The sequence below is a fragment of the Flavobacterium granuli genome, from assembly GCF_900129705.1.
GTDB classification, from domain to species: domain Bacteria; phylum Bacteroidota; class Bacteroidia; order Flavobacteriales; family Flavobacteriaceae; genus Flavobacterium; species Flavobacterium granuli.
In genome coordinates, this window is sequence record NZ_FQWO01000002.1 from 346028 (window position 1) to 461370 (window position 115343).

Annotated in this window: 98 protein-coding genes (2 of these 98 running past the window's edge); 58 read left to right on the forward strand and 40 right to left on the reverse strand. The window is 35.8% G+C overall.

Features of this window, described 5'->3' with window-relative positions:
- Window positions 1–1292 carry the 3' portion of a S8 family peptidase gene (locus BUB25_RS04465; protein ID WP_072940619.1) on the forward strand. The gene continues 334 nt to the left of window position 1, outside the view, so the window shows 1292 of its 1626 coding nt (coding positions 335–1626); the start codon falls outside the window, past its left edge; its stop codon occupies window positions 1290–1292.
- Window positions 1293–1353: 61 nt separating this feature from the next.
- Entirely contained in the window at window positions 1354–3228 is a 1875-nt protein-coding gene (locus BUB25_RS04470) for a M1 family metallopeptidase (protein ID WP_072941056.1), read from the forward strand.
- 71 nt (window positions 3229–3299) lie between these two features.
- Here BUB25_RS04470 and BUB25_RS04475 read toward each other — a convergent pair whose 3' ends face one another.
- Window positions 3300–4238: an L-threonine 3-dehydrogenase gene (locus BUB25_RS04475; protein WP_072940623.1), complete on the reverse strand. Its 939-nt coding sequence runs from the start codon at window positions 4236–4238 to the stop codon at window positions 3300–3302.
- Window positions 4239–4552: 314 nt separating this feature from the next.
- Between BUB25_RS04475 and BUB25_RS04480 the strand changes: the two genes are divergently transcribed.
- Together BUB25_RS04480 and mfd are read left to right on the forward strand one after the other, a co-directional pair.
- Complete coding sequence (locus BUB25_RS04480; RefSeq protein ID WP_072940627.1) at window positions 4553–5155, forward strand: hypothetical protein; 603 nt, start codon at window positions 4553–4555, stop codon at window positions 5153–5155.
- The gene (gene mfd / locus BUB25_RS04485; RefSeq protein WP_072940630.1) at window positions 5148–8507 is read left to right on the forward strand and encodes a transcription-repair coupling factor; all 3360 of its coding nucleotides are present in this window, start codon (window positions 5148–5150) and stop codon (window positions 8505–8507) included. The genes BUB25_RS04480 and mfd overlap by 8 nt, the downstream gene beginning before the upstream one ends.
- A gap of 82 nt (window positions 8508–8589) precedes the next feature.
- Here mfd and BUB25_RS04490 read toward each other — a convergent pair whose 3' ends face one another.
- The 5 genes from BUB25_RS04490 to BUB25_RS04510 all read right to left on the reverse strand — a co-directional run bounded on the left by BUB25_RS04490 (window position 8590) and on the right by BUB25_RS04510 (window position 16048).
- The gene (locus tag BUB25_RS04490) at window positions 8590–10089 is read right to left on the reverse strand and encodes a RagB/SusD family nutrient uptake outer membrane protein (protein WP_072940635.1); all 1500 of its coding nucleotides are present in this window, start codon (window positions 10087–10089) and stop codon (window positions 8590–8592) included.
- 30 nt (window positions 10090–10119) lie between these two features.
- Window positions 10120–13263, reverse strand: coding sequence for a SusC/RagA family TonB-linked outer membrane protein (locus BUB25_RS04495; protein WP_072940656.1), 3144 nt, complete (start codon window positions 13261–13263; stop codon window positions 10120–10122).
- A gap of 692 nt (window positions 13264–13955) precedes the next feature.
- Window positions 13956–14612 carry an aspartate kinase gene (locus tag BUB25_RS04500; RefSeq protein ID WP_072940659.1) on the reverse strand — a complete coding sequence of 219 codons (657 nt, stop codon included), beginning with the start codon at window positions 14610–14612 and terminating at the stop codon, window positions 13956–13958.
- Between the two features lie 118 nt (window positions 14613–14730).
- Window positions 14731–15090, reverse strand: a complete 360-nt coding sequence (locus tag BUB25_RS04505; RefSeq protein ID WP_072940663.1) for a YraN family protein — start codon at window positions 15088–15090, stop codon at window positions 14731–14733.
- A 55-nt stretch (window positions 15091–15145) separates the two neighbouring features.
- Window positions 15146–16048 (reverse strand): S66 peptidase family protein, encoded by a 903-nt coding sequence (locus BUB25_RS04510; RefSeq protein WP_072940666.1) that lies wholly within the window; start codon window positions 16046–16048, stop codon window positions 15146–15148.
- A 165-nt stretch (window positions 16049–16213) separates the two neighbouring features.
- Between BUB25_RS04510 and BUB25_RS04515 the strand changes: the two genes are divergently transcribed.
- From BUB25_RS04515 to amaB, 3 genes are all read left to right on the forward strand, one after another.
- Window positions 16214–17323 (forward strand): endonuclease/exonuclease/phosphatase family protein, encoded by a 1110-nt coding sequence (locus BUB25_RS04515; protein ID WP_072940669.1) that lies wholly within the window; start codon window positions 16214–16216, stop codon window positions 17321–17323.
- A gap of 123 nt (window positions 17324–17446) precedes the next feature.
- Window positions 17447–17986: a 3-hydroxyanthranilate 3,4-dioxygenase gene (locus BUB25_RS04520; protein ID WP_072940671.1), complete on the forward strand. Its 540-nt coding sequence runs from the start codon at window positions 17447–17449 to the stop codon at window positions 17984–17986.
- Window positions 17987–18166: 180 nt separating this feature from the next.
- Window positions 18167–19720: an L-piperidine-6-carboxylate dehydrogenase gene (amaB, locus tag BUB25_RS04525; protein ID WP_072941059.1), complete on the forward strand. Its 1554-nt coding sequence runs from the start codon at window positions 18167–18169 to the stop codon at window positions 19718–19720.
- A gap of 80 nt (window positions 19721–19800) precedes the next feature.
- Here amaB and BUB25_RS04530 read toward each other — a convergent pair whose 3' ends face one another.
- The 3 genes from BUB25_RS04530 to BUB25_RS04540 form a co-directional block, all read right to left on the reverse strand.
- Window positions 19801–20298, reverse strand: coding sequence for a DUF6646 family protein (locus BUB25_RS04530; RefSeq protein WP_072940673.1), 498 nt, complete (start codon window positions 20296–20298; stop codon window positions 19801–19803).
- A gap of 42 nt (window positions 20299–20340) precedes the next feature.
- Window positions 20341–21066: a metallophosphoesterase gene (locus BUB25_RS04535; RefSeq protein ID WP_072940676.1), complete on the reverse strand. Its 726-nt coding sequence runs from the start codon at window positions 21064–21066 to the stop codon at window positions 20341–20343.
- A gap of 326 nt (window positions 21067–21392) precedes the next feature.
- Window positions 21393–22532, reverse strand: coding sequence for an ATP-binding protein (locus BUB25_RS04540; protein ID WP_072940679.1), 1140 nt, complete (start codon window positions 22530–22532; stop codon window positions 21393–21395).
- A gap of 159 nt (window positions 22533–22691) precedes the next feature.
- On the opposite strand from BUB25_RS04540, the gene BUB25_RS04545 reads away from it, so the two are divergent.
- On the forward strand, window positions 22692–23489 hold the full coding sequence (locus BUB25_RS04545; RefSeq protein WP_244533806.1) for a DUF4382 domain-containing protein: 798 nt from the start codon (window positions 22692–22694) through the stop codon (window positions 23487–23489).
- A 74-nt stretch (window positions 23490–23563) separates the two neighbouring features.
- On the opposite strand, the gene BUB25_RS04550 is transcribed toward BUB25_RS04545, so the two are convergent.
- Both BUB25_RS04550 and BUB25_RS04555 read right to left on the reverse strand, forming a co-directional pair.
- Window positions 23564–24316: an SDR family NAD(P)-dependent oxidoreductase gene (locus BUB25_RS04550; RefSeq protein ID WP_072941062.1), complete on the reverse strand. Its 753-nt coding sequence runs from the start codon at window positions 24314–24316 to the stop codon at window positions 23564–23566.
- Between the two features lie 45 nt (window positions 24317–24361).
- Complete coding sequence (locus BUB25_RS04555; RefSeq protein WP_072940686.1) at window positions 24362–25234, reverse strand: aldo/keto reductase; 873 nt, start codon at window positions 25232–25234, stop codon at window positions 24362–24364.
- A gap of 212 nt (window positions 25235–25446) precedes the next feature.
- On the opposite strand from BUB25_RS04555, the gene BUB25_RS04560 reads away from it, so the two are divergent.
- From BUB25_RS04560 to BUB25_RS04595, 8 genes are all read left to right on the forward strand, one after another.
- Window positions 25447–26451 carry an AAA family ATPase gene (locus BUB25_RS04560; protein WP_072940689.1) on the forward strand — a complete coding sequence of 335 codons (1005 nt, stop codon included), beginning with the start codon at window positions 25447–25449 and terminating at the stop codon, window positions 26449–26451.
- 72 nt (window positions 26452–26523) lie between these two features.
- On the forward strand, window positions 26524–27387 hold the full coding sequence (locus tag BUB25_RS04565; protein ID WP_072940692.1) for a DUF58 domain-containing protein: 864 nt from the start codon (window positions 26524–26526) through the stop codon (window positions 27385–27387).
- A 54-nt stretch (window positions 27388–27441) separates the two neighbouring features.
- On the forward strand, window positions 27442–29070 hold the full coding sequence (locus tag BUB25_RS04570) for a hypothetical protein (protein WP_072940695.1): 1629 nt from the start codon (window positions 27442–27444) through the stop codon (window positions 29068–29070).
- A complete protein-coding gene (locus BUB25_RS04575) occupies window positions 29070–30071 on the forward strand; it encodes a vWA domain-containing protein (protein ID WP_072940699.1) in 1002 nt (333 codons plus the stop codon). Before BUB25_RS04570 ends, BUB25_RS04575 begins: the two co-directional genes overlap by 1 nt.
- Window positions 30072–30129: 58 nt before the next feature.
- Complete coding sequence (locus tag BUB25_RS04580; protein ID WP_072940702.1) at window positions 30130–31164, forward strand: vWA domain-containing protein; 1035 nt, start codon at window positions 30130–30132, stop codon at window positions 31162–31164.
- Between the two features lie 53 nt (window positions 31165–31217).
- A complete protein-coding gene (locus tag BUB25_RS04585; protein ID WP_072940705.1) occupies window positions 31218–31994 on the forward strand; it encodes a tetratricopeptide repeat protein in 777 nt (258 codons plus the stop codon).
- A 132-nt stretch (window positions 31995–32126) separates the two neighbouring features.
- On the forward strand, window positions 32127–33872 hold the full coding sequence (locus tag BUB25_RS04590; protein WP_072940707.1) for a BatD family protein: 1746 nt from the start codon (window positions 32127–32129) through the stop codon (window positions 33870–33872).
- A gap of 44 nt (window positions 33873–33916) precedes the next feature.
- Window positions 33917–34663: a tetratricopeptide repeat protein gene (locus BUB25_RS04595; RefSeq protein ID WP_072941065.1), complete on the forward strand. Its 747-nt coding sequence runs from the start codon at window positions 33917–33919 to the stop codon at window positions 34661–34663.
- 25 nt (window positions 34664–34688) lie between these two features.
- Here the strand turns inward: BUB25_RS04595 and BUB25_RS04600 are convergent, their stop codons facing one another.
- Entirely contained in the window at window positions 34689–35192 is a 504-nt protein-coding gene (locus BUB25_RS04600) for a CvpA family protein (RefSeq protein WP_072940710.1), read from the reverse strand.
- A 149-nt stretch (window positions 35193–35341) separates the two neighbouring features.
- Here BUB25_RS04600 and BUB25_RS04605 point away from each other — a divergent pair, with 149 nt between their 5' ends.
- From BUB25_RS04605 to BUB25_RS04615, 3 genes are all read left to right on the forward strand, one after another.
- Window positions 35342–35698: a hypothetical protein gene (locus tag BUB25_RS04605; protein WP_072940713.1), complete on the forward strand. Its 357-nt coding sequence runs from the start codon at window positions 35342–35344 to the stop codon at window positions 35696–35698.
- Between the two features lie 109 nt (window positions 35699–35807).
- On the forward strand, window positions 35808–36827 hold the full coding sequence (gene pheS / locus BUB25_RS04610) for a phenylalanine--tRNA ligase subunit alpha (RefSeq protein WP_072941068.1): 1020 nt from the start codon (window positions 35808–35810) through the stop codon (window positions 36825–36827).
- A 34-nt stretch (window positions 36828–36861) separates the two neighbouring features.
- Complete coding sequence (locus BUB25_RS04615) at window positions 36862–37269, forward strand: hypothetical protein (RefSeq protein ID WP_072940717.1); 408 nt, start codon at window positions 36862–36864, stop codon at window positions 37267–37269.
- A 90-nt stretch (window positions 37270–37359) separates the two neighbouring features.
- Here the strand turns inward: BUB25_RS04615 and BUB25_RS04620 are convergent, their stop codons facing one another.
- The 3 genes from BUB25_RS04620 to BUB25_RS04630 all read right to left on the reverse strand — a co-directional run bounded on the left by BUB25_RS04620 (window position 37360) and on the right by BUB25_RS04630 (window position 40578).
- A complete protein-coding gene (locus BUB25_RS04620) occupies window positions 37360–38355 on the reverse strand; it encodes an NAD(P)H-dependent glycerol-3-phosphate dehydrogenase (RefSeq protein ID WP_072940720.1) in 996 nt (331 codons plus the stop codon).
- Window positions 38356–38647: 292 nt separating this feature from the next.
- The gene (locus BUB25_RS04625) at window positions 38648–39805 is read right to left on the reverse strand and encodes an iron-containing alcohol dehydrogenase (protein WP_072940722.1); all 1158 of its coding nucleotides are present in this window, start codon (window positions 39803–39805) and stop codon (window positions 38648–38650) included.
- Window positions 39806–39807: 2 nt separating this feature from the next.
- Entirely contained in the window at window positions 39808–40578 is a 771-nt protein-coding gene (locus BUB25_RS04630) for a type 1 glutamine amidotransferase domain-containing protein (RefSeq protein ID WP_072940725.1), read from the reverse strand.
- 85 nt (window positions 40579–40663) lie between these two features.
- Between BUB25_RS04630 and BUB25_RS04635 the strand changes: the two genes are divergently transcribed.
- Window positions 40664–41560, forward strand: coding sequence for a LysR family transcriptional regulator (locus tag BUB25_RS04635; RefSeq protein ID WP_072940728.1), 897 nt, complete (start codon window positions 40664–40666; stop codon window positions 41558–41560).
- On the opposite strand, the gene nadD is transcribed toward BUB25_RS04635, so the two are convergent.
- Genes nadD through BUB25_RS04660 form a run of 5 tightly spaced genes read right to left on the reverse strand, consistent with a single transcriptional unit; the run spans window position 41561 to window position 44976 of the window.
- Window positions 41561–42142 carry a nicotinate (nicotinamide) nucleotide adenylyltransferase gene (nadD, locus tag BUB25_RS04640; RefSeq protein ID WP_072940731.1) on the reverse strand — a complete coding sequence of 194 codons (582 nt, stop codon included), beginning with the start codon at window positions 42140–42142 and terminating at the stop codon, window positions 41561–41563.
- A 42-nt stretch (window positions 42143–42184) separates the two neighbouring features.
- Entirely contained in the window at window positions 42185–42757 is a 573-nt protein-coding gene (gmk, locus tag BUB25_RS04645; protein WP_072940733.1) for a guanylate kinase, read from the reverse strand.
- A gap of 38 nt (window positions 42758–42795) precedes the next feature.
- The gene (locus tag BUB25_RS04650) at window positions 42796–43656 is read right to left on the reverse strand and encodes a YicC/YloC family endoribonuclease (RefSeq protein WP_072940736.1); all 861 of its coding nucleotides are present in this window, start codon (window positions 43654–43656) and stop codon (window positions 42796–42798) included.
- 1 nt (window position 43657) lies between these two features.
- Complete coding sequence (locus tag BUB25_RS04655) at window positions 43658–44626, reverse strand: DMT family transporter (protein WP_084089426.1); 969 nt, start codon at window positions 44624–44626, stop codon at window positions 43658–43660.
- Window positions 44626–44976, reverse strand: coding sequence for an arsenate reductase family protein (locus BUB25_RS04660; protein ID WP_072940739.1), 351 nt, complete (start codon window positions 44974–44976; stop codon window positions 44626–44628). Before BUB25_RS04660 ends, BUB25_RS04655 begins: the two co-directional genes overlap by 1 nt.
- 84 nt (window positions 44977–45060) lie before the next feature.
- Between BUB25_RS04660 and BUB25_RS04665 the strand changes: the two genes are divergently transcribed.
- Both BUB25_RS04665 and BUB25_RS04670 read left to right on the forward strand, forming a co-directional pair.
- The gene (locus BUB25_RS04665; protein WP_072940743.1) at window positions 45061–45516 is read left to right on the forward strand and encodes a DinB family protein; all 456 of its coding nucleotides are present in this window, start codon (window positions 45061–45063) and stop codon (window positions 45514–45516) included.
- An 83-nt stretch (window positions 45517–45599) separates the two neighbouring features.
- Complete coding sequence (locus BUB25_RS04670) at window positions 45600–46745, forward strand: cystathionine gamma-synthase (protein WP_072940746.1); 1146 nt, start codon at window positions 45600–45602, stop codon at window positions 46743–46745.
- Between the two features lie 85 nt (window positions 46746–46830).
- Here BUB25_RS04670 and BUB25_RS04675 read toward each other — a convergent pair whose 3' ends face one another.
- On the reverse strand, window positions 46831–47634 hold the full coding sequence (locus BUB25_RS04675) for a THC0290_0291 family protein (RefSeq protein ID WP_072940748.1): 804 nt from the start codon (window positions 47632–47634) through the stop codon (window positions 46831–46833).
- Window positions 47635–47906: 272 nt separating this feature from the next.
- Here BUB25_RS04675 and gdhA (BUB25_RS04680) point away from each other — a divergent pair, with 272 nt between their 5' ends.
- The 8 genes from gdhA (BUB25_RS04680) to BUB25_RS04715 all read left to right on the forward strand — a co-directional run bounded on the left by gdhA (BUB25_RS04680) (window position 47907) and on the right by BUB25_RS04715 (window position 57315).
- Window positions 47907–49250 (forward strand): NADP-specific glutamate dehydrogenase, encoded by a 1344-nt coding sequence (gene gdhA / locus BUB25_RS04680; protein ID WP_072940751.1) that lies wholly within the window; start codon window positions 47907–47909, stop codon window positions 49248–49250.
- A 416-nt stretch (window positions 49251–49666) separates the two neighbouring features.
- Entirely contained in the window at window positions 49667–51010 is a 1344-nt protein-coding gene (gene gdhA, locus BUB25_RS04685) for an NADP-specific glutamate dehydrogenase (protein WP_072940754.1), read from the forward strand.
- 208 nt (window positions 51011–51218) lie between these two features.
- Window positions 51219–51932: a DNA repair protein RecO gene (gene recO / locus BUB25_RS04690; protein WP_072940757.1), complete on the forward strand. Its 714-nt coding sequence runs from the start codon at window positions 51219–51221 to the stop codon at window positions 51930–51932.
- Window positions 51933–52041: 109 nt separating this feature from the next.
- Window positions 52042–52503 (forward strand): hypothetical protein, encoded by a 462-nt coding sequence (locus tag BUB25_RS04695; protein ID WP_072940760.1) that lies wholly within the window; start codon window positions 52042–52044, stop codon window positions 52501–52503.
- Window positions 52493–52696, forward strand: coding sequence for a helix-turn-helix transcriptional regulator (locus BUB25_RS04700; RefSeq protein WP_072940763.1), 204 nt, complete (start codon window positions 52493–52495; stop codon window positions 52694–52696). Before BUB25_RS04695 ends, BUB25_RS04700 begins: the two co-directional genes overlap by 11 nt.
- 138 nt (window positions 52697–52834) lie before the next feature.
- Window positions 52835–56236, forward strand: a complete 3402-nt coding sequence (gene ileS / locus BUB25_RS04705) for an isoleucine--tRNA ligase (RefSeq protein ID WP_072940766.1) — start codon at window positions 52835–52837, stop codon at window positions 56234–56236.
- A 7-nt stretch (window positions 56237–56243) separates the two neighbouring features.
- Complete coding sequence (locus BUB25_RS04710) at window positions 56244–56624, forward strand: TraR/DksA family transcriptional regulator (RefSeq protein WP_072940771.1); 381 nt, start codon at window positions 56244–56246, stop codon at window positions 56622–56624.
- An 88-nt stretch (window positions 56625–56712) separates the two neighbouring features.
- Window positions 56713–57315 carry a lipoprotein signal peptidase gene (locus BUB25_RS04715; RefSeq protein ID WP_072940774.1) on the forward strand — a complete coding sequence of 201 codons (603 nt, stop codon included), beginning with the start codon at window positions 56713–56715 and terminating at the stop codon, window positions 57313–57315.
- 55 nt (window positions 57316–57370) lie between these two features.
- Here BUB25_RS04715 and BUB25_RS04720 read toward each other — a convergent pair whose 3' ends face one another.
- Genes BUB25_RS04720 through BUB25_RS04730 form a run of 3 tightly spaced genes read right to left on the reverse strand, consistent with a single transcriptional unit; the run spans window position 57371 to window position 59140 of the window.
- The gene (locus BUB25_RS04720) at window positions 57371–57574 is read right to left on the reverse strand and encodes a hypothetical protein (RefSeq protein WP_072940777.1); all 204 of its coding nucleotides are present in this window, start codon (window positions 57572–57574) and stop codon (window positions 57371–57373) included.
- Window positions 57575–57606: 32 nt separating this feature from the next.
- The gene (locus tag BUB25_RS04725; RefSeq protein ID WP_072940780.1) at window positions 57607–58179 is read right to left on the reverse strand and encodes a 5-formyltetrahydrofolate cyclo-ligase; all 573 of its coding nucleotides are present in this window, start codon (window positions 58177–58179) and stop codon (window positions 57607–57609) included.
- Window positions 58163–59140, reverse strand: a complete 978-nt coding sequence (locus tag BUB25_RS04730) for a succinylglutamate desuccinylase/aspartoacylase family protein (RefSeq protein WP_072940783.1) — start codon at window positions 59138–59140, stop codon at window positions 58163–58165. The genes BUB25_RS04725 and BUB25_RS04730 overlap by 17 nt, the downstream gene beginning before the upstream one ends.
- 136 nt (window positions 59141–59276) lie before the next feature.
- On the opposite strand from BUB25_RS04730, the gene uvrC reads away from it, so the two are divergent.
- From uvrC to BUB25_RS04785, 11 genes are all read left to right on the forward strand, one after another.
- Window positions 59277–61076 (forward strand): excinuclease ABC subunit UvrC, encoded by a 1800-nt coding sequence (uvrC, locus tag BUB25_RS04735; RefSeq protein ID WP_072940786.1) that lies wholly within the window; start codon window positions 59277–59279, stop codon window positions 61074–61076.
- Between the two features lie 56 nt (window positions 61077–61132).
- The gene (locus BUB25_RS04740; protein WP_072940789.1) at window positions 61133–63334 is read left to right on the forward strand and encodes a patatin-like phospholipase family protein; all 2202 of its coding nucleotides are present in this window, start codon (window positions 61133–61135) and stop codon (window positions 63332–63334) included.
- Window positions 63335–63523: 189 nt separating this feature from the next.
- Window positions 63524–64681 carry a homogentisate 1,2-dioxygenase gene (locus tag BUB25_RS04745; RefSeq protein WP_072940792.1) on the forward strand — a complete coding sequence of 386 codons (1158 nt, stop codon included), beginning with the start codon at window positions 63524–63526 and terminating at the stop codon, window positions 64679–64681.
- A 220-nt stretch (window positions 64682–64901) separates the two neighbouring features.
- On the forward strand, window positions 64902–66062 hold the full coding sequence (hppD, locus tag BUB25_RS04750; protein WP_072940795.1) for a 4-hydroxyphenylpyruvate dioxygenase: 1161 nt from the start codon (window positions 64902–64904) through the stop codon (window positions 66060–66062).
- Window positions 66063–66352: 290 nt separating this feature from the next.
- On the forward strand, window positions 66353–67123 hold the full coding sequence (locus tag BUB25_RS04755) for a DUF3108 domain-containing protein (RefSeq protein WP_072940798.1): 771 nt from the start codon (window positions 66353–66355) through the stop codon (window positions 67121–67123).
- Window positions 67123–68055 carry a tryptophan 2,3-dioxygenase family protein gene (locus tag BUB25_RS04760; RefSeq protein ID WP_072940801.1) on the forward strand — a complete coding sequence of 311 codons (933 nt, stop codon included), beginning with the start codon at window positions 67123–67125 and terminating at the stop codon, window positions 68053–68055. Before BUB25_RS04755 ends, BUB25_RS04760 begins: the two co-directional genes overlap by 1 nt.
- Window positions 68056–68080: 25 nt before the next feature.
- Window positions 68081–69301, forward strand: coding sequence for a M23 family metallopeptidase (locus BUB25_RS04765; RefSeq protein ID WP_072940804.1), 1221 nt, complete (start codon window positions 68081–68083; stop codon window positions 69299–69301).
- A 221-nt stretch (window positions 69302–69522) separates the two neighbouring features.
- On the forward strand, window positions 69523–71166 hold the full coding sequence (gene pgi / locus BUB25_RS04770; protein ID WP_072940807.1) for a glucose-6-phosphate isomerase: 1644 nt from the start codon (window positions 69523–69525) through the stop codon (window positions 71164–71166).
- Between the two features lie 312 nt (window positions 71167–71478).
- Complete coding sequence (locus BUB25_RS04775; RefSeq protein WP_072940811.1) at window positions 71479–74724, forward strand: TonB-dependent receptor; 3246 nt, start codon at window positions 71479–71481, stop codon at window positions 74722–74724.
- 97 nt (window positions 74725–74821) lie between these two features.
- The gene (locus BUB25_RS04780; protein ID WP_072940813.1) at window positions 74822–75244 is read left to right on the forward strand and encodes a hypothetical protein; all 423 of its coding nucleotides are present in this window, start codon (window positions 74822–74824) and stop codon (window positions 75242–75244) included.
- 84 nt (window positions 75245–75328) lie between these two features.
- Window positions 75329–75832, forward strand: coding sequence for a septal ring lytic transglycosylase RlpA family protein (locus BUB25_RS04785; RefSeq protein ID WP_072940815.1), 504 nt, complete (start codon window positions 75329–75331; stop codon window positions 75830–75832).
- On the opposite strand, the gene BUB25_RS04790 is transcribed toward BUB25_RS04785, so the two are convergent.
- Complete coding sequence (locus BUB25_RS04790; RefSeq protein ID WP_072940817.1) at window positions 75833–76303, reverse strand: CYTH domain-containing protein; 471 nt, start codon at window positions 76301–76303, stop codon at window positions 75833–75835.
- A gap of 201 nt (window positions 76304–76504) precedes the next feature.
- Between BUB25_RS04790 and dinB the strand changes: the two genes are divergently transcribed.
- A complete protein-coding gene (gene dinB, locus BUB25_RS04795) occupies window positions 76505–77587 on the forward strand; it encodes a DNA polymerase IV (RefSeq protein WP_072940820.1) in 1083 nt (360 codons plus the stop codon).
- Between the two features lie 63 nt (window positions 77588–77650).
- Here the strand turns inward: dinB and BUB25_RS04800 are convergent, their stop codons facing one another.
- The 6 genes from BUB25_RS04800 to BUB25_RS04825 all read right to left on the reverse strand — a co-directional run bounded on the left by BUB25_RS04800 (window position 77651) and on the right by BUB25_RS04825 (window position 82992).
- Window positions 77651–78424, reverse strand: a complete 774-nt coding sequence (locus BUB25_RS04800) for a Bax inhibitor-1/YccA family protein (RefSeq protein WP_072940824.1) — start codon at window positions 78422–78424, stop codon at window positions 77651–77653.
- A gap of 110 nt (window positions 78425–78534) precedes the next feature.
- Window positions 78535–79965: a pyruvate kinase gene (gene pyk, locus BUB25_RS04805; protein ID WP_072940828.1), complete on the reverse strand. Its 1431-nt coding sequence runs from the start codon at window positions 79963–79965 to the stop codon at window positions 78535–78537.
- A gap of 6 nt (window positions 79966–79971) precedes the next feature.
- Complete coding sequence (locus BUB25_RS04810) at window positions 79972–80460, reverse strand: IPExxxVDY family protein (RefSeq protein WP_072941072.1); 489 nt, start codon at window positions 80458–80460, stop codon at window positions 79972–79974.
- A 115-nt stretch (window positions 80461–80575) separates the two neighbouring features.
- Complete coding sequence (rnc, locus tag BUB25_RS04815) at window positions 80576–81316, reverse strand: ribonuclease III (RefSeq protein WP_072940831.1); 741 nt, start codon at window positions 81314–81316, stop codon at window positions 80576–80578.
- A 6-nt stretch (window positions 81317–81322) separates the two neighbouring features.
- On the reverse strand, window positions 81323–82576 hold the full coding sequence (gene fabF, locus BUB25_RS04820; RefSeq protein ID WP_072940834.1) for a beta-ketoacyl-ACP synthase II: 1254 nt from the start codon (window positions 82574–82576) through the stop codon (window positions 81323–81325).
- A 179-nt stretch (window positions 82577–82755) separates the two neighbouring features.
- Window positions 82756–82992: an acyl carrier protein gene (locus BUB25_RS04825; protein WP_007137004.1), complete on the reverse strand. Its 237-nt coding sequence runs from the start codon at window positions 82990–82992 to the stop codon at window positions 82756–82758.
- A 175-nt stretch (window positions 82993–83167) separates the two neighbouring features.
- Here BUB25_RS04825 and purN point away from each other — a divergent pair, with 175 nt between their 5' ends.
- From purN to BUB25_RS04845, 4 genes are all read left to right on the forward strand, one after another.
- Window positions 83168–83728, forward strand: coding sequence for a phosphoribosylglycinamide formyltransferase (gene purN, locus BUB25_RS04830; RefSeq protein ID WP_072940837.1), 561 nt, complete (start codon window positions 83168–83170; stop codon window positions 83726–83728).
- 44 nt (window positions 83729–83772) lie between these two features.
- A complete protein-coding gene (gene rnhA, locus BUB25_RS04835; protein ID WP_072940840.1) occupies window positions 83773–84252 on the forward strand; it encodes a ribonuclease HI in 480 nt (159 codons plus the stop codon).
- Window positions 84253–84327: 75 nt separating this feature from the next.
- Window positions 84328–85251, forward strand: a complete 924-nt coding sequence (locus BUB25_RS04840; protein WP_072940843.1) for a PfkB family carbohydrate kinase — start codon at window positions 84328–84330, stop codon at window positions 85249–85251.
- Window positions 85252–85356: 105 nt separating this feature from the next.
- Entirely contained in the window at window positions 85357–87255 is a 1899-nt protein-coding gene (locus BUB25_RS04845) for an amidophosphoribosyltransferase (RefSeq protein ID WP_072940847.1), read from the forward strand.
- A 237-nt stretch (window positions 87256–87492) separates the two neighbouring features.
- Here the strand turns inward: BUB25_RS04845 and BUB25_RS04850 are convergent, their stop codons facing one another.
- Together BUB25_RS04850 and BUB25_RS04855 are read right to left on the reverse strand one after the other, a co-directional pair.
- Window positions 87493–88101 carry a superoxide dismutase gene (locus BUB25_RS04850; RefSeq protein WP_072940850.1) on the reverse strand — a complete coding sequence of 203 codons (609 nt, stop codon included), beginning with the start codon at window positions 88099–88101 and terminating at the stop codon, window positions 87493–87495.
- Between the two features lie 186 nt (window positions 88102–88287).
- Window positions 88288–88971, reverse strand: coding sequence for a ComF family protein (locus BUB25_RS04855; RefSeq protein ID WP_072940853.1), 684 nt, complete (start codon window positions 88969–88971; stop codon window positions 88288–88290).
- A gap of 97 nt (window positions 88972–89068) precedes the next feature.
- Here BUB25_RS04855 and BUB25_RS04860 point away from each other — a divergent pair, with 97 nt between their 5' ends.
- From BUB25_RS04860 to BUB25_RS04885, 5 genes are all read left to right on the forward strand, one after another.
- Complete coding sequence (locus tag BUB25_RS04860) at window positions 89069–90610, forward strand: glycine--tRNA ligase (protein WP_072940856.1); 1542 nt, start codon at window positions 89069–89071, stop codon at window positions 90608–90610.
- A 362-nt stretch (window positions 90611–90972) separates the two neighbouring features.
- Complete coding sequence (locus tag BUB25_RS04870) at window positions 90973–91791, forward strand: LytR/AlgR family response regulator transcription factor (RefSeq protein WP_072940863.1); 819 nt, start codon at window positions 90973–90975, stop codon at window positions 91789–91791.
- Window positions 91792–91970: 179 nt separating this feature from the next.
- On the forward strand, window positions 91971–92216 hold the full coding sequence (locus BUB25_RS04875; RefSeq protein WP_072940867.1) for a 3-oxoacyl-ACP reductase: 246 nt from the start codon (window positions 91971–91973) through the stop codon (window positions 92214–92216).
- Between the two features lie 109 nt (window positions 92217–92325).
- The gene (locus BUB25_RS04880) at window positions 92326–94377 is read left to right on the forward strand and encodes a tetratricopeptide repeat-containing sensor histidine kinase (RefSeq protein WP_072940870.1); all 2052 of its coding nucleotides are present in this window, start codon (window positions 92326–92328) and stop codon (window positions 94375–94377) included.
- A 2-nt stretch (window positions 94378–94379) separates the two neighbouring features.
- Window positions 94380–95069 carry a response regulator gene (locus BUB25_RS04885; protein ID WP_072940872.1) on the forward strand — a complete coding sequence of 230 codons (690 nt, stop codon included), beginning with the start codon at window positions 94380–94382 and terminating at the stop codon, window positions 95067–95069.
- A gap of 45 nt (window positions 95070–95114) precedes the next feature.
- On the opposite strand, the gene thiL is transcribed toward BUB25_RS04885, so the two are convergent.
- Entirely contained in the window at window positions 95115–96161 is a 1047-nt protein-coding gene (gene thiL / locus BUB25_RS04890) for a thiamine-phosphate kinase (RefSeq protein ID WP_072940875.1), read from the reverse strand.
- 148 nt (window positions 96162–96309) lie between these two features.
- Here thiL and BUB25_RS04895 point away from each other — a divergent pair, with 148 nt between their 5' ends.
- A complete protein-coding gene (locus BUB25_RS04895) occupies window positions 96310–97242 on the forward strand; it encodes a 1-phosphofructokinase family hexose kinase (protein ID WP_072940878.1) in 933 nt (310 codons plus the stop codon).
- 64 nt (window positions 97243–97306) lie between these two features.
- Here the strand turns inward: BUB25_RS04895 and lepA are convergent, their stop codons facing one another.
- Complete coding sequence (lepA, locus tag BUB25_RS04900; protein WP_072940881.1) at window positions 97307–99103, reverse strand: translation elongation factor 4; 1797 nt, start codon at window positions 99101–99103, stop codon at window positions 97307–97309.
- 374 nt (window positions 99104–99477) lie between these two features.
- Here lepA and dusB point away from each other — a divergent pair, with 374 nt between their 5' ends.
- Complete coding sequence (dusB, locus tag BUB25_RS04910) at window positions 99478–100470, forward strand: tRNA dihydrouridine synthase DusB (protein ID WP_072940887.1); 993 nt, start codon at window positions 99478–99480, stop codon at window positions 100468–100470.
- A gap of 139 nt (window positions 100471–100609) precedes the next feature.
- Here dusB and BUB25_RS04915 read toward each other — a convergent pair whose 3' ends face one another.
- Together BUB25_RS04915 and rbfA are read right to left on the reverse strand one after the other, a co-directional pair.
- Window positions 100610–101809, reverse strand: coding sequence for an ABC transporter permease (locus BUB25_RS04915; protein WP_072940891.1), 1200 nt, complete (start codon window positions 101807–101809; stop codon window positions 100610–100612).
- Window positions 101810–101812: 3 nt separating this feature from the next.
- Window positions 101813–102205, reverse strand: coding sequence for a 30S ribosome-binding factor RbfA (rbfA, locus tag BUB25_RS04920; protein WP_072940895.1), 393 nt, complete (start codon window positions 102203–102205; stop codon window positions 101813–101815).
- A gap of 201 nt (window positions 102206–102406) precedes the next feature.
- Between rbfA and BUB25_RS04925 the strand changes: the two genes are divergently transcribed.
- The 4 genes from BUB25_RS04925 (at window position 102407) to BUB25_RS04940 (ending at window position 111194) form a co-directional block, all read left to right on the forward strand.
- The gene (locus BUB25_RS04925) at window positions 102407–105568 is read left to right on the forward strand and encodes a UvrD-helicase domain-containing protein (RefSeq protein ID WP_072940899.1); all 3162 of its coding nucleotides are present in this window, start codon (window positions 102407–102409) and stop codon (window positions 105566–105568) included.
- Window positions 105569–105617: 49 nt separating this feature from the next.
- Complete coding sequence (kbl, locus tag BUB25_RS04930) at window positions 105618–106811, forward strand: glycine C-acetyltransferase (RefSeq protein WP_072940902.1); 1194 nt, start codon at window positions 105618–105620, stop codon at window positions 106809–106811.
- Between the two features lie 122 nt (window positions 106812–106933).
- Window positions 106934–108367, forward strand: a complete 1434-nt coding sequence (locus tag BUB25_RS04935; protein WP_072940904.1) for an OmpA family protein — start codon at window positions 106934–106936, stop codon at window positions 108365–108367.
- Between the two features lie 64 nt (window positions 108368–108431).
- A complete protein-coding gene (locus BUB25_RS04940; protein ID WP_072940907.1) occupies window positions 108432–111194 on the forward strand; it encodes a PD-(D/E)XK nuclease family protein in 2763 nt (920 codons plus the stop codon).
- 40 nt (window positions 111195–111234) lie between these two features.
- Here the strand turns inward: BUB25_RS04940 and BUB25_RS04945 are convergent, their stop codons facing one another.
- From BUB25_RS04945 to BUB25_RS04955, 3 genes are all read right to left on the reverse strand, one after another.
- Window positions 111235–112017 (reverse strand): alpha/beta fold hydrolase, encoded by a 783-nt coding sequence (locus BUB25_RS04945; RefSeq protein WP_072940911.1) that lies wholly within the window; start codon window positions 112015–112017, stop codon window positions 111235–111237.
- 127 nt (window positions 112018–112144) lie between these two features.
- A complete protein-coding gene (locus BUB25_RS04950) occupies window positions 112145–112945 on the reverse strand; it encodes a TIGR00266 family protein (RefSeq protein WP_072940914.1) in 801 nt (266 codons plus the stop codon).
- Between the two features lie 368 nt (window positions 112946–113313).
- A complete protein-coding gene (locus tag BUB25_RS04955; RefSeq protein ID WP_072940918.1) occupies window positions 113314–114606 on the reverse strand; it encodes an aminopeptidase P family protein in 1293 nt (430 codons plus the stop codon).
- Between the two features lie 390 nt (window positions 114607–114996).
- Between BUB25_RS04955 and BUB25_RS04960 the strand changes: the two genes are divergently transcribed.
- A protein-coding gene (locus tag BUB25_RS04960) for a succinate dehydrogenase cytochrome b subunit (protein ID WP_072941075.1) crosses the window boundary here: on the forward strand, window positions 114997–115343 show its 5' portion. The gene runs 319 nt beyond the window's last position; 347 of the gene's 666 nt are visible here — the first part of the coding sequence; it begins with the start codon at window positions 114997–114999; its stop codon lies beyond the right edge, outside the window.

The window sequence follows — 115343 nt, forward strand, 5'->3', positions numbered from 1 at the left end:
AGATTCCGGGAAATGGAATTGACGATGATAAAAATGGTTATGTAGACGACATACACGGCTGGAATTTTCTGGGGGATATTACCAAAGAAAATTTAGAATACGAAAGAATTATCAAAAATAAAAACTTGGTTGATGAGGGTACTTATCAAGAAGCGAAAAAACTTAATGATAAAAAAATAGCCGAAGCAACAACAGGAAAGGTTCGAATGGAAGAAATGTTAGCAACTATTGCTGCTGGTGATGCTGCTTTGGTGAAACATTTTGGAAAAGCGGTTTATACAGCTGAAGAAGTGAAAGCTATCGCGTCAGAGAATCCAGAAATACAAAAAAGCAAGGCTGCAATCCAGCAAATGCTTTCTTTTGGGATGCCTTTGGCAGAATTGAAAACGGCAGTTCAAAAACAATTGGCAGATTTTGATGCTCTTTTAAATGGAGAGAATTTAAAGACTGACTATAGAAAAATTTTGGGAGACAACCCTCAAGACATTACCGATACAAAATACGGGAACAATAACGTTATTGGGCCAGATAAAGACGAAGCGCTTCACGGGACACACGTAGCTGGTATTGTAGCTCAAAGTAGAGACAATGCTATTGGCGGAGACGGTGTTGCTAGTAATGTAGAGATTTTAACAGTTCGTGCCGTTCCTGACGGGGATGAGTATGACAAGGATATTGCGCTTGGAATTCGTTACGCCGTAGACAACGGAGCAAAAGTAATCAACGGAAGTTTTGGGAAAAGTTTTTCTCCTCATAAACAATGGGTTTATGATGCTATTAAATATGCTGAGAAGAAAGATGTATTAATTGTACACGCAGCAGGAAATGATGCCAAAGACATTGACTACAGCGATAATTTTCCAAATGATTCTGATGATAAAATAAATGAATTTGCCGATAATATGATTACTATTGGAGCCTTGAATTTTGAATATGGCGATAAAGTGGTTGCGCGTTTTTCAAATATTGGTAAAGTGAATGTAGATGTTTTTGCGCCAGGAGTAAAAATTTATGCTACTACGCCAAAAGATTCCTACCAATATTTACAAGGAACTTCTATGGCTGCGCCAAATGTTGCCGGAGTAGCAGCCTTGATACGTTCTTATTATCCAAAATTATCAGCCTCACAGGTAAAACATATTTTGATGGATTCAGGTGTGGCAATCACTACTGATGTTGTTGTAGGCGGAAACCCAAAAGACAGTCGTTCTTTTTCAACATTATCTAAATCGGGTAAAATTGTGAATGCTTATAATGCCTTATTGATGGCTGAGAAAATGTCAAAAAAATAACCTTAATAATTACTAATCCAATGGAAGGGCACTTGTCCTTCCATTTTTTATTTGCAAAATGATGAGAAAATTGCTTTTACTTTCAATTGTCACTCTTAACTGGGGCTCTATTTATGCCCAAAGCACCACCTATTGGCAGCAACATGCCGATTATAAAATGGATGTTGTCATGGATGTGAAAAATTACCAATACAAAGGAAAACAAGAATTAGTTTATACCAATAATTCGCCCGATACCTTGAGAAAAGTGTATTATCATCTGTTTAATAATGCATTCCAGCCAGGAAGTGAAATGGATGCCAGACTGCATTCTATTAAAGATCCGGATGGGAGGATGGTGAATAAAGTAAATGTTGACGGCAAAGAGGTAAAAGTGAGCCGAATTGAAAGCTTAAAACCAAACGAAATTGGTTATCTCAAGATTAGTAATTTTAAACAAGATGGTATTGCTGCCGTTTCAAAGACCGTAGGGACTATTCTTGAAGTTAGCTTGGCTAAGCCAATATTGCCGAATTCTAAAACAACTTTCACACTTGATTTTGACGGACAAGCTCCAGTTCAGATTCGCCGTTCTGGTAGAAACAATTCAGAGGGAATAGCTTTGTCTATGTCTCAATGGTATCCAAAATTAGCCGAGTTTGATTTTGAAGGTTGGCATGCTGATCCATACATTGCCAGAGAATTTCATGGTGTTTGGGGGAATTTTGACGTGAAGATTACCATTGATAAAGAATATACTTTAGGAGGGACAGGTTATTTACAAAGTCCAAACGAAATTGGACATGGATACCAAGATGCTGGAGTTACGGTTAGTTATCCAAAGAAAACTAAAACCTTGACTTGGCATTTTATAGCACCAATGGTTCACGATTTTACTTGGGCTGCTGACAAAGATTATCTTCATGATGTGGTCAAAGGTCCTAACAATGTTGATTTGCACTTTTTGTATAAAAACAACCCAAAGATCATTGATAATTGGAAAAAATTACAGCCCCTAATGGTGAACATGATGGATTTTTTTAATAAAAACATCGGAGAATATCCTTATAAACAATATTCTTTCATACAAGGAGGTGATGGAGGAATGGAGTATGCCATGTGTACGTTGATGTTAGGAAATGGAAAACTGGAAGGGATTTACGGAACTGCAACCCATGAGCTAGCTCATTCTTGGTTCCAACATATTTTAGCTTCAAATGAATCAAAACATCCTTGGATGGACGAAGGTTTTACGACCTATGTTCAAGATTGGGCGGTTAATGAATTGTCAGCTAAGAAAGAAGAAAATCCTTTCAAAGGGAATTACAATGCCTATTACAAATTAATAGAATCAGGAAAAGAACAATCACAAAGCACACACGGAGACCGTTATGATGAAAATAGGCCGTATAGCGTTTCTTCTTATGTAAAAGGCAGTCTTTTTTTGTCTCAATTGGGTTATTTGATTGGGCAAGACAAATTAGCTGAAACGATAAAGAGATATTATCACGATTTCAAGTTCAAACATCCTACTCCTAATGATGTCAAAAGATCAGCTGAGCGTGTTTCGGGAGCAAACCTAGATTGGTATCTAATGGATTGGACTCAAACCACCAATACAATCGATTATGGAATCAAAGCCGTAACTGAAAATGGAGATAAAACTGCCGTTAATCTGGAAAGAATTGGAAGAATGCCTATGCCTATCGATCTGTTGGTTGAATATACTGACGGGAGCAAAGAAAGTTTCTACATTCCGTTGCGCATGATGAGTTTCGAAAAAGAAAACCCAAACCCATCTATAAAAAGAACAGTTCTTAATGATTGGGCTTGGGCAGCTTCTAATTATGATTTTACCATAGCTAAAGCAAAAAACAGCATCAAGAAAATCACTATTGACCCAAGCGGATTAATGGCTGATGTAAAACAAACGAACAATGTGTACGAAATGAAATAAGAGTTATTCTTAGAAATAAAAAAAGTCTAGTTTTTGAAGCTAGACTTTTTTTTATGTTCTTATTTTATGGATTATTTTAAATGATCCAGCATGTCTTTAGTCATGGTTTCCAAGTCATATTTATGACTCCAATTCCAATCTTTTCTGGCCTCGGTGTCATCAATGCTTGCAGGCCAGCTGTCGGCAATTTTTTGACGGAAATCTGGCTCGTAAGTGATTGTAAATTCAGGAATGTGTTTTTTGATCTCGGCAGCAATTTCTGTCGGAGTAAAACTCATCGCGGCTAAGTTATAAGAAGAACGTATTTTAATTTGCTCTTCCGGTGCCTGCATGATGCTTATGGTTGCATTAATGGCATCGTCCATATACATCATTGGCATTTTAGTTTCTGATGATAAAAAGCATTCGTATTTTTTATCAGCCAATGCTTTATGGAAAATATCTACTGCATAATCTGTTGTTCCGCCACCTGGAGGCGATGACCAGCTAATTAAACCAGGATAACGGATGCTTCGAACATCAACGCCAAAGATATTGTGGTAGTATTCGCACCATCTTTCACCCGCCTGCTTGCTGATTCCATAAACCGTTGAAGGCTCCATGATAGTGTATTGAGGCGTATTTTCTTTTGGGGTTGTAGGTCCAAAAACGGCAATACTAGATGGCCAGAATATTTTTTTGATTTTTCCGGCTTTCGCCAAATTTAAAACATGAAATAAAGAATTCATGTTCAAATCCCATGCAAAAGCGGGATTTTTTTCGGCTGTAGCCGATAATAAAGCAGCCATTAAATAAACATCAGTAATTTGATGTTGCTCTACAATATGTTCAATTTGATTGAAATCCAAAGCATTAATAACTTCAAATGGACCTGAGTTTACCACATCAGTATTCAATTTTCGAATATCGGAGGCAATGACATTTTCGGTTCCGTATATTTCCCTTAGCGAATGGGTCAACTCTGTGCCTATCTGTCCGCAAGCACCTATAATTAATATTTTTGGATTCATTGTGGTTGTTTTTTTTGTGAAGCAAAGATACTGTTTTCAAAAATATTTAGCGATCTCAAAGCAGAGTTTATAAGCTCAAAAATAATCAGCCCAAAGCGGTAATTGTTTTTATGAATTTTACTGATATAAAAAAGCATTTTGCTTTGCTTTGTAAATCGTATTTTGAAATCTATAATTATAAATTTACTTTGTAACTTTGCGCTTCGATGGGATTCAAAATGAAAGGAATATAAAAAGAGGATTTGATTCTGTCAAATAATGATGGGATGAGAATAGAATCACTGACCATTGAAAAAATTAATATATAGTTACAAATGAAATATAAAATAGCCTGCTCCTTTTTTCTGATTGCACTTCTTTTTTCCTGTAAAAATGACGATCAAAAAAGGCTGTCCGACAATCAAAAAAGCATCGAAAAAAGAAAAGTTATTTTTTCGAAAATCAATAAAGGTTGGGTTTTTAATGATTCTCCTATTAATACCGCGACTGAGGGCAGTATGGCTACCTGGAATGAATTGCGCTTGTTTCTTGCCGAATTATCCCAAAAACCTAAAAAAACCATTGAAGCATTTCAAGATAAATCGACAGCCATTTCTAAAAAAGTAATGGCTTTAAATGATAATATTCCACCTGAATTCAACAAACCCCAAATAAAAAGCCGAATTGCGACCTTGATTACCAAGGTGCGTCTGCTGGATTTGTTTATTCATTTAGATAATATTCCGGAGGAAAAAGTAGTTCGATTGGTTGCCGAAATCAACATTGAATTAATATCCTTAGAAAGACAGATGGATAAAATTGTAGAGAAAAGCAAAATTCCGTTGGAAGAAGGAGAATCTGAACTGATGAAAATGATGGATACCGCAAGAGCGATTCCAAATGTGATAATAGACCCAAATCTACCCCGAGTTGAGTAAAGCAGCCTTATACAATACCTACGATTCCTCGCCTAAAATCTTGCAGATTGTAAGTCGTTTGCAGGAAAATAATCAGCAAAAAATGCATCTCAGCGGCTTGTTGGGATCTGCAGCTTCATTTGTGATTCGCTCACTGTTTAAGAAAACCGAGCATCCTTTTTTGATTGTTTTAAACAACAAAGAAGAAGCGGCTTATTATTTGAATGATCTCGAACAAATGGTTGGCGATCAGGATGTCTTGTTTTATCCGGGTTCGTATCGTCGTCCGTATCAAATTGAAGAAACGGATAATGCCAATGTTTTGCTTCGCGCCGAAGTGCTTAACAGAATTAATTCCCGCAAAAAACCGGCAATTATTGTCACCTATCCCGAAGCCTTATTCGAGAAAGTGGTGACGCGCAGGGATTTGGACAAGAACACGCTGAAAGTATCAGTTGGAGACAAGATCTCCATTGATTTTATCAATGAAGTTCTTTTTGAATACGAATTCAAAAGAGTCGATTTTATTACGGAACCCGGGGAATTTTCCGTTCGCGGTGGAATTGTCGATGTATTTTCTTTTTCGAATGATAATCCGTATCGAGTTGAATTTTTTGGTGATGAAGTCGAAAGCATTCGAAGTTTTGACGTCGCGACCCAATTGTCGATTGAAAAACAAAAAAAGATTACGATAATCCCAAATGTCGAAAACAAAGTTTTTCAGGAAAACAGGGAAAGTTTTCTGGATTATATTTCGGAGAAAACGATCATTTTCATTCAAAATACCGAAGATCTTTTCGCGCAATTGGACAAGCAATTTGCCAAAGCCGAGGAAGTATTTGCTAAATTATCGCAAGAAATACGCCGTTCCACTCCGGAACAATTATTCCTAAACCAAAAGGAGTTTATAAAAAGAGCCTTGGATTTTTCGATTGTAGAATGGGGTTCAAAACCTATTTTTAGAGTCAGTCAAAAATTCGAATTTCATATTAAGCCACAGCCGTCTTTCAACAAACAATTTGATTTGTTGTTGAATGATTTGAGCGAAAATCATTTCAATGGATACAAGAATTATTTGTTTTGTTCCAATGAAAATCAGGCGAAACGCTTTCATGATATTTTTGAAACTCTGGATGAAGCCAATTCGGAGAATATCCGAAAACAATACCATACCATTGTTTTGCCTTTGTACCAAGGTTTTATTGATGAGGAAAATCAAATTACCTGTTATACCGACCATCAAATTTTTGAACGTTATCATAAATTCAGCATCAAAAACGGCTATTCGAAAAAACAGAATATTACCTTAAAAGAACTGACGACTTTATCCGTTGGCGATTATGTGACGCACATCGATCATGGAATTGGTCGTTTTGGAGGATTGCAAAAAATACAGGTGGAAGGGAAAACGCAGGAAGCAATAAAACTCGTTTATGCCGATAATGATATTGTGTATGTGAGTATTCATTCGCTGCACAAAATTTCGAAATACAACGGCAAAGACGGAACTCCTCCCAAGATTTACAAACTGGGTTCGAATGCCTGGAAGGTTTTAAAACAAAAAACCAAGGCAAGAGTAAAGCATATTGCGTTTAATCTGATTCAGTTGTATGCCAAAAGGCGTTTGGATAAAGGATTCCAGTTTGCGCCCGACAGCTATTTACAGAACGAATTGGAAAGTTCGTTTATCTATGAAGATACGCCGGATCAGACCAAATCTACCCAGGAAGTAAAAGCCGATATGGAAAGTGATCGGCCAATGGATCGTTTGGTTTGTGGGGATGTGGGTTTTGGTAAAACCGAGGTTGCAATTCGCGCCGCCTTTAAGGCTGTGGATAATAGCAAACAGGTTGCGGTTTTGGTTCCTACGACAATTTTGGCCTACCAACATTATCGTACTTTTACGGAAAGATTAAAGGATATGCCGGTTTCTATTGGTTATTTGAACCGTTTTAGAACCGCCAAACAAAAAGCAGAAACGCTCAAAGATTTAGCCGAAGGTAAACTCGATATTGTTATTGGAACACATCAATTGGTCAACAAAAATGTAGTTTTCAAAGATCTTGGATTGTTGATTGTGGATGAGGAACAAAAATTTGGGGTAAATGTAAAAGACAAGTTAAAAACTATAGCGGCCAATGTGGATACCTTGACTTTGACCGCGACGCCAATTCCGAGGACCTTGCAGTTTTCGTTGATGGCAGCACGCGATTTATCGGTGATTACAACGCCTCCGCCGAATAGATATCCTATTGAAACGAATGTGGTTGGTTTTAGTGAAGAGTTGATTAGGGATGCGATTTCGTACGAAATTCAACGTAATGGTCAGGTTTTCTTTATCAATAATCGAATTGAGAACATCAAGGAAGTCGCCGGAATGATTCAGCGTTTGGTGCCCAATGCCCGAGTGGGAATTGGCCACGGCCAGATGGACGGAAAAAAACTCGAAGAGTTGATGTTGGCCTTTATGAACGGAGAATTCGATGTTTTGGTGGCAACCACCATCATCGAAAGCGGTTTGGATGTTCCTAATGCCAATACGATTTTTATCAATAACGCCAATAATTTTGGTTTGTCAGATTTGCATCAAATGCGTGGTCGCGTTGGTCGAAGCAATAAAAAAGCATTTTGTTATTTCATTTGTCCGCCTTATTCGGCGATGACGGATGATGCGAGAAAAAGAATCCAGGCTTTGGAACAATTCAGCGAACTGGGAAGCGGTTTCAATATTGCGATGAAAGATCTGGAAATTCGTGGTGCGGGAGATTTATTGGGAGGCGAACAAAGCGGTTTCATCAACGAGATTGGTTTTGATACCTATCAAAAAATCATGAACGAAGCCATCGAGGAATTGAAGGAAAATGAATTCAAAGATTTGTATCCGGAAGAAAATGATATTGAGACCAAAGAATATGTAAAAGACCTGCAAATCGACACGGACTTTGAGTTGTTGTTTTCGGATGAATACATCAATAATATCAGCGAACGTTTGAATTTGTATAACGAATTGGGAGCCATTAAAAACGAAGAGGATTTACAGCTTTTTCAGAAAAAATTGATTGACCGTTTTGGCCCGATGCCACCACGAGCGATTGCTCTGATGAACAGTATTCGAATTAAATGGATTGCCAGCAATATAGGAATCGAAAAATTGGTAATGAAGCAAGGAAAAATGATTGGTTATTTTGTATCGGATCAACAATCGGATTATTATCAATCCAATCGCTTTCATAAAGTATTGCAATTTGTACAAAAAAATCCTTCGCTTTGCAAAATGAAAGAAAAGCAAACAGCAAATGGATTACGTCTTTTATTAACTTTTGAGAATGTAAAATCAACCAGAAGGGCCTTGGAATTGATGCAGATGTTTTAATAAAATATTTTTTTTTGAAATAAATAAAGCCTCCCGAAAATTCAGGAGGCTTCATTGTTTTTAATCCAAATGCAGAAAGGAATTAGTTATTCTGCACTTCTGTAATAGGCACCGGATAGAAACTGTTTTTTGCCGGATCAAAATTAGTACGTCCTACGGCATCAAGTGCGGCTTTTGTTTTTCCCCAACGACGCAAATCATAGAAACGGAAATTCTCCAGCGGGAATTCAATAATTCTTTCATGCTCGATTTGTGCTTTCACATCCGCATAGGTAGTACCAGTCATAGCGGGCATATCAGCGCGGTTACGTACCGTATTGATAAAAGGAATGGCTTCGGCTGTACGAGTCAATTCGTTTAAGGCTTCCGCTTTCATCAGCAATACATTAGAATATCTCATTAAAGGAACATTCATTCCTGTGAAATCTTCATTCATTTTGTCCTGAGTAGGAGGAATGAATTTACGGAAAGCAGGCTTGTCAATACCTCCAAATAGATTGTCATAGGTTTCTCCAAAAATTCTTGGATTGGCGGGGTCATTAAAATAAGGATCTTTAAAGAAAACAGTGGCATAAAGACGCGAATCATAATTTCCGGTAGTAGCTATTTTTCCTTCTTTCTTGAATTCGTTCATCAACATGGTGGTTGGTAGGATTTCGTCCCAGCCGCCCAATTCGCCAGCGGCCATCCAAAAATGCAATGCCGTTTTATAGAAAGCGCCGTTAGCAGTGTTGTCAGAAAATTGCAGTTCAAAAACGGATTCTGGAGAATTTTTATTCGTTCCGTCAAATAGACTTACGTAATTTTTAACCAGTGAATATCCCTGTACTTTATTTAAAGCGGTTACAGCTTCGTTTAAGTGAGCCTGTTTTTGAGCTGTTTCTTCGTAAGCTCTTGTTAAATAAGCAAAACCAAGGTAGCTGTTTGCCGCTCCGCTAGTCGCACGACCAGTTTTGTCCTGAGGCTGTGCCGGTGGAAGAACATCGGCTGCTGCTTTCAGTTCGCTGGTGATGAAATCCCAAGCTTCAGTTCGGCTGGCAAGGGGTGCGCTCAATTCACTTTGATTAGTGATGTATTTGTTACGGATGATAATTTTTTCCCAGTTTAGGATTAATTTCATGTGATAGTAAGCACGCAGAAAACGGGCTTCGGCCACAATTTGATTTTTATCCGTGTCGGTTATTGCTGCAGAAGACATCTGTCCTACTTTTTCGATTACTTGATTGGCATTGCTTATTCCGCGGTAATTCAGTTTCCAATAGGACGTAAACTGACTGTTTCCGTTGGTATAATTGAATTCAGCAAGCTCTACCCAGTTTTGGTAATTTAAGGCGTCGCTACCTAACTTACAAATATCTTCTCGGTAAGCTTCAACCGGCCATTTTACTTCGGCAAAAGCCCATTCGTCAACGGCGCCTTCAAGCATGGCATAAGTGGCTGCCAGTCCGGCTTCGGCATCTGATTTGTTTCTCCAAAAAGAAGAAGAAGTAAGCTGATCTGGTGACTGTTGCTCTAAGAAATCGCTACAGCTCGCTATGGTTAACATACCCAAAACAGGTAAAATATATAGTATCTTTTTCATAATGGTCTCTTTAAAATTTATTAGCTAATATTAAAATATATATTGTACTCCAAAGACAAATGATTTGGTAAAAGGAAATACAAAACGATCTACACCTGAATCCAGTATCGATGTACGGGCAAACTCAGGGTCAATACCTTTATATTTAGTGATGGTCAATAAATTTTCGCCGCTTACATAAAAACGTAACTTGTCTATTTTTGCCGCTTCTAGCCATTTTTTAGGCAATGAATATCCGAGTTGTAATTGACGCAGACGGATGAAATTACCGTTCTCAAGGAAGCGATCTGATTCACGGCTGTTTCCATTAGGGTCTCCTAATACTGCACGAGGAGTGCTACTTTGGTTTTCAGGTGTCCAAGAATTAAGCGTTGAAGCCAACATGTTAGTTCCTGAGCTCATCGATTCGAAGAAATAACGGTTTCCATTGTACAATTTATTCCCCCAAGCACTACCAAATAAGGCAGAGAAATCAAATCCCATATAATTAGCACCTAAGTTAAGGTTTGCTTCCAGTTTTGGTAAACCAGTTCCAGCAAATTCCTTGTCGTTTTCATCGATAACACCGTCATTGTTTAAATCTTTGAAACGAATATCACCCGGTTTTGCATTAGGTTGTAACAAATCATTAGTACTGTTTGTATAGCTAGCTACTTCGGCATCAGATTGGAATATTCCATCCGTGCGGTATAGGTAAAAAGAGCTGATAGGTCTTCCTACACGCGCTTGGGTAGGAAAGTGTTCGTCTCCATATTTTAAACCTTCACCGTTGATGGCCTGATCTGCATTGGCCAAGGACTCCACATTGTTGCGCAGTGTTGAGAAATTGAATCCTACATTGTATTTGAATGCATTGCTTTGCTCGCGGTAGTTAATTTCGAATTCAAAACCGCTATTGCTTATTTTACCTACGTTTAGAATTGGATCGTCAATACCAGCAGATGGGGCTAGTTTTTTAGTGATTAGCAATTTATCGGTTACGTTGCGATAGTAGTTAATCGATCCGCTTATTTTTTTGTTTTTTAGGGTGTAATCAATACCAATGTTTTTAGAATCAGTTGTTTCCCATTGTAGGGTTCTGTTTTCAAGTGCGGTAGCGATGCTTCCTGGCCAAGGGTTGCTTCCGCTTCCTTGAACATAACCTGAATTTAAATAGTTTCCGGAATTAATCAAAGAGTTTGAAGAATAGTATCCCAAAGCTGCTTCGTTACCCAATTGACCCCAGCTGGCACGTAATTTAACAGTAGAAACGATACCTTCTTTAGGGAAGAAATCTTCTTGATCTATTTTCCAACCTAAGGCTACAGAAGGGAATGCTCCCCAACGGCTGTCTTTTCCAAATTTAGAAGAACCATCATAACGCATCGTGGCTTGGGCTAAATAACGATCTTTATAAGAATAGTTTACACGTCCAAAATAAGAAAGTCTGTTGTATTGGTACTTAGATCCGTCAGCAGAATACGTTCCTCCTTTTCCGGCGCCTATCGTAGCAAAGTTTGGATCAAGAAAACCGGCAGCATGTTCATTCGATACTAATTGCCCATTTATAACCGTATAGTCAGTGGTTTTTCCTTCCACGGTTACATTATTCCAGTTAGAGGAAGCGGCGTTAATGGTGCTACCCACCATTGCATTGATAGAATGGGCACCAAAAGTTCTATCAGCACTTAGGATATTGTCCAGTATTTGTTCGTCCCAATGTGATCTCACTTCATTCTGTAACGCATAATTATGTGGTGCTTTTGAGTCGGCTATAAAAGGTGGGAAATGGGCAATTTGTTGGTTGTTTTTCACTCGGTAAGAGTAAGCAGTTTTGAATTTCAACCAAGGTAAAATATTGGCTGTTATAGCAATGTTTGCCGTAAGATCTTGTCCGTTATCTACTCGGTCTCTGAAATGTTCGTCGGCAACGGGATTGGTTCCAGATGGCAATCCATTTTTATCGGTCAATCCATAACCATAAGGTTGGCTAGGATCTAAAACTGGTACCAAAGGTGAAATGGTATAAACCTCTTTTAATTGAAAATTAGGTTGTTCGCTTTTTGTTCCAATGTAAGCCATTTTGGCATCCACATCAAAAATTGATTTTTTAAAACTTACTCTGGCACTGGCATTTTGTTGTCCAAAATTATTGTCTATGATGATTCCCTTTTCTTTGGCGTAGTTACCATATAAGGCAAACTTGATGTCTCCCTCTCTGCCTTGAATTCCCAGACCATAATTTTGGGCAAGTCCCGTGCGGAAAACTTCATCTTGCCAATTGGTGTCGTATGGAGAAGGCGAGGTGATGTAAGCGGGTAATGTCACTGGGTTATTGCTATATTTATTGTATTCGTCGTACATTTTTTTATGTACGGTACGATATTGATCAGCGTTTAATAAATCTAATCTTTTGGCAGTAACAGTACTATTTAAAAAAGAACTGAAGTCAACTTTGATGCCTTCTTTCTGACCATTTTTGGTAGTGATGATTACTACTCCGTTAGCGGCAACAGAACCATAGATTGCAGCTGCGGCACCATCTTTAAGAACTTCTATCGATTCTATGTTAGTTGGGTTTACCGTGCTGATGGATCCTTGGAAACCATCAATAATATATAAAGGTTCGTTGTTGCCAAAGGTATTTACACCACGAATTTTTACGTTCACGCCAGATCCTGCATTTCCTCCATTTTTTTGAACATTTACCCCAGCTACTAAACCCTGTAAAGCTTCTGCGGGATTAGTTGTGGCACGGGTTTCAATACTTTCTTTCTTAATGGACGAAATGGCACCAGTGACATTGCCTTTTTTGATGGATCCATATCCTATTACAACTACTTCATCAAGCTTGTTAGTTCCTTCCTGAAGCACTAGGCTTACTTCTTTGCGATTGTTGAGGATTTCTGTTTTTTCGGCATAACCCAAATAAGAAAAAACTAAAGTAGGATTTGCAACACTGGCCGGAATACTGATACTGTATTTACCGTCAATATCTGTGTTGACACCTATTTTAGTATCTTTCACTAGGACGTTTACTCCGGGTAATCCGTTTCCGGTGATATCAGTGATTCTTCCGGAAACGTTCTTGGTTTCGGAGTTGTTTTTTTGTGCAAAAGTGGCATTAGGCAGCCATAAACATACGAGTAGGAGAACGTAGAAAAGTCTCCTGATTAATAAATCGGAATGTTTCATTTGGTTTTGTTTTGTGTTAGTAGAATTTTTTTAGTTAATTAGTTTTTATGCTTAATTTTTATTTCATTTTGCCCTCCTTTTTAGTGGTTAAATTTGCCCTTTTTTATTAGTTAGATCATGTTTTTAATAGATTTCAGGAATATCCTTTAAGTGTTGACTTCTTTGGTAAAACAGTTTTAACGGTTTCCAAGAATTTTTATATTTTCAAACTTATCTATTCTACCTTGATTAAAATTTCAGTAAATTATCTAAAAACGATACTATATTATCTTTGTTAGAAATGTATAATTTTGACTTTTTTAGGATTTTTTGATCTAAAAACAAACTGTTTTAACTTTAAAATAGTTTTATATGGTAATGATTCGATTAAAAAGTAAGAATTTTACTTTTTAATTATCCTAATTCAAAAAGTAATAGATAGATTTTTATTAGAGTGTAGAAATGTTGAAGTTTCTTTCTGTTTTTTTTTTTTTTGACAATCTTAGTTTGTCAAAGCCATGATGTAGGCTTATAATTTTTGCAATAAAGCACAGAGATTTTTTATGGTTGGTTAACCATAAAGGGTTTGTCAGCAGGAATGTGGATTGTTTTGCATTTAATAACAAAAAAAAAAAGGAATTAAAAATTAATTCCTTTTTTACGATGAGAAGTGCTATTTGTATCTAAATGAAATAAATACGATAGATTTTGTGTTAATTTTTTAAGTCCTTGATTACTTTAAAAGCAACATCTACCTGTTCTTCGCTTACTAGTATGGTAAATTCATTTGAAGTTGATATCACTTCATTAATGATAATTCCTTCCCAAGCAAGACGCTGAAAAATAAAATAATAGATTCCAGGAACGGCAATGTTCTCTTTGGGTAATTTTACGGTGATAGAAGCAAGGTCGTCCAGTTTTTGTATCAATTTTTCATGGGCAAAATGCTTGTCTACCAATTGATTTACGCTTTTGCTGACTACGATGTTAATTTCGTTTACGCCACGGGATGAGGTATAAAAAACATCCGGAAACGAATTAATATCCGAAATTAATTCTGCTTGTTTGTTTAAAACAGTTTCTGAAACAGCAAAAGTATAATCAGTCAATGAAGAGCGTACAGTGATTTCTCCAATATTTTTTATTACTTTATTGATCTTATGATTCAATCTAAAATCGAGTTCTTCGGTCAGTCTTTTTAAAGACATTACTACGGCGCCTTGTTTTACTTCCTTGTCAAATTCATTTTCCAATTCGGCCATAATGTTTCTTGACAATGAAGTCAAGTTGATGATCCCAAGTGATAAGGCGTTTAATAAAAAAGGCTTCGTTTTGATGTAATTCTCTACTATAGAAGAAACGGTTTTCATGATAAATCAGTTTTTTACTTATTCTAAGCGATTGGTTTTAATAGTTTATTGTTTGAAAAACAATTGCAAATATAAATAAAAAACAATTTGTTACAAATATAACAGTGTTAAAAAGCGTTTAAAAATGATAAAAGGCATCTGTAAGGTGTTCAATTGCAAAAGATTTCCCTTCTTTATGCACTGCAATAATATCAAAACGGACTTCAATGTTCAGATTTTTTTGATTGACATAAGCATCGACTGCTTTTACCAGAAGTTGGATTTTTTTGGATTTGACAAAATCTTGAGGCAGACCAAAATCCAATGAAGAACGAGTCTTGACTTCTACAACTGCTAGAATCCCTTCTTTTGTGGCAAGAATATCAATTTCAGCTTTTTGAAAAGTCCAATTAGTTTCTAAAATAGCATAGCCATTCTTCTGTAGGAATTCCACAGCCAGTTCTTCTCCCAGTTTTCCTAATTCGTTGTGTTCTGCCATAAGAGAATTATTAGTGTCGGTGGTGGTATTCCTTATTGCGATTCGAATATTTTAATTATTGGTTATCAAATTGTATCAGGCATTTTTTTTCATTCACTTCGATGGTTATTTTGCTTCCCATGATCAAAGCTCTATTGTCATCAATGTGACCTGCGGGAAAGTGAAAAAGAATAGGAAAAGTATAATTTTTAGTAATTTCTTCTATGATTTCAAGTGCATCTTTGCCCCAGGGGATTTCATTGTCTCTCATTTTAGACATAGCACCTACAATGATTCCTTTAAGGTTTTCTAAGCAGCCGTTTCTTTTTAAGTTCATCATCATGCGATCTACGTGGTAGAGATATTCGTCCAGATCTTCAATGAATAATATTTTGCCTTGGCAGTCTATTGCTGATGGTGAACCAAAAAGACTGTACAGAATAGATAAATTACCTCCCACTAATTCTCCGGTTGCGCTACCCAATCGATTTTTGGAATCAGCGTCAATTTCATAGGATAAAGGACTGGCAAATAAGGCTTTTTTAAGAGTTTCAACGGCTTCCTGACTCGCTTTTTCAAGACTTATGGGCATAATTGCATGAATGGATTTATAACCCATAATATTCAAATGGCTGTGCAAAACGGTAACGTCGCTAAAGCCGATAATCCATTTTGGATTTTGCTTAAATTGAGTAAAATCCAATAAATCTACCATACGCACCGTTCCATAACCGCCACGAACGCACCAAATGGCTTTGATGTTTGGGTTGTCTAACTGTTGTTGGAAATCGGCAGCTCTTTCTTCATCGGTTCCTGCCAGTTGATTATGGTCTAAACCAATGCTGCTTCCAATGTGAACTTCGAGTCCCCAACTGTGCAATAGATCAATTGCAGGTTTAAGGTTGTCATCTGTGTTTTTTCGGGCTGTTGCCAAAATGGCTACGGTATCTCCTTTTTGTAATTTGGGTGGTGTTATCATTTGGTGTTTGGACTTGACTATTTTTAGATTCTAAGAGCCTTTAACAAAGATAGGAAATTTCGAAATATTTTTTAGATTGTTCTATAAATGAAGTATTTTTACTAGAATTAGTTTTGGATTTTCAAAAAAGTGCTTTTCGTCTAATCAAATTTTAAAAAATCAGTTATGAGAGTATTGCGTTTGATTTCCTTTTTTATTTTGCTTTGGCCAATGGTAAAACTTGCTGGCCAGCCTAAGAAATATTCCATTCATACGGTTGCATTCTACAATTTTGAAAATCTTTTTGACACCATTAATGATCCTAATACGAATGATGACGAATGGACGCCAAAAGGGGAACAGCGCTGGACTGCTAAAAAATACAATCAGAAACTTCAAAATCTTGCCAGAGTTTTACTCGAAATTGGTTCTTCGGAAAATACAAATTCACCCACTTTTATCGGCTGTTCCGAAATAGAAAACAGAGGCGTTTTGGAGGATTTAATTAAAGAACCCAAACTTATTGACAAAGAATTTGGAATTATACATTTTGATTCGCCGGACAAAAGAGGAATTGATGTGGCCTTATTGTATCAGAAGAAATTTTTCAGACCTAGTACGTATACGAATATTCCATTGTATGTGTATAAAGTAGAAAACAAGACAAAAACAGTCTTAAAAGCTGAATCAGATGATAAAACGGATGATAATTTAGAATTGAATCCGGAGACAAACCGTGTTTTTACTCGGGATCAATTAATGGTCACCGGATTCTTGGAAGGGGAAGAAATCAGTATTATTGTCAATCATTGGCCATCGCGATCTGGGGGCGAAAAAAAGTCAAGTCCTTATAGAGAAGCAGCCGGTGTTTTGAACAGGAAAATCATCGATTCTTTGCAAGAAATAAACCCAAATGCAAAAGTGATTACATTAGGAGATTTAAATGACGGGCCTTATAATAAAAGCGTAAAAATGGCGCTTGGAGCCAAAGCCACTAAAAAGGAAGTACCCTTGATGGGAATTTATAATCCATTTGAAGAAATGGCCAAAAAAGGGTTGGGGACAATTGCTTTTCGGGATTCTTGGGATATTTTTGATCAAATCATGGTTTCTCAATCACTAATTCAGGAAGATTTCTCTACTTTTAAGTATTGGAAAGCGGGAATTTACAATAAGCCTTTTTTAATACAAACTTCGGGACAATATAAAGGGTATCCAAAACGACATTCTGCTACCGAAATTGGCTTCAGTGATCATTTTCCCGTTTATATTTATTTAATTAAAGAATTGAAATAGAATCTTTTTAATAGCGTTTTGACGCTATAGTTGATCGAAATCTAAAAGACTTTACGTTATTATAAATAATAAGCCTTGAGATTTTTAGTAACTTAGCCTTCCTAAATACAAGAACACAATAAAATGGCAATAGCAAAACCTTTCAATCTTAATAAATGGATTGACGAAAACCGTCATCTGTTGAAACCGCCGGTTGGTAATAAAAATTTATACCAAGAATCTGGGGATTATATTGTCATGATAGTGGCCGGTCCCAATGCTCGAAAAGATTACCATTATAATGAAACCGAAGAATTGTTCTACCAATTAGAAGGGTCAATCAAGGTGGTGATTCAGGAAGACGGTCAACGCAAAGAAATGGAGCTTCATGCCGGCGATATGTATTTGCATCCGGCGAAAATACCACATTCTCCAATTCGTTCAGAAGGTTCAATAGGTTTGGTAATTGAACGCAAAAGAGCCGGAAAAGGATTTACCGACGGTTTAATCTGGTATTGCGATAATTGTAATCATAAATTACATGAAGTTTATTTTGAACTTCACAATATCGAAAAAGACTTTCTTTCTCATTTTGAAGACTTCTATAGTTCAGCTGAACTCAGAACTTGCACTAAATGTGGTACTGTTATGGATACAGACCCAAGATTTGTAAGTCAAAAGTAATACGATTTTACCCTAAACTTTGTTAGAGTTATTCATGTTAGCCGTTTCGGGATTTCTGGTTCTGAAATGGCTTTGATATGGCTTGTCTTTTATTTTAATTTGTACATTATTTTAAAATTTCAGGATTTAATAATATCTTTACCTAAAAAAAATATAACAATTTTTAATAAAAAAGTTACAATGATAACAATAGCAGATCAATTTGGAATGAAAGAAGCTTTTGCACAATTGGGCATTAAAGACATAAATGAAGGGACTTCAACAGGTTTGAATCACTTTGCAAATGGAGCGATTCTTGAAAGTTATTCGCCTGTGGATGGCAAATTGATTGCATCCGTAAAAACTTCAACTCCGGAAGATTATGAAAAAGTGATGCAGGCTGCTACCGCCGCTTTTAAAACTTTCAGATTGATGCCTGCACCGCAACGTGGTGAAATTGTGCGTCAATTTGGAGATAAATTACGTGAGAAAAAGGAAGCTTTAGGTAAGTTGGTTTCTTACGAAATGGGTAAATCATTACAAGAAGGTTATGGTGAAGTACAGGAAATGATTGATATCTGTGATTTTGCAGTGGGTCTTTCCCGTCAATTGTACGGATTAACCATGCATTCTGAGCGTCCGGGACACAGAATGTATGAGCAATACCATTCATTGGGAATTGTTGGAATTATTTCTGCTTTCAACTTTCCGGTAGCGGTTTGGTCTTGGAATACTGCCTTGGCTTTGATTTGTGGTGATGTTTGCGTTTGGAAACCCTCTGAAAAAACACCACTTTGTGGAATTGCTTGTCAGAATATCATTGCTGAGGTAATTAAGGAAAACAATCTTCCGGAAGGAATTTCGTGTTTAATCAACGGGGATTATAAAATAGGAGAGTTAATGAGTGCCGATAAACGCATCCCATTACTATCTGCTACCGGATCCACTCGTATGGGCAAAATTGTTGCGCAAACTGTGGCGGGACGTTTAGGGAAAACATTATTAGAACTAGGAGGAAACAATGCCATTATTGTAACACCGGATGCCGATATAAAAATGACCGTTATTGGTGCCGTTTTTGGAGCGGTAGGAACAGCGGGACAAAGATGTACTTCTACACGTCGTTTAATCATTCACGAAAGTATTTATGATAAAGTAAAAGATGCTATAGTTTCGGCTTATGGTCAATTGCGTATTGGGAATCCATTGGACGAAAACAATCATGTTGGTCCGCTGATCGATACTCATGCTGTTGAAATGTACAATAGAGCATTGACTAAAGTGGTAGAAGAAGGAGGGAAAATTCTTGTTGAGGGTGGTGTTCTTTCTGGCGAAGGATACGAAAGTGGCTGTTATGTTAAGCCAGCTATTGCCGAAGCTGATAATTCTTATGAAATTGTACAACATGAAACATTTGCTCCGGTATTGTATTTATTGAAATATTCTGGTACTGTAGAAAATGCAATCGATGTTCAAAACGGAGTTGCGCAAGGACTTTCATCAGCCATTATGACTAATAATTTAAGAGAAGCGGAACACTTTTTATCTGTTGTAGGTTCTGACTGTGGAATTGCCAATGTGAATATCGGTACTTCCGGAGCTGAAATTGGTGGTGCTTTTGGTGGAGAAAAAGAAACAGGCGGCGGCCGTGAATCTGGGTCTGATGCTTGGAAAATCTACATGAGAAGACAAACTAATACAATCAATTATACGACAAGTTTGCCTTTGGCACAGGGAATAAAATTCGATTTGTAATAGAATTTAATCCTACTAAAAAAGGCAATTTGAAATCAATCAAATTGCCTTTTTTTATAATTTAGAGATTTTAATCCTGCTTATAAATTGAATGAAGCTCCAATATTAAACACAAACTGGTTGTTTAATTTATCAAAACCTATTGGATCCGTTTTATAACTGGCTAATGGAATTCCGGCTTCGGTAAAAATACCAAAACCTTCAGTGAAGAAATAACGGAATCCTAAATGGGCACCAAAATTTCTTAAGCCTAAATCAAGTCCTGGATAAATATCCATTTTTTCATCAAGTTGAAAAACATTTCCCATATTTGCATTGAATCGGAATTTTAGGTCAAATCGATCTCCAAACTCGGGTTTGTTTCCTAGCGCATCTGTATCGACAGAGAGCAGATAGGAAGACGCAAAACCATAGGACATGTTCTCTCCGATTCCAAAATCAGAAGAAACTCCAATTCCTGTTCCTCCGTTTTGAATATTTGCGCCAAGATTGAATTTTGCGTCTCCTTTGCCTTTAAAGGCTTGAGCATTTAGGAATCCAACGAATAATAGTAACGATATTGTAACAATTTTTTTCATATTCTATAAATTTTAAATTTCAACAAAAATAGTTTAAATAAACTAATTCCTACCTTTTTCATCAAAATACAAATTATTTAAGGGTTCGCTTTGCCAAAATTCTTTGCTATTAACATCCATAACAGTCAGAGGGCCTTTGAAAGCAGCTCCGGTGTCAATATTCCATACGCAAGCCATTTGTACAGGAACGGTTTCACCAATGCGAGAAACTGGCGTGTGTCCTATGTAGATTTCATTGTATAAGGTAAGTCTTTTTGGATATAATACATCCGAAGGTTTTATGCTTTTGTCTAGAGCTAAAGCAGTTTCCCATAATGTTCTGTCCCAATAAAAGGATTCGGGAAAGTATTCATAGGCTACTCCATTCATATTGGTAAATCCGGCATGAATAAACAAGCGCATTTTATCGTCCAGATGGTAATCTTCTAATGATTGTAAGAATTCAATGTGTCTTTGACGTCTTTCTTCATTTACTGATTCATAGGCTGTAACAGTAGATTCACCACCATGTTTGTGCCATAAGAGATTGTCTTTATTGTCTTTTAGCCAATGGAGTAATAAATCGTCATGGTTGCCTCTGATGAAAATGCAGTCGTTAGTTGTTCTTAACTGGATCAAAAAATCGATGACTTGAGGAGATTGACTCCAGCCATCTACATAATCCCCCAAAAAAATTAAACGGTCTTTTGAGGTTACTTTGGCTCTTTCCATGATTTGATGTAATGCTCGCAAGCCACCATGAATGTCACCTATTACTAATGTTCTCATTTGTTGTGTTCTCTATAATATTTCATAAAATTACGCAAAAGACTTAGGAAGACAGCGTTTTTCTATAGGTTTTTTACAGCATGAAATATCACTAAATTTAGTGATTGCTTGTAAAACAAAATAGAATTATATTTATAAAAAAATTAAAGCTTTAAAAATGAATGCAATTATTGCTTTTACACTACTGTTGGTTCATATAGTTTGCAATCTGATCAATGACATTTTATTTGCGTAGAACGTTACCGCTAATTCAATCAGCATAAATAATTAAGAGATTCCGTTTAGGATTGAAAGGGAAAGTCATGTCCTTTGGTAAAATTTTGAGTTTAAGGCACATCATACTTCATTTTTCTTAAGATACGCATAGCTTCCTTAAAGGAGAGATAGATTGGTGGATAGGGTTTCAAAAAAGGTTTGGCATCAATTAGTTTCTCTTTGGCTTCTTCAAAACCGTTGAGGTAACAAATCATAAATGTCGAGGGCAAATTCTCTAAATCTTTATGTTCTCTTTCATTTAAAGAAAACCCTTTTTCTAACTTACTCAACAAAGCGATATTGGAGTTGTAGATATGGTAAAGCATTTTTCTATTGAATTCTGGCGGTTGAAAAAGCATTTTATTTTCAATTTTATAATAGCCATTTTCATAGAAATATATTGTTTTTTCTTCTAATGGATAATAACTTGTTCGGTCATTTAAACCCAAAGGAAGGTATTCCGTAATTGTAAATGAATCCTCATCACAACTAATGGTAACCACATCCTGTGTCGAATAAAACAGTTTGATTTGCTCATTTATCAATTCAATGTCCACTCGGGAAAGATAGATTTTATCTCGTACTTTTTTAGGGATTCCAGCCCAGCAAATGACAAATAATTCCTTAAAAACCTTGTATTTTGGGGACATGTCTTTGTGGCGGTAATTCATAAAGTCAAATACGCCATCCAAAGTATATTTGATGTTGTTTCTGGAAATATTTTCAATACTTAGGACGGTTTCTACATTTTGATAATTTTTTTCAACCGTGCCTTCGGTAGGTGTCGTATTGCTTCCTCGTCTGATGAAAATGCTGTTAGCAGGAATCGTATGAATTCCTTTTTTAAAAAGAGAAGTTTTCTTTTTAGGTTTTATAGTTACTAAACCCACGACCTTATCTTTTGAAAGATTGGGAAATGGAATGTTTTCATATTGAATTTTAGGCGGATTTTCCAGATAGGCATTCACGAGGTTCTGAATTCGGCTATCGTCAAAAAAATCATCGCCTACAATGTCATTGTCCTGATCTTCGACACCCACCACAATATAAGAATTGTTTAAAGGGTTAGAATTAGATAACGCACAAATGTGTTTCAGAAATTTTGCTTTTCCTTCTCGAGTGTGTAAATTCAATTGCCTTTTTTTATCATAAAAACTGTTTTCATCGTTGTGCGCGAGCAGGTTTTTTACTAGTAGGCGTTTGTTGATCATCGGGTAAAGAATAGGATAATTAAAAATGTAATAAATAAACTGAAGTATTTAGAGTGTAATTTTTCTGTTTTTTTAACGTTGTTAATATACTAATAATTAATAATTAAAGATATGAAAAGGATGAAATTTTGCGTCTTAGTTTTTTTTGCAATTACCTTGATGGGATTATTTTTTTGGGGATGTAATGATACTAATGATTCATCAGAAACGTCTAGGGTTAGTGTTCGTATGGTGGATGCTCCCGGAGATTATGATGAAGTGAATGTGGAGGTTTTGGATGTTTTGATTAAAAGCAATTCAAATGAAGATGATCAGGGATGGATAAGCTTTGGTGATGTAGCCCATGTAGGCGAAGGAAAAATTTATAATTTGTTAGATTTAACAGGAGGAGTCAATGTTTTATTAGCAGATAATTTGGTTTCTTCTGGAAATTTAGGACAAATTCGACTGTTACTTGGGGACCAAAATACGGTTGTTAAGGGAGGGGTAAGTTATCCTTTAAAAACACCCAGTGCTCAACAATCAGGTTTGAAGCTAAAAGTAAATCAAACCTTAGAAGCGGGTAAATCCTATGAGTTTTTATTGGACTTTGATGTAGCGCATTCGGTAGTAGTGCAAGCAGGAAGCTCGGGTAGTTATAACTTACACCCAGTTGTTAGAGTTTCTACAAAAGAAAATACAGGAAGCATTAAAGGGAGAATTATCAGTCCTTCACCATTTCCGGCAGGCTTTGCGGTTGTAGTGTCAATTCCTGTTGAGGGAGGAACTATCTCAACATTTATGAATTTAGAAACGGGAGCTTTTCTTTTAAACGGGGTTCCGTCTGGGATATATACGCTAAGTTTAGATCCTGGGCTAACTTCTGTATATGCAATAAAAACCATCGAAAATGTAGTAGTAGTCAATGGAGCAAGTACCGATGTTGGTGATCAAACTTTAGTTTTGAAACCATTGTAAAAAATTAGTTTTCATAAAAAAAACAGCTAGTTATAGCTGTTTTTTTTATGATCGTAAATTAGAAGTGGTAAAAATTAATCTCTTTTTACTATTGTTGAAGAAGCCTGAGCTGTGGGCATCACAATCAAATCGGCAATATTGACGTGATAAGGTCTTGAAATCACAAAATGAATGATGTCAGCAATGTCTTCTGCTTGCAAAGGATCAAAGCCTTTATAAACATTTGCAGCTCGGTCTGTATCTCCTTTAAAACGCACTTCGCTGAATTCAGTAGCGACCATTCCGGGATGAATTGCGCCCACCTTTATTCCAAAAGCATTCAAATCCATTCGCATTCCTTGATTGATGGCATCAACGGCATGTTTTGTGGCGCAATATACATTTCCATTTGGATACACTTCTTTGGCAGCGGTGGAGCCAATATTTATGATATGACCTGATTTTTTTTCGATCATTCTTGGAATTATGACCTTAGAAACATACAAAAGGCCTTTTACATTAATGTCAATCATGGCATCCCAATCGTCTAAATCTCCGTTTTGAATTGGGTCTAAACCGTGGGCATTTCCAGCATTATTGATAAGGATATCAATATTAGAAAAGGCATCGGGTAAAGAAGAAATACTTTCAAAAACAGCTTTTTTGTCCCGAACATCGAATAGTAAAGTATGGGTTTCAGTATGCTTAGAAAGTTCTCTTTCGAGTTCAATCAAGCGGTCTTCTCGTCTTCCGCAAAGAATAATTTTATAGTTATTTCGGGCTAATAGTTGTGCTGTTGCTTTACCAATTCCGCTGGTGGCACCAGTGATAAGGACTGTTTTACTCATGGTTTTATACATCTGATTTTTTTGTATCCTAAATTTACCATTGTTTTATGGCACGTCTTCTCCTCTGCTTTCGGCCCAAATGGCAAACCAATCTTCTTTATCCAAATCTAATTCGACTGCTTTCATCAAAGATTGTATTCTGGCCACGTTTACGGTTCCGGCAATTGGAATTATTCTTGCAGGATGTTTTAAAATCCAGGCAAGTAAAATGGTATCGGCACCCAGACTGTATTTCGATACTAAGGTTCCCAATAATTTTTTCAAACGGTGGGTTTGTGGGATGTCTTCCCTGAAAACAATTCCTAACGGATTCCATGACATTGGACGAATGTTATGAGCTTGCATGTAGTCAAAACTACCGTCAATCATAGGTTCAAAATTAGTCGCAGAGAATTGCACCTGATTGTAGCTAACATTTATTTTCTGGCGAATTAATTCTGTTTGTGATGAAGTGAAATTAGAAAGTCCAAAATCAATAATTTTTCCATCGGTTTTTAGTTTTTCTACCGCTTCTGCAATTTCGTCGGCTTGCATCAATGGACTTGGTCTATGAAGCAAAAAAGCATCCAGATAATCCGTTTGTAAGTTTTTTAAAGACTGTTCTACTGAGGCAATAATATGTGATTTGGAATAATCATAATGTTTGATTTTGTTGTTTCTGTTTTCCGCTAGCATTTGGATACCGCATTTCGAAATCAGTTGTATCTTTTCTCGAGCAACTTTGCTTGAAGAAAATGCTTTTCCAAAATCAGCCTCGGTGGTATAGGAGCCATAGATGTCGGCATGGTCAAAGGTGGTTATTTTATTTTCTAAACATACATGAATTATGTTTTCCATTTCCTTTGTCGTGAGGTTTTTATCCCAAACTCCCCAATTCATGGTGCCAGCAATAATAGGTGATAATGTTGTTTTACTCATGGGTTTTATTTTTTATTAAAAAGTGTAAATTCTCTGTTTTGAAGTATATTTTTCAAAGTTCTTAAAAATATAAAAATTGAATCATAATTCATCCTTAAAATTAGGCTATAAATTGAAGTTTTAACCATTTTTTAACATCTTCCTTCTAAAAAAAAATTCAATTTGCACTACCAAAAGAAAGGGGTACAATTCAAGGGTTTAAAAATAATAATATGGAAGAAAATACAGCGACTGTAGACATTAGAGCAATCAATGAGAAAATTGAAAGAGAGAGTGCTTTTATAGATCTCCTTAGTATGGAAATGAACAAGGTGATTGTGGGTCAAAAGCACATGGTAGAACGATTGTTGATCGGGCTTTTAGGCCAAGGACATATATTATTGGAAGGAGTTCCGGGATTAGCAAAAACATTAGCGATAAATACACTTTCGCAGGCCGTTCACGGTTCGTTCAGCAGAATACAGTTTACACCTGATTTATTGCCTGCCGACGTTGTGGGAACCATGATTTATAACATAAAGCAAAATGAATTTTCCATAAAAAAAGGACCAATTTTTGCCAATTTCGTACTTGCAGATGAGATTAACCGTGCACCGGCCAAAGTGCAATCAGCATTATTGGAAGCGATGCAGGAAAAACAGGTGACCATTGGAGACACTACTTTTAAGTTAGACAGACCTTTCTTGGTTTTGGCTACGCAGAATCCAATTGAACAAGAAGGAACCTATCAGCTTCCGGAAGCCCAAGTCGATCGTTTCATGTTGAAAACAGTTATTGACTATCCTAAAATTGATGAAGAGCGAATGGTAATTCGTCAAAATCTAAAAGGAAGCTACGAGAAAGTAAACCAAGTAGTTTCTGTAGAACAAATTTTGCGTGCCCAAGAAGCGGTTCGTGAAGTGTATATGGATGAAAAAATAGAGAAATACATTTTGGATATTATTTTCGCCACACGTTACCCTGAAAAATATAAATTGGCCGATTTAAAACCATTAATCAGTTTTGGAGCCTCGCCACGTGGAAGTATCAACTTAGCCAATGCGGCCAAATGTTATGCTTTTATCAAACGTCGCGGTTATGTGATTCCGGAAGATGTTCGCGCTGTGGTTCATGATGTATTACGTCACAGAATTGGGGTTACCTATGAGGCAGAAGCTGAAAATGTGACTTCGGTCGATATCATCAATAAAATCATAAACGAAGTAGAAGTACCTTAATTTAGTTTGCAGTAATCAGTATTCAGTTAGCAGTAACTGATTATTGACCACTAAACACTGAACACTGAACTTATGGATACAAAAGAGCTATTAAAAAAAGTACGTAAAATAGAAATAAAAACCCGAAGATTGAGTGATCACATCTTTTCGGGCGAATACCATACCTCTTTCAAAGGACGCGGAATGACTTTCAGCGAAGTTCGACAATATCAATATGGTGACGATATTCGTGCTATCGATTGGAATGTAACGGCGCGTTACAACGAAGCCCATGTAAAAGTTTTTGAGGAGGAACGTGAATTAACCATGATGTTGATGGTTGATATTTCGGGTTCTGAAAGTTTTGGTTCCAAAAACCAATTCAAGAAAGACATCGTTACCGAAATTGCCGCTACAATGGCTTTTTCGGCTACACAAAACAATGACAAAATTGGGCTGATATTATTTTCTGATCAAATAGAATTATACATTCCGCCCAAAAAAGGAAGATCGCATGTGCTGCGCATCATTCGCGAGTTGATAGAATTTGAGCCTAAAAGCCATAAGACAGATGTTGCCCAAGCTTTAAAATTCTTGTCGAGCACACAAAAAAAGAAAGCCATTGTGTTTATGATTTCTGATTTCATGGCCGAAGATTATGAGCATACTTTAAAAATAGCATCAAAAAAGCATGATATCACAGGAATTCGCGTATACGACATTCGAGAAGAAAAAATGCCCAATATAGGAATGGTTTCCATGCTTGACGCCGAGACCGGTGAAACGCAATTGATTGATACCGGTTCCAAAAAAGTTCGATTGAATTATGAGAAATATTATCATGATAAAGTAAGTTATTTCAAGGAAACCTTTAGGAAATCCGGCTCGGGGATCGTTAACACCAGAGTTGATGAAAGCTATGTGACTAAATTATTAGGCTATTTTAAATCGAGATAACGAAACCTAACCCTGTCAGCGTTTTAAACCCTGACAGGGTTAACTTGATAAAACATGAAAAAACAATTATACCTACTGTTATTACTTCTTTCGACTGCTGTTTTTGCCCAAAAAAAGGTGGAAACAAGTATCGATACAACAAAAAACAAGATTGGTGCCGAGTTTAAATTGACGCTAAAAACTACGGTAGAATCCTCGGCTAAAGTGGTTTTTCCAAATCTGAAAAATATCGGGGCTCTGGAAGTAATTCAGTCGTATCCCGTTGATACGGTAAAGAGCAGTGGCCGCTATGAATTAATCAAAAAATATGGTTTAACCCAGTTTGATTCCGGCAGATATGTTATCCCGAGCATAAAGATTTTCATCAATAGCAAACCTTATATGACGGATTCGCTTTCGGTTGAAGTGGCCAATGTACAAGTGGATACCTTAAAACAAAAAATGTATGACATTAAGGATATCGTTCCTGTAAAAAGCTCGATGTCCGTTTGGTGGAAATATCTTTTTATTCTGGCATTAATTCTGGGTATTGGCGCATTGGTGTATTGGTTTGTCAAAAAACAACAAAAGAAAAAAATTGAACAAGAGGTTTATAAAACACCGATAGAAAAAGCAACCAGTTTATTGAATACGCTGGAACAAAAGGAACTTTGGCAAAAAGGCGAAGTGAAAGCTTATTATAGTGAACTGACTGATATTGCCCGAAATTATATTGAGGAAGCCATTGAAATTCCGGCCATGGAAAGCACTACTTCGGAGTTGATAGTTGGACTTAGAGCCGCTTCTGTCAAAAAGAAAATGACAGTTTCCCAGGAAACAATCGAAAATCTTGAACGTGTTTTGAAACAGGCCGATTTAGTGAAATTTGCCAAATCGAAACCTTTGGATTACGAAATTACCGAAGATCGAAATAAAATACAAAAAGCCATTTTAACATTGGATAGTTCTATTCCTGTAGAAGTTACATTGGAAGAAGACACATTGCTCAACGAGGCTCAAAGACAAAAACAGATTCAAATGCAGTTGAAGAAAAAGAGAAACAGACGCATTGCTGTTTCGGTGGCAGCCGTTCTTTTTTTACTAATAGGAACGACGCTATTTTTTATTGCAACCAAAGGATTTGATTATGTAAAAGACAATATTATAGGTCATCCAACCAAAGAATTGCTGGAAGGAGAATGGGTGAAAAGTACTTATGGGAATCCGGGTGTAAGCATTGAGACGCCCAAAGTGCTTAAAAGAATTGATTTGACAAAATCATTGCCTAAAGAAGGATTGGCTTTGGTCAAAGAAATGCAATCTTTTGCCTATGGTAGTTTTACGGATAATTTTTATCTGATGGTTTCTACGTTGAAATACAAACAGGAAACAGAGATTGATTTAAAGAAATCGATTGATGTTACGATTCAAACTTTAGAATCTCAGGGAGCGCAAAACATGATTGTGAAACAAGAAGATTTTGATACCGGAGAAGGAATTAGCGGTCAAAAAGCATACGGAACTTTTTCTCAAATGAATAAAGACAGCAAGAGTAGCGAAAAAGTGTATTATGAAATTTTGTTGTTTGGACAAGATGGCGGATTGCAGCAAATTATGATCCTTCACAAGGAAGGCGATACCTATGCAAATGAAATTTCTGAACGGGTTTTGAACTCTGTAGAATTAAAACAACTGAGTAAATAATGGAGAAAATAACTTTTTTAAATCCGGAGTTTTTTTGGTTGTTTCTTTTGATTCCACTTGCCATTATTTGGCTGGTTTATAAAAGAAACCATCAATCAGCAACTCTAAAAATGAGTTCGATAGAAGGATTCAAGGGGTCAACTTCTTTTTTAGCGAGGATGAAACCTTTTTTAAACGTTCTAAGATTATTAGCCTTAAGTTCTTTGATTGTAGCTATGGTAAGGCCCAGAACGGTTGACATTAGCAATAAGACAAAAACGACCAAAGGAATCGACATCGTTATGGCAGTCGATGTTTCGGGCAGTATGCTTGCCAAAGATTTGAAACCAAACCGAATGGAAGCCCTGAAAAGAGTCGCGGCTGATTTTGTTGATGAAAGACCAAATGATAGAATTGGATTAGTGGTTTATGCTTCTGAAGCCTATACCAAAACTCCGGTAACCAGCGATAAAGCAGTCATTCAGGAAGCCATTAAGAGTATAAAATACGATAATGTTTTGCAGGACGGAACAGGAATTGGAATGGGATTAGCCACTGCCGTGAACCGTCTGAAAGACAGTAAAGCTAAGAGCAAGGTTATTATTCTTTTGACGGACGGTGTGAATAATGCAGGTTTTATTGAGCCAGAAACCGCTTCGGATATTGCCAAGCAATATGGGATAAAAGTTTACACCATAGGACTGGGAACAAATGGGATGGCCTTATCTCCATATGCTATAGCTCCAAATGGGGAATTGATGTTTCAAATGATGAAAGTGGAAATTGACGAGCAATTGATGAAAAGCATCGCTAAAAAAACCGATGGCAGATATTTTAGAGCCACAAGTAACAGTAAGTTGGCAGAGATTTATGCCGAGATCAATAAATTAGAAACCACCGAAATAGAGGAATTAAAGTTCTATGATTACGATGAAAAGTACAGAGCTTTTGTTTGGTTTGCCGGATTGTTGTTGTTGGCTGAAATAGGCTTGAGAAATACGGTTTATAGAAGTTTTATTTAATTAAATAAGTTTTCTGTCGATATAGGGAGCAAGACTGAAAACGGAGACTAAAAGAAAAATGGAATTAGACGAGAAAAAATATTTATACCTGCTTTTTATATTGCCATTGATGGTGCTTTTGTTCTTGTTCAATTTATATTGGAAAAGAAAAAAGCAACGTGAATTTGGGGATTTGGATTTAATAAAAAAATTAAGTCCAGAGCGTTCTGTTTTTAAGCCTGTTTTCAAATTGATTGTGATTCTTTTGGCTATGGCGGGTTTAATTTTGGGATTGGTAAATCCTAAAATTGGAACCAAAATGGAAACGGTAAAACGCGAGGGAATCGACATCGTTTTTGCGATGGATGTTTCCAAGAGTATGCTTGCCGAGGATATTGCCCCGAGCCGATTAGAAAAAAGCAAACAAATTGTTTCGCAAATCATCAACCAGCTAGGCAATGACCGAATAGGAATTGTGGCTTATGCCGGAAGTGCTTTCCCTGTGTTGCCTATAACGACGGATTATAGTGTGGCCAAAATGTTCCTGCAAAGTATGAATACCGGAATGGTTTCATCTCAAGGAACATCATTGGATGAGGCTATAAAATTATCGGCGACTTATTTTGACGATAAAAGTAAAACCAGCAAATTATTGATTTTGATTTCAGATGGTGAAGATCATTCGGAAGGTGCTCAAGCAGCGGCAGAAGAAGCCAATGCGCAAGGAATGCGAATCATAACTATAGGAGTTGGTACTGAAAAAGGAGGAACCATTCCTTTGAAAAGAGACGGAATCGTTGAAAGTTATCAAAGAGATAATAATGGCGAAGTGGTTGTGACAAAATTAAACCAGGCCAGTCTGGTAGCGATTGCCAAAGCCACAAAAGGAGGTTATGTTGACGGGAGTAATACCAAAGAAGTTTTGGAATATGTAAAAAACACTTTGGATAAAATCCAAAAAACGGAGTTTGAAGCTACACAAATGGCCGATTTTCAATCGCAGTTTCAATGGTTTCTAGGATTTGGATTTGTTTTGTTATTCTTGGATCTCTTTTTATTAGAAAGAAAAACAAGCTGGGTGAAGAGGTTGAATTTATTTAACGATGAAAAGTAAATGTCGATTCCATCAAAAGGCTTGCTTTGATGGATTAACATAATTTAATAAAAATGAAAAATTTTAAAATAAATCTATTTTGCTTTTTGGCGCTTCTTTTTTTAGGGCTGGGGAATATATTTGCCCAGGAAAAGGATAAAAATTTACCAGAGGCGAATGCAGAATATGCTCAAAATAAATTTGTTGATGCGGAGGCCAATTACAGGATTTCTAACTCTAAATTTCCAAATAGAAGTGTTGCTACTTATAATTTAGGGAATACAATATACAGACAAAATCAAGTTGGCGAAGCTAAATTAGCCTATGCAAAAGCGATTGAGAATAGTAAAACAAGACCTGAAAAACACAAAGCCTTTCATAATCTGGGCAATGTTTTTATGAAAGAAAAAAATTATACAGAAGCCGTAGCGGCTTATAAAAATGCGCTTCGTAACGATCCTTCCGATGAAGAAACGAGGTATAATTATGCTTTGGCCAAAAAGTTGTTGAAGGAAAACCCTCCAAAAGACGATAAAAATATGGACAAAGACAAAAAAGACAAGGATAAGAAGAACGATAAAAAGGACGGGGAGAAGGACAAAAAGGACGATAAAGGAGACAAGGATAAAGATAAGAAAGACGATAAAGGGGATAAGGATAAGAAAGACGGCAAAGACAAAAACGATAAGCCTAAAGATGAAGGGGAACCAAAACCGATGCCCGGAGGAATTTCCAAACAAAGATTAGAAAGTCTTTTGGATGCTGTAAACAATGAAGAAAAGAAAATTCAAAATAAAGTCAATGCCCAAAAAGTAAAAGGAAAGCCAACTAAAACAGAGAAAGATTGGTAAATTTTTTAAAGGATTTTCCAATGAGATACTGTGTAATAGATACTAGACAATTAGAATTTTTAAAATAACAACATAAATATGCTCCGTTTTTGACACCTTCACTTTTGAGAGGGTTGGGGAGAGGAAAAAAAAATGAAAAGACATTTAATTTTATTACTGTTAAGTTTTCAAGGACTTTTGGCTCAAGTGCAATTTGAAGCTAAAGTAAGCAAAACCACGCTGGGATTGAACGAAAGGCTACAAGTAGATTTTTTCATGAATATTGATGGAGATAATTTTAATGAACCTTCTTTTGATGGGTTTAGGGTTGTAGGAGGGCCAATGCAGCAAGTAAGTCAGTCATGGGTAAATGGAAGGAGTTCTTTTGAAAAAGTGTACACTTATTATCTTTTGCCTAATCAAAAAGGAAGTTTAGTCATCAAGCAGGCTACTATTGAATATAATGGGAGAGTATATAAAACTTCGCCCATAAAAATTAATGTTACTGCAGCTGTTGAACTGCCAAAGGATCCAAATGATATCAGTATTTCTGCAGACAACAATATTTATCTCGTTGCCGATATTTCTAAAACAAATCCCTATATCAACGAGCCTATTACGGTAGTTTATAAATTATATTTCAGTTATAATATTGGGATAACGAATTGGAGGGAACTCAATAAGCCGAAGTATAATGATTTTTGGAGTCAAAATATTGACATCAAGAAACTTGTTGCTGAGGAAGGCATGTTCAAAGGCGAGAAATACAGGTATGTGGTTTTAAGAAAAACAGTACTGTATCCTCAAAAATCAGGAAAGCTGGAGATAGAACCGCTGTCTTTGGATATAGACGTTCAATTACCAACCAATCGCAGGAATATGTTTGGGCAAATGGTATTGAAAGAAGATAGTAAAAGGGTTTCAGCCGGTGCAAAAACCATTGCAGTTAGAGCATTACCCGAAGCGGGAAAACCAGCTGATTTTTCGGGAGCTGTAGGAAATTTTGACTTTAAAGTGACTCCTAGTAAAACCAATCTTAAAAACGGAGAAAGCCTTGATCTAGTGGTGAGCGTCAGCGGTAAAGGGAATATGAAATTATTTAATTTACCAAAACCGGTAGTTCCTAATGCATTAGAAATGTATGATGCAGTTCATAACGAACAGGTAAATACGTCACTGGCCGGAATGAGCGGAAAAATCTCGGATAGTTATACCATTATACCGCAATACAAAGGGAATTATCCTATTAAACCGATGCAGTTCTCTTATTTTGATTTGGGATCCGGAACCTATAAGACACTCAGTTCTGCCGAGATAATGATCAACGTTCTTGACGGACCTACAGACACAAGGGCGGTTGCTAGTGCTAATCCTGATAAAAATAAAATTACGAGTAACGAACAATTTAAATTCATTAAACTGAAAACGGATCTTGTTCCGGTTGCCGAGAATGATTTTTTTGGGTCTAATTTATATCTGGGATTATTATTTGCGCCATTTTTGATATTGCCGTTAATTGTATTGTTCAAGAATAAAAAAGAGGCCATTGATGGGGATATTGTTGGGAATAGAATTAAGATGAATAATAAATTAGCCAAGAAATATTTATCGGAGGCCAAAAAACAAATCAACAATAAAGAACCATTTTATGTTGCGCTTGAAAAAGCAATGCACAATTTCTTGAAGGCCAAGTTGCATATAGAAACCTCAGAAATGAGCAAGGATAATATCAAGGAATTGCTGTTGAACAGAAATGCAAAACCAGAAGCGGTGAATGATTTTATTGCTCTTACTGAGAATTGCGAAGTGGCCCGATATGCGCCTTCGTCAACGGCAACAATCCAGCAGGATTTTGACAAAGCGGTTTTGATTATTTCTGAACTAGAAAAACAGATATAATTTTAGACTTATAAATGGCAAGTGGACAATTTATGACTAATAAAATGAAAAATATACTTTATATATTATTACTGACAACCCAAGTTTTCTTTGCTCAAAATGGCTTTGAAAGAGGGAATGATTTTTATAAAAACGCAAAATACGAACAGGCAGTTGAAGCCTATGAAAGTGTTTTGAATATCGACAAACAACAATCGGCAGAATTGTTTTTTAATTTAGGGAATTGCTATTACAGACTCAATAAGGTGGCTCCGGCAATCTATAACTACGAAAAAGCGTTGACATTCAGTCCAAACGACAGCGAAATACTAAACAACCTGAAATTTGCCCAAAAAAGAACCATCGATGAAATAAAAGTAATTCCAAAAGTAGGTTTTGGCAAGCTGCTGCGTGATTTTACGGGAATTTATCAATACAATACTTGGGGGTGGATTTCCATATCATTTTCGGTATTGTTTTTATTGTGTTTTTGTGGCTATTATTTTTCTCAAATTTCACTTTCTAAAAGAATTTTCTTCTTGGGAATGTTCCTGATGTTGTCACTGGTTCTTGTGAGTGTTGCGGCTGCGATTTTTGAAAAAAGCCATGCTAAAAACGAAAGACCTGCAGTGGTTTTTGCCGAAATGGTAGATATGAAAAGCGAACCGCAAAAACGAGCGGCTAATGTTTTCGTATTGCATGAAGGCACTAAAGTGTTCGTCAAAGAAACCTTGGACAGTTGGAAAAAAATTCAATTGACAGACGGTACCGAAGGCTGGATTGAAAGTAGTGCAATTAAGGAAGTGAAATAGCTTCTGTTCTTATGGTTGTAATAGATTACTTTTTCTTTGCCTCATCATACCATTTTTCGATCGAAGGAAAGATGAATCCCGCTGTTTTTTGAATCGGATTATAGAAAATGGAATTGTCTAGCGTTTCTTTTTTGGCTAAGAAGTTTTTGTAATTTATTTTTTCGAAAACGGTCAAAACTACACTGATAATCAGTACCGTTTTTAACAGGCGAAAGAAACCGCCACCTGCTTTATTGATCCAACCCAGATAGGCAAAATCGGCAAGATTGGTAAAGAATTTCCCCAACATATAAATACCAACAACCACTACAATAAAAGTAAGAATAAAAGCAGTTACCTGAACCGTATGAGGATTCCAGGAAACAAAACCCGAAAGCATTCCTTTGATAATCGATGAGAATTTGACCGCAAAATAAATTCCAGCCAATAGCGAGATTAGAGAAGCAATCTCAACAAAAAGGCCGTTGCGGATTCCTTTGTATAAAGCATAAGCAAGTAATCCTCCTAAAATAATATCCAAAAAACCCATTTTTTCGTTGTTTTAAATAAAACGGCAAATATAAAAGAATTATCAAACATCAGATGCCAATTTTCAAGTTAGTATCTTTGCTAAAATAATTCGATTCTTTTTTTGAAAAGCTACAATCAAAAATCGTTAATCTATAATTAAAAATCAAAATGTCAAGAGATACACAACTTAAAGAACGCTGGGAACAGCTTGTTACGATACTTTCCAATCAATTTTCACAAGGCGAAGATTTAGATTTGGACGCCATTATCTACTTAATAGGAGTTCAGGAATTGGGTAAAATTCACCGTGAATTTAAAAAAGACGAGAAATTAAACCTGATGCATATCGCCATTTGCCGATTATTAGAGCCTTATGGATTCTATGAATTTGAATTTTTTGACGAGGAAGGTTGGCCTCATTATAGGGTAAAAGAGGAATTACCACCTTTAAAAGCTGGGGAACAGTCGGTTTTAATGAAAGAAGCCATTGTTAGTTATTTCCTAGAAAAAGAACTTATAGATTAATTTAAGATTTATGAGGGCAGAATTTTGATTAAAGAACGGAAACTTTAAACTTTAAACTTTAAACCTGAAACAAATTTCCTAAATTTGCACTCTCAATTATTGGATGAAAATGATAGACAAGATAAAAGAATATATTGGTGAAGCACAAGCTTTCTCTACTCAAAACCCAGCCGAATTAGAAGCATTTAGAATCAAATTCCTGGGAAATAAAGGGATTTTGAAAGATTTTTTTGCCGAATTCAAGAACGTTCCTAATGAACAAAAAAAGGAATTTGGGCAAGTAATTAATCTGCTAAAAACTTCTGCCGAGGAAAAAGTTAAAGCCATACAGGAAGCTTTAGAAAGTAAAGAAGAATCAAAGGGTTTTTACGGTGATTTGACGCGTTCGTCAGAACCTATTTCTATTGGTTCCCGTCACCCTATTTCATTGGTAAAAAACCAAATTATCGATATCTTTTCAAACATTGGTTTTAATGTTTCTGAAGGTCCGGAAATCGAAGACGACTGGCATAACTTTACTGCATTGAATTTACCAGAATACCATCCGGCAAGAGATATGCAGGATACTTTTTTCATTCAAACAAACCCAGATATTTTGTTGCGCACGCATACATCGTCTGTTCAGGTGCGTTATATGGAAAATAATAAACCGCCTATTCGTACTATTTCTCCGGGAAGAGTTTTTAGAAACGAAGCCGTATCGTCCCGTTCTCACTGTATTTTTCATCAGGTAGAAGGATTGTATATTGATAAAGATGTTTCTTTTGCTGATTTGAAACAAACCTTGTTGTATTTTACCAAAGAGATGTTTGGCAAGTCAAAAATTCGTTTGCGCCCTTCTTATTTTCCTTTTACTGAACCAAGTGCCGAGGTGGATATTTATTGGGGTTTAAAAACAGAAACCGATTATAGAATCACCAAAGGAACAGGTTGGTTAGAAATTATGGGTTGCGGTATGGTTGATCCTAATGTGTTAAAAAACTGTGGTATTAATCCGGACGAATACAACGGTTTTGCTTTTGGAATGGGAATTGAGCGTATCGCCATGCTGTTATACCAAATTGGTGATATCCGAATGTTCTATGAAAATGATGTACGTTTCTTAGAGCAATTTAAGGCAAGCATTTAAAAATTCAATAAGCAAAATATTTAGTACAAAAATAATGAAATCCGATATTATCATCCCCGAAGTAGAAAATGTATTTGTAGCTACCGTTCAAGAATGGAGCGACGATTTCATGGAAAAAGTCTGGTACGCCTATTTAGTGAATGATAGCGATTTTCTTATCGAAGGTGTGATGGTCGTTTCTAAAGCTTTTGGAACCATGGATGGGGAAATGAAAAAAACCTCTCTTTTGCGTCACGCCTTTGTTGAAGTTCCTGCAGTTTCAGTGGTAAAAATTGAAATGATCGAAAAAAGTGTTTTGGCACTCAATAACGAGTTTTCAGTATCTTATTTCATAGGAAATAAAATGTACGATAAGAAATTTATTTTTAAAGCAAATAGCATTAACGAAGCGGAGACAGAAGAAGTGCCCATTTTATTCGTTGAAGGCATTATTGTAAGATAGAATATAGACTTTTAATATAAATTTAAAAACCGCTAATCTCCAGATTTCATCTGAGAATTAGCGGTTTTTTATGTAGGTTGATAGCTGAATTTAATCCAGTTTCTCTGTCAGTTCTTTAAAAATAGTTTTAGCTTCTTTTCCTTTATATAGAATTTCATAAACGGCATCTATAATTGGCGTTTTGGCACCATAACCTTGATTGAGTTTATAAGCACTGTTTGTCGCATAATAGCCTTCAGAGACCATGCTCATTTCCATCATGGCGCTTTTTACGGTATAGCCTTTACCAATCATATTTCCGAAGGTTCTGTTTCTTGAAAACAGAGAATAACCCGTTACCAATAAATCACCCAAATAAGCTGAATCATTGATGTTTCGCTTCATTTTGTGTACTTTTTTGATGAATTTTTTCATTTCTCGAATGGCATTACTCATCAACACAGCCTGAAAATTATCACCATAACCCAAACCGTGAGCAATTCCGGCAGCAATGGCGTAGATGTTTTTTAGCATGGCCGCATATTCGGTGCCTATAATGTCATCCGTTATTTTTGTTTTAATATAATTCCCGGACAAGTTTTTTGCCACTGTTGAGGCTTTTTGAGCATCGCCACAAGCAATTGTTAGATATGATAAACGCTCTAGAGCTACTTCTTCTGCATGGCATGGGCCAGTGATTACACCTATATTATAGTAAGGAATGTCATATTGAAAGTGGAAATGTTCACCAACAATCAGGCTGGTTTCTGGAACAATACCTTTGATTGCCGAAAAGATAATTTTGTCTTTCAACGAAACAGTCAATTTCTCCAATTCTCCATTTAAAAAAGCGGATGGTATTGCAAAAATAATGTAATCAGCATAAGCAACTGCTTCATTAATATCACTGGTGAGTTTTAACTTTTGAATATCAAATTCAACTGAACTCAGATAATTAGGATTGTGTTTGTGAAGTTTTATATGCTCAATTGCGGATTCATTACGCATATACCAAGAAACTTCGGAAAGATTTACGCATAACATTTTTGTGATTGCCGTTGCCCAACTTCCACCACCAATTACTGCAAATTTTAAATTTTCGGTCATTTTAGTATTAAATTTAATCAAAAGTACTTAAAAATGTACTAATGAGGCAAGAAAATAATGAAGGACTCTCAACATTTAGGTTGGTGAAAGTTTTAAAATTCAATTAAAAAAACATTTTTTTTATTTCTATACAATATTGTAGCTTTTGTTTCGTTGTAAGTTATTGTAAGTTAGTTATTTAATTAAATATGAGAATTGAATTAGTTAGTTTTGTTTTGGTGTTATGAAAAAGGCGTTCTAGAATAAATTCAGGAACGCCTTTTTATTTAAAATAAATTCTTCTTTTTTTGAATTAGTAACTCATTTCCACAATCGATTTTACTTTGTCTATAGTGATGTTTTGTCGCTCTCCAAGACCTTTCCAGCCTCTTTCTTCAAAACGGTTTACAATGAAGTCGGCCGTTTTGCTATAGTCTTCGGTATATTCAGATAATTTAGTTTGCATTCCCATTTTATGGAAAAATTCAACGGTTTTGTTGATGGCCTCATTTGCGATTTCGTCTTCTGTTCCTTCCAGATTAAAAATACGTTTTCCGTATTGAGCTAATTTTGCTTTTTTTGTTTCAAACATTACTTTGTACAAACTAGGAGCAATAATTGCCAATGTACGTGCATGATCGATTCCGTACAAAGCGGTTAATTCATGACCAATCATGTGTGTTGCCCAGTCGCTAGGAACTCCTTTTTGGATCAATCCGTTGAGAGCCATTGTACACGACCACATAAAGTTAGAGGCTAGTGCATAGTCTTTTGGATTTTCGACTACTTTGGGTCCTACCTCAATTAAGGTTTGTAAAATACCTTCGGCAATTCTATCTTGTAAATATCCTTCGTGTGGATGAGTTAAATATTGTTCCATTACATGGGTGTAAGCATCAACAACGCCATTTTGTAATTGTCTTTTTGGTAGAGATTCGATTACTGTTGGGTCACAAATAGAGAATTTTGGAAATAGGGCCGAACCACCAAAAGCTAATTTTTCTTGAGTGGCTTCAATCGTTACAACGGCTCCAGAATTCATCTCGCTGCCTGTAGCAGGTAACGTTAAGACCGTCCCAAAAGGCACTGCATTTTCTTTTATTAGAAGACGTTTTTGAAGAATATCGATAGGGTTTTCTTCAAAATTTACTGCGGCTGAGATAAATTTCACACCGTCAATCACAGAACCTCCACCAACAGCTAAAATAAAATCAATTTTTTGTTCTTTGATAATAGCTACTGCTTTCATCAAAGTCTCAAAATGGGGGTTGGGTTCTATACCGCTGAATTCCACTATTTCAAAACCTTTTAGATTGTTGATTACCTGCTCATAAATTCCATTTTTAAAAATGCTTCCTCCTCCATATGCTAAAAGGATTTTTGCACCTTGTGGGACTAGTGTTGGTAATTTTTCAATCTGCCCTTTTCCAAAAACTAAATTTGTAGGGTTGTATAATTCGAAGTTTAACATGTTTATTTTTTTACGTTTAATTGATTCAATAATTTTTGGGCAACTAGTTTAGATGAAGCCGGGTTTTGACCTGTAATCAATAAGCCATCTTCAACGGCATAAGGTTGCCAGTCAGCAGCTTTAGAATAGTTTGCGCCATTTGATTGCAAAGCATCTTCCAGTAAAAACGGAACTACTTTGGTTAAACCTACGGCTTCTTCTTCTGTATTAGAGAATCCGGTTACTTTTTTGCCTTTCACTAAAAAAGTGCCATTTACTTTCACATTTTTCAAAGCTCCGGGAGCATGACAAACAAAACCAACTGGTTTATTGTGTGTGTAAAAAGATTCAATTAAAGCGATTGAGGTCTTGTCTTCGGCTAAATCCCAAAGCGGACCGTGACCTCCCGGATAAAAAACCGCATCATAATCAGCTTGATTTACATCTGATAATTTTTTTGTGTTTTTTAGTTTTGAAAGAAGTACGGTGTCGTTATCGAATCTTTTGGTGTCTTCTGTTGCTGCTGATGGATCTTCGCTTTTTGGATCAATTGGCGGTTGCCCTCCTAGTGGCGTTGCAATATCAATTTGCACTCCTTTATCTGCTAGTGCGTAATAAGGCGCAGCTAATTCTTCGGTCCAAAATCCTGTTTTTTCTCCTGTGTTACCCAGTTTATCGTGACTTGTAACAACGAATAATACTTTTTTCATAGCTTTTTTATTTAGTTTTTGAGCAGTAGCTGTTAGGCAACTTGCAGTTAGTATTGTAATAGTAAGTAATGCAATTTTCTTCATGATTAATTTTTTTTTACAAATTTAGGGTGAATATGCCATCAGTAAAAATAATTTAAATTATGTTTGTGATAAATATATTTATATCATGGTCAACCTGGAATGGTACCGAACTTTTAAATCGGTTTATAAAAACGGGAATTTTTCTTTGGCCGCCAAGGAATTGTTTATCAGTCAACCGGCTGTAAGTCAGCAAATATCAATGTTGGAAGCACATGTAGGTTATAAACTTTTTAATCGAAAGTCGAAAGGTGTGGAGCCGACAGAATATGCTAAGTTACTCAATAATTTAATCATTGAGGCTTTAGATCGCCTGGAAAATGTTGAGAATGGTTTTAGAGCCAAAGCATTCAATGCTAATCGATTAATTTCTATTGGAATTTCAAAACATTTGATGAGCAGTATAGGAAGTACACTCGTTTCTAAATTTGAATTTATTGATTTTAGCTTTGATAATGACGATGCTCTTTTTGAATTAGTAGATTCTAAAAAACTGGATTTTGCCATTGTTAGCAAGAGATATGATACTTTTGATACAATTCAGAAGAAGCTGGGAGCAATCAAGCAAATTATTGTGGGCTCCACAAACATTGATGCGTCAGAATTGAAATCAAAAATTAAGAGTAAAGATTTTAACGCTATTGAACATTGGTTAAACGAACAAAAATGGTACAGTCCAGATGCCGGGATTCCGCATATCAAATTATTTTGGTTGCATGTTTTTAATAAAAAAAGACCTTCGATGATTCCGAATTATATTATTCCGTCTGAATATGAAATGTTGGGAATCCTTGCTAAAAATTCCGGTATTGCGGTAGTTTGGGATAGTAATGCAAAGCATTTTATTGAAGAGAAAAAGCTGCAATTGTTATGGAATAGCAAGCAAATGCCTCAAACGGAAATCTTTCTTTTATCGGGCAAAAGCGATAATTTTAATGCGGCTTTTCAGGAAATTGAAGCGGAATTACAGAAAGTATTGGCTTAATTACTTTTTGTAAAAATTATTGTGATCAATGTATTCCCAGACTTTTTGGGATAATAGCGGTTGTATGTTTTTGCCTTCTTTGATGCTCTTTCGAATAAAAGTAGAAGAGATTTCGACAATAGGAGCATCAATTAAATGAATTTTTGGATGGTTTTTTAAATCCAGATTTTCTGCTTCGGAAGAAATGCGAGGATAAACATAGATTTCATGATTTTGCAGAATCATTTCGTGATTTTTCCATTTGTGCAAAGACTTTAAATTGTCCTCTCCCATGATTAATGAAAAAATATGATTGGGGTATTTTTCTTCCAGATGAACTAAAGTGTTTACCGTATAATTAGGTTGCGATAGTTTGAATTCGATATCCGAAGGTTTCAATTTCGGAAAATCTTCTGTCGCCAGATGTACCATTTCCAGGCGATGGTAATCGTCGAGCAGGGTCTCTTTCTTTTTTAGCGGATTATGAGGTGTTACCACTAGCCATACCTGATCTAAATCGGCATTTTCAGCCATGTGATTGGCAATGATTAAATGTCCAACATGGATGGGGTTAAAAGTTCCAAAATAGAGACCTATTTTCATTTTTTAGGCATTAGATTTTAGGCAGGTTTTTTAACTTTTGCCTTATTTCACAAAATCCTTTACTAATTGATACGCTTCTTCCAGAGCAATATTTAGATCATAATTTTTTATGATGGTATCAAATTGTGGTGCTGTAGCCAGTTCAACTGATGCTTTGGCAATGCGCATATTGATTTTGTCATCACTTTCGGTGGAGCGTTCTTTGAGTCTTCTTTTTAGTTCATCAACACTAGGAGGTTTTACAAAAACGGCTAATGTCTGCTCAGGAAATTTATGTTTGATTCGTAATCCTCCGGCTACATCAATATCAAAAATCACGTTTTTTCCTTTGGCCCAGATGCGTTCTACTTCGCTTTTCAGCGTTCCGTAAAAGTTATCGCGGTACACTTCTTCCCACTCCAAAAAATCATCGTTCTTGATGTGTTTTTTGAATTCCTCAGTCGAAATGAAATAATAATCTTTCCCATTTACTTCTTCTCCTCTTGGATCACGGGATGCTGCTGAAATGGAAAATTCTAAATTTAGATCTTCCTTGCTTAATAAATGTCTTACTATGGTAGTTTTTCCAGATCCCGAAGGTGCTGAGAATACGATTAATTTTCCGCCTTTATTCATTTGTTATTCTTTTTTAGGAGCGACACATCGCTTCTCTGCTACAATACGTTTAAAACCTGTTCTTTAATTTTTTCCAATTCGTCTTTCATCATCACGACTAATTTTTGCATTTGCGCATGATTGGATTTCGATCCCATGGTATTGATTTCGCGTCCCATTTCTTGGGTGATAAAACCAAGTTTTCTACCATTAGCTTCTGTTCCGTTGATGGTTTCCAGGAAATAATCCAAGTGATTTGTCAAACGTACTTTTTCTTCTGTAATGTCAAGTTTTTCCAGATAATAGATCAATTCCTGTTCGAAACGATTTTCATCCACATTTACTTTCAATTCTTCAATTGCAGTTTGTAAACGGTCTTTTATGGCTTGAACGCGTTCGGGATCAAGTGCCAATGCTTCGGTCATATAGTGACGAATATTTCCTATACGCAACTGAAATTCTTTTTCAAGTGACATCCCTTCATCTCTTCTGAAATTAAGAATGTTATTCAAACTCTCTTCAATCACTTTTTTAATTTCGGCCCAATCATTTTCGTCAATTTCGTCACGCTCAATTTTCATCGTATCGGGCATGCGAACAGCCATTTTCATCAATTCGGTTTCATCGGCATCAGCATAAACTTCTCTCAATTGGTTGATGTAAGCTTTTACTATTGGCACATTGACCTTGGTGGTGGTTTGTTCAGCGGTACTTTCGATAAAAATAGAAAAGTCAATTTTTCCTCTTTCGAGCGTTGATGCAATTTGGGTTCTTAGGCCTAATTCCATTTCACGGTAAAGCGAAGGCATTCTTACATTAAGATCTAAACCTTTACTGTTTAAGGATTTTATTTCGACCGTTATTTTTTTGGTTGGTAATTGTAAAGTGGCTTTACCAAAACCCGTCATTGATTGTATCATATTATTTTCTAAAAGAGGTCAAAGATAATAAAAAATTCGCCCTTAGCCCTAAAGGAAGCATTCTCCTGATTTTATTCGGCTTATTTGAAGAATTAGGAGAAGAAGTCACTAAATAAACTCCGATGAAAATTAAAATGGCGGAAACTATTTTTACCAAATCGAGTTTGTCTTTTCCTAAACTGATAGCAAATATGGTAGCGAACAAAGGCTGAAGGTAAATGAAAACAGCAACTGTGGTTGGTTTTAATTCTTTCATTGTAAGTAAGTTTAACAAATACGTCAGAAAGGTCGAAACCACAACAACAAAACCTATTTTCCAGTAAATTAGTGTTGGTATTAAGATCCATTGGGCTGTGGTCAATTGGCTCCAGCCAAAGGGTAAAACCATAATTAGTCCAAAGCTGTAGATCCATTTTACAAAGGTAAACGCATTGTATTTCTCCATTAACTTTTTAACGATAATCAGGTAAAAACCATAAGAAATAGCATTAACTAAAACCAGAAAATTCCCAAAACCCCCATGGGTGGTGCTTCCTATGGATTTGCCGTAAAGAATTAGGAATGCCGTTCCTATCAAGCCTAAGATGATTCCGGAAACCATTCGCTTTTTCATAGGTTCTTTCATGATAATGGCCGAAAGCACTAAAACAATCATAGGAGTTGAAACCATAATTACCGCTGCCGAAATGGGAGAAGTAAGACTCAATCCTTTGAAGAAAGTCAGCATATTGAAGGCTACACCAAAGAAGGCGGCGGCGATGATTCTCGGAAAATCATTCAGGGCTATTTTTTCCTTTGGCATAAAAAACCAAAATAGCCAAAACAGTAGTGTTGTTCCACCTACACGTAATAAAATAAAGCCATAAGCATCAATGTATTGAGGCATGACATCCTTGGCAATGGTAAAAGTGAGGCCATAAATAACAGAAACAAGAGTAGCTCCCAGCAGGGCTATGTTTTTTTTAGACATTAGCTCAATGCTTTCATTACTTGAAGCATGTTTTGCTGGCTTCCGCCAATGTAAACCTTGTTATCAATGACAAAAACGGGTCTGCTCAAGAAAGTATAATGTTCTAAAATATAATTTTTGTAATCTTCTTCGGTTAAGGATTTGTCCTTTAAATTCATCGATTTGTACAGCTGGGCTTTTTTGCTGAATAAGCTTTCATAGCTACCGGCGAGTTGGTGCATTTCTTCGAGTTCCTCTAATGTAAGTGAATCTTGTTTGATATCACGAAAAACAAGATTATGTCCTTTAGGTAAAGATTTTATGATTTTTCGACAAGTGTCGCAGGAGGCGATATAATAGATTTTGTTCATGGTGTTTTGTGTTTTCTTTATGCAAAGAAAATTCATTTGATGCTGAAAATGATTAATTTTATAAAAAAAATAAAATTACAGTAAATGGATCAAACATTTGAAATTACCAAATCAAGCAGGGAAGCCTTGTCTCAATTTCTGCAACGATATACTTTGGAACAATTAAATAAGATTCCGGAAGGCTATAGCAACAATTTGATTTGGAATATAGGACACATAGTGGTAGTGCAGCAAATGCTGGTTTATAAATTGTCGGGTTTGCCGATGATGATTTCGGACGAAATGGTCAATAGATACAAGAAAGGAACGGCGCCAGTTCAGGATGCAACCCAAGCCGATGTTGATGAAATAAAGGAACTTCTTTTTGAGACAATTCATCAAACGCAAAAGGATTTGGATAATAAAATATTCAAAAATTTTCAGGAATTTACCACCATGACCGGCTTTGCCGTAAAAAATGCAGAAGATGCCATTTCATTTAACATTTACCATGAAGCGGTTCATACAGGAATTATGATGGGTTTACGAAAGTTTGTGTAATAGCAACTAAAGGGCAATTGCTTGTTTAGAATAAATTAAAGGGTAATTTTGTCAAACTTATTTGCAATTAAAAATTAAGAGATATGAAATTCAATACTAAAACAATTCACGGAGGACAACATCACGATCCAAGTACAGGAGCTGTAATGCCGCCGGTTTATCAAACGTCAACATTTGTACAAAAAAGCCCCGGACAGCCTATAAATCCAGATTATGAATATAGCAGGGCTGCAAATCCTACCCGATCTGCACTTGAAAATGCACTGGCAAGTATTGAAAATGGAGTGAGAGGATTGGCTTTTTCATCAGGATTAGCAGCAACAGATTGCTTGTTGCGCTCTTTCAAAGCCGGAGATGAAATCATTGCTATGGATGATTTGTATGGTGGGACTTATAGAATGTTTACTAAAATCTATAAAGATTCAGGGATTAAATTTCATTTTGAGGATATGAATGATATGGAGAAATTCCAGTCATTGATCAACAAAAACACTAAGTTGGTTTGGGTCGAAACTCCAACAAATCCTCTGATGAAATTGGCAGATATTAGAGAAATTGCCAAAATCACCAAGGCAAACAATATTCTTTTTGCAGTTGATAATACTTTTGCGACACCTTATTTGCAAAATCCATTAGATTTAGGTGCTGATGTGGTGATGCATTCTGCGACGAAATATCTTTCGGGACATTCTGATGTTATTGCAGGGGCATTAATCGTAAAAGACGAAGCATTAGGAGAGCAGTTGCATTTTCAACAATTTGCCACAGGAGCTACCCTTGGGCCAATGGACAGTTTTCTTGTGCTAAGAGGTATAAAAACCCTGCATTTAAGAATGCAAAGACATTGTGAAAACGGTGCAAAAGTGGTGGATTTTTTAAACAATCATCCTAAAATCAAAACGGTTTATTATCCGGGATTAGCCAGTCATCCGTTTCATGAAATTGCAAAGAAACAAATGAGTGATTTTGGAGGAATGGTTTCTTTCACGTTTGTATCGGGTAAAAAAGAGGATTCTATTGATTTTCTTGAAAAACTTAGGGTGTTCACCTTGGCCGAATCTCTTGGAGGAGTGGAATCATTGGCAAACCATCCGGCTTTGATGACTCATGCGTCGATTCCGGAAGATAAAAGAAAAGAAATAGGAATTACTGATGATTTGGTTCGATTGAGTGTAGGTATAGAAGACGCTGATGATTTGATTGAAGATTTAAAACAAGCATTGGCATAATATTAAAATACGGTATGTTATCAAAAATCCCGGTTCTACAACATTTAGAACCGGGATTTTTGTTTTTAAACTGATTTCAGTTTTGCTATTGCAGATAATAAATATAGCCAACATTGAACCAAACCAACCAGTCATTGGCCTTGTTTTCTTTGTAAATATCCGGATTCGGATTTAAGCCATCTACCCAGTTTGAAAAATAATATTGAAAGCGTAAATCCACCATTAAATCTTGCAAAGGTGTTAGTTTGTAACGGGTTCCCACACTAGAAATGACTGACCAGACCGTGCCGGTTTCGGTTGAGAATCCGTAAGGACGGCCATCGGTTGGAGTGAGGTATTTTGGGAATGTGGTTAAGGGGGTTCCTAATGGTCCCATTGTCGAGGATACTTTGGCATCGTATTGGCTAAATTGTCCCCCAAGGCTTATAAAGGGCCCTAAACTTCCTATTCTGGAAGTGAAATCGCGAATACTAAGAGGAAAATATTCTAATTGCATCCCAATATTAGCAACGGCAGTACTTCCTCTCATGGCTCTTAATTGATCTGCTCCCATGCCGGTATGATCCGGGGCTACCCATTGACCAAAATGTTCTAAATTAGTTTTATTGTAGGATAGTTCACTTCTTAATTTAAAGTGATCGTTAAAATAGGTTTCTGGAACATAGCAATTACATTCTGCTTTGTACGAAAAATTAATATAATGAATCAAGCCTATGCCGACACCTGTGTTTCCTGCATTTGTATCAAGGTTGTAACGTTCCCCATAATCGGATTGAAAAGCTACTGGACCAGCAATAATCCCTACTTCGTGCGAAAATCCAAATTGCGCATTTGTTTTATTTGAAAATCCCAAAAAAACAAATAAAGCGAGGGTGATGTACTTTAGCATTTTCAGTTACAATTTCAAGTAATAACAAATATATGAAAAACATCGATGCCTAATTGAAATTAAAATTAAAAATAATGAGTCAAATTCTCTTTTATTTGTGAAAATTATAGCAATTCTAGTTTAAAAGCCAGTTTAAAAACGGATTTCTTCAAAATTGCTTAATAAAAAGATAATTCTGTAAAGAAGATAAAAAAAAAGATTCAATAATTTGTAGAAAATGTATATTTGTACTAGCTAACGAAAACGTTTTCTTAATTAATTAGTTGTTACTTATGTTACTAAAAATAAATGATTTTATGGCTCAAGTTGAAGCCAAGAATCCAAATGAACCGGAATTTATTCAAGCAGTTAGAGAATTTGCCGAAACGGTGATTCCATTTATTGCGACTCAAAAAAAATATGACGGAAAAAATTTGCTTTTAAGAATGGCTGAGCCAGAGCGTTCCGTTATTTTTCGTGTTCCATGGGTAGATGATAAAGGTGAAATTCAGGTAAATAGAGGGTTTAGAATCCAAATGAATTCAGCAATTGGACCTTACAAAGGAGGAATTCGTTTTCATCATACCGTAAATTTATCGGTTTTGAAGTTTTTGGCTTTCGAACAAGTATTTAAAAATAGTCTGACCACTTTGCCGATGGGTGGAGGTAAAGGAGGATCAGATTTTGATCCTGAGGGAAAAACGGATGCTGAAGTAATGCGTTTTTGTCAGTCTTTCATGACGGAATTATGCAGGCATATTGGTCCACAATTAGACGTTCCTGCAGGAGATATTGGAGTTGGAGCAAGAGAAATTGGCTATTTATTTGGTCAATATAAGAGGATAAAAAATGAGTTTACCGGAGTTTTAACCGGTAAAGGATTGGCATATGGTGGATCTTTGATCAGACCGGAAGCTACAGGTTATGGAGTGGTTTATTTTACCGAACAAATGTTGCAGACTATTGGTCATACCATTAAAGGTAAAACGGTATCCATTTCAGGATTTGGTAATGTGGCCTGGGGAGTTGCTTTAAAAGTGAATGATCTTGGAGGAAAAATAGTTACTATTTCTGGCCCTGACGGTTACATTTATGACGAAGAAGGAATCTCGGGAGATAAAATTGAATTTATGCTCGAAATGAGGGCTAGAGGAGACAATAGAGTTGAATCTTATTTAGAGAAATATCCAAAAGCAGTTTTCCATAAAGGAAAAAGTGTTTGGGAGGTTAAAGTTGATGTTGCAATTCCTTGTGCAACTCAAAATGAGTTGAATGAAGAAGATGCAAAAAAATTAATTGCTAACGGAGTTATCTGTGTTACGGAAGCGGCTAATATGCCAAGTACATTAGGAGCAATTAAAGAATTCTTGAATGCCAAAGTACTTTTTGCTCCGGGAAAAGCGGCCAATGCAGGAGGTGTTGCGGCTTCAGGATTAGAAATGACACAAAACTCTATTCGATTGAACTGGACCAGTGAAGAAGTAGATTCCCGATTGAAAGAAATCATGACAGGGATACACAATCAATGTAAAAAATATGGTACCGAAGAAAGTGGTTATGTAAACTATGTTAAGGGCGCTAATATTGCCGGTTTTGTAAAAGTTGCTGATGCAATGCTAGCTCAAGGAGTAGTATAAAATAATTTTATATCGCATTTAAAGAATGCCTTCTGTCATCATTTTGACAGAAGGTTTTTTTTTGTTTGTTTAATGGATTAAGATATAAATCACCTTGATGAGTCATACAATGTCATTCGTTTCGCTTTGCGATAGAGAATATTGATTTATCGCTAATCAGATTCGGATTTAATGAAAAATAAACAAGGATTAGTGGCTTTTTATTGAAATTTAAGGAGTGAGTGTTTTGCTTTTATTACGAAATTCATAATATTCCCTATTTGAATTTTGCTTTAAAATAAATTTGATAGTGCTTATTTAATGAATAGGGAATTCTTTGGGCAAAACTAAAAAAAAAGTGTCAGTGCTTTTATTGTGCCGTATCTTTGTGAACCTGAACAATGACTCATTTTTGAATGTTTATAATCTAAATTATCATGTCGCAAAGCATTACTACTTTTATAGAAGAGGTTGCCAAGAATAACCCAAATGAACCAGAATTTATGCAAGCTGTAGCAGAGGTGGCTGAAGCTGTAATTCCTTTTATTGAAAAAAATAAAAAATACCAAAATAAAATGCTTTTGGAGCGAATGGTCGAGGCAGAACGGATCATAATTTTTCGAGTGCCTTGGATTGATGATCAGGGACGAACTCAGGTAAATAGAGGATATCGCATTCAGATGAACTCGGCGATCGGGCCATACAAAGGAGGGATTCGTTTTCATCCTACGGTGAATTTAAGTATTTTGAAGTTTTTGGCTTTTGAACAAACGTTCAAAAATAGTTTAACCACTTTGCCAATGGGTGGCGGTAAAGGAGGATCTAATTTTGATCCAAAAGGAAAATCAGATATTGAGGTGATGCGTTTTTGCCAAAGTTTTATGAACGAATTGTGCCGACACATTGGTGCCGATACAGATGTTCCTGCGGGAGATATTGGTGTTGGAGGAAGAGAAGTGGGGTATATGTTTGGTCAGTATAAAAAAATCAGAAACGAATTTACAGGAGTTTTAACCGGTAAGGGAATTTCTTTCGGAGGTTCGTTAATCAGGCCAGAATCTACAGGATACGGCACGGTGTATTTTGCTCAAAGTATGTTGGCCACAAAAGGGGATGATTTTAAAGGCAAAACGGTGGTGATTTCAGGTTCTGGGAATGTAGCCCAATATGCAACCGAAAAAGTGAATGAATTAGGAGGAAAAGTAGTGGCTCTTTCAGATTCTTTGGGGTATATGTACGATGCGGACGGAATTGATTCGGAGAAATTGGCTTATATTATGGAATTAAAAAATGAGCTAAGAGGAAAACTAAGTGATTATGTCATCAAATATCCAAATGCGAAATATGTTTATGATGAGCGTCCTTGGGGAATAAAATGCGATGTTGCCCTGCCTTGTGCAACCCAAAACGAATTGGATGAAGGGGATGCCAAAATCTTAATCGAGAACGGATGCATATGTGTTGCTGAAGGCGCAAATATGCCATCTACCCCGGAAGCGGTTGTTGTTTTTCAAGACGCAAAAATATTATACGCTCCGGGAAAAGCGGCCAATGCCGGCGGAGTTACGACTTCAGGTCTGGAGATGTCTCAAAATTCATTAAGACTAAAATGGTCTTCCAAAAAAGTAGATGAACGATTAAAAGAAATTATGTGCGACATTCACACTTCTTGTGTGAAATACGGTACAGATGAAACGGGACATGTAGACTATGTAAAAGGAGCAAACATTGCCGGTTTTGTAAAAGTAGCCGATGCCATGCTGGCGCAAGGAGTGGTCTAATCTTTGTTTTAAAATTTATAAAGCCTTCTGCGGTTCCTGAATTTCGGGATTGCAGAAGGTTTCTCTTTTGGAATAAAACAAAAAACAGAGTACTTTAGTTTGTCGTATATTTGCGGCAAAATAGGAATTTTGGCTATTGTTTTTGGGGAAGGTTTTCCTGAAATAAAGTACTGCAAAAGACTTATTTTTAAAAACAACACAAAAACTAATGCAGGTAAAAACCAAAGCAATCGTCATTTCGTCTTTGAAGTTTCAGGAAAAAAGCTTGATTGTAAAGTGTTTTACCCAGTCTCACGGATTAAAATCTTATTTTGTGCGGGATGCTTTTTCTGGCAGGAAATCCAATCAAAAAATCGCCTATTTTCAACCATTGACTATTCTTGAAATAGAGGCGGTCCACAAGAACAAAGGCACTTTAGAAAATTTCAAGGAAATAAAAATCGGGACGCCTTTTCATTCCATTCATTCGGATATTTATAAAAGCACGATTGTGATGTTTATTTCCGAAATGTTGCACCATTCGATTCACGAAGAAGAAAAAAATGAGCATTTGTTTACCTTTTTAGAGACAGCTTTACATTGGTTAGACAATCACGATGAAATCGCTAATTTTCACTTGATTTTATTATTGGAAACTACAAAATATTTGGGCTTTTATCCCGATATTTCTGATATGGATATGCCTTTTTTCGAAATGACCGAAGGCATTTTTACGCCCTTTCACGCCATAAGTTCGTTGACGGAACACGAAACCAATTTGTTCAAAAAACTGATTGGATTAAAATTCGAAAACGATCAAAAAACCTTCCACGTCATCGAGAGGCAGCTTGTTTTGAGAATACTGATTGATTATTATAGTTTCCATCTGGACGGTTTCAAGAAGCCAAAATCTCTCGATATTTTAAAAGAAGTTTTTTCTTAAAGTTACAGAGTTTCATAAAATATGATTTCGCATTTAAAAGTAAAGTATATTTGTCTTTTAATCAAGTTTGTTGTTCTTTATGGAAAACAAGCTTTAACCAATTAACTTTATGGAAAAAAAATTAAAGCAGGATGAGGAAATTCAAAAGATTGAAAAAATCACGGGCTATCAGCTCCCTAATAAATTTAAAATAATTGGCTTGGTGTTATTTGTTATTTCATTCATTTCGATTGCCAGTATTTCGTTCTATTTAGAGAAAATGAAATACAATGATTTCCTGGTTAGGTTAGCCGAGACAGGAATGATCTTAGGATTGCTTATAATTTCAATATCTAAAGAAAAAATAGAAGATGAGTTAATCGCAAAGATCCGAATGCAATCATATAATTATGCTGTCATAGGAACAGTGTTAATCTATTTAATAATGCCTTTTATTAATTTGGCTGTTGTAGCTAGTTTTTCTTCAATGCCTAAAATGGATGGGAGTAAAGATGTTGCTGTTTTAGGGGTTTTGCTTACAATCCAGATTTTTACTTTCAGGAAGTTAAAAAGAGCATACAATGAAAAATAGACTAAAAATAGAAAGAGCAATTTTAAATATTACGCAAGAGGAATTAGCAGGGAGAATAGGCGTTTCTCGTCAAACTATAAATTCTATTGAAACAAATCGTTTCGTACCATCGACTGTCTTAGCGTTAAAATTATCAATGTTGTTTGGGAAATCAGTTAATGATTTTTTTGAATTGGATGATGATGAAAAATAGTAGCCAATAGCTTGTGTTTTTAATAAATTATGGAGATTACAGAGCCTTTAGTAACAAAGCGTAGTGAAAATTTGTGAAATTCGTGTGCAATAATTCAAAATTCCTTACTTTCGCACATCGATTAAAGAAAAGGATAAAATGAGCACAAAATTTACTGAATACAAAGGACTTGACTTGCCAACTGTAGCATCGGAAGTTCTGGATTTTTGGAAGAAAGAAAACATATTCGAAAAAAGTGTAAGCACTCGTGAAGGGAACCCACCATTCGTTTTTTTTGAAGGTCCGCCTTCGGCAAACGGATTACCGGGAATTCACCACGTCATGGCGCGTGCCATCAAAGATATTTTTTGCAGATATAAAACTCAAAAAGGCTTTCAAGTGAAGCGTAAAGCGGGCTGGGATACTCATGGTTTACCTGTGGAATTAGGCACCGAAAAAGAATTAGGAATTACCAAAGAAGATATTGGAACTAAGATTTCCATTGAAGAATATAACGAGGCGTGTAAGAAAACCGTAATGCGTTATACCGATGTATGGAATGATTTGACCGAAAAAATGGGCTATTGGGTCGATATGGAAGATCCGTATGTGACTTACAAACCCAAATATATGGAAACGGTTTGGTGGATTTTGAAACAAATCTACAACAAGGATTTGATGTACAAAGGCTACACGATCCAGCCCTATTCTCCAAAAGCGGGAACAGGATTGTCTTCGCACGAAGTGAATCAGCCGGGAAGTTACCGTGATGTGACCGATACGACTGTTGTGGCACAATTTAAAGCGATAAATGATACTTTACCAGCAGCTTTGCAAGGCTTAGGGGATATACATATTTTGGCTTGGACTACAACGCCTTGGACTTTACCAAGTAACACGGCATTGACCGTTGGTCCAAAAATCGATTATGTTTTAGTTAAAACCTTCAATCAATATACTTTTAGACCGATAACAGTGGTTTTGGCTAAGAATTTAGTTGCGAAACAATTCGGAAAAGGCTTTTTTGAAAGCAGCGAACCGGCTGATTTCGAGAATTTCAAAGAGGGAGATAAAAAAATACCATACCAGGTTATCGCTGAAGCAAAAGGAGCTGATTTGGTCGGGATTCGTTACGAGCAGTTGTTGCCGTTTGTGTTGCCGTACCAAAATCCGGAAAATGCGTTCAGGGTAATTTCAGGAGATTTCGTAACAACCGAAGACGGAACGGGAATTGTGCACACTGCGCCAACTTTTGGTGCCGATGATGCCAAAGTGGCCAAAGAAGCTACGCCTGAGGTGCCGCCAATGTTAGTTTTGGACGAAAACGGAACTCCGGTTCCTTTGGTAGATTTACAAGGGAAATTCACCTCACACATGGGTGAATATGCCGGTAAATATGTAAAAAATGAATATTACGATGAAGGTCAGGCGCCGGAACGTTCGATAGATGTTGAGATCGCCATTCGATTAAAAGAAGAAAATAAAGCCTTTAAAGTAGAAAAATACGTGCACAGTTATCCGCATTGCTGGAGAACTGACAAACCTATTTTGTATTATCCTTTAGATTCCTGGTTCATCAAGATTACAGAAGTTAGAGATCGTATGTTTGACCTGAATGAAACGATTAATTGGAAGCCAAAAGCTACCGGAGAAGGTCGTTTTGGAAATTGGTTGAAAAACGCCAATGACTGGAATTTATCACGTTCCAGATATTGGGGAATTCCATTGCCTATCTGGAGAACCGAAGATAAACAAGAAGAAATTTTAGTAGGTTCTGTTGAAGAATTATACAACGAAATCGAAAAATCAATCGCTGCAGGTTTCCAAAAAGAAAACCCTTTCAAAGGTTTCGAAATTGGGAATATGGATGAAACGAACTATGATTTGATTGATTTGCATAAAAATGTGGTCGATGAAATTACGTTGGTTTCAGCTTCTGGAAAACCAATGAAGCGCGAGGCTGATTTGATTGATGTTTGGTTTGACTCGGGATCGATGCCTTATGCGCAATGGCATTATCCTTTTGAAAATAAAGACAAAATCGACGAAAACAAAGACTTCCCGGCTGATTTTATCGCTGAAGGAGTGGATCAAACGCGTGGATGGTTTTATACCTTACATGCCATTGCTACTTTGGTTTTTGATAAAGTAGCCTATAAAAATGTGGTTTCAAACGGATTGGTATTAGATAAAAATGGGCAAAAAATGTCCAAACGCCTTGGTAATGCCGCAGATCCATTTGAAACTTTAGCCGAATATGGTCCTGATGCCACACGCTGGTATATGATTTCGAATGCGAATCCTTGGGATAATTTGAAATTTGACTTGGAAGGAATCGCTGAGGTACGCCGTAAATTCTTCGGAACACTTTACAATACCTATTCGTTCTTTAGTTTGTATGCAAATATTGACGGATTCAAATATGAAGAAGCTGAAGTTCCGTTAAACGAAAGGCCTGAAATTGACCAATGGATTATTTCAGAATTGAACACTTTGATAAAAGATGTGGACGGTTTTTATGCCGATTATGAACCGACGAAAGCTACCCGCGCTATTTCTGATTTTGTGCAGGAAAACCTGAGTAATTGGTACGTTCGTTTGTGCAGAAGACGTTTCTGGAAAGGCGAATATGCCCAAGATAAAATTGCGGCTTATCAAACTCTATATACTTGTTTATTGACCATAAGCAAGCTGAGTGCGCCTGTGGCTCCATTCTTTATGGACAAACTTTACAGAGACTTAACTCAGGCGACACAATCAGAAAAATACGATAGTGTACATTTGGCTGAGTTTCCAAAATACGTTGAAAACTTTGTTGATAAATCGTTGGAGAGTAAAATGCAGAAGGCGCAGACCATCTCGTCACTGGTTTTATCGCTTCGTAAAAAGGAAATGATCAAGGTGCGTCAGCCTTTGCAAAAGGTAATGATACCGGTGCTTGACGAGAATCAGAGAGCCGAAATTGAGGCGGTTTCTGAGCTGATAAAAGCGGAAGTAAACGTTAAAGAAATTCAACTTTTAGATGATGCTTCGGGTGTTTTGGTCAAACAAATCAAGCCTAATTTTAAGGCGCTCGGTCCCCGTTTTGGTAAGGACATGGGCTTGGTTTCTAAGGAGATACAGGGTTTTTCTAAGGAGCAAATTAATGAATTGGATAAGCAAGGAAGCTTAAATGTTGTTATTGCAGGAAATGACGTAACTTTAACATTAGAAGATGTCGAAATAACATCTCAAGATATTGAAGGTTGGCTGGTGGCCAATTCAAACGGAATAACGGTTGCGCTCGACATTACAATTTCTGAGGAATTGAAACAAGAGGGAATAGCAAGGGAATTAGTAAACAGAATTCAGAATATCCGTAAAGATTCGGGATTTGAAGTTACTGATAAAATTAAAGTTCAATTGAAGAGGGATGGAGCTTTAGAACAAGCGATTCTTAAAAATGAAGCCTATATTAAATCAGAAACATTAACCAGTAATTTGGTTTTTGTGGATGAAATCGAAAACGGCACAGAAATTGAGTTTGACGAGATAAAAACAAAAATAACAATTACTAAATAATTAGATTATGGTAGATGAAGCAACAAGATACTCCGATGCCGATTTGGCTGAGTTCAAAGAAATAATTCTAAAAAAAATTGAAAAAGCACAAGCCGACTTAGACTTAATAAAAAGCGCCTATATGAATGATTTGAATAATGGAACCGATGATACATCGCCTACATTTAAAGCATTCGAAGAAGGAAGTGAAACGATGTCAAAGGAAGCTAATTCGCAACTGGCCATTCGTCAGGAGAAGTTTATTCGTGATTTAAAAAACGCTTTATTCCGTGTGGAAAACAAGACCTATGGAATCTGTAAAGTAACAGGGAAACTGATCAATAAAGACAGATTGAAAATTGTTCCTCATGCTACGATGAGTATAGAAGCAAAAAATTTACAACGATAATCGACTTTCGTTATATAAATATTTAACGCTCCATTGGGAGCGTTTTTTTTGATTAAATTATTACTTTTACGCACTTAAAATTTAAAAAATGTCATTACGAAAAGCATATTTACTGGTTTTCCTTATATTAATTGTTGATCAGCTTTCTAAAATATATGTAAAAACCAATTTTATATTAGGAGAAGAGGTAGGCGTTTTTAAATGGTTCAAAATTCTGTTCATTGAGAATGAAGGGATGGCCTGGGGAACAGAAATTCCGGGAGCTTATGGCAAATTGATTCTTACGCTTTTTAGATTGGTTGCTGTTGGAGGAATTGGCTATTGGTTGTGGGATTCTGTAGAGAGAAAACACAGCTCTAATTATTTGATTGTTGCCATTGCGCTGATTCTTGCCGGAGCTTTTGGCAATATAATAGATTCGGTTTTTTACGGATTAATTTTCAATGACAGTCATGCTCAATTGGCGACTTTGTTTTCAGAGAATCCTTACGGGACTTTGTTTCACGGAAAGGTGGTTGATATGTTTTATTTTCCTTTTTGGCATGGAAATTTACCAAGTTGGTTGCCATTTTGGGGCGGAAAAGAATTTACTTTTTTCAATGCCATTTTCAATGTTGCCGATATGGCGATTTCAACAGGAGTTGGGATTTTGATTTTTTTCAATAAAAAAGCGTTTCATCATCACGAATAGATTTAAGATTTATATATAAAAAAAGACCTGTTTCATAATCTGAAACAGGTCTTTTTTATTTTTTATTTTGTCCCGGAGCATACCGTTTAGCGCTTTTGTCTCCATTGAGTTTTTTAGCCTGTCCCGGAGGGAGTTGTTTTGATTTAAATGATGTTCGACTTGAGCTAGTACCCACTCTAACAGCACAGTTTGATAATGAAAAAGCAAATGCAGCTACTAAAAGAATTGTCGTAAATCTCGAATATTGAAATATTTTCATAGTTTTATTTTTGTAAAAGTACGAATTCAAAATTAAAACGAATAAACCTCATTCGGCGTTACGCAATAATCCAGTTTTATGTCGTCTTCAAAAACATCTGTAATCAATTCTTCGGCTTCAAAGAAGGAAAGACCTATTTTAATGGTTTCAGGCTTGCACTCAGAGAGAAATTTATCATAAAACCCTTTGCCGTAACCCACCCGGTGTCCTGTTTTATCGTAGGCTAAAAGTGGGACAAAAACAACCTCGATTTTATGCGAAGGAACTTCAATTCCATCAATGGGTTCGGGGATATGGTACTCGTTTTTTTTGATTTTAGTATTGTCTGTCAGTAAGAAATGGGTCATTTTTCTGGTTTCAAAATCAGCTTTTGAAATAATTGTTTCTTTGTCTTTACCTGAAAGTAAATGTAATATCAATTCAGTGTCGACTTCCTTTTGTTCGGTAATGGGCAGAAAAACATGAAAGTAGCTTTTCTCCCAAATGGGAAGATCTAGTAATTTATTGGCAATAGCTAAACTCATTTCTTCTCTTTCCTTTTCAGAAAGTTGTTTTCTTAAGTCTTTGTATTTTGAGCGTAATTCTTTTTTAGTTGTTTGCTTCATCGATTGATTTTGATATATGATAAATAGCGTCTCCTTGATAGACTATAGGAGAATGGTTTGCATTGATAATGTAGCCGTCATTTGGCGCTTTTACTTTGCGTTCAAATTTACCAAAAGGGTCTGTAATGGTTGCAAGAACGGCTCCTTTTTTTACAAAACTGCCTATGGTTTTAAAATCATGTAGCAAGCCTGAACAGGATGCTCTTACCCAAGTTGATTTTTCAATATATGTAGTTTCTGAATTTGGTTTTTCTATTATATGTTTTGGGTTTAACATATTCAGATGAGATAAAATTCGCTTTGCTCCTGCAACTCCAGCATCAGAGATGGACTCATTGATATCGAGCGATTTTCCACCTTCAAAAAGCAACATTTTGACATTTAATTTATCGCTTGAACTTCTAAAGGAACCGGAAATGTTCTTGGAAAGTAATGTAAATGGGGCGTTAAAAACATCGGCTAATGTTTTTAGTTCGGGATTGTTTGGCGTCAAGCGAATCTGAGGGACGTTGAATCTGCTGGCGCCTCCGGCATGAAAGTCAACCGCATAATCAACGATTGGCATGATTTCAGTCAAAATATGGTATGCAAATCTGCTGGCAAGCGAACCATTTTTACTTCCCGGGAAAACACGGTTTAAGTCTCTGCCGTCAGGAAATTCTCTAGATCTATTGATAAAACCAAACATGTTAATTATGGGAATACAAATAATGGTTCCCTTTTGGGGTTTGTTGATTTTTTTTGAGATAAGTTGGCGCACAATTTCGATACCGTTGATTTCATCACCATGAATTCCAGCCGAAAAAAGAACAACCGGACCGTCAATTTTAGAACGTTGTACAATGATTGGAATCTTAAGTTTGGCTGTGTTGTGCAACTTGGCAATTTCCATGTCGATTGTTTTGCTTTCGCCGGCTAAGACGGTTTCTCCTAAAATGGTGATGGTTTTTATGTTTTTCATGGGGAATAAAAAATCTAAATGTAGAAATAATTATTTGGATTTCGTAAATTTGAAATGAATTCAAGACAGAACTTCAAATTAATAAATCACCTACAGCTCTAAGTACCATCGCGTATCTTTGTGAAATAAAATTATAATGCAAAACCCAACTCTCGAACTTCAAATTCAAACCTTGCCTGATGGTCCCGGTGTGTATCAATATTATGATAAACAGGGCAAGATTTTATATGTAGGCAAAGCCAAGAATTTAAAAAAAAGAGTTTCTTCTTATTTCAATAAAATTCATGATACGGCCAAAACCAATGTCCTTGTCAAGAAGATTGTAACGATTAAACACATTGTTGTTCCTACTGAAACCGATGCGCTTTTATTGGAAAATAATCTAATTAAAACATTGCAGCCCAGATATAATGTGCTGTTGCGCGATGACAAAAGTTATCCTTGGCTGTGTATCAAGAAAGAGCCTTTTTCAAGAATTTTTGCCACCAGAAGAATGGTGAAAGATGGTTCAGAGTATTTTGGCCCGTATACTAGTTTTAAGACGGTAAATACCATTTTAGAGCTGATAAAGGAATTGTATCCGCTTCGAACTTGTAATTATGATTTAAGCGAATCCAATATAGAAAGCGGGAAATTCAGGGTTTGTCTCGAATATCATATTGGTAATTGCAAAGGACCTTGTGAAGGATATGAAACTTTAGAACATTATCAAAAACAAGTTGATGCGATTCGCGAAATACTGAAAGGAAATTTCAAGGAAAGCATGAAAGATTTCAAAAGAGTGATGATGGAGCTAGCTCAGAACATGCATTTTGAAGAAGCACAGAAAATCAAGGAAAAAATAGAAGTACTTGAGAATTATCAATCGCGTTCGACTATTGTAAATCCAAAAATAACTAATGTGGATGTGTTTTCGATCGTTTCGGATGAAAGTGCGGCTTATGTGAATTTCCTGCAAATTTCTCACGGTTCAATCATCCGATCGCATACGATGGAAATCAAAAAGAAGCTGGAAGAAACTGATGAAGAGTTGTTGGAATTAGCAATAATAGAACTCAGAGAGCGTTTTCAATTGCTGTCTAAAGAAGTTATTGTGCCGTTTTCAGTTGATTTGGGAGAAAAGATAAAGGTCACCGTTCCACAGTTGGGAGATAAAAAGCAGATATTGGATCTTTCGATTCGAAATGCTAAGTTTTATAGAATTGAACAGCTGAAACAATTGCAAATTGTGGATCCTGACAGGCATGCCAATAGAATTATGGCGCAGATGCAAAAAGACCTACGACTTCATGTGGAACCACGTCATATAGAGTGTTTTGACAATTCGAATATTCAGGGTACCAATCCGGTGGCCGCTTGTGTGGTTTTCAAAGATGGAAAACCCAGTAAAAAAGACTACCGTCATTTTAATATAAAAACGGTCGAAGGACCTGATGATTTTGCTTCGATGCAAGAAGTAGTTTACCGTCGCTACAAGAGACTCTTGGATGAAAAGGAGCCTTTGCCACAGCTGATTATTATTGATGGGGGGAAAGGGCAGTTGTCTTCGGCATTGAAGAGTTTGGATGAACTGGGGCTAAGGGGGAAAATAGCTATAATTGGTATTGCCAAAAGGTTGGAGGAATTATTTTATCCCGGTGATTCTGTTCCTTTATATTTAGATAAGAAATCGGAGACTTTAAAGGTAATTCAGCAATTGAGAAATGAGGCGCATCGATTTGGAATCACACACCACAGGGATAAAAGAAGTAAATCGGCTTTAAATTCTTCGATAGAATCGATTCCTGGAATTGGAGAGAAAACGATGTTGACGCTAATTCAACATTTTAAAAGTGTTAAAAGATTAAAGTTAGCCACAGAAAAGGAAATTTCGGACGTTATAGGTGTATCGAAAGCCAAAAAAATTACCGACTTTTACAAAACGATGCAGAGTTAAAACAGGCCGGACAATTCCAGTAAAGTAAATTAATCCCTTTAAAAATAAACACTTTTATGAAAAAACAGGCGTTTTTGATTCTTATTTTTTTCACAAGCCTGGCCTTGTTCGCACAAGAACAGAAAAGACTCAAGGTAGGTTTGGTTTTAAGTGGAGGCGGAGCGAAAGGATTTGCACATATAGGGGTTCTTAAAGTACTTGAAGATGCAGGTGTGAAGATTGATTTTATAGGAGGAACAAGTATGGGAGCTGTGGTGGGAGGACTCTATGCTTCGGGTTACAATGCAGCTCAGCTGGATTCAATTTTTAGAGAAACTAATTTTGATGAATTATTAAGCGACTATATTCCGCGAGCGTCTAAGAATTTTTACGAAAAGAGAAATGATGATTTATATGCGCTTAGTTTGCCTTTTAATGATTTTAAAATAGGAATTCCAAAGGCGCTTTCTAAGGGGCTTTATAATTTTAATTTATTGAGTAGGCTTACTCGAAACGTTAGATATATTAGGAATTTCAATCAATTGCCAACTCCTTTTTTATGTATAGGCTCAAATATTGAGACGGGCGAACAGGTCATATTAGACCGCGGAAATCTAGCTCAGGCGATGATTGCCAGTGCTGCTTTTCCTTCTTTGTTTTCCCCTGTTGAAATTGATGGAAAACTGCTAGTTGACGGAGGTGTGACTAATAATTATCCTGTAGATGAAATTAAGAAGTTGGGTGCCGATGTTATTATAGGGGTCGATGTACAGAATGATTTGCTAGACCGATATTCTCTTAAAGATGCAACTAAAATCTTGGTTCAGATTACAAACCTTCATTCGATTGAGAAAATGAAGGAAAATGTAAAAAAAACAGATATTTATATAAAACCGGATATTAAAAACTATGGCGTTATTTCCTTTGATAAAGGGAATGAAATTATAGTAAAAGGAGAAGATGCCACCTTTTCGGTTTATGAAAAAATTGAACTGTTGGTTGATCGTTCTAATAAATATACAAAACCAAAGTTGAAGCTGGTGTCGGATTCTCTGAATATTAAAAGTATAAATTGTAATGATTTGGATAATTTTACCAGAGATTATATTATAGGTAAGCTTCGATTTAAATCGGGATCGAAAATTAGTTACAAACAACTGGAGGCTGGGATTAATAATATCAATTCGACACAAAATTTTAGTGCCATCACCTATTCGCTAAATCCGGATAACGAAGGGGATAATTTGAATCTTACGATAAAAGAGAATCCTACAAAATCGTATCTTAAGTTTGGTTTGCATTATGATGGTCTTTATAAGAGTGGGGTTTTAGTAAATCTGTCACGTAAAAAAACCTTTTTCAAGAATGATGTAGCCTCATTTGATGTTGTCTTGGGGGATAATTTCCGTTATAATTTTGACTATTATATCGAAAATGGATTCAACTTAAGTTTAGGTTTTAAGTCTTTCTTTAATCAATTTAACAAGAACATAGCTAAGGAAATTAGCGGGCTGAATCCTGATGATTTTGGAATAAAAGCGATTAATGTTGATTTTTCGGATGTGACAAATCAAGTTTATTTTCAATCCTTATTTGTTCGCAAATTTTTGTTAGGAGGGGGAATTGAGTTTAAATTTTTGAAAATTAAGTCAGAAACTCTTGCCAATGCGGATCCAATAATTGACAGAAGTACCTATGGGAGTGTTTTTGGATATTTAAAATACGATTCCTTTGATGATAAATATTTCCCTAAAAAAGGCTGGTATTTTTCTGGGGATATTCAATCCTATTTGGTATCGTCAAATTATACAAATGAGTTCAATCCTTTTTCTATAGCAAAGGCTGATTTTGGATTTGCAACAAAGGTTTTTGATAAAGTCACGATGAAATTTCAGACCGAAGCGGGTTTTTCCATAGGGAAAGAAAGTGTGCCATTTTTTAATTTTACTTTAGGAGGCTATGGTTATAATATGACAAATAATTTCAGGCATTTTTACGGGCATGATTTTTTGAGCATAACGGCCAATAGCTATATAAAATCTTCAGCAACTATGGATTATGAGTTTTATAGAAAGAATCACATAAATTTTTCAGCTAATTTTGCTAACTTGGGAGATAAACTTTTCGAGACAGCTAATTGGGTTTCTATTCCTAAATATTCTGGTTATGCCTTTGGTTATGGCTTAGAAACGGTTATTGGTCCCATAGAAATAAAATATTCCTGGTCTCCTGAGAGTTCAAAAAGCTATACTTGGATTAGTGTTGGATTTTTATTTTAAATTTAATTTATTTTAATAAAAATTCCGATATTTGTTATCATGAAAACAACTTGGAGCGGTTTATTAGGATATCTGCAATTTCTTATCAAGAGGAATCCAGAGTAAAGTAGGTGTTTTTTTGATTTAATTCGAAAGCTTGGTTTTGTAAGAAAACGAGCTTTCTGTCTTTAACTTTTAAACAGAAAAAACATGCCTTTATATCATAAATTAGGGAGTTTTCCCCAAAAAAGACACACACAATTTGAAAAACCCAATGGGGGTTTGTATTACGAACAACTTTTTGGAACAGAGGGTTTTCACGGTCATTCTTCTTTGCTTTACCATGTACACAGACCAACACAAATTAAAGAAATTACCAAATCATATTCAGTTGAGCCTAAAATTGCGATTGGGAAAAATATAAAATCCTTATTGCTAAAAGGGTTTGAATTAAAAGCTGAAGATGATTTTCTGGACAGCCGAAAAGCAATGCTGGTCAATAAAGACTGTGTAATAGGATTAGCCGCACCCAAACAATCTTTGCGGGATTATTTCTATAAAAATGCCGATGCCGATGAAATGATTTTCATTCACAAAGGAAAAGGGAAATTGCGCACGATGATGGGAAATATTCCATTTGAATACGGTGATTATTTGATTATTCCACGCGGGATGATTTATCAAATAGATTTTGAAACTTCAGAAAACAGACTTTTCTACGTAGAGTCTTTCGCTCCGTTTTACACTCCAAAACGTTATAAAAATGAGTCAGGGCAGCATCTAGAGCATGCTCCATTTTGTGAACGCGATTTTATTTTGCCAAATGAATTGGAAACGCATGACGAAAAAGGGGATTTTCTGATCAAAATAAAAAAAGAAGGAATGATGCATGAAGTCGTGTATGCAACGCATCCTTTTGACGTAGTAGGTTGGGATGGATATAACTTTCCTTATGGATTCAGTATTCATAATTTCGAGCCTATAACAGGACGCGTTCATCAACCGCCACCGGTTCATCAGACATTTGAAACAGCTGCTTTTGTGGTTTGTTCTTTCGTTCCACGATTGTACGATTACCATCCAAAAGCAATCCCGGCGCCTTATAATCACAGCAATATTGATAGTGACGAGGTTTTGTATTATGTAGATGGTGACTTCATGAGTCGCAATAATATTGAGCAAGGTCATATTACTTTGCATCCAAAAGGAATTCCACACGGACCGGCACCCGGAGCAATGGAACGAAGTATTGGTCAGACGATAACCCACGAATTGGCAGTTATGGTCGATACCTTTCGTCCGCTGATGGTTACTGAAGAAGCAATGGGACTAGACGATGGACAGTACTATAAATCTTGGGTAGAGTAGTCATTGCGAGGAACAAAGCAATTTCACTTAGTGTATCACATTTTAGAGGTCTTATATTTAAAAATAATTAGGAGCTATTCCTGCTATCCGTTGCAATCTTTATAATCCTGAAACAAATTCAGGAATATAAAGGATTTTCACTGCTATCAGGGCTAGGCTTTAGAACAATCAACAACATTTTCGGAAATTATAAGCACTTCCGATTCAAAACAATAAAACAATGGCAAAAGAAGTAAAATCAGTAGAATACGGACTAGAAAAAATATTTGAAGGAGCACAAGATTTCCTTCCTTTATTAGGAACGGATTATGTAGAATTCTACGTAGGAAATGCAAAACAATCGGCACATTATTATAAAACGGCTTTTGGTTATCAGTCGTTGGCTTATGCCGGATTAGAAACAGGAATAAAGGACAGGACATCTTATGTGTTGAAACAAGATAAGATTCGCATTGTGTTGACTACGCCATTAACTCAGGATTCTCCTATAAACGAACATTTGAGAAAACATGGTGACGGGGTAAAAGTGGCTGCACTTTGGGTGGAAGATGCAACGAGTGCTTATGAAGAAACTATGAAACGTGGAGCCCGTTCTTTTATGGAGCCTACTGTTGAAAAAGATGAGTTTGGTGAAGTAGTACGTTCCGGGATTTATACCTATGGAGAAACCGTTCATATTTTTGTAGAAAGAAAAAATTACAATGGAGTTTTCTTGCCTGGATATAAGGAATGGAAATCAGATTATAATCCGGAACCAACGGGTCTAAAATATATAGATCATATGGTAGGGAATGTAGGCTGGAATGAGATGAATACTTGGGTAAAGTTTTATGAAGACGTAATGGGATTTGTGAACTTCCTTTCTTTTGATGATAAACAAATCAATACGGAGTATTCTGCTTTGATGAGTAAGGTAATGTCAAATGGTAACGGACGTATTAAATTCCCGATCAATGAACCTGCCGAAGGAAAGAAAAAATCGCAAATTGAAGAATATCTTGATTTTTATGGCGGTCCTGGAATTCAGCACATTGCCATTGCTACAGATGATATCATTAAAACGGTATCACAACTGAAAGCACGCGGAGTTGAATTTTTATCAGCACCACCGCATACTTATTATGAGGCAATCCCGGAACGATTAGGAGAGCACATGAAAATGATGAAAGAGGATTTAAATGAAATTGAAAAGTTAGCGATTATGGTTGATGCAGATGAAGAAGGCTATTTGCTGCAAATATTTACAAAGCCTGTACAAGACAGGCCGACTTTATTCTTTGAAATTATTCAAAGAATGGGAGCTAAAGGTTTTGGTGCTGGGAATTTTAAAGCCCTATTTGAATCTATAGAAAGAGAACAACAATTGCGAGGAACGCTGTAAAAAAGTTTTTTTTTTACATTATGTGAAAAAATAAGCAAATGTTGGCGAGTTGTTTGGTAAATGTTGTGTTAAACTTTATTTTTAGAAAAAATAACTTGATTTATTGGCTACCTTTGCACTCGCAAAATGGAAGGGGTGGTTTCCTTCCGAATTGATATAAATTTCATAATTTATAGTTTTTTGGTTAGTTAATAGCATGAAAACTCAGTCATTATTTGACTGAGTTTTTTTGTTTTGATATATTTTGGAACTAAATTTGCTATTCTCTCAATAAATAGACAAAGTAAATTATGAAAAAAATAATACTATTCTTGATATTGATATTAACCGTAGGTTTTGATTCTCGAAGTGATGAAGCATATGATACTGGAGAATGGTTTAAGTTTCGTATTCATTATGGATTTATAAATGCCGGTTTTGCTACGCTGGAAGTAAAAGATGCGGTTGTAAATAATAAAAAAGCTTTTCGTGTCATTGGGAAAGGCTATACTACTGGAGTGTCCCGATTCTTTTTTAAAGTTGATGATTTATACGAAAGCTATATAGACAAGGATTCTGGAAATCCATATCAATTTGTTAGAAAAATCAACGAAGGAGGATATACAAAGAATCAAGAAGGTTTTTTTAATCACGCTGCTAATAAGGTTCTTGTAAAAGACTATAAAAATAAAAGCGAAAACACTTTTACGGTTCCAAAAAACACTCAGGATATTCTGTCAGCTTTTTATTACTTACGTAATTATCCGGGCATTGATAAAATTAAATTGGGCGAATTCATTGCAATTGACATGTTTTTTGACGGCGAAACCACAAAATTTAAGTTAAAATTTATAGGTCGTGAAGATATTACAACTAAATTTGGCGTTGTGTCTTCGATGGTCTTCAGGCCTTTGGTCCAGTCAGGACGTGTTTTTAAAGAACAAGAAAGTTTAACAGTTTGGATTTCAGACGATGGCAATAGATTGCCCGTTCGAATAAAAGCGGATCTGGCCGTAGGTTCAATTAAAGCAGATTTGGATGCATTTAAAGGCCTAAACAATCCGTTTAAAATAAAAATGTAATGAATATTAGTGAGAATACAGAAGCTATTTTAAAGCAAATAGAGCTTAAATACGAATCTATAAATCAAAAAACAGAAACGCATCTTGAAGGATTACTTTGGTCTAAGCCCATTACTTATTGGGATTACATTCAAACAGATGCTTTGCTAAATCTGCAAATTCAAAGAACAACTCTTCCTGATGAAATGGTTTTTATTATGTACCATCAGGTCAATGAGCTGATGTTTAAAATGATTCTTTGGGAGATGCATCAGATTTCGTATTCTCAGGATATTAAAACTGATTTTTTTACCGAAAGATTGACTAGAATCAGTCGCTATTTTGATATGTTAACTACTTCTTTTGACATAATGGGCGACGGAATGGAAGTAGATCAGTATCTGAAATTTAGAAACACATTGACTCCTGCTTCTGGTTTTCAAAGTGCCCAATACCGCTTAATTGAATTTTCTTCAACAGATTTGATAAACCTTATTGACCACCGTTATAGAAATTCTATTGATAGAAATACGCCTTATGAGCATGCCTTTGAGCATTTGTATTGGCAGGCAGCTGGCAAAGATTATCAAACGGGTAAAAAATCCTTTTTGTTAGAAGAGTTTGAAAGAAAATACAAAGGGGTTTTCTTGAGACATATGGAGGAATATAATACCATAAATATTTGGCAAAAGTTTAAACAACTTCCGGAGGTAGATCAAAAAAATCCAGAATTGATACAAGCCATGCGTCATTTTGATCATACTGTAAATATTACGTGGGTTATGGGACATTTGAATGCTGCTAGAAAATACATAGATAACGGACAAGGTACTGGCGAGGCTACCGGAGGAAGTGATTGGAAAAAATACATGCATCCAAAACACCAAAGAAGAATTTTTTTTCCTGAACTCTGGAATGCAGAGGAATTAGCAAATTGGGGTGTGGAAAAATAGGTTGAATTAAAAAAAGAAGTGAAGTTTGAAAAAAGTATTGGTATTTATTTTAATAGTTTCGTCTGTATTATCGTGCAAAAAATCCGAAAAGGAACTTGCTGTAAAGCCCATTAAAGTTGTTGTGGAAAAATCTGATTTCGGATTCAATTTTTCTGATTTTAATGTGGTACAGGATACGATAAAAAAAGGAGATACTTTTGGAACCATCTTAGATAAACAAAATATTGGTGATCGCAGAATATTTGAGATTGTACAAAGTGTAAAGGATACTTTTAATGTGAGGTCAATTCGACCTAATAAAGCCTATACAATTCTTAGGAATAAGGATAAAAACAATAAAGTACAAGCTTTTATATACCAGCCGGATGCGTTGAGTTATTATGTTATTGATTTTAGAGACAGTGCGGTAGTGGCTTATAAAAAGACAAGACCTGTAACAATCAAACGAAGAACTATAGGGGGAGTTTTGAAAGGATCTTTGTCGGAAACCCTTGGGAATTCAGGTGTTGAGGCTGCTTTGGCGAGTCGAATTACAAAAATATATTCTTGGTCTATTGACTTTTTCAAGTTAAAAAAAGGCGACAGATTTGCAATTACTTTCACCGAAAGGTTTATCAATGATTCTGTTTATGATGGAGTTGAGGATTTGGAAGCTTCTTTTTTTGAATATAAAGGAAAAATTATTTATGCCTTCCCTTTTGCTCAGGATCCTTCGTCAGGAAAAATTGAATATTATGATGAAGAAGGAAAAACACTAAAAAATTTCTTCCTCAAAACACCTATAAAATTTAGTAGATTAACTTCTCGATTTTCAATGAACCGTTTTCATCCCGTTCAAAAAAGATGGAAGGCTCATAAAGGGACTGACTATGCAGCTCCAACTGGAACACCTATTTCTACTACAGCATCTGGGATTGTAGAAAAAACAGGTTATACTGCTGGTAATGGGAATTATGTTAAAGTAAAGCACAACGGGACTTATTCTACTCAGTATTTACATATGTCTAAAATTTTGGTGCGACGCGGACAACGTGTTAATCAGGGAGATGTCATTGGTAGGGTAGGAAGTACAGGTTTGGCTACGGGTCCACATGTGTGCTACCGATTCTGGAAGAATGGGGTGCAAGTCGATGCTTTAAGACTTAATTTGCCAAGCGGAGAACCGATGGTAGGTAAAAACAAGGAACTTTTTTTGAAAAAGATAGAACCTTTAAAGTTTGAATTGGACAGTGTTGCTAATTTGTAATTATTGATCTGTTATTTTTTTTGGTTTTCGAAAATTCTAAAAATAAATTAAAAAGAACGGAATGCTATTAAATTGATAGCATTCCGTTCTTTTTTTGTCTATAATTTTGTTATGATAAGCTTTTTTTCATTATTTGGTTATAATTAAAAATGCTTTAGCGGTTAATGCTAATTTCAGTATTTTTGACATTCAAATAAATAATTACTATAATCCTACTATAAATGGCTTTAGATATAAAAAAACCGACAGAAACAGCAGCTTGGAAAAAACTACAAGAGCATTATGAAGAAATGCAAAAAGCAACAATGCAGCAAATGTTTCAAACCGATGCTTCAAGAGTCGAAAAGTTTAACTTAAAATGGAATGATTTTTTAATTGATTATTCTAAAAATATCGTCAATAAAGAAACATTGGAATTGTTGCTTGAATTGACAAAAGAACTGGGGCTTAAGAATGCGATAAATGAATATTTTGAAGGAGGAATAATTAATCAGACCGAAAATAGAGCTGTGCTACATACGGCGTTGAGAGCAAAAGAAACCGCTGTTATCAATGTGAATGGTCAAAATGTTGTTCCTGAAGTTTATGATGTAAGAAGAAAAATAAAAGCATTTACTAATGATGTAACTTCTGGTTTAAAGACAGGGTATACAGGAAAGGCTTTCACGGATGTTGTGAACATTGGTATTGGAGGTTCTGACTTAGGTCCGGCGATGGTTGTTGAAGCCTTACAGTTTTATAAGAATCATTTAAATGTTCATTTTGTTTCAAACGTGGATGGGGATCATGTAAATGAAATTATTAAAAAGTTGAATCCCGAGACCACTCTTTTTGTAATTGTTTCAAAAACATTTACCACTCAGGAAACTTTGACAAACTCTGAAACGATTAGAAAGTGGTTTTTGCAATCAGCAACACAGGAAGATGTAGCAAAGCATTTTGTGGCAGTTTCTACTAATATGCAAAAAGTAACTGAGTTTGGAATTAATCCCGATAATGTGTTTCCTATGTGGGATTGGGTTGGAGGACGATTTTCTTTATGGAGCGCTGTAGGATTAACAATAAGTTTAGCGGTTGGTTATGATAATTTTGATGAATTATTAAATGGGGCAAATGAAATGGATGAGCATTTCAAGACAACTGATTTTGATAAAAATATGCCAGTGATTCTCGCTTTACTAAGCATTTGGTACAATAATTTTTTCGGAGCCGAAAGTGAAGCATTGATTCCTTATACTCAGTATTTGCAAAAATTAGCACCTTATTTACAGCAAGGTACAATGGAGAGTAATGGTAAAAGTGTAGGTCGCGATGGTAAGCCGGTTGATTATCAAACCGGGACTATTATTTGGGGAGAGCCAGGAACCAATTCTCAGCATGCTTTTTTTCAATTAATTCATCAAGGGACTAAATTGATTCCTTCTGATTTTATTGGATTTGTAAAACCACTATATGGAGATACAGATCATCATAATAAATTGATGTCTAACTTTTTTGCTCAAACAGAAGCGTTGTTGCATGGTAAGACTAGTGCTCAGGTTCAGTCTGAATTTGATCAACAAGGACTTGATGCGGCTAAGGCAAAGTTTCTTTTACCGTTTAAAGTTTTTGCAGGGAACAAGCCAACAAATACTATTCTTATTGAAAAATTGACCCCAAAATCTTTAGGATCCTTAATTGCGCTTTATGAGCATAAGATTTTTGTTCAGGGGATTCTTTGGAATATTTTTAGTTACGATCAATGGGGAGTAGAGTTAGGAAAACAATTAGCGAATTCGATCTTGGAAGAGATAAATACAGGAGACGTGAAAACTCATGATAGTTCAACAACTTATTTGTTGAATTATTTCTTGAGTCATAAATAGACAGATACTTTTTTTAATAGATTTTTATCTAAAACCTTGATTTTTTAAGTCAGGGTTTTGTGTTTTTAGGAGTTGATGAACTATTTTTATTTTTTTGGGAATATTTTTCAGATCATAATTATTTCGATTTATTGAATAATGTGACATTAAAATCATAAAATATTTAATAAAACTCATTTTTTTGTGTAAAAAAATGAGTTTTATTTTTTTTAGTAATCGGGAGTTGTTTTTAAATTATGCTTTTATTAACATTACGGTAACATTTTGTAGTTGAAATGTTATAATTTTGCCAAAAATAATAATCACAACATCATGAAAAAATTATTAAAGTTGTTTTTAATACTGATTGCATTTATTTGTGCAGATTCCAGTATTTATGCTCAGGGTAATACAACCTCTTCCGTTAGTGGAGGTGTTTATGACAATTTAGGGCAATCATTACCAGGAGCCTCGGTTCTTGCAATCCACACACCGTCAGGAACGCGCTATACTGCTTCAGCTGATTTTAATGGTGGTTTTAGAATTTCTAATATGAGAGTTGGAGGTCCTTATAAAATTGCGGTAACTTTTATTGGCTTTAAGACGTCTGAATTTAACGACGTTTACCTTCAGTTAGGCGAGTCAAAAGATTTTAAAGTGGTATTGAAAGATGATTCAAATGAATTGCAAGAAGTTGTTGTTAAGGTATCAAGGGATAATACTTTCAATTCACAAAGAACAGGCGCGCAAACAGTAATCAATTCAGATAAAATTAAAGCATTGCCTTCTTTGTCTAGAAATATTTCAGATTTTGCTAGATTAACACCGCAAGCTCAATTAAGAGGGGATGATGTTCTTTCAATAGGTGGCCAAAACAATAGATTTAATGCAATCTATATTGATGGTGCTGTTAGTAATGACGTTTTTGGATTAGCTGCTAATGGTACAAACGGAGGGCAAACTGGGGTTAGCCCAATATCTGTTGATGCTATTGAGCAATTTCAGGTTAGTGTTGCTCCTTATGACGTAAAGCTTTCTGGTTTTGCTGGTGGGGCAATTAGTGCGATTACACGTTCAGGAACAAATAATTTTGAAGGTTCGGCTTATTTCTTTAACAGAGACCAATCTTTAGCAGGTAAAACGCCTCCTTCTTTAGCAGGAACAAGTCCAAGAACAAAATTAGCTGATTTCTCGGCTCAGACTTATGGAGTTCGTGCTGGTGGGGCTATTGTACAGGATAAATTGTTTTATTTCATTAACTATGAGAGACAAGACAATCAAACTCCACAGCCTTTTGAATTAAGTACATATACTGGATTGTCAGCAAATAGATTAGGGGAGTTAAGAACTAAACTAGATAGTTATGGCTATAATCCAGGTTCATTTGAAAACAATGTTAGAACACTTAAAAGTGATAAATTAATTGGTAAAATTGACTGGAATATCAATGATAATCATAAATTATCGTTGAAGCATAGTTATGTAAAAGCAGAGAATTTTTCGCCAAGCAGATCTTCGGCTACATCTATAAGTTTTATTAATGGAAGTCAGTTGTTTAATTCTACTACTAATTCTACTGCTTTAGAGTTGAATTCACGATTTGGAAATAAATTTTCGAATAATTTAGTTGTTGCTTATACTAGCGTTTTTGATGATAGAAATGCTTCCGGAGATCCATTTCCATCCGTTCAGATTTTTGACGGTGCAAATCAAAGTATTTACTTTGGTGCAGAAGGTTTTTCGACAGCAAACTTGTTAGATCAAAAAGTTTTGACAATTTCAGATAATTTTGAAATTAATGCAGGTATTAGTAAAATTACTATTGGTACTCATAATGAATTTTCGAAATCAAGAAATGTTTTCTTTGGTAATAATTTCGGGTCTTATAGATATGCTTCCTTAGATGACTTCTTATTGGGGAGAAAACCAAATAGGTTTCAAATGAACTATTCTTTAATTGGAGGAGAAGGAGATAATTCCCAAGGTGCAGCGGAGTTTGGGACTAAGCAGTTTGGGTTTTATATCCAAAATGATATGAAAGTGAGTTCTAATTTTAAACTTTCTTATGGAGTAAGAGTTGATATTCCGGTTTGGGAAGATGGTTTAGTAAATAATGATTTTAATAACAGAACAATAGGGTTGTTACAAGCAGCTGGTAAAGATTTAAAAGGAGCGACTGTTGGGCAAGGAATCAGAAATTCTGCTCATATAGCGCCGCGTTTAGGATTTAATTATGATCTTAACGGAAACAGAAGTACTCAGTTCAGAGGTGGATTAGGAATATTTACTTCTAGATTGCCATTAGTTTGGCCAGGAGGTACTTATAATAACAATGGTATTTCTCAAGGAGCTATTTCGATTACAACGGCTGCTCAAATGCCAGTATTTAACCCGAATCCAAGTGTTGCTAGTCAAATTATGAATGGGTCGGTTGCTTTAGGGCCACTGCCGGGTTCTGGAGGAAAAGGTGGGAATATTGACTTATTCGCAAAAGATTTTAAATTACCGCAAGTGTTTAAAGCTAGTTTTGCTGTGGATCAAAAATTACCATTAGGTTTTGTTTTCACTTCGGAGATTACATATAATGACAATATCAGTGCCATTACATATGAAAATTTGAATATTAAAGCTGCGTCTAGTAATTTGACTGGAGCTGATACAAGACCACGTTATAATGGGAATAGCAGAGTAGATCCTACTTATTTGGGAGTTTATTTGGCTTCAAATACTGATGAAGGTAAAGCTCATAATATTGCTTTTACATTGACTAAGAATTTCAGATCTAATTTTATTGACGCAAATATTTCTGGGACCTATTCTTATGGTAAATCTACTGTTTTATTGGATGCTACTTCATCTCAAAACAGTTCACAATGGAATAATACGGAAACAGTTAATGGAGCTAATTCTTTGAAACTTTCAAGGTCTGATTTTGACCAAGGAAGAAGAATTATCTCTAATGGTAATGCAACATTGAAGTGGAGTGATTTTACAAAAACAAGAATCGGAGTGTTTTATGAAGGTGCTCAAGGAACACCGATAAGCTATGTATATAATGATAGTGGTCGTTTGTTACAAGATACGTTCTCTAATTCAGCATTGATTTACGTTCCAGCTAGTCAAAGTGAAATTAATTTAGTTTCTACTTCTTCTAATACTTTAACTCCTCAACAACAATGGGATGCTCTTAGTGCTTTTATTGAAGGAAATGAATATTTAAAAGGTAAAAAAGGTACCTATGCTGAGCGTAATGGAGATCGTTTAAAAACGAGTCATGTTGTTGATTTAAAATTAGCTCAAGAATTTACAATTAATTCTGGTAAGAAGAAACACACGTTGGAATTCACAGCGGATGTGTTCAACTTTACAAATCTTTTGAATAAAAATTGGGGGAAAAGATATTTCACAAGTTTTGATCAAGTACAGTTACTTCAACAAGTTGGATTCTTAGCGGGTACAAATACCCCAACATTTAGTTATAATCCTACTGTAGGAAATACTATTAATCAAGTTGATGATGTTGGATTGAATTCTTCAAGATGGCAAATGCAAGTTGGTGTTCGTTATACTTTTAACTAATATCTGTTTAACATAAAAAAAAACCCTCATTTCTAATTGAACTGAGGGTTTTTTTATACCTTTTTTTCTTATATTTGTTTTTAAAAATATATAATTTATGTACGAATTTATTCAAAAGTTTCATTCTGGCTGGGCTTATCTGGCTCTTTTAGTATTAGTAATTGCAGTGGTTAACTCGGTAATCGGTTTAGTGTCTAAAAAAGAATTTACTGCCAAAGACAGAAAAATTGCCCTTTTCGGATTGATAGGAATACATACTCAATTATTAGTTGGATTGATTCTGTATTTTGTTTCCCCTCTTGGCTTAGCTTCTCTTGGACAAATGTCAGATAAAATGCTACGATTAACATCAATGGAGCATCCATTAATTAATATTATTGCAATTGCTTTAATCACCATTGGATGGTCTAAACATAAAAAATTAGCAACATCTGAATCAAAATTTAAAACATTTACCATCTTTTATGGTTTGGGATTAGTACTTATTTTAAGTAGAATTCCATGGTCAATGTGGTTATAATAAATTGTAAAAAGTCCTAGAAATAGGACTTTTTTTATCTAGGTACAGTTTTTGTACAGATGGAGTCCAAATAAAAAGTTACAAATGAGAAAATCAATTACCTTATTTTTTTTACTGTCAATAGTTGGTTTTGCTAGCAGTCAAAGCACAATTGCAGATAAAATAAAAGTAAGCTTGTCAAAAACAGCTGTTCAAAAGGATACGGTCAAAAAGAATAAGTCTCTTATTGTTCAACAGCAAATTGTCAAGGACACTTTGGCAGAAGAAAAAGAAATACTAAAATTAAAATTTTATAAAAAAAATGCTCATGCGTCTTATTACGCTGATAAATTTCATGGTCGAAATACAACCAGTGGTATAAAATACAATAAAGAAAAATATACTGCGGCGCATAAAAAATTTCCTTTTGGAACCAAATTAAAAGTGACCAATCAGATTAATGGGAAATCAGTAATAGTAGAAGTTAACGATAGAGGTCCATTTGTGAAGGCAAGAGAAATTGATTTGTCAAGAAAAGCCTTCATGGAAATTGCCAATAACAAAGGAAGTGGAGCGATGACAGTGACTATCGAAGAGATTGTTAAATAATTATTGCCAAGTGCCGAAGGGACTTATGCTCAAATAAGAATTGTAATAACGCTTGTCGTTGGTGACTTCGGTTCCAAGCCAGTGCGGTTTTTCAAAAACTTCAGTTTCTGATCCTAGTTCTATTTCGGCCATAATCAGGCCTTGGTTCTCACCATAAAACTCGTCTACTTCATAAGTGTGGCTGCCTACTTTTACCTCAAAACGGGTTTTGTCAATGATGCCTTTTTCGCATAAAAGCAATAATTTTTCGGCTTCGTCAACTGGGATTTCCTTTTCCCATTCAAAACGGGACATGCCTGATTCGTTTGAGCTGCCTTTTATGGTTATATAAGCCTTGTTTCCCTTTATTCTTACGCGAACTGTTCGTTCCGGAACAGCGCTCAAATAACCTTGCTTAATTCGATTCTGAGAGAAGGCTTCTTTTTTAAATTGGTCTGAAGTAACCAGGAATTTGCGTTCTATTTCTATCATTTCGTATGGTATTTTTTGTTTGGAGCTATTTCCAGCTGTCTGCTATATCTTTCTTGTCCGGAACTTATTTTAGAGTCCTGAAACAAGTTCTGGACAAGAAAGGATGCCGCTTCCATCTGGGCTAATTGCGATGTTCAAATGTATCAAATATTTTAACTTCAAGGACCCTGATTTTATGTAAAAGCAGTTTAAATTTGTACTATGAACGAAATGAATAGCAATAGGAAAATCATACACATTGACATGGATGCTTTCTATGCTTCGGTGGAGCAAATGGATAATCCAGAGTTGCGTGGCAAGCCTATTGCCGTAGGCGGTTCAGAAAATCGAGGTGTAGTTTCGGCAGCAAGTTATGAGGCTCGAAAATTTGGCGTCAGAAGTGCGATTAGTGGTGTTTTGGCCAAGAAATATTGCCCGGAACTGATTTTTGTTAGTCCCAGATTTGATCGTTACAAAGAGATTTCGGCTAAAATTCATAAAATTTTTCGAGACTATACTGATTTGGTGGAGCCGCTTTCACTTGATGAAGCTTATCTGGATGTGACTCAAAATAAAAAGGGGAATCCCAGTGCCAGCTTGTTGGCCGAAGAGATTCGAACACGAATTTTTAACGAGCTTGGTTTGACGGCCTCGGCTGGAATATCAATCAATAAGTTTGTGGCCAAAATCGCCAGTGATTACAACAAACCCAACGGTCAAAAGACTGTCAATCCGGATGAAGTAATCGCTTTTTTGGAAGAATTACCTATTTGCAAATTTTATGGTGTTGGTAAGGTTACGACCGAAAAAATGTACCAATTGGGCATTTTTAGCGGTTTGGAATTAAAAAGTAAATCACAGGAATTTCTGGAGAAGCATTTTGGAAAATCCGGAAGTTTCTATTACAATGTCGTTCGTGGAATTCATAATAGCGAAGTCAAGTCGGACAGAATTACAAAATCAGTTGCGGCTGAACATACTTTTGATGTTAATCTTTCTTCGGAAATATTTATGGCTGAGCAATTGGAAAAAATTGCAAATACTTTAGAAAGAAGACTTAAAAAGCACCGTGTTTCCGGAAAAACGGTTACCTTAAAAATTAAATACAGCGACTTTAGTCAGCAAACCAGAAGTAAAACCCTGCCGTATTTTATTTCGGATAAAGGATTAATTTTTGAAACCGTCAAAGAACTTTTGTATCAGGAACGGATGAAAGATTCAGTTCGTCTGCTGGGGATATCGATGAGTAATTTGAATACCGAGGTAAAAAAAGCAGTTGTCGTGCAATTGAAGTTTGCTTTTTAATTAAAAAAACAAAACCCTTCTAAGAAAGAAAGGTTTAGTAATAAAAGTATGTTTTAAAAGAAATTAGTCTTTGCTGGACAGTTTAGAAAGCAATCGTAAGAATTCGATATACAACCAAACTAAAGTAATCATTAAGCCCATAGCAGCAAACCATTCCATGTATTTAGGCATTTTTTCTTGAACTCCTTTTTCTATTCTGTCAAAATCAAGGAATAAGTTCAAAGCGGCTATTATAATTACAAATACACTGATTCCTACACTCATCATTGAGTTGCCATGGTGTACAGGTTGAAAGCTAGTAAACATGGAAACAATCCAAGAGATTAAATAGTAAGTCGCTATAGCAAGTGTTGCTGCCACAACAACAGATTTAAACTGTTCTGTTACTTTTACTATTTTAAATTTATACAAACCTAAACAAACCGCAAATGTTACAAAAGTAGCTCCAACTGCCTGTATCACAATTCCGGGATACATGGCTTCAAAAATAGCAGAGATTCCTCCTATGAACAAGCCTTCAAATAAGGCATAGCCAGGAGCTAAATAGGAAGAATATTGTGGTTTGAAAGCTGAAATAAGTACTAGAATCAATCCTACGATGGCGCCTCCAATAGTTGGAATCATTGCGTTGATGCCATTAAATGCCATCCACCAAGTTACCATGGCTGAGGCCGTAAGCAAGAGGAACAATAATAAGGTTTTATTGATGGTTCCTGACAAAGTCATTTCCTGATTATAGTCAATAATGGAAGCATGATGCACTTCGTCTTTTCTGGTGGCAGATGTTGCCGAAAAAGATTTATTGTTTAAAAAAGGGTTTTTTGATTCGAAATTCATAATGAAGGGTATTAATTTTTTATCAAAGATAAATGAAAATAAATTAGTACAAAAAAACCGTCTCGTTAAAATGATTAAGAGACGGTTTAAATATTTGTTAAAAATCTTAGCTATTCAATTTCAGAAACTCTCATGGTGTTTACCATTCCTTTTTCTTTAATAGGCATTGCTGCAAGATTGATAAGGAAGTCACCTTTGGTCACATATCCTTTTTGTTTAGCGATTTCATTTACGTCAGTTACAGTATCATCGGTACTTACTATTTTGTCATAATAATAGGATTTTACTCCCCATAATAAGCTTAGTTGCGTAAGGATTCTTTTGTTTGATGTAAATACCAAAATGTGAGCTGAAGGTCTCCAAGCCGAAATTTGGAAAGCGGTGTAGCCACTGTTAGTTAAAGTACAAATTGCTTTTGCTTGAATGGCATTGGCCATCATGGCGGCATGGCGACAGATTGTTTTAGTGATAAAACGTTTTGTTCTTATTTGTGGTGTGTTTTGAGGCACTTGGATTAGCGGAGAATCTTCAACTGCTTCAATGATTTGTGTCATTTTCTCAATTACTTGTACCGGGTAGTTTCCAGTAGCGGTTTCTCCTGAAAGCATTACTGCATCAGCACCATCCATTACCGAGTTGGCTACGTCATTCACCTCTGCTCTTGTAGGAGTAAGACTTGTAATCATGGTTTCCATCATTTGCGTAGCAACAATAACCGGAATACGGGCCATTTTTGCTTTGCGAATCAATTCTTTTTGAACTAATGGTACTTCATGTGCAGGAAGTTCAACTCCTAGGTCACCACGTGCTACCATCAAACCATCGCAATAAGCTACGATTTTGTCCATGTTTTCTAATGCTTCAGGCATTTCGATTTTCGCAACAATAGGAATTTTATGTTCAGAGTGTTCTGCAATTAAGTCTTGCAAGTCTTTTAAATCTTGTGGTGTTTTCACAAAAGAAAGTGCGATCCAATCTACCTTTTGTTCTATGGCAAATATGGCGTCTGCAATATCTTTTTCTGTCATTGCAGGAAGTGATATTTTAGTGTTAGGAAGATTTACCCCTTTTTTAGATTTTAATTCTCCACCTTGAATTACTCTTGCAATTACTTCGGTTTTTTTATCAGTTTCAACAATTTCGAAAATAAGTTTTCCGTCGTCTAATAAAATTCTTTCTCCTGGATTAACATCATTAGGGAAGTTTTTGTACTTCATGAATACTTTTTCTGCTGTACCAATTATGTCTTCGGCAGTAGTAAAAGTGATTAAATCTCCGTCATTAACTACAACGCCTTCATTCATAACTCCCACGCGAAGTTTAGGTCCTTGTAAATCACCAAGTATTGCTGTTGTATATCCGTACTCTTCGTTAAGTCCTCTTATGATTTTAATTTTCTCTTTAACATCAGAATAGTCTGCGTGAGAAAAATTAACTCTAAACACATTTACACCTGCATCAATCATGTCTTTTATCGTCTCTCTTGTGCTACATGCAGGTCCCAGTGTGGCTACAATTTTGGTTTTTTTGTTTGTAATCATTTTATTTTAAAAAATTAAATTGTTTTTTGATCTTATCTGATCGATGTCTACGGTATAAACTGTAGATATACTATCAATGGTATTTAATATTGTTTTTATTTTTGATACTTCTATCGCATTGTCGGTGTTTTCAATTTTTAAAAAGAAATCTGCTTTTTTAAATTCCGGGAGTAAATAAACTTTTGTCGCAATTCCCTGAGTTAAATCTGAGAATAGATTTTGGTCAGCATCTTTTTTTTGTTGAGAAACCTCATTTTTATTTTGAATTAAATTCCAAGAAATGGCATTTTCAGAGTCGTAATAATAAAATCGGGAAAAATTTGTTTCTCCTTCTTTTATGTTGATTTGAATCTCATCCTTACTCTTGCTTAAATTTATCGGAAGATTTTGATTGATGAAATAGGCCAATCGATAATCTTCTAATGAAGTATGAATCGCAATCAGATGATAATCTATTTCGTCAAATTCGCCAAGATCTAATTTATGAATAGCCATATTCATTAAAAATAAAGGTGTAAATATAGTGTTTCTAACGAAGTGTTAGGCTGGTAAAATGTAATGATTTAGTTAATTTATGAACGAAAACGTTGTAGTTTTGAAGAAATTAGTGTTATTTCTTATCCATTTTTTGTTGAAATGCAAAATAGGCGCGTTGGGATGCTTTTTCTTCTGCTTTCTTTTTTGATGTAGCCCTGGCTTTTGCAATTACTTTATCATCAATACTGAGTTTGACTCCAAATAAACGTTGGCCATCTATGGCGTTATCCTCGAAAATATCGTAGTGAAATATTTTTTTCTCCTTTTGACACCATTCAATTACGAGACTTTTGTAGCTGATCACTTTTCCTTCTAATCTGGAAATGTCTACATAAGGGATGATTACTCTTTTTTGAATAAATTTTTCACAAAAGTCATAGCCTTTATCCAGATAAATTGCACCTATGAGTGATTCAAAGATATTACCGTGAATGTTTTCGCCAAAATGCTGAACAGGAACTTTACTTTCGATAAATCGGATTAGATTTAAATCTTTACCCAGTTCATTCAGATGCTCCCTGCTTACTATTTTCGAACGCATCTTGGTGAGGTAGCCTTCGTCACCAAGCGGTGCTTTGTTGAACAGGTGTGCTGCAATTACAGCGCTTAGCATAGCGTCTCCCAAAAATTCTAAGCGTTCGTAATTGATTGGGTTTCCTTCCTCGTTGAGTTTGTTAGAAGAGCGGTGTGTAAAAGCTTTTCGATAATGATCGATATTTTTTGGGGGGAAACCCAGTATTTTGTGGATAGAATCAAAAAAAATCCCGTCTTCTTGAGAACGGGATTTTGAAAATATTTTACTTAATATACCCATATGGAATTACAGCTCTAATTTTTTTACCAATACGCAAGCATTGTGACCTCCAAAACCAAAGGTATTACTCATCACAACATTCATATCTCTTTTTTGAGCTACATTAAAAGTGAAGTTTAATTTTGGATCAATATTTTCATCATCAGTAAAATGATTGATTGTAGGAGGAACTATTCCGTGTTTCATAGAAAGAATAGCTGATATGGTTTCAACTGCACCAGCAGCACCTAATAAGTGACCTGTCATGGATTTTGTTGAATTCAAATTCATAGTATAAGCATGCTCTCCAAAAACATGTTGGATTGCTTTAGATTCTGCTAGATCACCTAGAGGCGTTGAAGTTCCGTGCATATTTACACCGTCTACGTCTGTTGGTTTTAAACCGGCATCTCTCAAGCAGTTTAGCATAACATTTTTAGCGCCCAAACCTTCTGGATGGGGAGCTGTTATGTGATGTGCATCTGCTGACATTCCGCCACCGCCAATTTCGCAATAAATTTTTGCGCCACGAGCTACGGCGTGTTCGTATTCTTCAAGGATAAGTGCGCCTGCACCTTCACCCAGAACAAATCCGTCTCTGTCTTTATCCATTGGTCTGGAGGCAGTTTTTGGATCATCATTTCTGGTTGACAGTGCATGCATGGCGTTAAATCCGCCCATTCCGGCTATAGTTACTGCGGCTTCAGATCCGCCTGTTACCATAACATCGGCATGTCCTAATCGGATATAGTTGAACGCATCAATGATTGCATTTGTAGAGGAAGCACAAGCTGAAACGGTTGCGAAATTTGGACCTCTAAAACCATATTTAATGGAGATGTGTCCGCAAGCAATATCCGAAATCATTTTTGGGATAAAGAAAGGATTGAATTTAGGAGTACCGTCACCGGCAGCAAAATTCAACATTTCTATTTGAAAGGTTTCTAATCCACCAATTCCTGATCCCCAGATTACTCCGGCTCTGTCTTTGTCTAATTTTTCAAGGTTGAATCCTGCATCAAGCACCGCTTCTTCAGATGAAACCATGGCATATTGTGCATAACGGTCCATTTTTCTGGCTTCTTTTCGATCTAAGAAATCTTCTACATTGAAATTTTTCAATTCACATGCAAAATGAGTTCTAAACTTTGAAGCATCAAAATAAGTTATTGGAGCTGCTCCACTAACGCCATTAATAAGGGCGTTCCAATATTCTTGAATATTATTTCCAATAGGAGTAAGAGCACCTAAACCTGTTACAACAACTCGCTTTAATACCATAACTTATGTATTTTGTATCTTTAAACAAATAAAACCCACGTTTACTTTACTGTAATTCTACAAAAAAGCCGTGGGTATTACATTATAAATATCTTTTTGATTGAATTACAATCTCGAATTTCATATTTAAAAATAAATAATAACACTCGCTTACAAGGAAGCAAGCGAGTGTGTATTTATTATTTTTTAGCTTCTTCGATGTAAGAAATAGCTTGACCAACAGTAGCAATGTTCTCTGCTTGATCGTCTGGAATTTGAATATCAAATTCTTTTTCGAATTCCATGATAAGCTCAACAGTGTCTAATGAGTCAGCTCCTAAATCATTAGTGAAGCTTGCTTCTGTTACAACTTCGTTTTCGTCAACACCTAATTTGTCTACGATAATCGCTTTTACTCTTGATGCAATGTCTGACATAATCTTTAATTTTAGAATTTATTTGTTGGCAAAAATAAAAAACTTTATTTTAAAACAACCAATAAGTTGATAAATGTGACAACTAATTTATAAAATATATTTCAACAAAGACTTCTGAACGTTATTTATTTTCATTTTTTATTCCGTTTTTTGCGTAAATAAAATCGAGTTGATTATGAAAAAAATAGTGATTTTTGCTTCTGGATCTGGCACTAACGCTGAGAACATTATACAATTTTTTGATGCAAATGAATCAGTAACAGTAGTTGCTGTTTTTACAAATAATGCTGCGGCCAAGGTGATCGAAAGAGCCAGTAAATATGAGATTCCTGCAGTGATTTTTTCTGAAGAAGAATTGAATAAAGGTGATGTGTTGCAAAAAATAAACGAAATTCAGCCTGATTTAATCGTCTTAGCTGGTTTTTTGTTGAAATTTCCAGAGCATATCATAATAGATTATCCGGACAGAATTATCAATATTCATCCCGCATTATTACCTAAATATGGAGGAAAAGGAATGTATGGGATGAATATTCATAAGGCCATTGTTGAAAATAAGGAGAGTGAAACGGGGATTTCTATTCATTATGTGAATGAAAATTATGACGAAGGAAATATTATTTTTCAAAAAAGTATTGCTTTGTCAGCAGAAGATACGCCGGAAATAGTGGCGGCAAAAATTCATAAATTGGAGCAAAAATATTTTCCGGGTGTTATTGCTGGTTTGCTTGTTTAATTTCCGGATTTAATTTACAAATAAATAAGAGTTAATTATCTAATATGAGTCACGACGTACATATATATACTGATGGAGCTGCAAAAGGAAATCCAGGAAAAGGCGGTTATGGCGTTGTTATGGAAAAGGTAGGCAATCCTTATAAAAAAGAATTCTACGAAGGATTTCGTTATACGACAAATAATAGAATGGAACTTTTGGCTGTAATTGTAGGTCTTGAAAAATTAAAAAATCCCAATACCAAGGTTTTAGTGGTATCGGATTCCAAGTATGTTGTTGACTCAGTTTTGAAAAAATGGGTTTTTGGATGGGAGAAAAAAGGTTTTTTAGGGAAGAAAAATCCCGATTTATGGAAGCGTTTTCTTGTAGTTTATAGAAAACATCAAGTAGATTTTAAATGGATAAAGGGACATAATAACCATCCGCAAAACGAAAGATGCGATGAATTGGCGGTTATGGCTACTCAAAGTCCAGCTCTTTCTATAGATGCTTTTTATGAGAAGGAGGAAGGGAAAATTTTATAAAAACTTTGAGAGTTTGAACCATTGCAATTTTGCAACTTATAGACTACCTTTGCGCCTTAATTCGAAAACCAAAAAATGAACAAATTGCTGATTGTCGGGACTGTTGCTTTCGACGCTATTGAAACTCCTTTCGGGAAAACAGATAAGATTTTAGGCGGAGCCGCTACATATATCGGACTTTCTGCATCTTTTTTTAATTTAAAATCGGCTATCGTTTCAGTAGTTGGCGACGATTTTCCACAAGAACATTTGGATTTATTGGCTAGCAGAAATATTGATATTTCAGGTTTGGAAATTGTAAAAGGAGGAAAAACTTTCTTTTGGAGTGGTCGTTACCATAACGATTTGAATTCAAGAGACACTTTGGTGACTGAATTGAATACTTTGGCTGATTTTCAACCAAAAGTGCCTCAGGATTATAAAGATGCCGATGTAGTAATGCTTGGAAACTTGCATCCATTAGTACAAAGCAGTGTTTTGGATCAAATGGAAATACAACCAAAATTAGTTGTTTTGGATACAATGAATTTTTGGATGGATTGTGCCTTGCCGGAATTATTGGATGTAATAAAAAGAGTAGATGTTATTACCATCAATGATGAAGAAGCGCGTCAGCTTTCGGGAGAATATTCTTTAGTGAAGGCTGCTGCCAAAATTCAGACTATGGGACCAAAGTATGTGGTGATTAAAAAAGGAGAGCACGGAGCATTATTGTTCCATAATAAAGAGGTTTTCTTTGCTCCGGCATTACCATTAGAAGAAGTTTTTGATCCAACGGGAGCTGGAGATACATTTGCTGGAGGTTTCGCAGGATTTATCACGCAAAGCGAAAACATCTCTTTCGAGAATATGAAAAATGCCATTATTTATGGTTCAAATCTGGCTTCTTTCTGTGTGGAGAAATTTGGAACAGAAAGAATGGTTGACCTTGATAAAGAAGAAGTCTTGACAAGATTGAAACAATTCAAGTCTTTGACTCAATTTGATATAACGCTATAAAGTTACAAACCTCGGAAACGAGGTTTTTTTGGTTAATAATCGTGATTTCATATTCTTTTTATAAGAATATATTTTAGTAAACAACAACACAACAAATACAATACAATGAGCGACGCTTTAAAACACGAATGTGGGATAGCCTTAGTTAGACTGCTTAAACCGCTTGAATTTTACAAAGAAAAATACGGAACTGCTTTTTACGGAGTACAAAAAATGTACCTGATGATGGAAAAGCAGCACAATCGTGGGCAGGATGGTGCCGGATTTGCAAGTATAAAACTAGACATGGAGCCTGGAGAGCGGTACATTAGCCGTGTGCGCTCTAATCATGCACAACCTATTCAAGATGTTTTTGCTCAAATCAATGAAAGGATCAATGAAGAAATGGTTTCGCATCCTGAATATGCAGATAATGTAGCGTTGCAAAAGAAAAACATTCCTTACGTGGGAGAAGTATATTTAGGTCACGTTCGTTACGGTACTTTCGGGAAAAATAGCATCGAAAATGTTCATCCGTTTTTACGTCAAAATAACTGGATGCATAGAAATTTGATTGTTGCAGGAAATTTCAACATGACAAATGTTAAGGAGTTGTTTGCTGATTTGGTACGTTTAGGACAGCATCCAAAAGAGATGGCAGATACTGTTACTGTAATGGAAAAAATTGGTCACTTTTTGGATGACGAAGTAACTCAGTTATATAACGATTGTAAAAATGAAGGTTTGTCTAAACGAGAAGCTTCTCCGGTTATTGGTGATCGTCTAGATGTAGCAAGAATTTTACGTCGTGCATCAAAAAACTGGGACGGAGGATATGCTATGGCCGGATTAATAGGTCACGGAGATGCATTTGTTACCCGTGATCCTGCAGGAATTCGCCCAGCTTATTATTACCAAGATGACGAAGTGGTTGTGGTGGCTTCAGAGCGTCCGGTAATTCAAACTGTTTTTAATGTAGATTACGATAAAATACAGGAAATTAAACCGGGTCATGCCATTATAGTTAAAAAAGACGGAACTGTTCTTGATGAGCAAATCCGTGAAGCCTTGCCATTGAAGGCCTGTTCTTTTGAGCGTATTTATTTCTCTAGAGGAAGTGATGCTGAAATTTATCAAGAAAGAAAAGATCTGGGAAAATTGATTTTACCTGCGGTTTTAGATTCAATTGATCAGGACACAGATAACACTGTTTTTTCTTATATTCCAAATACTGCCGAAACTTCTTTTTACGGAATGGTTGAAGCGGCTCAGGATTTCTTAAATAAAAGAAAGAATGATTACATTCTGGCCAATAAAGACACCTTGACAACGGATAGTTTGCAGGAATTACTTTCGGTGAAAATCCGTACCGAGAAAGTGGCAATTAAAGACGCAAAACTAAGAACATTTATTACTGAGGATAGCAGCCGTGATGACTTGGTGGCTCACGTATACGATGTGACTTATGGGGTGATAAAACCTACAGATAATTTAGTAATTATTGATGATAGTATCGTCCGTGGTACTACTCTTAAAATGAGTATCATCAAGATGATGGATCGTTTGAATCCGAAAAGAATTGTCATTGTTTCATCGGCACCACAAATTCGCTATCCGGATTGTTACGGAATTGATATGGCTAAACTGGAAGGTTTAGTGGCTTTTAGAGCGGCTTTGGAATTATTAAAAGAAAGAAATCTATATCATATTGTTGATGAAGTTTATGCAAAATGTAAGGCACAGGAAAACTTTGTAGATACTGAGGTTGTAAATTATGTAACGGCAATTTACGCACCGTTCCAACCACAAGAAGTTTCAGATAAAATTGCAGAAATGTTGAGTTCTCCGGAAATAAAGGCTGAAGTTAAAATAATATTCCAAACCGTTGAAGATCTTCATGTGGCTTGTCCTAAGAATTTAGGCGATTGGTATTTTACTGGTGACTATCCTACTCCTGGTGGAAATAGAGTTGTAAACCGTGCCTTTATGAATTTCTACGAAGGTAAAGATGCTAGAGCTTATTAAAATTGTGTAATTTATCGGTTTTATAAGTTGTTTGTCTTAAATATTTGTTTTGAGCGAATAACTACTATAATTTTGAAATACCATAACATTTAGTAGGTTAAGTTTATGGTAGATTTGGGGCAAAAAAGGTGGAAGAAATTCCACCTTTTTTATTGGAATAAAGTCAAAAAAAATAGACGAACAAACTTAAAGTTCATTCGTCTATTCTCTATATTCTTTGCTCTGGATTCTTTTAAACTATTTCTCTAGAGCGTATCTTCTTGAAACTTCGGTCCAATTGATTATGTTGAAAAAAGCTTCAATGTAATCCGGTCTTCTATTTTGGTAATGCAAATAATAAGCATGTTCCCAAACATCCATTCCAAGGATTGGGGTTCCTCCGCAACCAATACCCGGCATTAGAGTATTGTCTTGATTTGCTGTTCCGCAAACGTCTAATTTTCCTCCTTTGTGAACACAAAGCCAAGCCCATCCAGAACCAAATTGTGTTGCTCCAGCTTTGCTAAATTTAGCTTTGAATTCTTCAAATGAACCAAAAGCACTTTCAATAGCTGCTAATAAATCACCTGTTGGAAGTCCGCCTCCGTTTGGTGACATTACTGACCAATATAAGTTATGGTTGTAAAATCCACCTCCATTATTACGAACGGCAGCGTTTTTCATATCAAGGTTGATCAAGATGTTTTCGATCGTTTTGCCTTCCATATCAGTTCCTGCAATTGCAGCATTCAAATTGGTAGTATAGGCATTATGATGTTTTGTATGATGAATTTCCATCGTGCGTGCATCAATATAAGGTTCTAATGCGTCATACGCATAAGGTAATTGAGGTAGTTCAAAAGCCATGATATAGTTCTTTAATGATTTATAAAATTTATCCAAATTTAAACATTTAACTTTGTAATAGAAAATTCTATTTGGTTATAATTGTATTAATTAAATCGATACAGCGATTATTTATTCTTTTTATTGAAATAAAAATCGGTCTAGGCTGTTTATTTACAGGTGATTGATGAGGCGATTGGATTATATTTAAGATTGTGCCATCGCCATGCAAACAATGCTGATTTTTGTTCCGGGGATTTTCATTAAAGCGCGGCAACATCCTTCTAGAGTTGAACCTGTTGTAATAACATCATCAATGAGGAGATAATGCTTGTGATGGTCTTTTTCGGTAAAAGTAACGTCAAAAATAGTTTCGATGCCTTCGGTTCTTCCTAAAAGATTTTTTTTGGATTGTGTTTTAGAATAGACTGTTCGAATCAAAATGGAATCATTGTAGGTTATATTCAATTCATTTGAAAGTGCGCGGCCAAAAGTGCTAACCTGATTATAGCCTCTTTGGCGGTATTTCTTTTTGTGCAAAGGAACCGGAATTATCACATCTATCTCTTGAAAAACGGAAATTTCTTTTAAATCTTCGGCATACCAGTTTCCCAAAACGGTACCAATTTCCTCATGTCCTTTATATTTTAGTTTATGAATCACTTCTTGTACAATCCCTTTTTTGTGAAAATAAAACAAAGCCGAGGCGTGTTCTATGGGGACTTTTCCGTAGAATTTCTTGAAAGCTTCGTTTTCAGGATTCAAATGATGATTGGTCAAGGGAATATGATGTCTGCAAAGGGTGCAGATTACATTTTCATTTGTCAGTAAAAATGAATTACAGCCGGCACATACCTTTGGAAAGAATAGATTTAAGATGCTTTGGAACATATAATTGCGAATTTATTTATAAAAATATGAAAATCAATGCTTCAAACTTCTCTTATTTCCTTTTTTTTAAGTTCACTTTTTATATTTTTGCATTACTATGGCAAAACAAGAAGATATATTTAAGAATGTAGTTTCGCACGCAAAAGAGTACGGATTTATTTTTCCGTCAAGCGAAATATACGATGGTTTAAGTGCAGTCTATGATTATGCACAAAACGGTGTAGAATTAAAAAAGAACATACGCGAGTATTGGTGGAAAGCGATGGTTCAGATGAATGAAAACATAGTGGGGCTTGATGCGGCTATATTGATGCATCCCACTACTTGGAAAGCATCAGGACACGTAGATGCTTTTAATGATCCATTAATTGACAATAAAGATTCGAAAAGAAGATACAGAGCGGATGTTTTGATTGAAGATTATGCCGAAAAGCTAAATCAAAAAGCAATCAAGGAAATCGAAAAAGCGAGAGTCCGTTTTGGTGAAGCTTTTAACGAAGCAGAATTTGTTACCACAAATGCAAGGGTTGTTGAATACAAAACCAGAGAGAGAGAAATTCTCGAAAGAATGGGACGCTCTTTGGGTAATGAAGATCTGGAAGACGTAAAAGCTTTGATCGAAGAACTGGAAATTGCTTGTCCGGAATCAGGTTCAAGAAATTGGACAGAAGTGCGTCAGTTTAATTTGATGTTTGGCACCAAATTAGGAGCCTCGGCTGATTCTGCAATGGATTTGTATTTGCGTCCGGAAACGGCTCAGGGTATTTTTGTGAATTTCCTGAATGTACAAAAATCAGGGCGAATGAAGGTTCCTTTTGGAATTGCCCAAACTGGTAAAGCCTTTAGAAACGAAATTGTAGCGAGACAGTTTATTTTCCGCATGCGTGAGTTTGAACAAATGGAAATGCAGTTTTTTGTGCGTCCCGGAGAGGAAATGAAGCATTATGAGTTTTGGAAAGAAGCACGTTTAAAATGGCATTTATCGCTAGGATTAGGAAAAGAAAACTACCGTTTTCATGACCATGAAAAACTGGCGCATTATGCGAATGCTGCGGCGGATATCGAATTTAATTTCCCTTTTGGATTCAAAGAATTAGAAGGAATTCACTCCCGCACTGATTTTGATTTGAAAGCACATGAGAAATTTTCAGGTAGAAAATTGCAATATTTTGATGCTGAATTGAATCAGAATTATGTTCCTTATGTAGTGGAAACATCAGTCGGTTTGGATAGAATGTTCTTGGCGGTTTTTGCAACTTCTTTGAAAGAAGAAACTTTGGAGGATGGTTCAACAAGAACAGTTCTTAAATTGCCTTCAGTTTTGGCGCCTACAAAAGCAGCGGTTTTACCATTGGTTAAAAAAGATGGATTGCCTGAGATTGCTCATAAAATTATTGAAGATTTAAAATGGGATTTCAATGTGGCTTATGATGAAAAAGATGCCGTTGGTCGTCGTTATAGAAGACAGGATGCATTGGGAACGCCATTTTGTATCACAGTAGATCATCAAACGATTGAGGATCAAACGGTAACTATTAGGCACAGAGACAGCATGAAGCAAGATCGCGTAAAAATTAGCAATTTGAAATCTATTATAGATGATGAAGTTTCGATGAAAAATTGGTTGATGAAAATGTAATTAGTTTTTTTGTTTATATAAGAAAAGCTTTCCGTTTTTGGAAAGCTTTTTTTTTTAGAATGACTTCAAATAAATTTTATACACTTAATTTAGAGTTCTTTTTAAATAAATATTTAGGTCTTTTATCGGGTTTATTTGCAGTTCATCTCAATGTATCAACATTTGTTATGAACATATTAACAACTAATAAGGAGAAATGGTTAAATGCTTATTTTTAGAATGTTAAATAAGAGCGTTTTATGTAATTTTTTGCGCTTTTGTTTAATTAGTTTCCCAAAACTACCACAATTGCTTAATAATTTAGAGTATGCTTTACTTTGGAAATCTAATGTAATGGCTAACAATTCTAGGAAAAGCCACTGATGAATTATTCGTACATTATTATTGACGACGATCAAGAAAGTGTTTTGAAGACGAAAGCCATTGCTGACAGTTTTTCGGAGCTTACTTTTGTGGCATCGGCACATAATTATGCGGAAGGCTTAAATCTTATCTTAGAACACACTCCGGAACTGGTTTTTCTGGAAATCGACCCAGCTGACAAAAATAGCTCACTGTCTTTGGTTTTGATAAACGAGTTGCACCGCTATTTAAAAGTAATTCCTAAAATCATCGTCACCACTACGAAAAAGGATTTGGCTTTTGAAGCCATACAATATAATGTGACCGAATACCTGTTGAAACCATTGGTGCGAATTGATTTTATCAAGATCATCTTGAAACTAAATAAAAATGCAAATCAAAAGGAAATGACTCTGATGCAGCCTGAAGAAGTGCTTCAAGAAGAAAAACCAAATCCTGTTTTACATCATGAAACTTTAAGTAAACAAAAACCTCTAATATTATGTATAAAATCTTACGGGGACTACAGGTATATTGACGCTAGGGATATTTGTTATTTGCAGGCAGATAATAATTCAACCGACATTCATCTAAATAGTGGCGAAATGGTCACCGCTTTTAAGACACTGAAGCATTTTGAGAGCGCTTTGTCTTATCCTTTCATTCGAATTCACAACAGTTATATCGTAAACTGCAATTATATTTCTAGAATTCATACTGGAAATGCGGTCTGTTACATAAAGAATACCGCCACAAAACTTCCCTTTTCTAAATCTTATAAGGTAAATATCGACCTGATTATTTCTGAAATTTCCAATGGGAATTACTTAGAAATTTAAAAAACATCCATCTACCCTGATTTGAAGGCTATCCACTATCAGATGCCTGTATTCTACCATATAGGCCTGTATTTGTAAGAAAAATAAAGATTTGCTATGTAGTTTTACAAAAGAATTCCTGCACAAAAGAATTCTTAAAATAGTGTAAAACAAATTTAAAAACATAAAAATCCCAAATTATGAAAAAATCAATCTTAACAATCGGACTATTTTCTTTAGTAATGATCTTAACTTCATTCACCAGTAATGCAGATATTATTGGTCAAGGAGCTACTGGAGGAAATATGAAAGTAGATATTATCGGTCAAGGAGCTACTGGAGGAAATATGAAAGTGGATATTATTGGACAAGGAGCTACAGGAGGGAATATGAAAGTGGATATTATTGGACAAGGAGCTACAGGAGGGAATATGAAAGTAGACTGATTATTTCAAATTAAATGATTTTTATAATATTTAGGCTATCAATTTTTGGTAGCCTTTTTTATGCTAATAGTTTTATTTTACTATTTTTGGTAAAATTAGAGATCAAGTATTGAAGAAGTTTTATCCGATAAATTTACTATTGCTTCTACTGTTTGTTTTTTTTGGCTGTGCCAAAAAGGATTCAGTTAATAATTCTATTGATTTATCTGAAGATAGCCTATCGGTTTATTTCTCAAAGGCTAATGATTTAAATCTTAGTCGTGATAAAAGACTTTTTTTTAATAAAAAAGCTTATAATATTGTAGTCGGTCAAGAAAATGATTCTCTTAATCGGATTAATCTTTTTAAGGTCGCTAATCGCTATTATAACATCAATGACTGGAAAGAATTTAGTCAAACGGTGCTATTAATTTTAGATAAATCAGAGAGAGCAGAGGACAGTGTAAATATTGGAAAAGCGTATAGTTACCTAGGAGATTATTATGTGTCTCAGATGGTTTCAGATAGTGCGTTTCAGTTTTTTAGCAAGGCAGAAAAAATTTATGATAGGCTAGGAGATGATGTTAATTTGGGGAAAACACTAATAAATAAAGCAAATCTGCAATATAAAGCGGGTGATTTTTTAGGGGCAGAAAATGCTGTTGTTAAAGTGTTGAGAATAATTAGAAAGGAGAAGAATGCCAATAGTATCATGTATGATTCTTATAATCTTCTTGGGTTAATATCTAATGAGTTAGGAGAATATGATAACGCAATTGTTTATAACAATAAAGCATTGGCAGTTATTGATGACGAAATAATACCTGAGGTGTTTCAGTCTAGAGCGACTTCTTATAATAATATTGGGTATCTTTATCTTAGTTCTAAAGAATATTCCCAGGCAAAGAAGTATTTTTTAACAGGATTAGAACAAAACAATTTAAAGGCTCAAAAACCTCTAGTATATGCTATGTTATTGGATAATTTAGCTTATTCTAAATTTAAATTAAAAGAAGATGAGGGGTTGCCGGAATTGTTTTATAAAGCATTGAAATTAGGAGATAGTTTGAAATTAAACTCCTGTATATTTACCAATAAAATACATTTATCTGAATATTTTGCCTCAAAAAAAGATACTACAAAAGCGCTAGAATATTCCAAAGAGGCTCTTTTGCTAGCTCGCAGTACCAATGTTTCCAGAGATATTTTGGTAGCGCTAAAGCAATTGTCAATTATTGAACCAAAAAAAGCCGCAATTTATAATAAGGAATACATTCATATCAATGAAGAACTGCAAAAAGCAGAACGGAAAATGGGCGATAAATTCTCCCGAATTGAATATGAGACGGATGTAATAAAAGATGAGAATACCAATCTTACCGTTCAGAATAGAAATCTAGTTTATATTTTTAGTGGAATAACTATTTTAGGATTGTTTTTATATATTATCAAAGCTCAAAAAGCAAAAAACAGGGAGCTTCAATACAAGCAACGGCAACAAGAAGCTAATGAGGATATTTATAATTTGATGATTTCTCAGCAAAATACCATCGATGTCATTAGAGTAAAAGAAAAAAAGAGAGTGGCTCAGGAGCTACATGATGGAGTCCTGGGAAGGATGTTTGGCGTTCGCATGAATTTAGATGGATTGAATGGGCTTAAGGATGAGATAGCTATCAATCAGAGAATCGGTTATTTGAAGGAATTGAAAAATATTGAGCAGGATATTCGTGAAATTTCACATGATTTGAATAGAGAAAAATCAGAATTAATTAATAACTTCGTCGCCATCGTCGATAATTTATTTGAGGAACAAAGAAGAACATTCCAGTCAAAATTATTTACAAGTATCGATTCTAATATTAAATGGGAGGAGGTAAGCAACTCCATTAAAATTAATATATATCGTATTATTCAGGAATCGCTGCAAAATTGTAATAAATATGCAAAAGCCCGCTCGATTAGAGTCGAGTTGAAAAAAGTGGATGATGATTTGGAATTGACAATAAGCGATGACGGAATAGGATTTAATGCCAATGTAAAGAAAAAAGGTATTGGTTTACAAAACATGCTTTCACGAACAAAAGAATGTAATGGTTCGTTTGAAATAAAATCTAAAAAAGGTGAAGGAACAACCATTACAGTTAGAGTCCCAATCGAACAAAAACAAATAGCTTCATAAAAATGACAATTGCCTCATCTGCCTTAACTAAGATAAAGAACAACATACTAATTGTAGACGATCATCCTTTTATTATACAAGGATACAAAAATGCAATTACGAGATATAAACCGGAAAAATTTGAATTTTTTATTACCGAGGCTAAGGATTGTGAATCAGCATACCAAGTTATTACTAATCCTGAGACTGTTTTTGACATTGCTTTTCTAGATATCAGTATGCCGCCTTATGAGGAAAAAGGGCTTTATTCGGGAGAGGATTTGGCAAAACTCATTCTGGAATCTATGCCGGATTGTAAAATCATTATGCTGACTATGTTTACCGAGTTTTTAAAAATAAAAACGATTATTAAGAACATTAACCCTAGCGGGCTGGTCATAAAAAACGACTTGACATTTGATGAGTTGTTGTTTGCATTTAATAAGGTAATCAGAAACGAAAAATACTACAGTCAATCGGTTCTTAAAATGTTGGAATCTCAAGAACATAGTATTGAAATTGATTTGTTTGATAAGCAAATTTTATTTCATTTGTCCAAAGGAACAAAAACAAAAGACTTGCCTCAGTATATTCCGATATCCTTAAATGCTATTGAAGTAAGAAAGTTAAACCTCAAAGAATTACTGAAAGTAACAGGCGGAAGTGATATTGATTTAGTAAGAGAAGCTAGAAATATTGGGTTGTTATTTTAATGATTAAAAAAAAAACGGCATTTTTCAATGCCGTTTTTTTGTTTCTTATTCTGTCAAAGCATCCCAGCCGCGCGCTTTCAAAGGGATTTTAGTGTTTGCCCGAGTGACTAAATGTATGCCTTCGCTTTCTTGAGTCATGTGTCCAATAATGGAGAAATTTGGATTGCCTTTTATCTTTTCAAAATCTTCCATGGCAATAGTAAAAAGCAATTCATAATCCTCTCCCCCGTTTATGGCAACGGTGGTGCTGTCAATATTAAATTCTTCGCATACATTTATAAACTGCGGATCTAGGGGCAATTTGTCTTCATATAAATTACAGCCCACTTTAGATTGTTTGCACAAATGCATAATTTCAGATGATAATCCATCCGAAATATCAATCATAGAAGTTGGTTTGATCTCTAATGCGTGCAATAAAGTACGCACATCTTTTCGCGCTTCGGGTTTTAATTGGCGTTCGATCAGGTAAGTATAGGCATCCAGATCCGGCTGAGAATTGGGATTTACCTTAAAAACCTGTTTTTCACGTTCCAAAACCTGCAAGCCCATATAAGCAGCACCAATATCTCCGGTCACTACTAATAAGTCGGTTTGCTTAGCGCCATTTCTATAAACGATTTCCTCTTCGTCGGCTTCGCCAATAGCGGTAATACTGATAATTAATCCTTTTTGAGATGAGGTGGTGTCACCGCCTATAACATCTACTTTGTATTCATTGGCAGCATGCGTAATTCCTGCAAATAACTCTTCCAAGGCTTCCAGAGGGAAGCGATTAGAAACAGCCACTGATACCGTGATTTGGGTTGGTTTGGCATTCATGGCGCAAATGTCAGAGAGATTAACAACGACAGCTTTGTAGCCTAAATGCTTCAAAGGCATATATGCTAAGTCAAAATGTACACCTTCAATCAATAAATCAGTAGAAACTACTGCTTTTTTGTCTTTGAAATCCAAAACGGCAGCATCGTCGCCAATTCCTTTTAGGGTCGAAGGCTGGGTAATTTCAAAGTTTTTTGTCAAATGGTCAATTAGTCCAAATTCTCCTAATTGGGAAATACTTGTACGTTGTGGGTTTTTATCTTCGATCATGATTATTTTTAGGAACAAAACAATCGTTCTGTTCGCTTATTTTAAATTAGAAAAGTTTATTTGATTGCAAATATACAAAGAAATATTCGCCTTAAATTGACTGGATTTGATGGATTTTTTGCATCTTTAAGTAGGTAAATGAAGCAAGATGAAAACATTTGATATTGTTACACTCACGGTTAGTCCGGCTTTGGATAAAAGTGCCCATTTCTCAGGATTGGTTCCTGAACAAAAAATGAGGTGCGAAACACCTATATTTGATGCAGGAGGAGGAGGAGTTAATGTGTCTAAGGCGATCTCCAAGTTGGGAGGAACTTCTTTGGCAGTGCTTACTACAGGAGGAGCAACGGGCGAAATGTTGAAAAATATTTTGAAAAGAGACTCCATTCTTTTTGAAGTAATTGAAACGGAAAGTTGGACCAGAGAAAATTTTGTTGCGGTAGATAATTATACCAATTCCCAGTATCGTTTTGTTTTCCCTGCGCCAGCCGTGACGGTTTTCGAAAAGGAGAAAATCAGTTCAATTATTCAAGGACTAAAATCTAATTTTTTAGTCATTAGCGGTGGCTTGAGTGAAGGCTTAGCAGTTGATTTTTATAAGCAAATTGCTGAAACGGCTAAAAAATCAAATTCAAAACTGATAGTGGATACAACTGGTGAGCCCCTTAAAAAAGTATTAGAAACGGGAGTATATCTAATCAAACCCAACGTGGGAGAATTAGCTAAATTAATAGGGGTTGAGCGTCTTGAAATGGAGGAAGTAAAGGACGCAGCCAAACAAATCATTGAAAGCGGTGGAGCCGAAATGGTCGTGGTTTCGCTTGGCCCGCAGGGTGCTGTTTTGGTAACCAAAGATACTGCTGATTTTGTTGCCGCGCCTAATGTAGCAAAGAAAAGTACTGTTGGTGCCGGTGACAGTATGGTAGGAGGAATGGTTTGGGCGCTTTCGCAAAATAAAAGTTTGAAAGAAGTCATTCGCTGGGGTGTGGCCTGCGGATCAGCAGCTACGATGAACGAAGGAACGCAACTTTTTAAACTAGAAGAGGCTCAACGATTGTTTGAATGGCTGAAGGATAAGTAAAACAAAAAAACCTGACAATTTTCATCATCAGGTTTCAATCTATATTCTTTTTTCTAATAAAAGATTAATCATTCAATTTCAATACTGCCATAAAGGCTTCTTGAGGGATTTCTACGTTACCCACTTGGCGCATACGTTTTTTACCTTTCTTTTGTTTTTCCAATAATTTACGTTTACGCGAAATATCTCCACCATAACATTTGGCGGTAACGTCTTTACGCAAGGCTTTTATGGTTTCACGAGCGATAATTTTGGCTCCAATTGCTGCTTGAATTGGAATGTCAAATTGTTGTCTCGGGATTAATTCTCTCAATTTTTCGGTCATTTTTTTACCAATATGATAAGCATTATCTTCGTGAATCAATGCCGAAAGTGCATCTACATTACTTCCGTTTAATAAAACGTCAAGTTTCACTAATTTAGAAGTTCGCATTCCTATTGGAGAGTAGTCAAAGGAAGCATATCCTTTAGAAACGGTTTTTAAGCGGTCATAAAAATCGAATACAATTTCAGCCAAAGGCATATCAAAATTCAATTCGACTCTTTCTGTAGTCAGATAGGTTTGATTGGTAATTAAACCGCGTTTTTCGATACATAAACTCATTACGTTACCCACAAAATCAGCTTTGGTGATAATCGTAGCTTTGATATATGGTTCTTCTACATGGTCTAATTTAGAAGGTTCGGGTAAATCAGAAGGGTTGTTGACAATAAGAGGTGTTTCGGGATCCTTTTTGGTGTAAGCAAAATAGGAAACGTTAGGAACCGTCGTGATTACGGTCATGTCAAATTCTCTTTCCAGACGTTCTTGGATAATTTCCATGTGCAACATTCCTAAGAATCCGCAACGGAAACCAAAACCTAAGGCTGCCGAGCTTTCAGGTGTAAATACCAATGAAGCATCATTCAACTGTAGTTTTTCCATAGAAGAACGTAAATCTTCATAATCTTCGGTGTCTACGGGATAAATCCCAGCAAAAACCATCGGTTTTACATCTTCAAAACCGGTAATCATATTAGTAGTTGGCGTTTTTGCATCCGTCAACGTATCTCCTACTTTTACTTCTTTGGCTTCTTTAATTCCTGAAATCAAATAACCAACATCACCTGCCGAAATCACTTGTTTTGGAACTTGGTTCAGTTTTAAGGTTCCAATTTCGTCTGCAAAATATTCATTTCCGGTGGCCATGAATTTAATTTTCTGACCTTTTCGAATTTCACCGTTTTTAACACGGAAAATAACTTCAATTCCACGAAACGGATTGTAGTGTGAATCGAAAATCAAAGCTTGTAAAGGTTCGTCTATATTTCCTGTTGGCGGCGGAATCTTTTCGATAATCGCTGCCAAAATATTTTCGACACCAAAACCGGTTTTTCCCGAAGCATGAATAATATCTTCTAATTTACAGCCTAGTAAATCAATAATGTCATCACTTACTTCTTCCGGATTAGCACTTGGTAAATCCACTTTGTTTAAAACCGGGATAATTTCCAAGTCATTTTCTAAAGCCAAATATAAATTCGAAATGGTTTGTGCCTGTATGCTTTGAGCTGCATCCACAATCAAAAGTGCGCCTTCACAAGCGGCAATCGATCGGGAAACTTCATATGAAAAATCTACGTGTCCCGGAGTGTCAATCAAATTCAGGATATATTCTTCTCCCTTATAAGTGTATTCCATCTGGATGGCGTGACTTTTAATCGTAATACCGCGTTCACGTTCCAGGTCCATGTTGTCCAGCAATTGGGCCTTTTCTTCACGGGCAGTAACGGTTTGCGTAGCACCAAGTAAGCGGTCGGCGAGTGTACTTTTACCGTGGTCAATATGTGCAATAATGCAAAAATTTCTTATTTTTTTCATTTTTTCCATCTGTCAATTTTATTTTTGGCTTGCCTTGAATTTATTTCATGGCGTGACCACAAGGGTCGGGCTTCCTGTTGGTTATCAGAATATTACAAAAGGTTTCTTTTTTCCTAAAAAAGAAAGGATTTCCACTCTGATCTCTTACTCTAACCCGTTTTTAATTAAATTTACCTGACAGCCACTGGCTGTTCTCCTCTTAATCTCAAATCTCACGCAATCGCAAACCGCGACAATTAATCTGCAAATATACGCTAAATTCAGTAGTGTCAAAGCCTAGAATATACAAACTAATCAGTTAAGTAAGAAGTCTTTTCTCTTGCAACATTCGGCTATTCGTCTAAAAGTTGTAATTTTGCACCAAAATTAAGCAGATGGTCAAGATTGGCAACATAGAATTACCTGATTTTCCTTTACTTCTCGCACCCATGGAAGATGTGAGCGATCCGCCTTTTCGCAGATTATGCAAGGCTCATGGCGCCGATTTGATGTATTCGGAATTTATTTCTTCCGAAGGATTAATTCGTGATGCTATCAAAAGCCGAATGAAATTGGATATTTTTGATTACGAACGACCGGTTGGGATCCAGATTTTTGGTGGTGATGAAGAAGCAATGGCTTTATCTTCTAAGATTGTTTCTGCGGTAAATCCAGATTTAATAGATATTAATTTTGGTTGTCCTGTAAAGAAAGTAGTTTGTAAGGGTGCCGGAGCCGGAGTTTTGAAAGATGTAGATTTGATGATACGCCTGACTCAAGCTGTTATTGATAGTACCCATTTGCCGGTAACGGTAAAAACCCGTTTGGGATGGGATGATAATTCTATCAATATTGATGAAGTCGCTGAGCGTTTACAAGATATAGGTGTTGCTGCCTTGAGTATTCACGCCAGAACTCGTGCCCAAATGTACAAAGGTCATTCTGACTGGTCGCATATCGCCCGAGTGAAGAATAATCCTAGAATTACGATGCCCATTTTTGGTAACGGTGATATTGACAGTCCGGAAAAAGCATTACAATATAAAAACGAATACGGTATCGACGGAATTATGATTGGTCGTGCCGCTATTGGTTACCCTTGGATTTTTAATGAAATCAAACATTATTTCAAGACAGGGGAACATCTGGCTAAACCTACGGTTGCTGATAGAGTAGAAGCGGTGCGCAACCACTTAACTTGGGCAATGGAATGGAAAGGAGAACGATTAGGAATTGTGGAAACGAGACCACATTACACGAATTATTTCAAAGGAATTCATTCGTTTAAACCATTCAAACAACAATTGGTTACACAGGACAATCCAGCTGAATTGTTTGCTATTTTAAATAACATCGAACAAGCCTATTCGGGTTATGAGGTCGTTTAATGGAATAGATTTTTATAATATTTCAAACCCGAATTTCAGTAGTTTACTACTTAAATTCGGGTTTTTTATTGTTTAATGAGTCTTAATCTCTTGTTGGTTTTTATAAATATCTTACAGTCTGTCTCAATGTTGAAGTCTGTTAATCCAATAATTTCTTACTCACTCTGCTACTCGCAATCAACGAAGCAATAAAGCCAAGGGTGACAATCGTTGCTAAGACAATCATTACATTTTCAAGAGAAAAAATAACGGGATAAGCCAGTGTTGGGGTAATCATGATTAATTCAAAATGCTGTTGAATTAGTACAATTATAATCCCTAAAACGAGTCCGATAATTCCCCCAATAACACTAAGTAAGGTGCCCTGAAGAAGGAATATTTTGCGCAAATCTTTGATTTCGGTTCCGAGATTAAAAAGTGTTTTTAGATTGCCTTTTTTGTCTAGAATCATCATAATTAGTGCTCCGATGAGGTTAAAAAGTGCCACCACAATAACCAAAGTAAAGATCAAATACACGGCAATATTTTCGGTATTCAACATTTTGTATAAGGATTCATTGAGTTGAGCCCTGTTTTTTACCGTAATTTTGTTATTGAAAATTGTTTGAAGTTGTTTTATTATAAGATTCTCGTCGGCCCCTTTTTTTTCTTTGATTTCTATTCCCGAAACCTGGTTGGATTTATATCCCAATAGTTCTTGGGCTAAAGCTAAATCGGCAAAAACGTATTTGGAATCTAAATCTTCGCTTATGGCATAAATTCCAACAGGGAATACATCACTTTTGTTAAAAGCCTGTTCCTCATTTTCTATGTTTCCTTTTCCTGGTTTTGGGACTAAAACTTCCAGCTGATTGTTGAAATCCAGTAAACCCATCGAGAATTTCTGTGCGATTCCATAGCCTACAACAACTTGATGAGTATTAGGTTCAACCCATTGACCGTTATAAAGTGTTTTTTTAATGTCGTTTACTTTGCTAAAGTTAGAGTCAACACCTTTTAGAGAAGTAACTTGTTGTTTGTCATCAAATACAAATAAAACACGTTCTTCTATTATTTTAGAATAAGAGGCAAGGCCGTCAATTTTTTTGATTTGTGCTTCCTGTTCGGCAGAAACGAAAAAAGATTTTCCTAAAGTGCTGCTTATTTTTAGATCGGGATCTATGTCATTGCTGAACGAAAGACTAAAAACTTTCAATCCGCTAAAGACAGAAAGAACCACAAACAAAGCCATCGCACCCACAATGATTCCCATACTCGCGATGCGGTTGATGATATTTATGGCATTGTTTTTACTGTTACTAAGGATGTAACGCTTGGCTATGTAAAGAGGGAAATTCAAATTTTATTTAAACTTACGTTTCTCCAAAAGCTCTCTGTTCTCTATAGGATTGTCTCTATTGGCAAGCGCATTGTCAATTTTTTCAATGTAATCTAATGAATCATCAATAAAGAAAACTAAATTGGGTACTTTTCTCAATTGCAAACGCACTCTTTGCGATAAATCGTGTTTTATGTTTTTGGCATTTGACTTAACTGCTTCTAAAATCTCTTTTGCTTTATCCTGTGGGAAAACACTTAAATGAACTGTAGCCACAGATAAATCTGTAGTTACACTAACCTTGGATACCGAAATAATTAAATTGCTTACTCCGTTTTTTCTCACCTCACCTTGCAGAATGTCCACCAAATCTTTTTGGATAACTCCACCTATTTTTTTCTGTCTATTTGTTTCCATAGTGCAAAAATACTACTTTTAAACATTAAACGAACAATTTTTAAAAGCAACCTATTATTTAAGCTGTTTTTAGAAGCTTTTCCTGCTGTACACTCTATCTTTCCTGCTGAACTCCGGCAGGAAAGGATGTCGTTCCGATAGCTATCGGAACCATCAGGGCTAGGGCATTCGAGAAATCCAAAATTGTTAATCTAAAATCCAATGCAAAGACCTTCTTTCTCCATATATGACGCATCAGCCGGTTCAGGGAAAACCTATGCGCTTGTCAAAGAATACCTGAAAATTATTTTGGTGGCGCATAAAAATGACGCTTATCGAAACATTCTCGCCATTACGTTTACCAATAAAGCCGTACACGAAATGAAAAGCCGTATTGTAGGAAGTTTGTCTGAATTTGCCAAAGAAGAACCCAATAAAAAAGCCCAGGATTTAATGCAGGATTTGGCTGCGGATACGCAACTTTCTATTATTCAAATCAAAACCAAATCCCAACAGATCATCAAGCATATTATTCATAATTATGCTGCTTTTGATATTTCAACCATAGATAAGTTTACGCACAAAGTAATCCGTGCTTTCGCCCATGATTTAAATCTGCCGATGACTTTTGAAGTCACTTTGGATACCGAGAATTTACTGATTGAAGCCGTAGACGCCATCATTGCGCAAGCAGGCGAAGATGAAACATTGACCAAATTGTTGATTGATTTCACCATGGAGAAGACCGATGATGATAAGTCTTGGGATATTTCTCGCGAAATTCTCGATACCGGACGCTTGGTGCTTAATGAAAATCACCGTTCTGAAATCACCCATTTTCACGACAAATCCATTGCTGAATTTGTAGAAATAAAAAAGAAACTTGCTGAAAGCTGTAAAGTTATCGACAAAGAAAACGCCTCCTTAGCCGAAGGATTATTGGTTTTAATAGAAAATAACGGAATCGATCAAAAGTCGTTTTCTCGAGGTACTTTTCCAAATCATTTGGTAAGTATTCGAGATGGGAAATTCAACCCCAAGAATAAAACCTTTCACGAGTTTGATGACATTGCAATCAACAAGACGGCTAAAGATCGCGCTTTAATAGAAAATTTAATTCCAGAGTTAATCCAAATTCTGGGAACGATTTATAAAAATTTCGAAAAAAGAGATTTTTACAAAGCTTTTCTGAAAAATATAACACCGCTTTCGTTGTTGAATACTGTGAGTAATGAGTTGGCCAAAATTCAGGAAGAACAAAATGTGCTTTCTATAAGTGAGTTCAATGCGATTATTCATCGCGAAATTCAAAATCAGCCTGCCCCTTTTATATACGAACGATTGGGTGAGCGATACCGCCATTTTTTTATAGATGAATTTCAGGATACCTCTGAGATGCAGTGGCAAAACCTGATTCCGCTGATTGATAATGCGCTTTCTGGCCAAGACGATTTTGGAGAAAAAGGAACCTTGATGATTGTGGGAGATCCCAAACAATCCATTTATCGCTGGCGTGGTGGAAAAGCAGAGCAGTTTATTGAATTGAGTAAAGACAATAATCCGTTTAATAATCCAGATAAAAAGCTGGAACATTTAGATAAAAATTACCGTTCTTATTCGCGGGTAATTGATTTTAATAATGATTTTTTCAAGTTGGTTTCGGGTGAATTTGAACATCCTGATTACAAAGATTTGTATGAAAATCACAGTCATCAAAAAACCAATGATAAAAAGGGTGGTTATGTCAATATCTCTTTTATTCCAAAAGTGGAGTCGTCTGGAGAAGATGAAGAAACTTTGGATAAAACAGAATTATACGTTTTGGCAACTTTAAACACGATCCAGAAAGTGCTTCGCGAAGGTTTTGAATACAAAGATATTGTGATTCTGACTCGTAAACGTGATCAGGGAATAGCTATCGCTAATTATTTAACGGAGCAAAAGATTCCCCTTTTATCGTCAGAAACCTTGATGATTCAAAATGCAACCGAAGTGCGTTTGATTATTCACTTGTTAAAATACCTGAAAAATAATGCCGACTTGGAAGCGAAAGCCTATTTCTTGCATTATGTAGCCGAAAATATTCAGTATCAAATGGCAGTGCATGATTTTATTGCCAAAGGAATGGAGCAAAAAAACGAAGCTGATTTTGAAAATTGGCTGATGACATTTGATATTTCGTTGTCGTTCCAAAATATCCGTAAAAAATCATTGTATGAAGCGGTGGAAATTATTGTTTCCAAATTTCTGTCGCCAAACCTTGCTAAAGGAGGTGGAGCGTATGTGCAATATTTCCTCGATATCGTTTTGGAACGAGATGTGCGAAACCAAGCTGGAATTGCTGATTTCTTGAATTTTTGGGATAAAAATGCTGAAAAGTTTAGCATTCCCTCACCCGAGGGGAATAATGCGGTGCGTATTATGACGATCCATAAGTCTAAAGGATTGGAGTTTCCGGTGGTAATTATGCCTTTTGCCGAAGAGGATTATAGCCGAAAGCCCAAAGATAAACTATGGTTGGACGCAACGGAAATGGATTTTGGTTTGCCTAAAGTTTTAATAGACAACAGTAGCGCTGTGGAAGGTTTTGGTGAAGAGGCAAAATCAGTTTATGATCTAAAAAAACAAGAAGAATTATTGGATAATATTAATGTTTTGTACGTGGCTTTAACTCGTGCAGAAGAGCAATTATATGTTATTTCAAATATGAATTTGACTAGCAAAGGTGAAGTGAAAACCAATAATATGTCGACTTTCTTTATTAATTATTTAATGAACTATGGCGGCTTCGATGAAAATAAATTGGAATATGAGTTTGGAAATTCTAAAAAATTATCTTCAGCATCAAAGCATGTTGATACTTCAAAGAAGATTGAAGTGGCAGCAGAAATTTTAGATCCAAAAAATATAAAAATAGCCCAACGAGAAGCTTTAATGTGGGGAACGCATCAGCAGGAGTCAATCGAGTACGGAAATGTGGTACATGAAATTCTATCATTTGTGAAAACAAAAGAAGATGTGGATTTGGCTGTTGATAAAGCTATTGAGAACGGATTGATTAATTTTGGTCAAAAAGAGCTGGTGCATCAAACGGTCCAGGACATTGTCGATCATAAAGAATTGGAATTGTTTTTTGCAGAAGGAAATGTTGTTTTGAACGAACAAACCATTATTCAAAAAGAAGGAAGTACAATAAAGCCGGATCGAATGGTTCTGACTAAAAACAAGGAAGTTTTTCTGTTGGATTATAAAACAGGAACGCATAATCCAAAATATCAGACACAATTAGAGAATTACCAAAGTGCTATTGAATTGATGGGATATAAAGTGAGAAAAAAGGCGCTAATTTATATTGGAAAAGAAATTGATGTGGTAAATTTGTAGGCAAAAATTAGATAGAGAACGAATTATAAATATATTAAAAGGCATAAAAATGTACGGAAAAATTAAAGAACATCTTCAAAATGAATTGCAAACTATTGAAGACAACGGAATATTTAAAAAAGAAAGGATTATAACATCTCCTCAAGGAGCTGAAATAACAATTTCGACAGGAGAAACGGTTTTGAATTTTTGTGCTAATAATTATTTGGGTTTGTCGTCTCATCCCGAGGTAATTCAGGCGGCCAAAGATGCGATGGATACTCATGGTTTCGGAATGTCATCTGTTCGTTTCATTTGTGGAACACAAGATATTCATAAAACATTAGAAAGGAAAATTTCAGAGTTTTACGGAACAGAAGATACGATTCTTTATGCAGCCGCTTTTGATGCAAATGGAGGTGTTTTTGAGCCTTTATTGGGTGAAGGAGATGCGATAATATCTGATAGTTTAAATCATGCGTCTATTATTGACGGTGTGCGTTTGTGTAAAGCGTCTCGCTACCGTTATGCAAATAGCGATATGGAGGATTTAGAACAACAATTGATTAAAGCTAATGAAGCAGGCAGTCGTTTTAAAATAATTGTGACTGACGGTGTTTTTTCTATGGATGGTGTTGTTGCGCCTTTAGATAAAATTTGTGATTTAGCTGATAAATATGATGCTATGGTTATGGTGGATGAATGCCATGCCGCAGGTTTTATTGGTGCAACAGGCAAAGGAACGCTGGAAGCCAAAGGAGTGATGGGAAGAGTGGATATTATCACTGGTACACTTGGAAAAGCACTAGGAGGAGCCATGGGAGGTTATACTACAGCCAAAAAAGAAATAATTGAATTGTTGCGTCAACGTTCCAGACCGTATTTGTTCTCCAATTCATTGGCGCCTGCCATTGTAGGAGCTTCAATCAAGGTTTTTGAATTATTAGAAAAAGACACCACTTTAAGAGATAAATTGGAGTGGAATACAAATTACTTCAAAGAAGGAATGAAAAATGCAGGTTTTGATATTGTAGACGGAGATTCTGCTATTGTACCTGTGATGTTATATGATGCAAAATTGTCTCAAACAATGGCCGATGAGTTGTTGAAAAAGGGAATTTATGTGATTGGATTCTTTTTTCCGGTTGTTCCAAAGGATAAAGCAAGGATTAGAGTGCAATTATCTGCAGCACATACCAAAGAGCATTTAGATAAGGCAATAGGCGCTTTTGTTGAGGTTGGCAAAGCTTTGAAAGTTATATAGTACTTGTTTTTAGCTAGTTTTGATATATTTTTTCGCATTTTGTTAATCTTTTTTTTTGTAGTTAAAAATTTACGGGTTACTTTTGTTAGTAATTAACTAAATTGTAATTAAAAATAATAAGTATGAAACATCTTAACAAACTTTTAGTTGCTGTATTGATGACCATGGGATTAAGTTCTCAGGCACAAGATAGTAACAATCCGTGGGCTATCTCTTTTGGAGTGAATGCCGTAGACACTAAAACAAGTGCTGGTGGTGGTAACGGATGGTTAGACCGTCATTTCTCACAACCGTTTGCTGTGAAAGACAATTGGAACATACTTCCTTCGGTGTCTTATTTAAGCGTATCGAAATACATAGGAGATAATTTCTCTTTTGGAGTTGCTGGTTCAGTAAACAAAATTGATAAGTATGTGAAATTTGCTCCAACGGCTGTTGGTCATGATTCTCGTGGATATGTAGTTTCTAATCCTGGAGACTTGATGTATTATGGAATTGACGCTACTATCAAATATAGCTTCATGAACTTAATCAAGTCTAAAGTGATTGATCCGTCTTTATCTGTTGGAGGAGGTTATACTTTCTTTGGAGATAGTAGTTATGGAACATTAAATCCAGGAGCTGGTTTGACATTTTGGTTTACTGAAAATGTTGGTTTAGAACTTGCTACAAAGTATAAAAAATCATTTGGAGATAGAGAAGATGCTTCTGGTACTCCAGATGCCCCATCTCATTTTCAACATTCTGCAGGGATTATCTTCAAATTTGGAGGTAAAGACACTGACGGAGACGGTATTTATGATAAAGATGATGCTTGTCCAGAAGTTGCTGGTTTAAAAGAATTCCAAGGTTGTCCTGATACTGATGGAGATGGTATTCCAGACAAAGATGATGCTTGTCCAGATGTTGCAGGTCCAAAAGAACTAAATGGATGTCCTGATACTGACGGAGACGGAATCGCTGACAAAGATGATGCTTGTCCAGAAGTTGCAGGTTTAGCTTCTTTGAAAGGTTGTCCTGATACTGATGGAGACGGAATTGCTGATAAAGACGACAAATGCCCTACAGTGAAAGGACCAAAAGAAAACGGAGGTTGCCCTTGGCCTGATACTGATGGAGATGGTGTTTTAGATAAAGACGATGCTTGTCCTACAGTTCCTGGTCCAGCAAGTAACAAAGGTTGTCCTGAAGTTTCTGCTGAGGTTATGAAACAATTGAACGATTATGGTAAAGTAATTTTGTTTGATTCTGGAAAATCTACTTTCAAAAAACAATCTTATACTGTTTTAAAATCAATTGCTGATATCTTGAAAGAATATCCTAATTCAAAATTCATGATTGAAGGACATACTGATAGCGATGGAAGTAATGCATTAAACCAATCTTTATCTGAAAACAGAGCTGCAGCGGTTAAAAATTACTTAATTGAAAATGGTATCGAAGCTAGCAGATTAAGATCTACTGGTTATGGTGAAACTAAACCAATTGATAGCAACAAAACTGCTAAAGGAAAAGCTAACAACAGAAGAGTTGAAGTTTCTTTAATTAAAGAATAATTTTTCCTAAAATATTTATGAGAAACGCCCCGATTTATCGGGGCGTTTTTTTTATTTTTATAAAATGATAGATCCTTCTTTTTTAGACAAAATCGCTAAAGTTTTAGTTCAAGATTACTCCGATAAGTTATCGAATACCATAGTAGTTTTGCCAAATAAAAGAGCTAAGATATTCTTAATCGAGGCTCTTAAAAAACAAGTTTCAACAAATATTCTTTCACCAGAGATTATTAGTATTGAGGATTTTATTCAGGATATTGCCGGTATTCGTTCTATAGATCCTATCGAATTACTCTTTGAGTTTTATGAAGTTTATTTATCCATAACAGAGAAATCCAATCAGCAATCATTTGAGTTATTTGCTAATTGGGCCAAAATGCTACTGCAGGATTTTAATGAAATCGATCGGTATTTATTAGATCCATCTCATGTTTTGTCTTATTTGAAAGACATTGAAGATATCAAAAAATGGGGAATTGAAGTAGAAAATAAAACACAGTTGCTTGAAAATTATATTGATTTTTGGAAACTGCTACCATATTACTATCAATCGTTATATGCTCATTTGTTAAAAAAAGGAATTGGTTACCAAGGTTTAATTTACCGTCAAGCGGTAGAAAATCTGATTCATTTTTCGAATTCTGTTGCCAATAAGAAATATGTGTTTGCTGGATTTAATGCATTAAATGCTTCTGAAGAAAAAATCATTCAACATCTTATTGCATCGGATCAGGCCAAAATATATTGGGATGCTGACCAGACTTTTTTGAATGATCCCTATCATGATGCCGGATTGTTTATAAGAAGATTTAAAGCGAGTTGGAAACACTATAAATCCAATCCTTTTGAATGGATTGTAGATGATTTTTCGCAGACAAAAAATATCCAAGTAATTGGTACGCCCAAAACCATTGGTCAAGCCAAAATTACTGGAAGTATCATTGAAAATATCATTAATGAAAACACAAGTGCTTCCCTTGATAAAGTAGCCGTTGTTCTTGGCGAAGAGAATTTACTGGTGCCACTATTGTATTCTTTGCCTTCGACTGTTGGGGCTTTGAATATTACTATGGGATATCCGAGTAAAAATAATCCTGCCCAAATTTTGATTGCAAAGCTATTTAAAATGCATACCAATGCTTTGTCTCGAAAATCAAACAGCTATGTTTTTTATTATAAAGATGTATTGGATATTTTGACCCATCCTTTGGTAGAACCTTATGCTAAAACGACTGCTTTAGTGAATGTTATCAACCAGAATAATTACACTTTTATCACCCATCAGAAAGTGATGGAGTTGAATCAAGAGCCAACGGATTTATTTTTGTTGCTTTTTCAAAAATGGGAAAAAGGATCGATTGCCGTTTTACAAACAGTTTCTAGTTTGTTGCTGACTATCAAGAATAATCTGAGTAATGATAATGAAGAAGAAAAAATTACCAAAGCCTTTGTTTTTGCTATTTTCAAAGTAATCAACAAATTGATTAATTATTATTCAAAACACGAACATATTGATAAAATTGAAACTTTACACGCTATTTACAAACAGGTAATTGATTTGGCTGAGGTTTCTTTTGAAGGGGAGCCTTTGAATGGTTTACAGATTATGGGAGTTTTAGAAAGTCGTGTGTTGGATTTTGATACCGTTATTGTCACTTCGATGAATGAAGGCAAGTTTCCGGCAGGGAAATCACAGAATTCTTTTATTCCTTATGATGTAAAAAGAGAATTGGGATTGCCTACTTTCAAAGAGAAAGACGCTATTTATACGTATCATTTTTATCATTTATTGCAGCGCGCCAAAAACATTTATTTGTTGTATAATACCGAAAGTGAAGGTTTGGATGCAGGAGAAAAAAGCCGATTTATCACCCAATTAGAAGTCGAAAAGCAGCGAAATCATACGTTGACACACGAAATTTATAACGCGGTTTTACCAGAGACGGCTTACACGCCCATGATGATAGAAAAATCCGAAGCGGTGATGTTGCGTTTGAAGGAAATTGCCAGTGCCGGTTTCTCGCCTTCTGCTTTGACGAGCTATATCCGAAACCCGATTCAGTTTTATTTCCAAAAGATTTTGCGCATTCGCGAAGTCGAAGAAGTCGAAGAGAATATCGCTTTGAATACTTTGGGAACCATTATTCATGAAACTTTAAAAGCCTTATACGATCCTTTTGTGGGTAAATTCATTTCAGAATCCGATATTGAAAATTGCTTTAAGCAAATTGATGCCGAGGTTTTGAAACAATTTAAAATCGTTTATAAAGAAGGCGAAATTAAAAAAGGGCGAAATCTTCTTGCTTTTGAGGTCGCTAAACGCAATGTGTCCAATTTCTTGAAAGTTGAATTGGAAAGTATAAAAACGGGTGATGCCATCAAAATTATTGCTTTAGAAAAGACTTTTGAACGCAGTTTAGAACATCCTAGTTTGCCTTTTCCGGTATTGATAAAAGGAAATGTGGATCGAATAGAAGAGCGCAACGGAACCATTCGAATTATCGATTATAAAACGGGTAAAGTAGAGAAGTCCAGTGTGACTTTGAAAACTTGGAAAGGACTGACCGAAGAGATTAAGAACGACAAAATCATTCAGGTATTGGCGTATGCTTATATGTATGAAGTTGAAGCGAATTCAAAACCTATCGAAGCTGGAATTATTTCGTTTAAGAATTTAAAATCTGGGTTTTTACCTTTTAATTTTAAAGAGGAAAAAGAAGCCAATCAAATTATTAATGGAGAAGTAATGACGAACTATCTTGAAGAGATTGTGTCGCTGTTGACTGAAATATTGGATCAAACCATTCCTTTTGAGGAGAAAGTGTAATGGTTTTCTAACCGCCAAGTTGAATAAGTTAATACAGGATTTAAATTCTTTTAAAAAAATCTAATAATACTTTAGTCAGTTCTGATTGATTTTCAATATGTAACATGTGACCGTCAGGGAAAGAAATCAATTCTACCTCGGTATTTTCAATTTGTGTTTTAGTTTCCTCATATTGTAAAACAGGATCTTTTTTGCCCAAAATAAGTAGTTTCGGAAAAGGGCTAAGATGCAATAAAACTTCGCGATCTGGTCTTATTTTCATTCCTTCCAAAGAAGCAACAATGCCCTGTAAAGGGGTTTTTAAGGCTTCATTTTTTACATTTTCTATTTCCTGCGAAAGTCTTTCCCTGTTGTTTTCGCTAAATAAATTAGCAATAGACAGCGATATAAAGTTGGTAAACGAATGCTTTACGGCTTTGATGGCGCGGTCTCTGTTTCGTTTTCGTTCGTCACTGTCGGCTCTAGCGGTAGAATTTAATAAAACCATTTTTTTTACAAAATCAGGATACAATTCGGCCAAAGCCAAAGCCACATAGCCGCCCATAGAATGACCTACAAAAATCGCTTTTCGGATGCGTAATTCCGCTAAAACGGTATGAACAGCATCGGCATTGTCTTCCATTGAATGAACATAACCCATGCATTCGGTTGCTCCATGTCCCAATAAATCAATGGTGATTACTCTGTTTTTTTTAGAAAATGCATTAATATAATTGTCCCACATTCGTTGGTTTTCCAGAAAACCGTGAAGTAAAACGATAGCAGTTCCTTTTCCAGTATCACTGTAGGCGATGTTTGTATTTTTAAATTGTATCTGATTCAAAGGTCCGTTTTTTTACAAAATTAAGACTTTAATTTTTTTGAAGTCTTTGGGGATTGAGAAAATTAAGTTTTAAGATTGAGGAAATGGTTGAAAAAAAAACAGCTCTCTCTGAGAGCTGTAAGGAATTTTAAAAACGTCTGTCTCCATCAAGAAGGCTTCCTAAGCCACCAAGAATGCTTCCTTCTTCACGGCTGTTTCCGCCGGCTCTTGGTGCCGAGGCGATGATTCTGTCCGCTAGACGGCTGAAAGGTAATGATTGCACGTAGACCGTTCCGGGACCACGCAGAGTGGCGTAAAATAAACCTTCGCCTCCAAAAATGGAGTTTTTGATTCCGCCAATGAACTCAATGTCATAATCGATATCTTTGGTAAATCCAATGATGCAACCCGTATCAACTTTCAGAATTTCACCTGGTTTTAGTTCTTTTTTAGCCATTGTTCCGCCGGAATGAACAAAAGCCATGCCGTCACCTTCAATTTTTTGCATGATGAAACCTTCACCACCAAAAAGACCGGTGCCTATTTTTTTGGAGAATTCGATGCCAACGGAAACGCCTTTGGCAGCGCATAAAAAAGAACTCTTTTGGCAGATGAATTTTCCTTGAAATTCGGTCAGGTCAATAGGGAGAATTTTTCCGGGATATGGAGAGGCAAAAGATACCTTGCCTTTGGTATGGTTTTGATTGATAAAGGCGGTCATGAACAAGCTTTCGCCGGTTAGGACTCTTTTTCCTGCATTTAAAAGTTTGCCAAATAAACCGGATTGCTGTTCTGATCCGTCGCCAAAAATGGTTTGCATCTGGATGTTATTGTCCATCATCATAAAACTGCCGGCCTCGGCAATGACGATTTCTTGCGGGTCTAATTCGATTTCTACATATTGCATTTCTTCACCAAATATCTGGTAATCGATTTCATGTGCTGTCATAATTTTGATTGTGTTGATTTTTTAAAAGATGATTTATTTTTTTTGAACCCGTAAAATAAAGGGCATTAAGTTTTTTTGTAAGACGCGAATGCAGTTATAAAGTTACAGGTTTTGGTTATTTTTGGTTTTATTTTTTGAAAGATTTAACGTTGTTTCATTGCGCAAGGGATGGCAGCGGATAGCCCACAGTCCCGATTTTTTCGGGACGAGGACTACTAGCGAACAGCCCGGTCCTGCCGGAGTTTACGAAAGCGGGATGCGCCCAAAGAATCGTTTAATCGGTTGTTTGTTTAATTGGATTTTGGGCATAAAAAAACGGCTCACATTGCTGCGAACCGTCTTTATTCTTTTCCTTTTCTTCTATTTTTTTAGGAGTGCATTAAGCTTTCTATTTCGTCCACTTCAATTGGGATGTTGCGCATCAGGTTAAATGGAGCGCCAGTTTCCTGGATAACGACATCATCTTCCAGACGGATTCCGAAACCTTCGGCAGGAATGTAGATTCCCGGTTCTACGGTGAAAACCATATTGGCTTGCATTGGTTCTGTCAGGATTCCATAATCATGCGTATCTAATCCCATGTGGTGCGATGTTCCGTGCATGAAGTATTTCTTGTAGGCTGGCCAGTCAGGGTTTTCGTTTTGTACATCGGCTTTGTCAATTAATCCTAAACCAAGCAATTCCGAAGTCATTATTTTTCCTACCTCAATATGGTATTGTTTCCATATGGTGCCTGGAACTAGCATTTTAGTGGCTTCGTTTTTTACATTTAAGACCGCGTTGTAAACGGCTTTTTGTCGGTCAGAGAATTTTCCTGATACCGGAATGGTACGCGTCATATCACTGGAGTAGTTTGCATATTCAGCACCTACGTCTAATAGTATTAAATCTCCGGCTTTACATTGTTGGTTGTTTTCTATGTAATGCAATACATTGGCATTGTTTCCTGAACCTATAATTGGCGTGTAAGCAAAACCTTTAGAACGATTTCGAATGAATTCGTGGATGAATTCGGCTTCGATTTCGTACTCCATTACGTTAGGTTTTACAAAAGAAAGGATTCTTCTAAAACCTTTTTCGGTGATGTTGCAAGCTTGTTGGATTAGGTCTAATTCTTCGCTTTCTTTTACGGAACGGATGCGTTGCAAAATAGGATTGCTCTTGGCAACGGCATGTGCTGGGTATTTTTCTTTCCACCATTTCACAAAACGAGCTTCACGAGTTTCAGTCTCTACTGTTGCTCTGTAGTGTTCGTTTGTATTGATGTAAATCGTGTCTGAATGTGTCATTAATTCGAATAAAATTTTTTCGAATTCCTGTAACCAATACACGGTTTTGATTCCTGAAACGGCTAAGGCACGTTCCTTAGTTAGTTTTTCTCCTTCCCAAACCGCAATGTGATCGTTGGTTTCTTTTAGGAATAAGATTTCTCTTTGGTGTTCGTAAGGAGCATCTGGAAATAATAATAAAATGCTTTCTTCTTGATCTACGCCACTTAGATAAAAAATATCGCGGTGCTGCGCAAAAGGCATTGTGCTATCAGCGCTTATAGGATAAATATCATTTGAGTTAAATATGGCTGCACTTTTAGGCTTCATTTGGCCCATGAATTTAGCACGATTTTTTATAAATAAGTCACGGTCAATTTGATGGTATTTCATAACAATTCAGTTTATACTTTTAAGTATTCAAAAATACTAAGATTAAATCAGTTTAAGTTATGAATTTGATAAATTTTATAGAAAAATAGTAATGGCGGCTGTTTGGGATTTTGTCTTTAGATTGCAGGTTTTGGGTTCAAGTTGTAACGTATTTTGTTGATTTTGTTGTATTTGTTTTTGGTAATAGAGGTGTTTTATTACAATCTAAAATTTAAAAAAGCTTTGGTTTGTTATTAATCATCAAGCAATCAGCTAAAAGTGTTTTTTAAGAGAAGACCAAAAGCTTAATAAGGCACTTTAAAATCATTATAAATAACAGCGAAAAGGTTGTAGTTCATGTCTATTTGCTTTATTTTTGTCATATTTTTTAAAACAAATTATTCAAATCTTATGGCAAAATCTGCATTATTGAAGTCGTCAATAGCTAAAAAAGTTGCTATGGCGCTTTCAGGAATTTTTTTGATGTTGTTCCTCGCACAGCACTTCTTCATCAATATGACGTCGGTTTTTAGTTCTAATACTTTTAATTCGATATCCCATTTTATGGGGAACAATCCTTTGGTTCAATTCGTTATTCAGCCAATTTTAATCGTGGGAGTGATTTTTCACTTTATTATGGGTTTTGTTTTGGAAATTCAAAACAGAAACGCAAGACCGATTTCTTATGCTAAAAATAACGGAGCGGCTAATTCTTCTTGGGCTTCAAGAAACATGATTTATTCTGGGGTAGTAATTCT

Coding starts and splice junctions, on each gene's coding strand:
- BUB25_RS04470 (WP_072941056.1), top strand. CDS start 1,354: ATGAGAAAATTGCTTTTACTTTCAATTGTCACTCTTAACTGGGGCTCT.
- BUB25_RS04475 (WP_072940623.1), bottom strand. CDS start 4,238: ATGAATCCAAAAATATTAATTATAGGTGCTTGCGGACAGATAGGCACA.
- BUB25_RS04480 (WP_072940627.1), top strand. CDS start 4,553: ATGAAATATAAAATAGCCTGCTCCTTTTTTCTGATTGCACTTCTTTTT.
- BUB25_RS04490 (WP_072940635.1), bottom strand. CDS start 10,089: ATGAAAAAGATACTATATATTTTACCTGTTTTGGGTATGTTAACCATA.
- BUB25_RS04495 (WP_072940656.1), bottom strand. CDS start 13,263: ATGAAACATTCCGATTTATTAATCAGGAGACTTTTCTACGTTCTCCTA.
- BUB25_RS04500 (WP_072940659.1), bottom strand. CDS start 14,612: ATGAAAACCGTTTCTTCTATAGTAGAGAATTACATCAAAACGAAGCCT.
- BUB25_RS04505 (WP_072940663.1), bottom strand. CDS start 15,090: ATGGCAGAACACAACGAATTAGGAAAACTGGGAGAAGAACTGGCTGTG.
- BUB25_RS04510 (WP_072940666.1), bottom strand. CDS start 16,048: ATGATAACACCACCCAAATTACAAAAAGGAGATACCGTAGCCATTTTG.
- BUB25_RS04515 (WP_072940669.1), top strand. CDS start 16,214: ATGAGAGTATTGCGTTTGATTTCCTTTTTTATTTTGCTTTGGCCAATG.
- BUB25_RS04520 (WP_072940671.1), top strand. CDS start 17,447: ATGGCAATAGCAAAACCTTTCAATCTTAATAAATGGATTGACGAAAAC.
- amaB (WP_072941059.1), top strand. CDS start 18,167: ATGATAACAATAGCAGATCAATTTGGAATGAAAGAAGCTTTTGCACAA.
- BUB25_RS04530 (WP_072940673.1), bottom strand. CDS start 20,298: ATGAAAAAAATTGTTACAATATCGTTACTATTATTCGTTGGATTCCTA.
- BUB25_RS04535 (WP_072940676.1), bottom strand. CDS start 21,066: ATGAGAACATTAGTAATAGGTGACATTCATGGTGGCTTGCGAGCATTA.
- BUB25_RS04540 (WP_072940679.1), bottom strand. CDS start 22,532: ATGATCAACAAACGCCTACTAGTAAAAAACCTGCTCGCGCACAACGAT.
- BUB25_RS04545 (WP_244533806.1), top strand. CDS start 22,692: ATGGGATTATTTTTTTGGGGATGTAATGATACTAATGATTCATCAGAA.
- BUB25_RS04550 (WP_072941062.1), bottom strand. CDS start 24,316: ATGAGTAAAACAGTCCTTATCACTGGTGCCACCAGCGGAATTGGTAAA.
- BUB25_RS04555 (WP_072940686.1), bottom strand. CDS start 25,234: ATGAGTAAAACAACATTATCACCTATTATTGCTGGCACCATGAATTGG.
- BUB25_RS04560 (WP_072940689.1), top strand. CDS start 25,447: ATGGAAGAAAATACAGCGACTGTAGACATTAGAGCAATCAATGAGAAA.
- BUB25_RS04565 (WP_072940692.1), top strand. CDS start 26,524: ATGGATACAAAAGAGCTATTAAAAAAAGTACGTAAAATAGAAATAAAA.
- BUB25_RS04570 (WP_072940695.1), top strand. CDS start 27,442: ATGAAAAAACAATTATACCTACTGTTATTACTTCTTTCGACTGCTGTT.
- BUB25_RS04575 (WP_072940699.1), top strand. CDS start 29,070: ATGGAGAAAATAACTTTTTTAAATCCGGAGTTTTTTTGGTTGTTTCTT.
- BUB25_RS04580 (WP_072940702.1), top strand. CDS start 30,130: ATGGAATTAGACGAGAAAAAATATTTATACCTGCTTTTTATATTGCCA.
- BUB25_RS04585 (WP_072940705.1), top strand. CDS start 31,218: ATGAAAAATTTTAAAATAAATCTATTTTGCTTTTTGGCGCTTCTTTTT.
- BUB25_RS04590 (WP_072940707.1), top strand. CDS start 32,127: ATGAAAAGACATTTAATTTTATTACTGTTAAGTTTTCAAGGACTTTTG.
- BUB25_RS04595 (WP_072941065.1), top strand. CDS start 33,917: ATGAAAAATATACTTTATATATTATTACTGACAACCCAAGTTTTCTTT.
- BUB25_RS04600 (WP_072940710.1), bottom strand. CDS start 35,192: ATGGGTTTTTTGGATATTATTTTAGGAGGATTACTTGCTTATGCTTTA.
- BUB25_RS04605 (WP_072940713.1), top strand. CDS start 35,342: ATGTCAAGAGATACACAACTTAAAGAACGCTGGGAACAGCTTGTTACG.
- pheS (WP_072941068.1), top strand. CDS start 35,808: ATGATAGACAAGATAAAAGAATATATTGGTGAAGCACAAGCTTTCTCT.
- BUB25_RS04615 (WP_072940717.1), top strand. CDS start 36,862: ATGAAATCCGATATTATCATCCCCGAAGTAGAAAATGTATTTGTAGCT.
- BUB25_RS04620 (WP_072940720.1), bottom strand. CDS start 38,355: ATGACCGAAAATTTAAAATTTGCAGTAATTGGTGGTGGAAGTTGGGCA.
- BUB25_RS04625 (WP_072940722.1), bottom strand. CDS start 39,805: ATGTTAAACTTCGAATTATACAACCCTACAAATTTAGTTTTTGGAAAA.
- BUB25_RS04630 (WP_072940725.1), bottom strand. CDS start 40,578: ATGAAGAAAATTGCATTACTTACTATTACAATACTAACTGCAAGTTGC.
- BUB25_RS04635 (WP_072940728.1), top strand. CDS start 40,664: ATGGTCAACCTGGAATGGTACCGAACTTTTAAATCGGTTTATAAAAAC.
- nadD (WP_072940731.1), bottom strand. CDS start 42,142: ATGAAAATAGGTCTCTATTTTGGAACTTTTAACCCCATCCATGTTGGA.
- gmk (WP_072940733.1), bottom strand. CDS start 42,757: ATGAATAAAGGCGGAAAATTAATCGTATTCTCAGCACCTTCGGGATCT.
- BUB25_RS04650 (WP_072940736.1), bottom strand. CDS start 43,656: ATGATACAATCAATGACGGGTTTTGGTAAAGCCACTTTACAATTACCA.
- BUB25_RS04655 (WP_084089426.1), bottom strand. CDS start 44,626: ATGTCTAAAAAAAACATAGCCCTGCTGGGAGCTACTCTTGTTTCTGTT.
- BUB25_RS04660 (WP_072940739.1), bottom strand. CDS start 44,976: ATGAACAAAATCTATTATATCGCCTCCTGCGACACTTGTCGAAAAATC.
- BUB25_RS04665 (WP_072940743.1), top strand. CDS start 45,061: ATGGATCAAACATTTGAAATTACCAAATCAAGCAGGGAAGCCTTGTCT.
- BUB25_RS04670 (WP_072940746.1), top strand. CDS start 45,600: ATGAAATTCAATACTAAAACAATTCACGGAGGACAACATCACGATCCA.
- BUB25_RS04675 (WP_072940748.1), bottom strand. CDS start 47,634: ATGCTAAAGTACATCACCCTCGCTTTATTTGTTTTTTTGGGATTTTCA.
- gdhA (WP_072940751.1), top strand. CDS start 47,907: ATGTTACTAAAAATAAATGATTTTATGGCTCAAGTTGAAGCCAAGAAT.
- gdhA (WP_072940754.1), top strand. CDS start 49,667: ATGTCGCAAAGCATTACTACTTTTATAGAAGAGGTTGCCAAGAATAAC.
- recO (WP_072940757.1), top strand. CDS start 51,219: ATGCAGGTAAAAACCAAAGCAATCGTCATTTCGTCTTTGAAGTTTCAG.
- BUB25_RS04695 (WP_072940760.1), top strand. CDS start 52,042: ATGGAAAAAAAATTAAAGCAGGATGAGGAAATTCAAAAGATTGAAAAA.
- BUB25_RS04700 (WP_072940763.1), top strand. CDS start 52,493: ATGAAAAATAGACTAAAAATAGAAAGAGCAATTTTAAATATTACGCAA.
- ileS (WP_072940766.1), top strand. CDS start 52,835: ATGAGCACAAAATTTACTGAATACAAAGGACTTGACTTGCCAACTGTA.
- BUB25_RS04710 (WP_072940771.1), top strand. CDS start 56,244: ATGGTAGATGAAGCAACAAGATACTCCGATGCCGATTTGGCTGAGTTC.
- BUB25_RS04715 (WP_072940774.1), top strand. CDS start 56,713: ATGTCATTACGAAAAGCATATTTACTGGTTTTCCTTATATTAATTGTT.
- BUB25_RS04720 (WP_072940777.1), bottom strand. CDS start 57,574: ATGAAAATATTTCAATATTCGAGATTTACGACAATTCTTTTAGTAGCT.
- BUB25_RS04725 (WP_072940780.1), bottom strand. CDS start 58,179: ATGAAGCAAACAACTAAAAAAGAATTACGCTCAAAATACAAAGACTTA.
- BUB25_RS04730 (WP_072940783.1), bottom strand. CDS start 59,140: ATGAAAAACATAAAAACCATCACCATTTTAGGAGAAACCGTCTTAGCC.
- uvrC (WP_072940786.1), top strand. CDS start 59,277: ATGCAAAACCCAACTCTCGAACTTCAAATTCAAACCTTGCCTGATGGT.
- BUB25_RS04740 (WP_072940789.1), top strand. CDS start 61,133: ATGAAAAAACAGGCGTTTTTGATTCTTATTTTTTTCACAAGCCTGGCC.
- BUB25_RS04745 (WP_072940792.1), top strand. CDS start 63,524: ATGCCTTTATATCATAAATTAGGGAGTTTTCCCCAAAAAAGACACACA.
- hppD (WP_072940795.1), top strand. CDS start 64,902: ATGGCAAAAGAAGTAAAATCAGTAGAATACGGACTAGAAAAAATATTT.
- BUB25_RS04755 (WP_072940798.1), top strand. CDS start 66,353: ATGAAAAAAATAATACTATTCTTGATATTGATATTAACCGTAGGTTTT.
- BUB25_RS04760 (WP_072940801.1), top strand. CDS start 67,123: ATGAATATTAGTGAGAATACAGAAGCTATTTTAAAGCAAATAGAGCTT.
- pgi (WP_072940807.1), top strand. CDS start 69,523: ATGGCTTTAGATATAAAAAAACCGACAGAAACAGCAGCTTGGAAAAAA.
- BUB25_RS04775 (WP_072940811.1), top strand. CDS start 71,479: ATGAAAAAATTATTAAAGTTGTTTTTAATACTGATTGCATTTATTTGT.
- BUB25_RS04780 (WP_072940813.1), top strand. CDS start 74,822: ATGTACGAATTTATTCAAAAGTTTCATTCTGGCTGGGCTTATCTGGCT.
- BUB25_RS04785 (WP_072940815.1), top strand. CDS start 75,329: ATGAGAAAATCAATTACCTTATTTTTTTTACTGTCAATAGTTGGTTTT.
- BUB25_RS04790 (WP_072940817.1), bottom strand. CDS start 76,303: ATGATAGAAATAGAACGCAAATTCCTGGTTACTTCAGACCAATTTAAA.
- dinB (WP_072940820.1), top strand. CDS start 76,505: ATGAACGAAATGAATAGCAATAGGAAAATCATACACATTGACATGGAT.
- BUB25_RS04800 (WP_072940824.1), bottom strand. CDS start 78,424: ATGAATTTCGAATCAAAAAACCCTTTTTTAAACAATAAATCTTTTTCG.
- pyk (WP_072940828.1), bottom strand. CDS start 79,965: ATGATTACAAACAAAAAAACCAAAATTGTAGCCACACTGGGACCTGCA.
- BUB25_RS04810 (WP_072941072.1), bottom strand. CDS start 80,460: ATGGCTATTCATAAATTAGATCTTGGCGAATTTGACGAAATAGATTAT.
- rnc (WP_072940831.1), bottom strand. CDS start 81,316: ATGGGTATATTAAGTAAAATATTTTCAAAATCCCGTTCTCAAGAAGAC.
- fabF (WP_072940834.1), bottom strand. CDS start 82,576: ATGGTATTAAAGCGAGTTGTTGTAACAGGTTTAGGTGCTCTTACTCCT.
- BUB25_RS04825 (WP_007137004.1), bottom strand. CDS start 82,992: ATGTCAGACATTGCATCAAGAGTAAAAGCGATTATCGTAGACAAATTA.
- purN (WP_072940837.1), top strand. CDS start 83,168: ATGAAAAAAATAGTGATTTTTGCTTCTGGATCTGGCACTAACGCTGAG.
- rnhA (WP_072940840.1), top strand. CDS start 83,773: ATGAGTCACGACGTACATATATATACTGATGGAGCTGCAAAAGGAAAT.
- BUB25_RS04840 (WP_072940843.1), top strand. CDS start 84,328: ATGAACAAATTGCTGATTGTCGGGACTGTTGCTTTCGACGCTATTGAA.
- BUB25_RS04845 (WP_072940847.1), top strand. CDS start 85,357: ATGAGCGACGCTTTAAAACACGAATGTGGGATAGCCTTAGTTAGACTG.
- BUB25_RS04850 (WP_072940850.1), bottom strand. CDS start 88,101: ATGGCTTTTGAACTACCTCAATTACCTTATGCGTATGACGCATTAGAA.
- BUB25_RS04855 (WP_072940853.1), bottom strand. CDS start 88,971: ATGTTCCAAAGCATCTTAAATCTATTCTTTCCAAAGGTATGTGCCGGC.
- BUB25_RS04860 (WP_072940856.1), top strand. CDS start 89,069: ATGGCAAAACAAGAAGATATATTTAAGAATGTAGTTTCGCACGCAAAA.
- BUB25_RS04870 (WP_072940863.1), top strand. CDS start 90,973: ATGAATTATTCGTACATTATTATTGACGACGATCAAGAAAGTGTTTTG.
- BUB25_RS04875 (WP_072940867.1), top strand. CDS start 91,971: ATGAAAAAATCAATCTTAACAATCGGACTATTTTCTTTAGTAATGATC.
- BUB25_RS04885 (WP_072940872.1), top strand. CDS start 94,380: ATGACAATTGCCTCATCTGCCTTAACTAAGATAAAGAACAACATACTA.
- thiL (WP_072940875.1), bottom strand. CDS start 96,161: ATGATCGAAGATAAAAACCCACAACGTACAAGTATTTCCCAATTAGGA.
- BUB25_RS04895 (WP_072940878.1), top strand. CDS start 96,310: ATGAAAACATTTGATATTGTTACACTCACGGTTAGTCCGGCTTTGGAT.
- lepA (WP_072940881.1), bottom strand. CDS start 99,103: ATGAAAAAAATAAGAAATTTTTGCATTATTGCACATATTGACCACGGT.
- dusB (WP_072940887.1), top strand. CDS start 99,478: ATGGTCAAGATTGGCAACATAGAATTACCTGATTTTCCTTTACTTCTC.
- rbfA (WP_072940895.1), bottom strand. CDS start 102,205: ATGGAAACAAATAGACAGAAAAAAATAGGTGGAGTTATCCAAAAAGAT.
- BUB25_RS04925 (WP_072940899.1), top strand. CDS start 102,407: ATGCAAAGACCTTCTTTCTCCATATATGACGCATCAGCCGGTTCAGGG.
- kbl (WP_072940902.1), top strand. CDS start 105,618: ATGTACGGAAAAATTAAAGAACATCTTCAAAATGAATTGCAAACTATT.
- BUB25_RS04935 (WP_072940904.1), top strand. CDS start 106,934: ATGAAACATCTTAACAAACTTTTAGTTGCTGTATTGATGACCATGGGA.
- BUB25_RS04940 (WP_072940907.1), top strand. CDS start 108,432: ATGATAGATCCTTCTTTTTTAGACAAAATCGCTAAAGTTTTAGTTCAA.
- BUB25_RS04950 (WP_072940914.1), bottom strand. CDS start 112,945: ATGACAGCACATGAAATCGATTACCAGATATTTGGTGAAGAAATGCAA.
- BUB25_RS04955 (WP_072940918.1), bottom strand. CDS start 114,606: ATGAAATACCATCAAATTGACCGTGACTTATTTATAAAAAATCGTGCT.